The 115,343-nt window shown below is 40.3% G+C and carries 114 protein-coding genes and 1 tRNA gene (1 of these 115 running past the window's edge); 80 read left to right on the top strand and 35 right to left on the bottom strand.

Annotation, left to right across the window (positions count from 1 at the left end; all coding sequences use genetic code 11):
• Positions 1-350: the 5' portion of a nucleoside hydrolase gene (locus AC6UDG_RS05390; protein WP_500706734.1), read on the bottom strand. Its footprint begins 610 nt before the window's first position; 350 of the gene's 960 nt are visible here — the first part of the coding sequence; it begins with the start codon at positions 348-350; its stop codon lies beyond the left edge, outside the window.
• A 150-nt stretch (positions 351-500) separates the two neighbouring features.
• Between AC6UDG_RS05390 and AC6UDG_RS05385 the strand changes: the two genes are divergently transcribed.
• Together AC6UDG_RS05385 and AC6UDG_RS05380 are read left to right on the top strand one after the other, a co-directional pair.
• Positions 501-1,490 (top strand): NAD(P)/FAD-dependent oxidoreductase, encoded by a 990-nt coding sequence (locus AC6UDG_RS05385; protein WP_500694075.1) that lies wholly within the window; start codon positions 501-503, stop codon positions 1,488-1,490.
• Positions 1,491-1,576: 86 nt separating this feature from the next.
• The gene (locus AC6UDG_RS05380) at positions 1,577-2,545 is read left to right on the top strand and encodes a type I phosphomannose isomerase catalytic subunit (RefSeq protein WP_500701265.1); all 969 of its coding nucleotides are present in this window, start codon (positions 1,577-1,579) and stop codon (positions 2,543-2,545) included.
• Positions 2,546-2,585: 40 nt separating this feature from the next.
• Here the strand turns inward: AC6UDG_RS05380 and AC6UDG_RS05375 are convergent, their stop codons facing one another.
• On the bottom strand, positions 2,586-3,398 hold the full coding sequence (locus AC6UDG_RS05375; RefSeq protein ID WP_500706733.1) for a hypothetical protein: 813 nt from the start codon (positions 3,396-3,398) through the stop codon (positions 2,586-2,588).
• A 104-nt stretch (positions 3,399-3,502) separates the two neighbouring features.
• Positions 3,503-5,632, bottom strand: coding sequence for an LTA synthase family protein (locus tag AC6UDG_RS05370; RefSeq protein WP_500706774.1), 2,130 nt, complete (start codon positions 5,630-5,632; stop codon positions 3,503-3,505).
• Between the two features lie 143 nt (positions 5,633-5,775).
• Here AC6UDG_RS05370 and AC6UDG_RS05365 point away from each other — a divergent pair, with 143 nt between their 5' ends.
• The 3 genes from AC6UDG_RS05365 (at position 5,776) to AC6UDG_RS05355 (ending at position 8,575) form a co-directional block, all read left to right on the top strand.
• Positions 5,776-6,432, top strand: a complete 657-nt coding sequence (locus AC6UDG_RS05365; RefSeq protein ID WP_500706732.1) for a histidine phosphatase family protein — start codon at positions 5,776-5,778, stop codon at positions 6,430-6,432.
• A 17-nt stretch (positions 6,433-6,449) separates the two neighbouring features.
• Positions 6,450-6,887 carry a MerR family transcriptional regulator gene (locus tag AC6UDG_RS05360; protein WP_500706731.1) on the top strand — a complete coding sequence of 146 codons (438 nt, stop codon included), beginning with the start codon at positions 6,450-6,452 and terminating at the stop codon, positions 6,885-6,887.
• A 536-nt stretch (positions 6,888-7,423) separates the two neighbouring features.
• On the top strand, positions 7,424-8,575 hold the full coding sequence (locus AC6UDG_RS05355) for an MFS transporter (protein ID WP_500706730.1): 1,152 nt from the start codon (positions 7,424-7,426) through the stop codon (positions 8,573-8,575).
• A gap of 40 nt (positions 8,576-8,615) precedes the next feature.
• On the opposite strand, the gene AC6UDG_RS05350 is transcribed toward AC6UDG_RS05355, so the two are convergent.
• Both AC6UDG_RS05350 and AC6UDG_RS05345 read right to left on the bottom strand, forming a co-directional pair.
• Positions 8,616-11,351: an MMPL family transporter gene (locus AC6UDG_RS05350; protein WP_500706729.1), complete on the bottom strand. Its 2,736-nt coding sequence runs from the start codon at positions 11,349-11,351 to the stop codon at positions 8,616-8,618.
• A gap of 57 nt (positions 11,352-11,408) precedes the next feature.
• The gene (locus AC6UDG_RS05345; RefSeq protein ID WP_500694066.1) at positions 11,409-12,332 is read right to left on the bottom strand and encodes a magnesium transporter CorA family protein; all 924 of its coding nucleotides are present in this window, start codon (positions 12,330-12,332) and stop codon (positions 11,409-11,411) included.
• 196 nt (positions 12,333-12,528) lie between these two features.
• Between AC6UDG_RS05345 and AC6UDG_RS05340 the strand changes: the two genes are divergently transcribed.
• The 4 genes from AC6UDG_RS05340 to apf all read left to right on the top strand — a co-directional run bounded on the left by AC6UDG_RS05340 (position 12,529) and on the right by apf (position 15,208).
• Positions 12,529-13,167: a glycoside hydrolase family 73 protein gene (locus tag AC6UDG_RS05340; protein WP_500706728.1), complete on the top strand. Its 639-nt coding sequence runs from the start codon at positions 12,529-12,531 to the stop codon at positions 13,165-13,167.
• Between the two features lie 29 nt (positions 13,168-13,196).
• Positions 13,197-13,979, top strand: coding sequence for a TerC family protein (locus AC6UDG_RS05335; RefSeq protein WP_500706727.1), 783 nt, complete (start codon positions 13,197-13,199; stop codon positions 13,977-13,979).
• Entirely contained in the window at positions 13,954-14,274 is a 321-nt protein-coding gene (gene trxA / locus AC6UDG_RS05330) for a thioredoxin (RefSeq protein WP_500706726.1), read from the top strand. The genes AC6UDG_RS05335 and trxA overlap by 26 nt, the downstream gene beginning before the upstream one ends.
• A gap of 307 nt (positions 14,275-14,581) precedes the next feature.
• A complete protein-coding gene (apf, locus tag AC6UDG_RS05325) occupies positions 14,582-15,208 on the top strand; it encodes an aggregation-promoting factor (protein WP_500694062.1) in 627 nt (208 codons plus the stop codon).
• Positions 15,209-15,333: 125 nt separating this feature from the next.
• On the opposite strand, the gene tyrS is transcribed toward apf, so the two are convergent.
• Both tyrS and AC6UDG_RS05315 read right to left on the bottom strand, forming a co-directional pair.
• Positions 15,334-16,587, bottom strand: a complete 1,254-nt coding sequence (gene tyrS, locus AC6UDG_RS05320) for a tyrosine--tRNA ligase (protein WP_500706725.1) — start codon at positions 16,585-16,587, stop codon at positions 15,334-15,336.
• Positions 16,588-16,837: 250 nt separating this feature from the next.
• Positions 16,838-17,641 (bottom strand): tyrosine-protein phosphatase, encoded by an 804-nt coding sequence (locus tag AC6UDG_RS05315; protein WP_500701256.1) that lies wholly within the window; start codon positions 17,639-17,641, stop codon positions 16,838-16,840.
• A 140-nt stretch (positions 17,642-17,781) separates the two neighbouring features.
• Between AC6UDG_RS05315 and AC6UDG_RS05310 the strand changes: the two genes are divergently transcribed.
• The 3 genes from AC6UDG_RS05310 to rbsU all read left to right on the top strand — a co-directional run bounded on the left by AC6UDG_RS05310 (position 17,782) and on the right by rbsU (position 20,708).
• Complete coding sequence (locus AC6UDG_RS05310) at positions 17,782-18,033, top strand: hypothetical protein (protein WP_010022943.1); 252 nt, start codon at positions 17,782-17,784, stop codon at positions 18,031-18,033.
• 114 nt (positions 18,034-18,147) lie between these two features.
• A complete protein-coding gene (glpK, locus tag AC6UDG_RS05305; RefSeq protein ID WP_500696961.1) occupies positions 18,148-19,665 on the top strand; it encodes a glycerol kinase GlpK in 1,518 nt (505 codons plus the stop codon).
• Positions 19,666-19,787: 122 nt separating this feature from the next.
• On the top strand, positions 19,788-20,708 hold the full coding sequence (gene rbsU, locus AC6UDG_RS05300; protein WP_500694058.1) for a ribose/proton symporter RbsU: 921 nt from the start codon (positions 19,788-19,790) through the stop codon (positions 20,706-20,708).
• A gap of 61 nt (positions 20,709-20,769) precedes the next feature.
• Here rbsU and AC6UDG_RS05295 read toward each other — a convergent pair whose 3' ends face one another.
• Both AC6UDG_RS05295 and rlmD read right to left on the bottom strand, forming a co-directional pair.
• Positions 20,770-21,183: a hypothetical protein gene (locus tag AC6UDG_RS05295; RefSeq protein ID WP_500706724.1), complete on the bottom strand. Its 414-nt coding sequence runs from the start codon at positions 21,181-21,183 to the stop codon at positions 20,770-20,772.
• A 10-nt stretch (positions 21,184-21,193) separates the two neighbouring features.
• Positions 21,194-22,606 (bottom strand): 23S rRNA (uracil(1939)-C(5))-methyltransferase RlmD, encoded by a 1,413-nt coding sequence (gene rlmD, locus AC6UDG_RS05290; protein WP_500695813.1) that lies wholly within the window; start codon positions 22,604-22,606, stop codon positions 21,194-21,196.
• Between the two features lie 117 nt (positions 22,607-22,723).
• Between rlmD and AC6UDG_RS05285 the strand changes: the two genes are divergently transcribed.
• The 3 genes from AC6UDG_RS05285 (at position 22,724) to spxB (ending at position 26,003) form a co-directional block, all read left to right on the top strand.
• Entirely contained in the window at positions 22,724-23,380 is a 657-nt protein-coding gene (locus tag AC6UDG_RS05285; protein WP_500694055.1) for an ABC transporter ATP-binding protein, read from the top strand.
• Positions 23,373-24,140, top strand: a complete 768-nt coding sequence (locus AC6UDG_RS05280) for an ABC transporter permease (RefSeq protein WP_500694054.1) — start codon at positions 23,373-23,375, stop codon at positions 24,138-24,140. The genes AC6UDG_RS05285 and AC6UDG_RS05280 overlap by 8 nt, the downstream gene beginning before the upstream one ends.
• 117 nt (positions 24,141-24,257) lie before the next feature.
• Positions 24,258-26,003, top strand: coding sequence for a pyruvate oxidase (gene spxB / locus AC6UDG_RS05275; RefSeq protein ID WP_500706723.1), 1,746 nt, complete (start codon positions 24,258-24,260; stop codon positions 26,001-26,003).
• A gap of 51 nt (positions 26,004-26,054) precedes the next feature.
• On the opposite strand, the gene AC6UDG_RS05270 is transcribed toward spxB, so the two are convergent.
• Positions 26,055-26,867: a DUF6198 family protein gene (locus AC6UDG_RS05270; RefSeq protein WP_500695811.1), complete on the bottom strand. Its 813-nt coding sequence runs from the start codon at positions 26,865-26,867 to the stop codon at positions 26,055-26,057.
• Positions 26,868-26,898: 31 nt separating this feature from the next.
• Entirely contained in the window at positions 26,899-27,912 is a 1,014-nt protein-coding gene (locus tag AC6UDG_RS05265) for a zinc-dependent alcohol dehydrogenase family protein (protein ID WP_500706773.1), read from the bottom strand.
• 404 nt (positions 27,913-28,316) lie between these two features.
• On the opposite strand from AC6UDG_RS05265, the gene AC6UDG_RS05260 reads away from it, so the two are divergent.
• Together AC6UDG_RS05260 and AC6UDG_RS05255 are read left to right on the top strand one after the other, a co-directional pair.
• The gene (locus tag AC6UDG_RS05260) at positions 28,317-30,263 is read left to right on the top strand and encodes an ABC transporter ATP-binding protein/permease (protein ID WP_500706722.1); all 1,947 of its coding nucleotides are present in this window, start codon (positions 28,317-28,319) and stop codon (positions 30,261-30,263) included.
• Between the two features lie 140 nt (positions 30,264-30,403).
• Positions 30,404-31,120 carry a gamma-glutamyl-gamma-aminobutyrate hydrolase family protein gene (locus tag AC6UDG_RS05255; protein ID WP_500706721.1) on the top strand — a complete coding sequence of 239 codons (717 nt, stop codon included), beginning with the start codon at positions 30,404-30,406 and terminating at the stop codon, positions 31,118-31,120.
• Positions 31,121-31,164: 44 nt separating this feature from the next.
• Here AC6UDG_RS05255 and phoU read toward each other — a convergent pair whose 3' ends face one another.
• The 7 genes from phoU to AC6UDG_RS05220 form a co-directional block, all read right to left on the bottom strand.
• Positions 31,165-31,860, bottom strand: coding sequence for a phosphate signaling complex protein PhoU (gene phoU, locus AC6UDG_RS05250; protein ID WP_500694048.1), 696 nt, complete (start codon positions 31,858-31,860; stop codon positions 31,165-31,167).
• Positions 31,861-31,871: 11 nt separating this feature from the next.
• Positions 31,872-32,645 (bottom strand): phosphate ABC transporter ATP-binding protein PstB, encoded by a 774-nt coding sequence (gene pstB / locus AC6UDG_RS05245; protein WP_500694047.1) that lies wholly within the window; start codon positions 32,643-32,645, stop codon positions 31,872-31,874.
• 10 nt (positions 32,646-32,655) lie between these two features.
• Positions 32,656-33,456, bottom strand: coding sequence for a phosphate ABC transporter ATP-binding protein PstB (pstB, locus tag AC6UDG_RS05240; RefSeq protein ID WP_500694046.1), 801 nt, complete (start codon positions 33,454-33,456; stop codon positions 32,656-32,658).
• 3 nt (positions 33,457-33,459) lie between these two features.
• Entirely contained in the window at positions 33,460-34,362 is a 903-nt protein-coding gene (pstA, locus tag AC6UDG_RS05235; protein WP_500694137.1) for a phosphate ABC transporter permease PstA, read from the bottom strand.
• A gap of 2 nt (positions 34,363-34,364) precedes the next feature.
• On the bottom strand, positions 34,365-35,288 hold the full coding sequence (gene pstC, locus AC6UDG_RS05230) for a phosphate ABC transporter permease subunit PstC (RefSeq protein WP_500694045.1): 924 nt from the start codon (positions 35,286-35,288) through the stop codon (positions 34,365-34,367).
• A gap of 19 nt (positions 35,289-35,307) precedes the next feature.
• A complete protein-coding gene (locus AC6UDG_RS05225) occupies positions 35,308-36,195 on the bottom strand; it encodes a phosphate ABC transporter substrate-binding protein PstS family protein (RefSeq protein ID WP_500706720.1) in 888 nt (295 codons plus the stop codon).
• Positions 36,196-36,374: 179 nt separating this feature from the next.
• Positions 36,375-37,004: a TetR/AcrR family transcriptional regulator gene (locus AC6UDG_RS05220; RefSeq protein ID WP_500699614.1), complete on the bottom strand. Its 630-nt coding sequence runs from the start codon at positions 37,002-37,004 to the stop codon at positions 36,375-36,377.
• A 118-nt stretch (positions 37,005-37,122) separates the two neighbouring features.
• Here AC6UDG_RS05220 and AC6UDG_RS05215 point away from each other — a divergent pair, with 118 nt between their 5' ends.
• A complete protein-coding gene (locus tag AC6UDG_RS05215; protein ID WP_500706719.1) occupies positions 37,123-38,043 on the top strand; it encodes a metal ABC transporter solute-binding protein, Zn/Mn family in 921 nt (306 codons plus the stop codon).
• Positions 38,044-38,082: 39 nt separating this feature from the next.
• Here the strand turns inward: AC6UDG_RS05215 and AC6UDG_RS05210 are convergent, their stop codons facing one another.
• Positions 38,083-38,808 (bottom strand): response regulator transcription factor, encoded by a 726-nt coding sequence (locus tag AC6UDG_RS05210; RefSeq protein WP_500706718.1) that lies wholly within the window; start codon positions 38,806-38,808, stop codon positions 38,083-38,085.
• A gap of 96 nt (positions 38,809-38,904) precedes the next feature.
• Positions 38,905-39,045 (bottom strand): hypothetical protein, encoded by a 141-nt coding sequence (locus AC6UDG_RS05205; protein ID WP_500695801.1) that lies wholly within the window; start codon positions 39,043-39,045, stop codon positions 38,905-38,907.
• A gap of 130 nt (positions 39,046-39,175) precedes the next feature.
• Between AC6UDG_RS05205 and AC6UDG_RS05200 the strand changes: the two genes are divergently transcribed.
• Positions 39,176-39,706, top strand: coding sequence for a GtrA family protein (locus AC6UDG_RS05200; RefSeq protein WP_500701244.1), 531 nt, complete (start codon positions 39,176-39,178; stop codon positions 39,704-39,706).
• A 34-nt stretch (positions 39,707-39,740) separates the two neighbouring features.
• On the opposite strand, the gene AC6UDG_RS05195 is transcribed toward AC6UDG_RS05200, so the two are convergent.
• Complete coding sequence (locus tag AC6UDG_RS05195) at positions 39,741-40,406, bottom strand: type 1 glutamine amidotransferase (RefSeq protein WP_500706717.1); 666 nt, start codon at positions 40,404-40,406, stop codon at positions 39,741-39,743.
• A 68-nt stretch (positions 40,407-40,474) separates the two neighbouring features.
• The gene (locus tag AC6UDG_RS05190; RefSeq protein ID WP_500694037.1) at positions 40,475-40,720 is read right to left on the bottom strand and encodes a hypothetical protein; all 246 of its coding nucleotides are present in this window, start codon (positions 40,718-40,720) and stop codon (positions 40,475-40,477) included.
• A 204-nt stretch (positions 40,721-40,924) separates the two neighbouring features.
• Between AC6UDG_RS05190 and AC6UDG_RS05185 the strand changes: the two genes are divergently transcribed.
• A complete protein-coding gene (locus tag AC6UDG_RS05185) occupies positions 40,925-41,554 on the top strand; it encodes a YdhK family protein (RefSeq protein WP_500706716.1) in 630 nt (209 codons plus the stop codon).
• Between the two features lie 49 nt (positions 41,555-41,603).
• Here the strand turns inward: AC6UDG_RS05185 and AC6UDG_RS05180 are convergent, their stop codons facing one another.
• Positions 41,604-41,831 (bottom strand): hypothetical protein, encoded by a 228-nt coding sequence (locus AC6UDG_RS05180; RefSeq protein WP_500701241.1) that lies wholly within the window; start codon positions 41,829-41,831, stop codon positions 41,604-41,606.
• A gap of 125 nt (positions 41,832-41,956) precedes the next feature.
• Positions 41,957-42,214: a hypothetical protein gene (locus AC6UDG_RS05175; protein WP_500694034.1), complete on the bottom strand. Its 258-nt coding sequence runs from the start codon at positions 42,212-42,214 to the stop codon at positions 41,957-41,959.
• 253 nt (positions 42,215-42,467) lie between these two features.
• Here AC6UDG_RS05175 and AC6UDG_RS05170 point away from each other — a divergent pair, with 253 nt between their 5' ends.
• From AC6UDG_RS05170 to AC6UDG_RS05160, 3 genes are all read left to right on the top strand, one after another.
• On the top strand, positions 42,468-43,304 hold the full coding sequence (locus AC6UDG_RS05170) for a DUF6574 domain-containing protein (protein ID WP_500706714.1): 837 nt from the start codon (positions 42,468-42,470) through the stop codon (positions 43,302-43,304).
• An 11-nt stretch (positions 43,305-43,315) separates the two neighbouring features.
• Entirely contained in the window at positions 43,316-44,755 is a 1,440-nt protein-coding gene (locus tag AC6UDG_RS05165) for a zinc ribbon domain-containing protein (RefSeq protein WP_500706712.1), read from the top strand.
• Between the two features lie 97 nt (positions 44,756-44,852).
• Entirely contained in the window at positions 44,853-46,052 is a 1,200-nt protein-coding gene (locus AC6UDG_RS05160; protein ID WP_500706710.1) for a zinc ribbon domain-containing protein, read from the top strand.
• Positions 46,053-46,077: 25 nt separating this feature from the next.
• Here AC6UDG_RS05160 and AC6UDG_RS05155 read toward each other — a convergent pair whose 3' ends face one another.
• Positions 46,078-46,701 carry an SGNH/GDSL hydrolase family protein gene (locus tag AC6UDG_RS05155; protein ID WP_500695793.1) on the bottom strand — a complete coding sequence of 208 codons (624 nt, stop codon included), beginning with the start codon at positions 46,699-46,701 and terminating at the stop codon, positions 46,078-46,080.
• 124 nt (positions 46,702-46,825) lie between these two features.
• Between AC6UDG_RS05155 and AC6UDG_RS05150 the strand changes: the two genes are divergently transcribed.
• The 13 genes from AC6UDG_RS05150 (at position 46,826) to AC6UDG_RS05090 (ending at position 57,839) form a co-directional block, all read left to right on the top strand.
• A complete protein-coding gene (locus AC6UDG_RS05150; protein ID WP_500695792.1) occupies positions 46,826-47,659 on the top strand; it encodes an alkaline phosphatase family protein in 834 nt (277 codons plus the stop codon).
• Between the two features lie 99 nt (positions 47,660-47,758).
• Entirely contained in the window at positions 47,759-48,676 is a 918-nt protein-coding gene (gene rihC / locus AC6UDG_RS05145) for a ribonucleoside hydrolase RihC (protein ID WP_500706708.1), read from the top strand.
• A gap of 161 nt (positions 48,677-48,837) precedes the next feature.
• Positions 48,838-49,560: a 16S rRNA (guanine(527)-N(7))-methyltransferase RsmG gene (gene rsmG, locus AC6UDG_RS05140; RefSeq protein ID WP_500694027.1), complete on the top strand. Its 723-nt coding sequence runs from the start codon at positions 48,838-48,840 to the stop codon at positions 49,558-49,560.
• Positions 49,561-49,575: 15 nt separating this feature from the next.
• Positions 49,576-50,349 (top strand): ParA family protein, encoded by a 774-nt coding sequence (locus AC6UDG_RS05135; RefSeq protein WP_500694026.1) that lies wholly within the window; start codon positions 49,576-49,578, stop codon positions 50,347-50,349.
• Positions 50,333-51,217 (top strand): ParB/RepB/Spo0J family partition protein, encoded by an 885-nt coding sequence (locus AC6UDG_RS05130; protein ID WP_500699623.1) that lies wholly within the window; start codon positions 50,333-50,335, stop codon positions 51,215-51,217. Before AC6UDG_RS05135 ends, AC6UDG_RS05130 begins: the two co-directional genes overlap by 17 nt.
• 13 nt (positions 51,218-51,230) lie before the next feature.
• Positions 51,231-51,422, top strand: a complete 192-nt coding sequence (locus AC6UDG_RS05125) for a DUF951 domain-containing protein (protein WP_500694024.1) — start codon at positions 51,231-51,233, stop codon at positions 51,420-51,422.
• 14 nt (positions 51,423-51,436) lie between these two features.
• Positions 51,437-52,534, top strand: coding sequence for a redox-regulated ATPase YchF (gene ychF, locus AC6UDG_RS05120; protein ID WP_500695788.1), 1,098 nt, complete (start codon positions 51,437-51,439; stop codon positions 52,532-52,534).
• Positions 52,535-52,543: 9 nt separating this feature from the next.
• Positions 52,544-53,284 (top strand): DUF1129 family protein, encoded by a 741-nt coding sequence (locus AC6UDG_RS05115; RefSeq protein WP_500695787.1) that lies wholly within the window; start codon positions 52,544-52,546, stop codon positions 53,282-53,284.
• Between the two features lie 138 nt (positions 53,285-53,422).
• Positions 53,423-54,109 (top strand): response regulator transcription factor CroR, encoded by a 687-nt coding sequence (gene croR, locus AC6UDG_RS05110; RefSeq protein WP_500694021.1) that lies wholly within the window; start codon positions 53,423-53,425, stop codon positions 54,107-54,109.
• A 21-nt stretch (positions 54,110-54,130) separates the two neighbouring features.
• The gene (locus tag AC6UDG_RS05105; protein ID WP_500695786.1) at positions 54,131-55,318 is read left to right on the top strand and encodes a sensor histidine kinase; all 1,188 of its coding nucleotides are present in this window, start codon (positions 54,131-54,133) and stop codon (positions 55,316-55,318) included.
• Positions 55,299-56,588 (top strand): D-alanyl-D-alanine carboxypeptidase family protein, encoded by a 1,290-nt coding sequence (locus AC6UDG_RS05100; protein ID WP_500706706.1) that lies wholly within the window; start codon positions 55,299-55,301, stop codon positions 56,586-56,588. Before AC6UDG_RS05105 ends, AC6UDG_RS05100 begins: the two co-directional genes overlap by 20 nt.
• Before the next feature lie 126 nt (positions 56,589-56,714).
• Positions 56,715-57,491: an AzlC family ABC transporter permease gene (locus tag AC6UDG_RS05095; RefSeq protein ID WP_500694019.1), complete on the top strand. Its 777-nt coding sequence runs from the start codon at positions 56,715-56,717 to the stop codon at positions 57,489-57,491.
• Positions 57,492-57,506: 15 nt separating this feature from the next.
• The gene (locus AC6UDG_RS05090; RefSeq protein WP_500694018.1) at positions 57,507-57,839 is read left to right on the top strand and encodes an AzlD domain-containing protein; all 333 of its coding nucleotides are present in this window, start codon (positions 57,507-57,509) and stop codon (positions 57,837-57,839) included.
• 71 nt (positions 57,840-57,910) lie between these two features.
• On the opposite strand, the gene AC6UDG_RS05085 is transcribed toward AC6UDG_RS05090, so the two are convergent.
• On the bottom strand, positions 57,911-59,089 hold the full coding sequence (locus AC6UDG_RS05085) for a class I SAM-dependent methyltransferase (RefSeq protein ID WP_500694017.1): 1,179 nt from the start codon (positions 59,087-59,089) through the stop codon (positions 57,911-57,913).
• A gap of 197 nt (positions 59,090-59,286) precedes the next feature.
• On the opposite strand from AC6UDG_RS05085, the gene AC6UDG_RS05080 reads away from it, so the two are divergent.
• Both AC6UDG_RS05080 and AC6UDG_RS05075 read left to right on the top strand, forming a co-directional pair.
• Positions 59,287-60,378 (top strand): AI-2E family transporter, encoded by a 1,092-nt coding sequence (locus AC6UDG_RS05080; protein WP_500706704.1) that lies wholly within the window; start codon positions 59,287-59,289, stop codon positions 60,376-60,378.
• 42 nt (positions 60,379-60,420) lie between these two features.
• Entirely contained in the window at positions 60,421-61,119 is a 699-nt protein-coding gene (locus tag AC6UDG_RS05075) for a 2,3-diphosphoglycerate-dependent phosphoglycerate mutase (RefSeq protein WP_500694015.1), read from the top strand.
• A 29-nt stretch (positions 61,120-61,148) separates the two neighbouring features.
• Here the strand turns inward: AC6UDG_RS05075 and AC6UDG_RS05070 are convergent, their stop codons facing one another.
• Positions 61,149-61,625: a MerR family transcriptional regulator gene (locus AC6UDG_RS05070; protein ID WP_500699628.1), complete on the bottom strand. Its 477-nt coding sequence runs from the start codon at positions 61,623-61,625 to the stop codon at positions 61,149-61,151.
• Between the two features lie 184 nt (positions 61,626-61,809).
• Here AC6UDG_RS05070 and AC6UDG_RS05065 point away from each other — a divergent pair, with 184 nt between their 5' ends.
• Positions 61,810-63,291 carry an MDR family MFS transporter gene (locus tag AC6UDG_RS05065; RefSeq protein ID WP_500694013.1) on the top strand — a complete coding sequence of 494 codons (1,482 nt, stop codon included), beginning with the start codon at positions 61,810-61,812 and terminating at the stop codon, positions 63,289-63,291.
• Positions 63,291-64,061, top strand: a complete 771-nt coding sequence (locus tag AC6UDG_RS05060) for a DUF4811 domain-containing protein (RefSeq protein WP_500706702.1) — start codon at positions 63,291-63,293, stop codon at positions 64,059-64,061. The genes AC6UDG_RS05065 and AC6UDG_RS05060 overlap by 1 nt, the downstream gene beginning before the upstream one ends.
• A 35-nt stretch (positions 64,062-64,096) precedes the next feature.
• Here the strand turns inward: AC6UDG_RS05060 and AC6UDG_RS05055 are convergent, their stop codons facing one another.
• Positions 64,097-64,990 carry a metal ABC transporter solute-binding protein, Zn/Mn family gene (locus AC6UDG_RS05055; protein WP_500706700.1) on the bottom strand — a complete coding sequence of 298 codons (894 nt, stop codon included), beginning with the start codon at positions 64,988-64,990 and terminating at the stop codon, positions 64,097-64,099.
• Positions 64,991-65,060: 70 nt separating this feature from the next.
• Between AC6UDG_RS05055 and AC6UDG_RS05050 the strand changes: the two genes are divergently transcribed.
• A tRNA-Thr gene (locus AC6UDG_RS05050) sits at positions 65,061-65,133 on the top strand.
• A 55-nt stretch (positions 65,134-65,188) separates the two neighbouring features.
• On the opposite strand, the gene helD is transcribed toward AC6UDG_RS05050, so the two are convergent.
• A complete protein-coding gene (gene helD, locus AC6UDG_RS05045) occupies positions 65,189-67,501 on the bottom strand; it encodes an RNA polymerase recycling motor HelD (RefSeq protein WP_500706698.1) in 2,313 nt (770 codons plus the stop codon).
• A 308-nt stretch (positions 67,502-67,809) separates the two neighbouring features.
• On the opposite strand from helD, the gene trpS reads away from it, so the two are divergent.
• The 16 genes from trpS (at position 67,810) to AC6UDG_RS04965 (ending at position 83,437) form a co-directional block, all read left to right on the top strand.
• Positions 67,810-68,829, top strand: a complete 1,020-nt coding sequence (gene trpS, locus AC6UDG_RS05040; RefSeq protein WP_500694009.1) for a tryptophan--tRNA ligase — start codon at positions 67,810-67,812, stop codon at positions 68,827-68,829.
• Positions 68,830-68,880: 51 nt separating this feature from the next.
• A complete protein-coding gene (locus AC6UDG_RS05035) occupies positions 68,881-69,816 on the top strand; it encodes a Ppx/GppA phosphatase family protein (protein ID WP_500694008.1) in 936 nt (311 codons plus the stop codon).
• Between the two features lie 8 nt (positions 69,817-69,824).
• On the top strand, positions 69,825-71,090 hold the full coding sequence (locus AC6UDG_RS05030; protein WP_500706696.1) for a hydroxymethylglutaryl-CoA reductase, degradative: 1,266 nt from the start codon (positions 69,825-69,827) through the stop codon (positions 71,088-71,090).
• Entirely contained in the window at positions 71,077-72,048 is a 972-nt protein-coding gene (locus tag AC6UDG_RS05025; RefSeq protein WP_500696930.1) for an IpaB/EvcA family protein, read from the top strand. Before AC6UDG_RS05030 ends, AC6UDG_RS05025 begins: the two co-directional genes overlap by 14 nt.
• A 9-nt stretch (positions 72,049-72,057) precedes the next feature.
• The gene (locus tag AC6UDG_RS05020; RefSeq protein WP_500699634.1) at positions 72,058-72,768 is read left to right on the top strand and encodes an NAD-dependent protein deacylase; all 711 of its coding nucleotides are present in this window, start codon (positions 72,058-72,060) and stop codon (positions 72,766-72,768) included.
• 8 nt (positions 72,769-72,776) lie between these two features.
• Positions 72,777-73,625, top strand: coding sequence for a DUF72 domain-containing protein (locus tag AC6UDG_RS05015; protein WP_500699635.1), 849 nt, complete (start codon positions 72,777-72,779; stop codon positions 73,623-73,625).
• 66 nt (positions 73,626-73,691) lie between these two features.
• Entirely contained in the window at positions 73,692-75,734 is a 2,043-nt protein-coding gene (metG, locus tag AC6UDG_RS05010) for a methionine--tRNA ligase (RefSeq protein WP_500706694.1), read from the top strand.
• Positions 75,735-75,794: 60 nt separating this feature from the next.
• On the top strand, positions 75,795-76,568 hold the full coding sequence (locus AC6UDG_RS05005) for a TatD family hydrolase (protein ID WP_500706692.1): 774 nt from the start codon (positions 75,795-75,797) through the stop codon (positions 76,566-76,568).
• 1 nt (position 76,569) lies between these two features.
• Positions 76,570-77,139 (top strand): ribonuclease M5, encoded by a 570-nt coding sequence (gene rnmV, locus AC6UDG_RS05000; protein ID WP_500695774.1) that lies wholly within the window; start codon positions 76,570-76,572, stop codon positions 77,137-77,139.
• On the top strand, positions 77,132-78,022 hold the full coding sequence (rsmA, locus tag AC6UDG_RS04995) for a 16S rRNA (adenine(1518)-N(6)/adenine(1519)-N(6))-dimethyltransferase RsmA (protein ID WP_500706690.1): 891 nt from the start codon (positions 77,132-77,134) through the stop codon (positions 78,020-78,022). Before rnmV ends, rsmA begins: the two co-directional genes overlap by 8 nt.
• A gap of 72 nt (positions 78,023-78,094) precedes the next feature.
• Positions 78,095-78,325 (top strand): Veg family protein, encoded by a 231-nt coding sequence (locus tag AC6UDG_RS04990; protein WP_500693999.1) that lies wholly within the window; start codon positions 78,095-78,097, stop codon positions 78,323-78,325.
• Positions 78,326-78,534: 209 nt separating this feature from the next.
• On the top strand, positions 78,535-79,233 hold the full coding sequence (locus tag AC6UDG_RS04985; RefSeq protein ID WP_500695771.1) for a metal ABC transporter ATP-binding protein: 699 nt from the start codon (positions 78,535-78,537) through the stop codon (positions 79,231-79,233).
• Positions 79,226-80,026, top strand: coding sequence for a metal ABC transporter permease (locus tag AC6UDG_RS04980; RefSeq protein WP_500693997.1), 801 nt, complete (start codon positions 79,226-79,228; stop codon positions 80,024-80,026). Before AC6UDG_RS04985 ends, AC6UDG_RS04980 begins: the two co-directional genes overlap by 8 nt.
• Before the next feature lie 107 nt (positions 80,027-80,133).
• Complete coding sequence (purR, locus tag AC6UDG_RS04975; protein ID WP_500706688.1) at positions 80,134-80,961, top strand: pur operon repressor; 828 nt, start codon at positions 80,134-80,136, stop codon at positions 80,959-80,961.
• Positions 80,962-80,985: 24 nt separating this feature from the next.
• Positions 80,986-82,365 (top strand): bifunctional UDP-N-acetylglucosamine diphosphorylase/glucosamine-1-phosphate N-acetyltransferase GlmU, encoded by a 1,380-nt coding sequence (gene glmU / locus AC6UDG_RS04970; protein WP_500706686.1) that lies wholly within the window; start codon positions 80,986-80,988, stop codon positions 82,363-82,365.
• Between the two features lie 79 nt (positions 82,366-82,444).
• Positions 82,445-83,437 carry a ribose-phosphate diphosphokinase gene (locus tag AC6UDG_RS04965; RefSeq protein ID WP_500693994.1) on the top strand — a complete coding sequence of 331 codons (993 nt, stop codon included), beginning with the start codon at positions 82,445-82,447 and terminating at the stop codon, positions 83,435-83,437.
• A 56-nt stretch (positions 83,438-83,493) separates the two neighbouring features.
• Here AC6UDG_RS04965 and yidA read toward each other — a convergent pair whose 3' ends face one another.
• Positions 83,494-84,303 carry a sugar-phosphatase gene (gene yidA, locus AC6UDG_RS04960; RefSeq protein ID WP_500699642.1) on the bottom strand — a complete coding sequence of 270 codons (810 nt, stop codon included), beginning with the start codon at positions 84,301-84,303 and terminating at the stop codon, positions 83,494-83,496.
• Between the two features lies 1 nt (position 84,304).
• Positions 84,305-85,657 carry an HD domain-containing protein gene (locus AC6UDG_RS04955; RefSeq protein ID WP_500706684.1) on the bottom strand — a complete coding sequence of 451 codons (1,353 nt, stop codon included), beginning with the start codon at positions 85,655-85,657 and terminating at the stop codon, positions 84,305-84,307.
• A 127-nt stretch (positions 85,658-85,784) separates the two neighbouring features.
• Here AC6UDG_RS04955 and AC6UDG_RS04950 point away from each other — a divergent pair, with 127 nt between their 5' ends.
• The 5 genes from AC6UDG_RS04950 (at position 85,785) to AC6UDG_RS04930 (ending at position 90,351) form a co-directional block, all read left to right on the top strand.
• Positions 85,785-86,219, top strand: a complete 435-nt coding sequence (locus AC6UDG_RS04950) for a YwiB family protein (RefSeq protein ID WP_500706682.1) — start codon at positions 85,785-85,787, stop codon at positions 86,217-86,219.
• A 45-nt stretch (positions 86,220-86,264) separates the two neighbouring features.
• Positions 86,265-86,837 (top strand): DNA-directed RNA polymerase subunit delta, encoded by a 573-nt coding sequence (gene rpoE / locus AC6UDG_RS04945; RefSeq protein WP_500706680.1) that lies wholly within the window; start codon positions 86,265-86,267, stop codon positions 86,835-86,837.
• Between the two features lie 145 nt (positions 86,838-86,982).
• On the top strand, positions 86,983-88,602 hold the full coding sequence (gene pyrG, locus AC6UDG_RS04940) for a CTP synthase (protein WP_500706678.1): 1,620 nt from the start codon (positions 86,983-86,985) through the stop codon (positions 88,600-88,602).
• Between the two features lie 112 nt (positions 88,603-88,714).
• On the top strand, positions 88,715-89,989 hold the full coding sequence (gene murA / locus AC6UDG_RS04935) for a UDP-N-acetylglucosamine 1-carboxyvinyltransferase (protein ID WP_500693988.1): 1,275 nt from the start codon (positions 88,715-88,717) through the stop codon (positions 89,987-89,989).
• A gap of 110 nt (positions 89,990-90,099) precedes the next feature.
• Complete coding sequence (locus AC6UDG_RS04930) at positions 90,100-90,351, top strand: type B 50S ribosomal protein L31 (protein ID WP_500693987.1); 252 nt, start codon at positions 90,100-90,102, stop codon at positions 90,349-90,351.
• A gap of 49 nt (positions 90,352-90,400) precedes the next feature.
• Here AC6UDG_RS04930 and AC6UDG_RS04925 read toward each other — a convergent pair whose 3' ends face one another.
• Together AC6UDG_RS04925 and AC6UDG_RS04920 are read right to left on the bottom strand one after the other, a co-directional pair.
• The gene (locus tag AC6UDG_RS04925) at positions 90,401-91,636 is read right to left on the bottom strand and encodes a multidrug efflux MFS transporter (RefSeq protein ID WP_500699646.1); all 1,236 of its coding nucleotides are present in this window, start codon (positions 91,634-91,636) and stop codon (positions 90,401-90,403) included.
• The gene (locus tag AC6UDG_RS04920; protein WP_500696918.1) at positions 91,623-92,132 is read right to left on the bottom strand and encodes a low molecular weight protein-tyrosine-phosphatase; all 510 of its coding nucleotides are present in this window, start codon (positions 92,130-92,132) and stop codon (positions 91,623-91,625) included. The genes AC6UDG_RS04925 and AC6UDG_RS04920 overlap by 14 nt, the downstream gene beginning before the upstream one ends.
• A gap of 172 nt (positions 92,133-92,304) precedes the next feature.
• Here AC6UDG_RS04920 and AC6UDG_RS04915 point away from each other — a divergent pair, with 172 nt between their 5' ends.
• The 6 genes from AC6UDG_RS04915 to AC6UDG_RS04890 all read left to right on the top strand — a co-directional run bounded on the left by AC6UDG_RS04915 (position 92,305) and on the right by AC6UDG_RS04890 (position 98,150).
• A complete protein-coding gene (locus AC6UDG_RS04915) occupies positions 92,305-93,093 on the top strand; it encodes a hypothetical protein (protein ID WP_500706675.1) in 789 nt (262 codons plus the stop codon).
• 80 nt (positions 93,094-93,173) lie between these two features.
• The gene (locus AC6UDG_RS04910; RefSeq protein WP_500706673.1) at positions 93,174-94,550 is read left to right on the top strand and encodes a UDP-N-acetylmuramoyl-tripeptide--D-alanyl-D-alanine ligase; all 1,377 of its coding nucleotides are present in this window, start codon (positions 93,174-93,176) and stop codon (positions 94,548-94,550) included.
• A gap of 169 nt (positions 94,551-94,719) precedes the next feature.
• Complete coding sequence (gene cshA, locus AC6UDG_RS04905; RefSeq protein WP_500706671.1) at positions 94,720-96,210, top strand: degradosome RNA helicase CshA; 1,491 nt, start codon at positions 94,720-94,722, stop codon at positions 96,208-96,210.
• Between the two features lie 112 nt (positions 96,211-96,322).
• On the top strand, positions 96,323-97,465 hold the full coding sequence (gene alr, locus AC6UDG_RS04900; protein ID WP_500699649.1) for an alanine racemase: 1,143 nt from the start codon (positions 96,323-96,325) through the stop codon (positions 97,463-97,465).
• A gap of 23 nt (positions 97,466-97,488) precedes the next feature.
• Entirely contained in the window at positions 97,489-97,752 is a 264-nt protein-coding gene (locus AC6UDG_RS04895) for a hypothetical protein (RefSeq protein ID WP_500693980.1), read from the top strand.
• 26 nt (positions 97,753-97,778) lie between these two features.
• Entirely contained in the window at positions 97,779-98,150 is a 372-nt protein-coding gene (locus AC6UDG_RS04890; RefSeq protein WP_010022835.1) for a type II toxin-antitoxin system PemK/MazF family toxin, read from the top strand.
• A gap of 54 nt (positions 98,151-98,204) precedes the next feature.
• Here the strand turns inward: AC6UDG_RS04890 and cbpA are convergent, their stop codons facing one another.
• Both cbpA and AC6UDG_RS04880 read right to left on the bottom strand, forming a co-directional pair.
• The gene (cbpA, locus tag AC6UDG_RS04885; RefSeq protein WP_500693979.1) at positions 98,205-98,876 is read right to left on the bottom strand and encodes a cyclic di-AMP binding protein CbpA; all 672 of its coding nucleotides are present in this window, start codon (positions 98,874-98,876) and stop codon (positions 98,205-98,207) included.
• 102 nt (positions 98,877-98,978) lie between these two features.
• Complete coding sequence (locus tag AC6UDG_RS04880) at positions 98,979-99,932, bottom strand: L-lactate dehydrogenase (protein ID WP_500693978.1); 954 nt, start codon at positions 99,930-99,932, stop codon at positions 98,979-98,981.
• Positions 99,933-100,136: 204 nt separating this feature from the next.
• Here AC6UDG_RS04880 and pth point away from each other — a divergent pair, with 204 nt between their 5' ends.
• From pth to lysS, 12 genes are all read left to right on the top strand, one after another.
• Positions 100,137-100,694, top strand: coding sequence for an aminoacyl-tRNA hydrolase (pth, locus tag AC6UDG_RS04875; protein ID WP_500696915.1), 558 nt, complete (start codon positions 100,137-100,139; stop codon positions 100,692-100,694).
• 32 nt (positions 100,695-100,726) lie between these two features.
• Positions 100,727-104,266: a transcription-repair coupling factor gene (gene mfd / locus AC6UDG_RS04870; protein ID WP_500706669.1), complete on the top strand. Its 3,540-nt coding sequence runs from the start codon at positions 100,727-100,729 to the stop codon at positions 104,264-104,266.
• Positions 104,247-105,818 (top strand): putative polysaccharide biosynthesis protein, encoded by a 1,572-nt coding sequence (locus AC6UDG_RS04865; RefSeq protein WP_500706667.1) that lies wholly within the window; start codon positions 104,247-104,249, stop codon positions 105,816-105,818. Before mfd ends, AC6UDG_RS04865 begins: the two co-directional genes overlap by 20 nt.
• A complete protein-coding gene (locus tag AC6UDG_RS04860; protein WP_500693974.1) occupies positions 105,815-106,102 on the top strand; it encodes an RNA-binding S4 domain-containing protein in 288 nt (95 codons plus the stop codon). The genes AC6UDG_RS04865 and AC6UDG_RS04860 overlap by 4 nt, the downstream gene beginning before the upstream one ends.
• Before the next feature lie 75 nt (positions 106,103-106,177).
• Positions 106,178-106,561 (top strand): FtsB family cell division protein, encoded by a 384-nt coding sequence (locus AC6UDG_RS04855; RefSeq protein WP_500699654.1) that lies wholly within the window; start codon positions 106,178-106,180, stop codon positions 106,559-106,561.
• Positions 106,562-106,650: 89 nt separating this feature from the next.
• Positions 106,651-107,133: a S1 domain-containing RNA-binding protein gene (locus AC6UDG_RS04850; RefSeq protein WP_500693972.1), complete on the top strand. Its 483-nt coding sequence runs from the start codon at positions 106,651-106,653 to the stop codon at positions 107,131-107,133.
• A gap of 50 nt (positions 107,134-107,183) precedes the next feature.
• The gene (gene tilS, locus AC6UDG_RS04845; RefSeq protein WP_500701197.1) at positions 107,184-108,566 is read left to right on the top strand and encodes a tRNA lysidine(34) synthetase TilS; all 1,383 of its coding nucleotides are present in this window, start codon (positions 107,184-107,186) and stop codon (positions 108,564-108,566) included.
• On the top strand, positions 108,559-109,098 hold the full coding sequence (gene hpt, locus AC6UDG_RS04840) for a hypoxanthine phosphoribosyltransferase (protein WP_500706665.1): 540 nt from the start codon (positions 108,559-108,561) through the stop codon (positions 109,096-109,098). The genes tilS and hpt overlap by 8 nt, the downstream gene beginning before the upstream one ends.
• A 75-nt stretch (positions 109,099-109,173) precedes the next feature.
• A complete protein-coding gene (gene ftsH, locus AC6UDG_RS04835; protein WP_500706663.1) occupies positions 109,174-111,282 on the top strand; it encodes an ATP-dependent zinc metalloprotease FtsH in 2,109 nt (702 codons plus the stop codon).
• Between the two features lie 58 nt (positions 111,283-111,340).
• Positions 111,341-112,234 (top strand): Hsp33 family molecular chaperone HslO, encoded by an 894-nt coding sequence (gene hslO / locus AC6UDG_RS04830; RefSeq protein ID WP_500693968.1) that lies wholly within the window; start codon positions 111,341-111,343, stop codon positions 112,232-112,234.
• A 93-nt stretch (positions 112,235-112,327) separates the two neighbouring features.
• Positions 112,328-113,326 carry a tRNA dihydrouridine synthase DusB gene (gene dusB, locus AC6UDG_RS04825; protein WP_500695757.1) on the top strand — a complete coding sequence of 333 codons (999 nt, stop codon included), beginning with the start codon at positions 112,328-112,330 and terminating at the stop codon, positions 113,324-113,326.
• A gap of 56 nt (positions 113,327-113,382) precedes the next feature.
• Entirely contained in the window at positions 113,383-114,912 is a 1,530-nt protein-coding gene (gene lysS / locus AC6UDG_RS04820) for a lysine--tRNA ligase (RefSeq protein ID WP_500706661.1), read from the top strand.
• Positions 114,913-115,343 lie beyond the last annotated feature (431 nt).

Raw genomic sequence — 115,343 nt, 5'->3', positions numbered from 1 at the left:
TTAGCGGATTCAATCATGAAATCGACCCCGTTTTTACTTTGGATGGCACCGCTTGGTTCTGGAAGGTCAACGTCGCCAATCCCATTTTCACCGTGAATGTCAGCGCTGACTTGCATTCTGACATAATCTTCACTTAATGGATGAGTTTCACCAATAAAGACCGGAACGTCTGAAGCACCAAGTAAATCTAAAATTTTAAGGGTATTAACGGCTGCCCGTTCGGCTTCGATGTTGCCAAACGAAGCAATGACCCCGATTAAATCAATCTCAGAATTGCCAACCGCGTAGGTTAGTGCCATTGAGTCATCGATTCCAGTATCAAGGTCCAAAATCATTTTTTGGGTACTCATATAAAGTCCTCCTATATAACTTCAGTTACAGTACAACTTTATAATACTTTAATATGTAGGAAATTGCGATAGATATGAAATTGGTTTTTTTATTTTGTCTTTGCATGGTAAACTTTGGTTAAAGATAAAATTAGATAAAGAGTGATAAAAATGGAAAATATGTACGATATAACAATTATTGGCGGCGGTCCCGTTGGGATGTTTGCGGGGTTTTACGCTGGCCTGCGGGATGCTAAAACGCAGATCATTGAGAGCCTTCCTGAACTTGGGGGCCAAGTCAAAGCGCTTTATCCTGAAAAGACCATTTTGGACGTTGCTGGTTTTGCGGGCGTCACGGGTGACGAGCTGATTGCACGACTGCAAAAACAACTTGACACCGTTGATGTTGACCAAAAGGTCGAGAGTAAGGTAGTTGATGTGATTAAAAAAGATGGCTATTTTGAGATTGAAACCAGTAAGAAAACTACTAAGAGTAAAGCCGTCATCATTGCGACCGGAAACGGTGCCTTTAAGCCACGTGAACTACGGGCTGAAAATGCCGAAGAGCTCACTGGGAAGCGCCTTTTTTACAGTATCAATGATTTAAATAAGTTCAGGGGGCGAGACGTTATGGTTGCTGGTGGTGGCGATTCCGCCGTTGACATGGCTTTAATGCTTGAACGGGTTGCAAGTAAGGTATTTTTATTGCACCGGCGGGACGAATTTCGTGGTCTTGAGTACATGGTTGACCGATTGAAAGAGTCATCCGTTGAAGTGGTTACTCCATACTTAATCAAACGACTGGATGAGATTGATAATCGTTTAAGGGTTACCAGTAAAAAGGTTAAGACTGAAGATGACGAGATGGAAATGATGGTGGATGATCTCGTGGTGAACTACGGGTTTATTTCGAATAATCGCCAGTTAAAGGAATGGCAGATTCAACCAGCCCTTGATCATCGCTTGCTTGAGGTTGATCAATCTTTTGAGACCAGTGTGCCAGGGGTCTTTGCGATTGGGGATCAGATTACTTATCCCGGCAAACAAGACTTGATTGCGACTGGATTTGGTGAGGCTCCCACCGCCATTAACGTTTTAATGAAAGAAATTTATCCCGACCGAAGGGGACCCGTTCACAGTACTTCGCTTCACCGCAAGTAGGTTCAAAAAAGGATAAATGTTGTGAAACCATTAACATGATGCTATCATGAAACTAGTTGAAATTTCTTAACTGGAGGATGATGTTCATGACAAATGAAGTATTTCCCTTATTTTTAAAGCCCGTTTTACAGAATAAGATGTGGGGTGGAACCGAACTAAAGCGGTATCACTATCAGTTAAATAGTAATCACGTTGGAGAGGCGTGGATTGCTTCGACTTATGGTGATGACTTGTCAGTGGTTTATAACGGACCCTACGATGAAAAGACTTTAAAAGAAGTTTGGAAGAAACATCCAGCACTATTTGGTGGGCATCCGGCTAACGCCTCCTTTCCACTATTGGTTAAAATTTTGGATGCCAAGGAAAACTTGTCAATCCAGGTTCATCCAAGTGATGAGAACGCGCAAAAGTACTTTAATGAAAAGAATGGAAAAACTGAGTGCTGGTACATTTTAGACACCAAACCAGATTCAAAGGTATATTACGGTCATTCCGCCAAAAGTAAGGATGAAATTCGGCAGGCCATTAAAGACCACCAGTTAGACCAGATTTTAGAAACGAAAACGGTTCAACCAGGTGAGATGGTTTATGTACCAGCTGGGACGCTTCATTCTTTGGGAGCAGGCATTGTCGCTCTTGAGGTGGAACAAAATTCTGACAACACGCTCCGGTTTTATGATTTCGACCGGGTGGATCAAAAGACGGGGAAGAAACGACCACTCCAGGTAGAAGATGCCATTAAAGTAACTAATACTCCGAACGTTCTACCAGACCCTGAGCAAACCCAACTGGTTGTCGATTCAAATAATCCAGCCCGGACACGTCTATTGAAATCAAAGTACTTTAACGTTTATCAAATTGTGGTTCACGGTCAAGCCGAGATTAAAGACATGCAGACTTATTCAGTGAACGTTGTTATTGATGGAACAGGGACACTAATTGTCGATGGCAAATCGTATTCGCTTGAAAAGGGAAGTACGTATGTCTTGCCAGTTCAAGCCAAAACGTATCAGTTAAAGGGAGACCTCCGAATTATTCAGACAACCGCAAACTAAAATATGACAAAAATACCACTACCTCAATGATAGTGGTATTTTAGTATCCAATGACATCTTCTGCCACCGTTTCTAGCGTCTTGGTTTTGATGTCGACTATGTTAATCCAATACAGACAATTTTGGCGTGGATAAAACAAGCCTAACTGTTTAACCATTTCAAAATAAGACTTATTTGCTGAATGGAGCCCCATGATGTAGTACATCAGGATCTGGAGGGTGAATTTATTGGTTGGTTTAGCCTTTGATACCTTGAAATCCCACAGCCCATCCTTGGTCAAGTAGTCACCATCGCCGTTTACGACGGTGTCGGTGTATGCACCGGGAAAATCAAAATCGGTTATAATGGGCTCACCTTCTGATGCTTCTTTTAGGAACTGAACGCCCCGGTTAACCATTTGTTTAATGTGCTCAATGGTAACCTCATTCGATTGGTACTTGGGACGAGGAACGTAGTAACTAGGTCCCATCCGGTAGGCAATGTCATAATTAACGAGTTGAATGGCGCACTGAATGCTGTCATCATCAAGTCCGGAATTGATTTCACTGGTTAATTGTTTAAAACGGTCCATATTACCATCGTAATGGTGACCAGTCTTTTCGGCCGCTAGTAGGTCAACGTTATGGGCACCAATTTCAGGAATGCTGAATGCTGCCACGACGTCTCCGGTGACTTCAAACCGTGTTAGATAGTCGACGACCAGTCCCATAAAGCTGGGCGTGATGTTTTCACTAGCAATCGGCAGAAATTCGTCTGGCGTAAACTGCTTGATGTGAAGGGATGAGACGGGAATGAAACCACCACGGGGCTGTTTATACTGCTTGGCTCTTTTTGTAACTGTATATTTAGTCATAATTTATAACCTTCCATCCCTAGATTTACCCGTATTATAGCACAGGTAAAAACTAGTACAGTCATACAAAAGAACCCACATCAACTGATGTGGGTTCTTTATAGTTATTCTTTGTTTGAATCAGGGTTGGTAATTTGAATTCGATTAGAGTTAGTTGAACTATGGTAAAGCTCAGGAGCATCGGTATGGTATAAACTGTTCGTACTCTTATCATGTCGTTCTGAGTAGAGACTGGTTGAGGCTTTTCCAAGCTTCTTTTCAATGTTTTCTTCATGGTCCAATCCGTTAGCATAATTGTACTTCTGCGGGTTAACTGGTTTAAATCCCTTAGGATGATAGAAACGAAGTAGGTTTTGTTCATTCAGCGTATCGGATAACGAGAGTTCTAGATTGACTTTATCCTGCGTCTTTTCTAACTTCTGTTTCAACTTTTTATCTGGATGGATTACTTTTTGGGTCTTATTATCGTAGACCGTTCCATTGACCGATGTGTACTCAGGGGAGACCCAGTCCCGATTTCTGAAGGCCACCACTTGATCATGATGCTTTGAGAAGAGATCGGTTCCAAATTGAATGTATTTCTTAGAACTAATTCCCAGGAGATGCATTAAAGTAGGAAGTACATCAATTTCACCACCATAGGTATGATCCACGTGACCATTCTTAATGCCCTGCATGTTAATCATGAACGGAACTCGTTGCAACTGGGCGTTATCAAAGTCATTCCAGTCGTTGGGATCTTTTCCAAGTAGCGGTGCTAAGCTGGTGTTTTCAGAGTTCGATAAGCCATAGTGATCCCCGTATAGGACAATCACGGAGTTCTTTAGTAAGCCGGCTTTGTCAAGGTACTCATAGAGTTCCTGAACTGATTGGTCGAGATAGTGGGCCGTTACAAAGTAGTTGTTAACGGCCTCATCATTAGTATCAGGGGCCTTGAAATCAGAATCCTTCTGATCCTCAGCGTCTAGTTGATACGGGAAGTGATTGGTAACGGTGATGTATTTAGCATAGAACGGTTGCTGGAGGTGCTGAAGATAGTTGGTTGAATCTTTAAATAAGAGCTTATCCTTCAGTCCGTATCCGGTTGACTTATCACCCGAGGTATCGTAGTAACTGGCGTCAAAGAAGTAGTCATATCCTAGGTTTTTGTAAGTGTTGTTTCGGTTCCAGAAGCTAGCAACGTTTCCGTGAAAGACGGCGGACGTGTATCCCTTTTGACCAAGGATGGCAGGAGCACCCTGGAAGGTGTTGTCACTGCCAAGTTGAGCAAATAAGGATCCCTGTGGGAGACCATAAGTACTAGTCTCGAGCATGTTTTCTGCATCGGACGTCTTACCTTGGCCGACCTGATGGAAGAAGTTATCAAAGGAATAAGTTGATTTACTGTGATACAACTTATTTAAAAATGGAGTGACTTCCTGGCCATTGATCTTTTTATCAATCACGAACTGTTGGAAGCTTTCCAGATGAATGATAATGACATTTTTACCCTTAGCAATGCCATACATTTTCCTATTAGGAGCGGCGTAGTGTTCTTTTTTGAATTTAAGAACCCCCGTTAAGTCAGACTTATTGGCATTGGCTCGCATGTTGTTGGTTTGTTGGGACTTAATTCCGTCATAGACGGTAAAAGAATCCAACCCCAGGTATTTAACGATGTAAGTGCGATCAAAGGTTCTGGTCAATAATTGGGGCCGATCCATGTCGGCCAAAGTAATGTTACCAACTAACATGAGGGCTCCAAGTGAGAAAACCGCAAAACCAACTCGGGCCTGTAGTGGCCGTTTGTCAATCTTAATCACTTTAAACAAAAGTAAGAGGATGACGATCACGATGTCGATCCAGTAAAAAACGTCGTGGGGCGAAGTTAGTGCTAATGAGCTGCCACTCAGTCCCTGGTTGACCTTGGAATAACCGGTCATGGTCGACACCGTCATAAAGTCGGTGAATTCACGAAAGTAAATTACGTTTAAGTATAAAAGAACCGTGTTTAGAAAGTCCAGAAATAAAATTGCTGGATAAAAAAGTTTAGCTGGCTTTAAATAAAGTGCCAGCCCTAACATAATAACGGTGGTTGCGATTGGATTAATTAGGAGCAAAAACAGTTGAAAGATACTGTCGACACCCAAATTAAAGTCAGTGAAATATGCGTAAATTGTTTTAGCCCAAAAAAGCACTACTAGTAAGACGAAAAACCCGATTCTAGTATTGCATTTAGACATAATTTTCTTGATCGTTTTCAAGGTATAAAGTCCCCTTTTTAAGTCCAACCCCTATCTTATCAGATTTATTAAATTTGGGTAGGATTGAGGGAGAATCTTAGAGAAAAGTTAAAGCCCACAAGTGATATACTTAGAGTGTGAATGGAGGAGATACAATGGCAAAATTTACCCTATACGTTGTCCGACACGGACAAACTTATTTCAATATTTTTAACAAATTACAAGGCTGGAGTAATTCACCACTAACCGACAAGGGAATTACTGGTGCCAAAAAGACCGCTAAACGTTTATCTAACATCAAATTTGTTCAAGCTTACTGCAGTGATACTACTCGTGCTGAAGATACCGCCAAGATTATTCTAAACGATAATTTAGTTTCAGATATTAATGAGCCTGTCGTATCTCCCAATTTTCGTGAACAATTTTATGGTTATTTTGAAGGATTAAATATGGATGAAGCGTGGTACGAGGCCGGAGCACCTCATGGAGTACCAACTTTTAAAGACATTGTAAATAAATATGATATCAATACGGCTAAGGACTATATGAAAGAGGCTGATCCTTTCCATATGGCTGAAAATGCAGCTGATTACTGGAAACGACTTGATAAGGGGTTAGATATGATTACTCACGATGCTAAGGTTCATGACGGCGACAACGTCCTCTTGATTAGTCACGGAAATACCCTGCTTAGTTTAGTAGAACGTTTTTCTGACGGACAGTATGATATGACAAAACGTCCCGAAAATGGCAGTATTACTAAGATGAGTGTTGATGGTAATCAAATCAAGGTCACTGAATACAATAAGTAGTGGAGGCGAGGCGACAAATGCATGAAGCTAATGACAAGATCATCAATTCCTTTAACATGCAGGACTTTATTTTTCGAATTGGTGAAGTTAGTAAGATGACGGGGGTATCACCAAGACAACTCCGATACTGGGAGAAAAAGGGATACGTGAGAAGTACCCGGGTTGAAAAATTAGCGTCACGAGTTTTTGATTTTTCAAATTTTGTACTGATTAAGTTAATGAAAGAATATCTAGATGACGGTTACACCCTGACGTCTGCTTATCAAAAGGCGACGCAGTTTAAATCACGAATTGCTTTTTTGTATTCCTTTTTTAAGCGAGTGGATCATGGTTGTGACGAAGTGAATGGCAAACGAATGGCAGACATGGGATACTTTGATGACGCTCACACGAAGCGTCTGTATGGCTACCTTGATGAAGACGGGGCCGTTAAGTACCTCTTAAAAGATAACTAAAATTACTCGAAAAGACACCGAAGCTGATAATTAGTTTTGGTGTTTTTTGACGGAATGACTCATGTACGGTAGCATATTTATTGGCAGTAGAAAAAGTAGAGTGCTAGGAAGGGTCATTTGATAATGGCATTGCTTGAAAAAGTCATTTTGACAGTGCTGGGGTTGGTATCAATTTTGATACTAGTTGCTGTTTTGTTAGTATTTTAGAATTTAACCCAGTGGGGAATCGGCAGAGGTGCCGATTCCCTTTTTGTTAGGAGCCTTGTTTTTAGGGACCAAAAGTATATACTTTTGAATAATCATTAATTATGTCGAAGGTGTGAACGAACGATGGAAAGCGAATTTAAAGAAATTGGCAGTAAGTTTTCAGCACGTCATGTAACGGTATTTATTCAAAGACAAACTGTTTCCCAAATAGTTGTGAAATGAAGTTGAGTCATAATTTCATTCGATTATTTGGGTGAAACATTCATCCTGAATCAATCATTGAATTTCCTCAACTTCATTAGTAATCGTTAACTGAAATGAGGGAAATTATGAAAAATATCAGGAAAATGTATACGTACGCATTCTTTTCTAACTTAACCTTTGAATTAGTAATTTGGATGCTTTATTTGAAACATATGGGATGGTCAGTTGGCCAAATTGCATTATTACAACTTGTGATTAACGCAACGCAGGTTATTTGTGAACTACCATCCGGAATCATTGCTGACAAAATTGGCTACAAGACCACCTTGATTTTGGGTCAGGTAATGTGTGTATTATACGTGGCAACTTTTTTTGTCGCACGTAACCACTTGTTAGTATTTGGTGGATTTATTTTGTTTGGAATTGGACTTTCGCTAATTTCGGGAACCGATGTGGCCATCATTTATGAGGCGGATGAAAAACAACACTACCAGAAATTTTGGGGACGATACAACGCCATCATGATTTGTACGGTTGCTTTCAGTAATATGGTTGGTGGGTATTTGGCAGACGTTTCGTGGCCACTGGTCTTTACCGCCTCAATTATGGCCCACGTTCTTTCAATCATGACGGTATTAGTGATCAAACCCCGACCGGTGGTTAATGAGCCCAATGCTCCAAGTGTCTTAAAGCAATTACGGACTTTCTTGGTTAGTAATAAAAACTACCAGAAGTTAATCCTAGTAGTGGCTATTTCACAGGCTACGGCTTCGATTATGTATCAATACGGGTCGTTGTATCTATCCCACATTACAAGATTTAGCACCGGTAACATTGCGATGATCCTAGCGATTATTGATATCATTGGAGCTGTTTTTTCGGCAAACGTCTTTAAAGTAGTTGCTAAATATGGCCGAATGAGGGTGATTTCTTTAAGCATGGCAATTGGCTTATTGATGTCACTGCTCTTAGGGATTTCGAATTTCATCGTTGCTTTAATTGCATTTGTAATTTTTAGTTCACTTTTTGAAGTGTGGGATACGACACTAAACGCTGAACTGCAGGATACAGTGGTGAAACGACTCCGAGTTACGTTGATGTCTTTTTGCAATCTAATTACGGCTCTTTTGATGGCGCTTGAGTCATTGTTTATCAGTGCCTTTTCAAAGGTTATTAACATCCAGGTGATTTTTGTATTATTTGGTGTTACGGCAATGTTTGGTTCTTTGGTCATCTTGTTTCTTTACTTTAAATCAATTCGTAAAATGAATTTTTAGGGCATAATAAAAGCCATCAGTTTAACTGATGGCTTTTTGATTATTTATTTTTGGCTCGTTTGTTTTTATAAAGGGGCCAATGATGCAAATCGGAACGAGGTAACGTGATTGCTAGTTTGCCAAGTCCAGTCGTGACAAGTGGCAGGATGACATTAAAGATAATAACCGTGATGATGACGGTCAGCCCGATGAAGTCAAGCGAGTGAAGCAGACTAACAAAGAGACCAAAAGTAATGATAATTACGGCAAACATCACGTAACTAACTGTTTTTGTAAATGCACTTGTCCCACCGGTCAACCATCCTAGTAAGTCCGGATTTTGTTTTCGGTAGGAAATGGCCAAAAAGGTTAATTCAAATATCCCAATTATAGAAAGGGGAACAAGCATGGAAACGAATGCCTGCCAGTTTAATTGACCGTCACTTGCGGCATAGTACATGATAAGTTGGGTGGCCTTCAGTGCGGAAAAGACACTCATCACGTATGTGACCAACCACCAAAATGGTTGGAGAATGGAACGACTAACGATGATGATGGAGGCGAAAACGATTAAGATGATCATCATCATTCCAATAATAAAGTCGTGGTCAAAGTTAGTTTGAACGTTGGCGTTTTCAATTGGCTGGCCGGTATAAGCGACCTCAGCGTTCTCCAGGCTGGTGTTTTGTAACTGGTTTCTAACCGTATTTTGCATGTTGTGAACGTTATTTAAGTTCGTGTTTCCGGTGGGCTCATTGTTAAATTCTACTTCAAGCTTGGTTACTTTTTGGTTCTCGCTTGCAAAATTATACTTAGTTTGATAAAAATCGGTGTCATTAATCTGTTGCGGTGAGATGTAGAAGGTATTCCCAGCACTTGACTTCTTGACACCATTTAAGTAACCAGTGACGGGCGTTAACTTATCCTTACTTTCCTTTAAAGTTCGATTAACGGACGCAATTTCACCACGAACTTTAGACGCTTGTTCGTTGTATTGCTGGACCGCTTCTTGCGCTTCCAGTCCAGAATTTTGGGCGTCAGAGATTTGGTTGCTTAACTGAGTCAAACTTTGACTGGTGGTACTCAACTGATCAGATACTTGCGAGAGATTTTGGCGAAGCTTTTTAGATTTCTGGGCTTGATTAGATGATTGAGCCGTTTCAAGCGGGGTGAACGTGCTGAAATTGTTGGTGTCAGCTTGTTCACTCGTATCGCTAATCCGATCAAGTTGTCTAATCAGTGAATCGACTGCTTTAGTCTGATTCTTAATGTTTTTCTGTTGAAGTGTCTTGTTTGTACCCTTAAGGGTTCTTTGTGAGCCCTTAAGAGAATTACTAATGCCATTAAGGGTTGAAGTGGTCTTATTCAATTGATTTCGTAAATAGTATTTATCAATTTCATCCCCACCTGGTTGAGTCACAGAGTACACCTGCGCAACGTTTTTTTGGGACTGAAGCTTCGTTGTAACCTGGTCAATGGCACTAATGGTGTTGTCATTATTAAAGGGTCGGTTATTTTTGATATAAATAGTGACTGGAGTTGGTTTTCCCTTATTAAAGTGATTTTGAAGGATGTGTCTACCGACTTCAGCTTGATCATTAGCAATTAAATTGTTGTTAGTAAGGTAGGTTACATTAGAACGATAGAATAAAACCAGTGGGACCGTAATCACTAATGCAATTAGTAGGCCTAGGAGAGGTTTTAAAAGCGAGACATGGGCAAGTTTACCCCAGAAGCCCTCGTTTGCTAATTTTAAAGTTTTCTTCTTTGGCCAGAAGAAAGTTGGTCCAAGGAGTTGCATGAACATTGGGGTCACGGTCATCACGGCGAATAGAGTTATTAGTACGACAATGGCGACGCTACCAATGGCCCGAACCGAACTAAACTTGAGCAGGTAAAGTGATCCAAATGCTAATGACGTAATTATTGCGGTTGCCCCAAGTGGATATGTAAGACTTTTAGTGGCTGTTTTACTGGGGTCAACGCTTTCGTTTTTAAGTGCCAATTCAAAACGTCGATACAAAAAGAAACTAGCAAGGGTACCAAATAAAGTTACTACCAAGCCAGTTACTAAAGGAATGTATGGCGAATACGGGAGACTAAGTTGAGTTGACATTAAAGCTGTTGCACTTAATGAAACCAGGTAAGCGATGATCAGGGTGATAAAGGTAAAAACCGGTGCTAATAGTGATCTAAATGCAATGGCAATAAAGACTAAAGAAAGAATGAAAATTGCAATGGTCACAATGTTAGTGACGCTTAAAATCTTCTCATTGTTGTCTTGATTAATTAATTGCGGACCAGTGACGTACGTCTTCAGTCCATTATTAACGTTGAATTGCTTTTGAATCGTGTTAGCAAAACTTGCACTTGTGGCATTGCTTTTTGGAACATGAATATTCACAATCTCGGTTGATTGATCGTTGGAGATAAACTTTGAGGCACCATTCGGGCTCGTGTGAGCGGTGGTGATCCGACTAATGCCGTTGTCCCCGTTACTTTTCTGAATCTTACCAACCCGATTGTAAATGTCCTTTTGCTCAGAACTGGTAATTTTACCCTTGTTGGCGTGGTAAACGATGTTCATACTTGTGGTTCCATCTAAGCCTTCGCCCCATTGGTCCTGTAAGTTCTGTGCTTTATACATCTGGGACTTTGAGTTCATTTCCGGGTTGCCAGCCTGCATCACAACCTGACTCAGGTTGGGGAGACTGACAATTGCCATAAAAATGACAACTAGCCAAATAATTAAAGAGAAAATCCTATTTTCGTGTAACGTCCTTATAAAATGTTTCATCGAAGAAAATTCCTTTCATTTTATTTCACTACCCCCTCATGCTCATTTTATATTAAATTAGTTCTTAAAGAAATGGTTTGCGCGTAAAAACAGCAACACAATGATGATAAAAATGATCGTGATGATAATGGTTATAATCCACGCTGATGGTTTATCCATAAATGGAAGTTTTACGTTTTCACCATAGAACCCAAATACGATGTTTGGAACACTTAGAATTAACGAAAAAACGGTTAAAAACTTAATCGTGTTGTTCAAGTCACTATCAAGGAGGTTAGAATAAGCGCTTGCTACTTGCTGGGTCGCGGCGTTCGCCATCTCTGCCATTGAAAGTCCCTGTTGAAGTTCGATACTGATATCTTCAACGGCAGCTTTTTGATCCTCAGTGAGGTCCCTTGTAAAACGCCGCTTGAAGTCGTTAATCATATCGTTGTTTGATCCGAGTGACGTTAGGAAATATACTAAGTCGGTCTGTAGATTAAGCAGGTGGTTAATGGCACTTTTATTGGCCTTGCCACGTAAGTTACGTTGAATGTTAGTTCTGACACTGTTGATTTGGTTAATATAATCAAAGTATTGGACGGATAGTTGGTACAACGTTTTATTAATTACGTCAATTGGTTGCAATTCTGCGAGTTGTTTTGAACCGGCTTTCTTTATAATGGAAGAAATGAGTTCGTTAACGAAGTTAGTTTTATCGGCCGTGAACGTGAATAACATGTTGTCATGGGTTATGATTCCAATTGGTTCAGCAGAAACATCCCCGTTAAAACGAGTCGGTTCGGCCACATCAAAAATGAAAAGGAGGACTCCTTCTTCATCGTAATATTCAACCCGAGGTCGTTCGTGACGGTCAAGTGCATAATAGAGCATTTCGTTGTTTAAATGGTATTCTGTTTTTAAAATTTCCTTATCAGCTGGACGGCAATCGATGGTTTTAATCCAGTTAATATTTTGGTTGATTTTTTCAATTTTAATCAATGCAAAACTACTCCCGTTACTATATTGTCAGATATCTTCATACTACACTAAATGGCTAAGTTAGTCGATTTTAGTGAGTGTTTCTTCTATTATAATGCGTAATTGGAAATGAGTAAGAAACTTTTTTAAGTAATCATAAATACTCAACAAAAAATAGTTGGCTAAGGTATAATAACCACATAGGGAGATGTTGTCCGTGAAACACAGTAAAAAGAAAAACGTGTGGATTGCAATTGTGATTGGAGTAGTCGTCGTCTTACTACTTGTATTCGCTGCATTTAAGATTAGACACATGTTGATTACCCATTCATATCAAGTTCGTCAGGAACAAATGAATAACGCCACCAAGAAACGTGATAAAGAGATCGAAACTCAGCACAAAGAGTTTATTCAAAAGATTGGTGACCCAGCCGTTAAGATTTACGAGAAAAAGCAACAGGTTTTGCCAAGTATCGTGATCGGACAGGCCATTCTCGAATCAAATTGGGGTCAATCTGAACTCTATAAGAAAGCTAATAATCCGTTTGGAATCAAGGGAACGTACAATGGTCAGTCAATCTCGTACGATACGACCGAGTACGTTAATAAAAAGAAAACGACCGAAGTGGGTCAGTTTAGAAAATACCCCTCGGTTGCTGATGCCATCGAGGATCATAACGAGACTTTAAATACCAAGTTTTTAAAGAAAACGGGCATCACGAGTTTTAGACAAGAAGCCAACTTGTTGCAAAAAAATGGCTACGCTACCGATCCCGACTACGCTAATAAGCTAATTGGTGTCATCGTGAACCATCAATTAATGAAATACGACGTTAAAGCAATTAACAATTACTAATTACAACTAACTAATGGAGGAGTCTTTGATTGTTCGACCTACTCGCTAAATTATATGGTCCTTTTTTTGATCTACATAACTGGGAAACCGTCATAACGTCTGGAAATGACTGGTTGATTATTTTCTCATTGGTAGTGATTGAATGTCTTTTATCCGTTGATAATGCAGTTGTCCTTGCGGCCCAGACTCAAGTTCTTCCTACTAAAAAGTGGCAGGAAGAATCTTTGTTTTACGGAATGTGGGGAGCATACATCTTTCGCTTTTTGATCATCGGAGTCGGAGTGTACCTAATTAGGTTCTGGATCATTAAGGTATTAGGTGCAGCTTATTTGTTTTATCTTGCGTTTAGTTTCTTCTATAATATGCACAAGAATAAGCACAAAAAGAGCCGAACTCATCAGGTCAAACCAAATAAGAAAAACCACACTCGCAAGTACTTTTGGTGGGTGGTAGTTCAGATTGAATTCATGGACATTATCTTTTCAATTGATTCGGTGCTAGCGTCGTTAGCCATTTCACCTAATCCAGTGATCGTCTTAATTGGTGGGATGATTGGGATTTTAGCGATGCGTGGGGTAGCTGAAGTCATAATGATGTTGATGAAAAAGATTCCTGAACTACAGCCGATGGCGTACTTTTTGATCATTATCATTTCATTGAAACTTTTCTTATCGATTCCAATGATTGACATTGAGATTCCAGCGGGATGGTTTGGAATCTTGGTAATTGTCACACTAGTGGCTACTTTAGTTATCCATGTGATTAACGTGAAGAGGGGGAAAGACTATGGCAGTGGATCTAAACCAGAATAATTTTTACTCAGAAATTACGGGACCAATGACCGTGGTTGACTTCTGGGCACCATGGTGTGGTCCATGTAAAATGATGGATCCGTTGATTTTAGAACTGGAACGTGAGTACAAAGGTCGAATCAAGTTTTTAAGGCTTAATGTCGATGATAATCAGGAGATTGCCAGAAAATACCGGGTCATGAGTATTCCAACACTAGTATTATTTCGTAACGGAAAGGGCGTTGAGAAGGTCACTGGAGTGTATCCTAAGAGTAAATTAGAGCACTATTTTAATCGAAAATTAGCTGAAAAATGATGAAATTAAGTAAAGTCTTATGCTTTTAATAACTTTTTTTATGGCAGAAGGCTTTTTCTTTTGCTAAAAATCGGTGTTGTGAATTGTTGATCAATCCTTGAAAACGGGCATTCTTACGAGTTTTGTTACATTGATGTTACAACGTGACAAAATAATCGGTTTTTTTAACATTGCTGTTTTTGCCATGTAAATAACAGTATTTAGAATGTGAAATTGTTGTTTGAGTATATTTCAGTTTTAAGAAAACGGAAGTAACAAAAATTTATAGGAGTGATTTATCATTTTATTAAAATCTAGAAACGTAAAGGTGCTTTTAGCATCTATTTTCACAGTAGCCGGTGTGTTAATGACTGCAGGCTTCAACGCCAATGCCGCCACTAACACTAATCAAGTTACCGTTAAGAGCGGTGACACAGTCTCAAAAATCGCAAAGCAACACAATACTAGCATCAGCAGCATTGTTAAGGCTAACCACCTTAAGAATGTCAACCTGATTCATGTCGGAGAAAAGTTAACATTACCTACTAACGCAAGCAACATGACTTACCAAAGTAACAATACTCAAACACAACCATCTGCTCAGGTAAGTAGCAATGCACAATACACTGCTGCACCACAGCAAAACGCACAACCTGCTCAAACACAACAACAAGCAACAACTACAACCACTACTCAACCTGCTGCAAGCAGTAACAATAATGCAAGCAATGCCGGTGATAACTCTGGTTTAGCATCAATTGCACAAGTTGAATCTGGTAACTCATACAGTGCTCGAAATGGTCAGTACATTGGTAAATACCAATTGTCTTCATCATATCTAAATGGTGATTACTCTCCAGCTAACCAAGAACGTGTGGCTCGTCAATACGCAGTTTCACGTTACGGTTCAATCGCTGCCGCTGCTCAATTTCGAGCATCACATAACTACTGGTAAGATTTAATTTCAAGTTAACGATTACTCAAACGAAAAACAAGATGCAAAAGGGACGAAGAATAATTCTTCGCCCCTTTTTTGAATCCAAAAAATCCCAGTACCATATTTATGATACTGGGATTTATTTACTTAACCTTAGCTAAGAAGTAACGTTTCTTGCCGCGTCGTATGATGATAAACTTCCCGTCAAATTGAGCTTGGGGGTTAATTTCAGTGTTGACGTCGGTAACCTTTGCTCCATTGATGGTAATAGCGCCATTATTAACGTCTTCTCTAGCCTGCCGTTTGGATTTATCAACTCCAACCGCAATGATTAAATCGACTACGTTTACGGGATTAGAACTAATCGAAGACGTTGGGACACTGTTAAATGCCTGACTAACTTCCTTTACTGATAGGTCTTGAACGTTGCCTTTAAAAAGAATTTTTGAGATATTTTCGGCCTGCTTAACGGCGCCTTCACCGTGCACAAATTTCGTGACCTCACGTGCTAACGTTTTCTGTGCTTCTCTTTTCCAAGGCTCATCTTTAACTTTTTGGGCCAGTTCATCAATTTGATCCTTAGGCAAAAAGGTGAAGTATTTGAGGTATTTGATAACGTCAGCGTCGTTTTGGTTTAGCCAGAACTGGTAAAATTCATACGGTGAGGTCTTTTCTGGATCAAGCCAAACAGCACCACCAGCGGTCTTTCCAAACTTAGTTCCGTCTGATTTAAGCATTAATGGGATGGTTAATCCGTATACCTCGGCGTCTTGACCTTCAACGCGATGAATGAGGTCAATTCCGGCCGTGATGTTTCCCCATTGGTCTCCACCACCAATCTGAAGTTGAACGTCATGGTCACGATAAAGAGTGAGAAAGTCCAATGCTTGTAGGATTTGGTAGGTGAATTCTGTGAATGAAATGCCCTTTTCCAGGCGGCTTGCCACCACTTCTTTTGATAACATGGTGTTCACGTTGAAGAGCTTTCCGTAGTCACGAAGAAAATCAAGCAGTGACACGTTAGACGTCCAGTCGTAGTTATTCACGATGTGAATGTTACTGTCACTGCCAAAGAGGTGCTTCATTTGCTTTGTTAAGGCGTTAACGTTGTGTTTGACCATCTGTTTGGTCTGAAGGGGACGTTCGGTGTTTCTCCCACTTGGATCACCGATGGAACCGGTGGCCCCGCCGATTAGGATGTAAGGGTGAAAACCAGCCCGTGAAAAACGTTCCATGATCATAAACGGAATTAGGTGACCAATGTGCATACTATCACCAGTTGGATCGACCCCACAGTATAGGGCAATCTTTTTCTCGTTGGTTAATTTTTCTAGTCCGTCTTCGTCAGTTGTTTGGTTAATGGCACCTCGCCATTTTAAATCTTCAATGATATTCATTGTTGTTTTCCTCCTGTTGTTGATAAATAAAAAGCGTCCTAGTAGTAATTGACTACTGGGACGCTTGTGCGCGGTACCACCCACGTTCAGATACAAAAGTACCTGCACTTATCTTAATGTGTAATTTTAGGTAGTTCATCTAATATCCTGTGTGGCTTGCACCAACCGCCACTTCTCTTATCACTTAAATATTAGACTACTTTTGATAAACTCATCGTATCATTACCTAGCCGAATTAACAATATGCAAATTATTCAAGGTAAATTTGACGTAACTGATGAATGTCGGCATTGGTCAATCCAATACCTTCATGGAGAAATTGGTTCATTCCGCCGTATAATTGATTGATTTCATCCATTGCGGCATTGAAAAAGTCTAATGAGACACTATAAAGGGATCTTAGACTCTTTAGGGCTGCATCATTATATCCTTCTTCTTTGGCTTGCTCTAATCGAGCATCAATCACTGGTTTTGCCACCTGATTGGTTAACAGGTAATCTTCTTCGATGGTTTTACGATCGACTCCTAGTGCAGAGAGGATCATGGTCGCAGACATCCCGGTTCGGTCTTTTCCAGCTGTACAGTGAAATAGGACGGACTCGTCATCTTGCCTGTTATCGAGTAGAACTTCAAATAATTTTTTAAAAGCCAAACGACAGTGTTTCGTTTTAATCATGCTTTTATAGACGTGTTCCATATGATCATGACCATAATTAGGGTGATTGCACAGGACTTTCTTCATTTCAGCTGGACTTTTCGAATTGTCGGTTGCGTCTTCTTTAAAGATCGGATCAAAAATGTAGTCGACGGCAGAAGTTTCCACTTGATCGGCCAGCATGTCGACTTCAGGTTGACTTCTGAGATCAACGTCAAAGCGAACCCCGTAATGCTCAAGGGTTTTTAGATCATTTTCACTGAGCTCACCTAAGTGTCCCGCACGTAGTAACTTGTGCCACTTAGTGGTTTTACCATCAACAGTTTGGTATCCACCTAACTCACGAAAATTTTCACCAGTTGGAATGGCTAGAACTCTTTTATTTTCCATGTTTTCCATGTAACCCACCTTTCAATGTCAGTGTAATATAATTATATCATGAAGCACGTGTTCCACATGATTTTTTGAGATATGATTTTACAAATATTAGAAAATAGAATAAGCTTAGCGTATGAAGATTATTAAGGAGAGTATGAATTATGGCAATGACTGAAAGACAAATGATTCAAGAAATCTTAAACACGGTTGATGTTGGTTATGATTTTGAAAACGTTGATGAAGATAACAAGCAGTACACGTTGTTGATTAAACGTCAGGATAATGATGTTCGTGATTTAAACGAGATTAATGCTGAAATCAAGGAATACTTTAAAGATGCTGATTTTTCTTATGACGAACAGGTTGAGCCAAAAGATATTGATGCTGACATTCGGGTTGAAGTTAAGCGTTAATTAATGATGCCATAAAAGAGAAAGTAGATTTTATTCTACTTTCTCTTTTATTTTCAAGTAGTGAGATGAATTGAATCGTGCTAATATGAGTATCAAAAATACGATGAAACGGAGATGAACCAGTTGTCTGACAATAAAGATTACGTCCTAGCGATTGATCAAGGATCGACTAGTACGAGAGCGATTATTTATGATCATAGTGGTAGAAAAGTCATTGAGAGTTACAAGGAAGTTCCTCAGATTATCAATAGTGACGGATGGGTTGAACAGGATCCAAACGAGATTTGGAACTCCGTGCTTTCTGCCATTGCGAGTGCCTTGATTGACGCCTCCATTCACCCCGAAAACATTGCCTCAGTGGGGATTACCAATCAGCGTGAGACCACGGTAGTGTGGGACAAAGTGACCGGCAAACCCATTTACAATGCCATTGGTTGGCTTTCAAAACAAACTAATTCAATTGCTGAAGACCTAAAAAACAGGGGGTACGAGGACCTAATTCATAAAAAAACGGGCCTAGTTATTGACTCGTATTTCTCCGCTACCAAGGTCAGGTGGATTTTAGACCACGTTAATGGTTCACAGAAGCGCGCTTCTGATGGTGAATTGTTATTTGGGACCATTGATACGTGGCTCGTCTGGAAATTGTCTGGTGGGAAATATCACATTACTGATTATACGAACGCCAGTCGAACGATGATGTTTAACATTAATGACTTAAAGTGGGACGACGAAATCTTGAAGATTTTAAACATTCCAAAGATCATGCTTCCGACCGTTCATGCTTCTGATGGAGTTTATGGAACGACCGAAAACTACCAATTTTATGGTGTTAGTGTCCCAATTGCTGGAATTGCTGGCGATCAGCAGGCGGCGTTGATCGGACAAATGGGCTTTTCAAAGGGAATGGTTGAAAACACCTATGGTGATGGTGCTTTCATCATGATGAATACTGGACACCAGCCGCAGTACTCAGACGAGAATTTATTGACGACCATTGCGTATGGAATTAACGGAAAAATTACGTATGCACTTGAGGGTTCAATCTTCGTGGCTGGAAGTGCGTTGACGTGGCTTCGAGACCAAATGAAGATTATCACCAGTGTTCCTGAGTCCAGACAGGCGGCTAAACGATCGACCGACCACAATGAAATCTACGTTGTTCCTGCTTTTAATGGATTAGGGGCCCCATACTGGGACCAAAATGTCAGAGGAGCCGTTTTTGGGATTACCCGAGGAACTAACAGTGATGATTTTGTAAAGGCCACGCTTCAGTCAATTGCGTATGGAACTAAGGATATCGTTAACACAATGGAGTCCGATACCGATCTCGATATTCCACAGATTCGAGCTGATGGGGGAGCTAGTCGCAATAGTTATTTAATGCAGTTTCAGTCTGACATTTTGAATATTCCGGTTCAACGAGCCAGCGATGAAGAAACGACCGGATTTGGGGCTGCCATCTTGAGTGGACTAGCAACCGGGTTCTGGAAAGATTTAGATGAAGTTCAGTCCATTTACGAAGAGGGAAAGATTTTCACCCCTTCAATGAAAGCAGCTGAACGAGATAAATTGTATCAGGGATGGAAGCGAGCGGTTAAGGCCACGCAAGCTTTTAAACCCATTAATTAAGACTTGCTTTGGCAAGTTTTTAAATTTTTCTTAATGAAAACGTTTTCTTTTTATTTTTGACGTGTTATAATTAATTTCGTAAATAAGGGTTACAAAAGTATTTTGAAAAGAAGGTATGGGATATGAGTTTTGAAGCAATATTAATTGGATTAATTCCAGTGATTGGTTGGGGACTATTTCCAACTATTTCATCAAAAATTGGTGGTAAACCAACGAACCAAATCTTTGGTGCCACAGTTGGTACATTGATTTTTGCGATTGTTGTCTTATTATTCACACAAGCTGGCTTCCCAATGGGCTGGAACTTAGTCTACGGAATCTTGTCTGGTATGGGTTGGGGCTTCGGTCAAATCATGGCCTTTAAAGGTTATTCTTTGATTGGTTCTTCAAGAGTTATGCCAATCACGACCGCATTTCAGTTGATTGTAACTGCTTTGTGGGGTGCATTTGCGTTAAGTAGTTGGCCTGGTATTGGTCACAAGATCATTGGAATCCTTGCTTTGATCGTTATCATTATCGGTGCCACTCTTACCACTTGGAGCCAAAACAAAGAAAACGTTAATAAAGGTGCGCTTGAAAAAGCCGTTATCTTACAGTTAATTGGTGTTATTGGTTACTGGTTATACTCAGCCGCTCCACAGGTTAATAACTTGACTTGGGCTAAGGGAATTTTGCCACAGTCCACTTCAGTAATGACCCCAATGGAAGCATTCTTGCCACAGGCAATGGGAATGGTCTTGATGGCTATTATCTACGGTTTGATGAACATGAAGAGTGAAAATGTGTTTGCTGAGGGTGTTTCATACAAACAGATTATTGCTGGTTTCTTCTTTGCAATTGCCGCATTCTCATACTTGATTGCTGCACAACCAAACATGTTAGGTCTTTCAACTGGATTCGTTCTATCACAGGTATCAGTAGTTGTTGCTACCTTGACCGGTGTTTACTTCTTACACCAGAAGAAGACTCCAAAGGAAATGGTTGCTACTTTGATCGGTTTAGCTTTGATCATCGTTGCTGCTGCCGTTACCGTTATGCTATAAAATCATTAATCTCAAACAAAAAAACACTTCACATTATGTGAAGTGTTTTTTGTGTTCCTAATTATTTATAATAATGACTTCGTTTTAAAAGTTCAGCTGAACGTTTATTGATGGGAACAAATCCCTTATTTTGCAAATGCCGGAAAAACATCATATTGTATACAAAACTCCATGCTAATGGCATGATTGCAAAAATCTCATAGGCAGAGGATGCGATGTTTAATCCAGTTAAGACGGTAAGTGTCATTGCTAGGATAAAATCCACCCCTAGCATACAAAGGGTATTATAGAAATCACCACGAAAAATAGAAGGCCAGATTCCAAAAACTAGCGTAGTGAATGAGAAGCCCACCTTTTGGACTTTGACTTCTTGGGTTTCTTTATTTTGCACGACGGCGTAGTTAGGTGGCAAGAACATGTTGTTCATGCCATTATTCCCACTATTATTGCCGTTATCGAATGGATTCATTGACAATTGGACCTTTCTAAGACTTTAAAGTAAATTTGACGACGACTTCGACGTGCGGAGTCTGTGGCATCATATCAACTGGTTGCAGGTAGTCCACGTTATAAGACTTCGTTAGTTGAACTAGGTTCTGAGCTAGCGTTGATGGATTACATGAAACATATACAAATTTTTGTGGTTTAGCGGTTAAAATAGCATCAATTAGGTGTTGGTCAAGGCCAACGCGTGGTGGGTCAACCACCAGTGCCGTGGGTTTAAAACCTTCGGTTATCCACTGCGGCATCAAATCCTCGGCACTGCCAAAGTAGTAGGTGGCGTTATCAATATGATTGATTGCTGCATTATGATTGGCGTCGGTGATGGCTTCCTTAATGGTATCCATTCCTCTAACTTCAGAAACTTGGTTTGCTAATGAAAGACCGATGGTTCCCACCCCAGAATATGCATCAATCAAACGATCATCAGAATCAAGATTGAGGGCTGTTCCAGCTAAATCGTAAAGTTTAGGAGTCATAATACTATTTAGTTGGAGAAAAGCTCTTGGTGACAACTCAAATGATAAACCATTAATTTTTTCGGTAATACTGTCATTTCCAGCTAAATGAACCGTTTTTTCTCCCCAGATCAAAGGTGAGTCACCAGGATTAATGTTTTGCATGACGGAGGTGACTTCTGGAAGGCGATCGGAAATCATTTCTAAGAGTTGATTTTTCTTAATCAACTTGGGCGTGTTAGTGATGAAAACCACCTGGACGTCGTTAGTGTTGAGGGCTGCTCGAACTACCAAGGTTTTTAAAATGCCAGAGTGATTGGATTCAACGAACGTTGGGATGTTTAGTTCCTGAACCATTTCGACTAAAGCGTGCATGACCTTCATGGTAAGCGGATACTGAACGGAGCAGGTCTCCATGTCGACCACTTCGTGAGTTCCTTCTTTATATAATCCGGCGATGACTCTTCCGTTTGCTTCAGTTCGAACTTGAAACTGGGCCTTATTACGGTACTCATAGGGATTATCCATCCCGATCGTTTCCCTGACATCATAATGATCATAAGCCCTCGGATGATATCTTCTAAGCGATTGTTTAACTAAATCACGTTTGAATTCCAGTTGCTTAGGGTATGCGAGGTCTTCGAGTTCAAAACCACCAACTTCTCCAGCATATGGATCACGCGGTTTAACCCGAAAGGGACTTTCCTTATCAATCTGAACTAATTTTCCGCGTAGGTATTTAGGTTTAATCTCGGTTACATCAGCTTGAACTAATTCACCAACTAGCGCACCAGGAATAAAAATTAATTTGCGGTGAAAATAACCAATTCCCTCACCATTAATTCCGAGACGTTTGATAGTGACCGTAACTCGTTGGTGGAGTTCTACCGAAACATTTGACGATCTTTTTGAACCGTTTCTAACTCTTTTATAACTCATTAGAACTCCTTTTTTCTTCATAACAACGTCTACGTCATTATAGCAGACTCATATATGATACAAAAGTGTTGTATAATCATACTGTTAATTTGTTAAAAAGAAAAGAGAGGTATCAAAATGGCAGTACTAGAAACTAAAAACCTATGCTACGACGCTGATGGACGTGAGATTATCAAGGATATCAGCTGGAGCGTTGATGCCGGAGAGATCGTTACGATCACTGGTCCATCAGGGAGTGGGAAGACAACTTTTGTGAGACTTTTGGCGGATCTTTTGACTCCCAGTTCTGGTGAAGTAATTTTTGAAGGCCAAAACGTCGCTGATTTAAATCCAATTGAGTATCGGAGAAAAGTATCATACGCTGTTCAGCAACCCACCTTGTTTGGCAATACGGTCAAGGATAATCTTGAGTTCCCATATCAGATTCGAAATAAACCGTTTGATAAAGAACATGCGTTAAAAGCACTTCAAACCGTCGATCTAGGTGATGGTGATTTGGATCGGACGGTCGATAATCTTTCTGGTGGGGAACGCCAACGGGTCGCATTAATTCGCAACATCATGTTTGTGCCTGATGTGCTTATTTTAGATGAGGTTACCACTGGCCTTGATGAAAACACCAAGGAAAGTGTGCACAAGATGATTAATTACATTAATCAAAAAGATCACACCACGGTCATCATGATTACTCATGATCAAGGTGAGATTGACCATGCTACCGAGTTAGTCACAATTGTTAACGGACGACTAGTTAAAGGAGATAAAGATGCCTAATTTAATTGTTTCAAATCAAGCGCTCGCATTAACTGGACTGCTGGTCTTAATCGCGTTATTTGTCGGATGGAAAGAAAAGTTGGGCATTGATAAGTCAATTATCATTGCCACCATCCGTTGTGTGGTTCAGTTATTTATAGTTGGGTACGTTTTACGATTCGTTTTTCGGATCAATAACGTTTTTTTAACCCTGATTTTAATCTTAATTATTTTGTTTAACGCCGCTTATAACGCCAAGGGACGTAGTGACGGTATGGAACACGCACTCCCCATTTCCATCATTGCGTTAGGAAGTAGCACGATTGTGGTACTTGCGGTATTAGTCTTTGCGGGAGCAATTAAGTTTATCCCGTCTCAAGTGGTACCAATTACCGGAATGGTTGCCAGTAACTCAATGGTTGCCTTGGGACTTTGTTATCGAAGTATGAATTCCATGTTTAAAGACCGGAGACAGCAGATTATTGAAAAATTAGCTCTGGGAGCCGACGTGAAGACATCCTGTTCTGACATTGTGCGTGACAGCATTAAGACCGGGATGCAGCCCACGATTGATACTGCGATGACCGTTGGACTGGTTAGTTTACCCGGGATGATGGCTGGTTTAATCTTTGCTGGTGTTGATCCGGTTAAGGCCATTAAGTACCAGATCATGGTAACTTTCATGTTGCTTGGGATTACGGCCGTTAGTTCAATCATCGCATGTTACATGGGTTATCATAGTTTTTACACTAAAAATGACCAGCTTAGAAATATGAATTAATAAGTAAAGGCTCTGATTAGGAGTCTTTTTTATTGCTTCTGATAGGATAAATTGATGGAGTGGTTTATAATTCAATTGGGTCAACAGTTAAATTGGAAAAACGAAAAGAGGGATTCTATGAGTAAAATGACAGCAAGTAGAGCACTGGTGAAAGTGCTTGAGAGTTGGGATGTCGACCATTTGTATGGCATCACAGCTGGCTCTTTGAATAACTTATTGAATGCGCTAGATGAGGAAAAAAAGAACATTAAATATATTCAGGTTAGACATGAAGAGGTCGGTTCTTTGGCCGCTTCCGCTGACCATAAGTATACCGGTAAGATTGGGGTCGCCTTTGGTTCGGCTGGTCCTGGTGCGACTCACATGTTTAATGGTTTATACGACGCGAAGGAAGACAATACGCCAATGCTAGCCCTCGTTGGACAAGTTCCCCAACCAATGATGAACACGCGGTTCTTTCAGGAAATGGATGAACTGCCAATGTTTGCTGACGTTTCGGTTTACAACCGCCAGGCGTCAACTGCCGATCAGATACCAAAGATTATTGATGAAGCCATCAGGACGGCCTATCAAAAGAAGGGGCCAGCAGTCGTCATCTTACCGAATGATTTACTTGGAACTGAGATTGACTATGAACCAACTAAGACAGCCAACGTTTCAAGTAGCATTAAAACGGTTCACCCTAAACAAGCTGACGTTGATGAAGCCATTAAGATGATTAAGAAAGCCAAACATCCGGTTCTTTGGTACGGAAGAGGTGCTAAGGGTGCCCGAGATGAGATCGTGAAAGTTTCCGATCAGTTTAGCATGCCAGTCTTGTCCACGGCTCCTGCAACTGGGATTATGCCAAACGACAATCTGAGTTACATGGGTGCTCGTGGTAGACTGGGAACGAAACCCGGATTTGAAGTTTCTCAGGCTGCCGATCTGATTATTATGCTTGGAAACGACTTTCCGTTTGCTCGCTTCATGCCTAAAGATAAGAAAATCATTCAGGTTAATAACAATCTGGCTGATTTGGGTCGTCAGTATCAGGCCAATCTCACGATTCACGGTGATGCCAAGGAATTCTTGGAAATGTTAATTGATTCAGATGTAAAGATTCCTAAGAGTGATTTCTTAAAAGCCGCTCGAATTGATCGCGAGAATTGGTTGAAGTGGCTTGATAGCATTGCGACTGACTACGACGAGGGTCTTAGAGCTGAGACTGTTTTGAAGGCAATTGCTGACCATTCTAAGTCGAATGCGGTTTATGGACTTGACGTTGGAAACAACACCATGCATTCCATTCGTCAACTTCCCTTTAATCAGCAGCAGCAGTTTGCCATGTCACCATGGTTTGGAACAATGGGCTTTGGTCTACCAGCTTCCATTGCTGCTAAACTCTCATATCCTGATCGTCAAGTTTGGTCGATTTCAGGTGATGGGGGATTCGCAATGGTCATGCAGGATGTGATCACGCAGGCCAAGTACAACTTGCCGATTATCAATGTCGTTTTGTCAAACGAACGCTTTGGTTACATTGAACACGAAGACGTTCAATCTGGCATTAGTGATTATGGTGTTGACCTCTATCAAGCGGATTTTGCCCAAGTTGCTGAAGGCATGGGTGCTCATGGCTTTAAAGTTTCGGGTCAAGATGAACTTGATAGTGTCATGGTTGAGATTGACCGAATGCAGGCTGAAGGTAACACGAAGCCGATTGTGATTGACGCTAAGATTAAAGCGTTTGACCCAATTGATACTAGTTTTGTCCCACTTGATCCAGAGAACTTTGACCAAAAAACGATTGATGCGTACAAGAAACGTTATAACGTTTATGGTCAACCAGCATTGAGCGAGATTTTAAAAAGTTTGAAATAGTGGTTTAAATAAAAATAACCGATCTCGGTTGAGATCGGTTATTTCTTTTGCTTATTTTTTCTTTGTCTTTTCGTCTTCGTCAATATCAACGGCAACCGTTGATTCATCACCAACATCTAACGCTTGATGCTTTAGGTGAGGGAAGATGTATTTATCAGCAAGTCCAGTGATTCCACCTTGGAATAGGAACGCAAAGATCGTTCCTACTCCTAAGTTAGTAAATTGACGAGTAATTGCAAAGGCAACCACTGCCATGACAGTCGGTGGAATGTAGGAAGCCCACATGGCTTTCCCAGCAGCACCATTGAAGTACTTAAATCGCAGGATCTGCATCAAATCATCAGCGGGATGCAAGACTAAGTTGACTCGTTGGTAGATTGAGATGGCGGTTGCAATCAATGCTACCCCGAAGAAATTTAAGAGGACATAGAAAGCGACCATCATCCAACCCTTGGCTTCAGGGAATCCAGCAAAAAATGATACTTTTCCAATTACTGGCAGTGAACCATCCATGAAGAAGTCATCAAAGACCTGGATGAGTGCTGAGAACGGAACCATGAAGATGACGTTTCCAATGGCACGTCCCCAATCCCAGTGACCGACTAAAAAGGCGTTCAAAATGGTAATGGCAACTCCCAAGATTAGAAATGCCCAGAATAAGTTCCAGTGAAATGCATTTCCAAGGTTGGTTTCGGCTGCGGTCCAGTAAGCTGAACCTAGAAAAGATGGATGAATCTTAGCAGTTGTTACTAGAGTCAAAACATTTCCAGCAGAGTTAATTATTAATGAAAGGATAAAGAACATAATTGAAGCTGTCATGGAAATGGTACGTTTGGCTTTTCTATTAGCGGTTTTCTTCGCCATAGTTTCCCTCCACGATCAGATTTTGGTTCAATTATTTAAGATTACCATTAACTTTAACAATTGACTTGCCTTGAACCTTGTCAGTACCAGCTAATACACCAGGTACTTGTTCTAAAGTAAGGATGTTGTGTTGGAAAGGTGTAACCTTAACGGAACCATCTGAAAGTAAAGCAATTGAATCTTCGAAACTGTGGGGGTTAATCATTGAACCCTTGATGGTTAATTGCTTCTTGAAGATTTCGTAAGTGTTCATGTTAAATGTTTGACCTGGTGCACCAACACCAAACATCATAACTTGAGCGCCAGGATTAGTTGCTTCAACAGCTTGTTCTTGGGTTTCAGGCTTTCCAACACATTCGATTACCATGTCGTACTTGTCAGTGATTTTTTCCTTAGTCGTGTTGATAACCTTGTTTAAGTTAAGTTCTTTCTTTTCCCAAGCAAGGTTTTCATCATGTCTACCAGTCATGTCAATGTTCTGGATTCCGTAGATTCTAAGTAGTTGAGCAAACAACTTAGCCATGTATCCATCACCAATGATTAAAGCGTGTTGGTAAGGGGTAATGTTTTCGGTGATCTTCATCGTGTGAACGGCACATGAAAGTGGTTCCATTGAGCATGCAGTTTGAAGTGATAGTTCATCAGGAATGTGGTAAACAACCTTTTCTGGGGCAGTGAAGTAGTCTTCAAGACCACCATTTCTAGTTACACCAACGGCCGATAGGTTTTCACACAATTCGTAGCGGCCAGTGTGACAGTAGAAACATTTGTCACAGTAAATGTTAGGGTCAACAACAACACGATCACCCTTCTTGAAGTCCTTAACGTTCTTTCCAACTGCGGAAACAACTCCAGAGTTTTCGTGACCTAATACGATTGGAGGAGTAGCATCAGCTGAACCTGGGAGACCATTGTATAAGGCGTGGTCGGTACCACAGATACCAGCGTAGGCAGTTTCAACTAAGACTTCGTCGTCCTTAGGGGTTGGGACATCTCTGTCTTCAATCTCCATGTGTTGCTTAGCTGTCATAACTAAAGCTTTCATTTTTGACATAAGATAACTTCCTTTCGAAAAGTTGATGAATTAATATCGTTACAATCTGAACATAACTGATCGAAAAAAATGGAAAGATTTCTTTCAGGAATATCAGATTTGTTTCCAAGTAATAATGTAAACCGTTTGAAAACTGTTTGCAAGGGCATTCCAGCTTCTGAAATAGATCCAATAAAAATTGAACAAAGAAGAAATTTGATAAGTGAAATAGATAACGGCATTAGAGTGGGAATTAAGCAATTAATTTTAATTATTGTTATGAAAAAATTACGAAAATATTTCACAAAATTATTTTTTTAATTTTCCGTTAAGGCCGTTCTTACTTTCAGGTTAAAATTTACTTTTGGTTAAATTAGTTTAAAATGGACACTACTAAAAAAGAAGGAGAGAACCAAATGACTTATTTAGAACTAAGAAACATCAAAAAGTCCTATTATGTGGATAATCAGGATTTTCATGTTTTAAACGGGATCAGTCTCAACTTCGATCGTGGGGAATTTGTTTCCATCCTGGGAGAATCTGGTGGTGGAAAGACGACCCTTATGAATATTATCGCTGGACTAGACAGTGATTATTCCGGTGACGTTTTAATTGACGGGAAATCGTTAAAAAAAGATACCAGTAAACAACTTGATGAGTATCGGCGCAACACAATTGGTTTTATCTTTCAAAACTTTAACCTTGTGAATCATCTGACCATTAAAGAGAACGTGATGGTCTCTTTAGAAATGACAACTTTAACGCATAAAAAACAAGAAGCACGGGCCACTGAACTTTTAAAAAAGGTTGGTTTGTATGACCACCGTAACAAGTACCCCAATCAACTTTCAGGTGGACAAATGCAGCGGGTTTCAATTGCTCGAGCACTTGCTTCTGACCCAGATATCATCATTGCTGATGAGCCAACTGGTGCCTTGGACGCTCAAAATACTGATGACATCTTGGAACTAATGAACGAAATTGCAGAAGACGGAAAACTGGTAATTGCCGTCACCCACTCTCAGGTGGTTGCCAATTATGGAACGAGGATCGTTCATTTAGCCAACGGGAAGATTGATGAAGATAGGATTTTAAAACCCGCTTACCCGGTTAATAAAACGCAGGCGGACTTTCAGGCGCGTCCGGCCAAACTTGCTTCCATCTTTACGATGGCCTTCGAACACTTTCGTTATAACCTGAAGCGCAACCTGTTAATTATTTTTGGGGCGGCCATCGGCATCTTTTCGGTCATTTTCATGTTAGGTCTCGGCAATGGGGTCAAGGGATACATTAACCATGAAATTTATTCGGAGGTTAATCCCACTACCATTCAGGTTAGTCGAAAACAGAAACAAGGAGAGGAACAAAATCCTAAAAATGAACTTCTGACCAACCAGGATAACCAACAGTTGCAGGACCTAAAGAATGTCAAAAGTTCAACGTTAGGTAAGTTTTTAGCTGGCGGTCAGTTTAAGGCGGCCGATAAAACCGCTTCCGTTCAGTACATTCAAACATACTATCAAGGAGCGGTCTTAAAGAAGAACATTAAATCCGGAGCAGTCCCCACTAAAGATAATCAGGTGTTGATTAATAAGAAGACGGCCCAAAGCTTTAATAAGAAGAAACCGTACGACATGACGGGCCAAAAAATTAAGTTGTTTGCGAATGCTCCCGATGATAACGGGCAGCCCCACGTCCTATCAAAAGAAGTTACTGTGAGTGGGGTGACTAGTGACGTGAACCCAATGGCACTTGTTAGTTCCAACACGATGAAGTCAATGTTTAGTGAGGCTAAAATGAAGTACGAACCGAACTTTGCTGCGGTGAACATCGCTGGTGGAGTTCCCAACGTTCAACCCGTTCAAGATAAGATTAAGTCGTTGAAGGGACCCAATCAACAAGCCAAGTACCAAATTACTGGTGCGGGTGCGATTGTATCAACACTGAACACTTACATTAACGTCGCTGTTTGGGTTCTAGCAGGAATTGCGGCAATTTCGCTCCTTGTGTCAGCAATTATGATCATCGTGGTGCTCTACATTAGTGTTGCCGAACGAACCAAGGAGATTGGGATTCTAAGGGCACTTGGTTTTACCAAGGGCAACATTCGAAACCTATTCTTCTCCGAAGCCTTTATTCTGGGAGTCTTCTCGTCCATTTTTGCGGTTATCATCGCTTACCTGGCCGAATGGGGAGCGGATACAATTTCAAGTGGAGCGATTAAGTACGCAATTGTTCAAATTTCACCGGCCAATGCCATTATTGGGGCGCTAGTCTTTGTTATTATTTGTTTACTAGCAGCACTTGCTCCAGCAGCCAAGGCCGCTAAATTAGATCCAATTGTGAGTCTGAGTTCCGAATAAAGATTAAAAAATTAATTAAGCTATTGCAATTATAGGAAAGTTGGACCAAACTAACTTCTAAACCAAATAAGAGCTATCCCGTTAATTCGGGATGGCTCTTATTCATTAGGAATTACTAAATTGTAATGGAGGGGTTCATTTTGAGAATTGGAATTGCGGCAAACGTTAACCGGATTAAGACGCCTAACTATAACCTTGATTACGCCAATTATACTGCTCAAGTTTTTATTGATTTACTGCAAAAACACGGCATTTTGCCTGTTATTATTCCCATGGCTGAGCTTGATATGATTTCCGAATACGTTGACTTAGTTGACGGCTTAATTATTCCTGGTGGTCAAGATGTTCAACCGGAATTATTCCACGAAAAATCAGTCGAACCAGACGATGCGCACTATCGACCCCATGATGAGTGGGAAATGGGACTGATTAAAGAAATGGTGCGCCGGAGAAAACCACTTTTAGGGATCTGTCGAGGGCTTCAAGTTTTAAACGTAGCTTTTGGTGGTAGTCTTTATCAAGACATTGCCACTGATTTACCCAAGTCTAACGTTCAACACGTGAAACACGACGATCCAAAGCATAATTTTCATGAGGTGCAAGTGAAAACCAAAAGCCATTTGGTCCATTCCGTTGGCGATCTTCCCGTTGTGAACTCAATTCATCATCAGGCCCTAAAAAAGGTCGGAAATAGTTTGACCGTCACGGCCAAATCTCCTGACGGTGTCATCGAAGCGGTTGAAAATGATGATGCTAGTATCATGGGAATCCAGTGGCACCCAGAATTATTGTGGCAAAACGATCCAAAAGAGGAACAGTTGTTTTTGGACTTCTTTGAGCGAACCAGTAATCAATAAATAGCGAAAACCACCTTGATAGAAATATCAGGGTGGTTTCTTTGTTACTTGTTGTTTTCAAAGTATTCTTCATCGTGATTGGTGCTGTGACTGAGTTCGACCATCTTGCCGGTTTGATTGTAAACGAGCCACTCGGCGAGGTTTACGACGTGGTCACCGATCCGTTCGAGCAATCGGATGACCATTAAGTAGCTTAGGGCCGCTTGCGCCGTCTTACTGTTCTTTTTCAGGGATTCAGTTACTAACTTTCTGGTGGAATGATAATACTTGTCAATTGATTCATCTTGGTCAGCAATTTTCTTAGCTTCCGAGGCATTCCCCTCAAAGAAGGCCTCTAGTACCTGTTCTAACATTGAACGGACTTGTTCAGTCATTTCACTGATGACTTTTTCGACCGCCGGGATTCGTTCATGGCCCTTGGCGTTAATGGTTTCTCTCGCAATCGTATTGGCGTGATCGCCGATTCGTTCAATGTCGGTACTGGCCTTTAAAATACTGATAATTTGACGAAAATCACTGGCAACGGGTTGCTGGAGTGCGATCAGTTGTAAGGACTGTTTCTCTAAATCCATTTCTTCGTTGTTAATCTTGGGATCCTCTGCAATGATTTTGCGTGCGAGGTCCTTATCATGATCAATGAAAGATTTGGTGGCTTGGTAGATTTGTTCACTACTGTCAAATCCCATTTCCATGAAGTGTCCTTTAAGTTTCTTTAATTCATCATCAAATAATGCTCCCATAGTCATTCTCCTTATCCAAATTTTCCGTTGAGATAGTCACTTGTTTCTTGCTTATCAGGATTCATAAACATTTTTTTGGTTTTGCCTACTTCCACTAGTCGACCGTTCAGCATGAACGCCGTTTTGTCTGAGATTCGAGAAGCTTGTGACATGTTATGAGTCACGATGATGATCGTATACTTGTCCTTGATGTTTAGGAGGGTGTCCTCAATCATCTGACTCGAAATAGGGTCGAGCGCGCTCGTTGGTTCATCCAGTAAAATCACGTCTGGTTGAATGGCCAAGAGTCTAGCAATGCAGATTCGTTGTTGTTGTCCTCCAGAAAATGAAAGCGCACTTTTATGAAGTTTGTCCTTAACTTCATCCCAGATAGCCGCCTGCTTTAGAGATTCTTCAACGCGTTCGTCCAATAGTTGCTTATTCTTAACGCCAGCTAATTTTAAGCCAAAGGTGACATTATCGTACACGGAAAAGGGGAAAGGATTGGGTTGCTGGAAAACCATTCCAACTTCTTTTCGGAGTTCCACGATGTCTTCTTTTGGACCATAAATATTGTGACCATTGAGCGTGAAGCTTCCCGTGATGGTAATGTTTGGAATAAGATCATTCATTCGGTTTAAACAACGGAGGTATGTTGACTTTCCGCATCCAGATGGTCCAATTAGGGCGGTAATCTCATTTTGTTTGAAGTTTAAATTAATGTCGTGCAACGCTTTTCGCTTTCCATAGTACAAATTGACGTTTTCAGTTTTGATAATCTCTTTTGGTTCCGTTTTAGTTGTCATTTACTTCTCCTTAACCGAAGTTGCCGGAAATGTAATCCTCAGTGGCTTTGACCTGTGGTCTGGTGAAAATGTCAGCTGTTTTAGCGTACTCCATGACGTGTCCAAGATGGAAGAAGGCGGTATAGTCACTGACTCTGGCGGCTTGTTGCATGTTATGGGTCACGATGATAATCGTATATTTTTTCTTTAACTCTAGAAGCGTTTCTTCAATCTTAGAGGTTGAAATGGGATCAAGAGCACTCGCTGGTTCGTCTAACAACAAGATGTCAGGTTGCATGGCGATTGAACGAGCGATACAGAGCCTTTGAGCCTGTCCACCAGATAATTCAAGGGCGCTTGTATCCAGCTTATCTTTGACTTCGTCCCATAGTGCAGCGGCTTTTAGACTTTGTTCTACTCGTTGATCAAGTTCCTGTGGATCTTTTACGCCATGTTTTCTAAGCGCAAATTTAATGTTCTCACGAATGGTTTTGGCAAAGGGGTTGGGGTGTTGGAAGACCATGCCAATGTTTTTTCGAAGGACGTAGACGTTTAATTTTTTTTGGTTAATGTCTACGTCTCTGTACATGATTCTACCGGTAACGTTTGCCACACCATCATTCATTCGATTGAGACAGCGAAGGAAGGTTGATTTGCCAGATCCCGAGGCTCCAATGAGGGCGGTGATCTTGAACCTTGAGAATGCCAGCGAAGCATCAAAGGTAGCTTGCTTTTTACCGTAGAAGACGTTCACGTCCTCGGTCTCAAGGGCCATTTCTCCTGGCGGTGTAATAATTTGATGGTGGTCTAAATCGTAATTTTGTTGAGCCATGTTTTAACCTCGCTTTTTTCTAGAAGTCCCAGTCATCTTGCGGTAAGCCCAGTTACCTAAGAACCGAGACGACAGGTTAAAGACTAAGATAACAATGATAAGAACCGCTGAAGCGCCACTTGAAACAACGTGTGCGTCTGGAACAATTCCCTCGGTATTTAGTTTCCAGATATGAACTGCAAGGGTCTCAGCTGGACGCATGGGATTTAGGAAACTGCTGGGACTGAAAGGATTCCAGTTGGTGTAACTTACGATTGGCGCACTTTGACCAGCAGTGTAAATCAAGGCGGCGGCTTCCCCGAAGATTCGACCAGAACTAAGGATGACACCGGTGATGATGCCCGGGATTGCGAGTGGTAGTACAACTCCAGTTATGGTTTTAAACTTGGAGAGTCCAAGCGATAACCCGGCTTCTCTTTGTAACTTTGGCACCTCTTCGATGGAATCTTCGACACTTCTGGTAAGGAGTGGCAGGTTGAAGATGGTTAAAGCAATCGCTCCTGACAGAATGGAGTAGTCAAGTTGAAACTTGATTACTAGCACCAAGTATCCAAACAGACCAACGACAATGGAAGGCAATGAACTTAGAACCTCAATGGCCGTTTTAACGAGCGTTGTGAGCCAGTTGTCCTTGGCGTACTCTGCCAGGTAAATTCCGGCCCCAAGACTGATTGGCAGCGAGATGATGATCGTCAGTATTAGCAGGTAGACGGAATTAAAGAGCTGATCTCTAATTCCACCGCCGGCACTGATTGAACTGGACGTGGTGGTTAAAAACTTCCACGAGATATCGGGTAGACCGGTAATGAGGATGTAACCGAGTAGGAAGATTAAGATCAGAACTACGACTAAGACTAAGGCCCAGATGGTCCCAATGGCGAACTTATTAATTTTTTTGGCATTTATTTTCATTTTTTAAATGCACTCCTCTTTCCAATTAGTTTTACGATGACGTTGAATACTAGTGACATTACTAGTAAAACTAAGGCCAATGTCCATAAGGCGTTGTTAGGCAACGTTCCCATGATGGTATTACCCATTTGGGTCGTCAGTTGACTGGTTAAAGTTGCAGTTGGACTTGTCAAGCTGGTTGGCATGAGGACTGCATTTCCGATGACCATCTGAACGGCTAGTGCTTCACCAAAGGCGCGCGCCATTCCGAAGATCATCGCGGTAAGGATTCCCGGAGTGGCAGCCCGTAAGACCACTTTGTACATCATTTGCCATTTAGTGGCTCCGAGTGAAAGAGCAGCACTCCGGTAGTCTCGTGGGACGGCCTTTAAAGCATCGACTGACATTGAGGTGATGGTCGGAAGAACCATGACGAACAAAACGATGGTAGCTGGTAAAATCCCAGAACCGGTCCCTCCAAACACCGTTCTAACAATGGGAATCAAGACCATTAGGCCGATAAACCCATAGACAACGGATGGAATTCCAACGAGTAATTCGATTACTGGTTGCAGAATCTTTTGCCCTCGTTTGGGAGCAATTTCGGTCATGAAAAGGGCCATGGCAATCGCAAATGGGGTGGCAAGAATGGCGGATAGTAGGGTGACCGCAAATGAGGTGACGATCATTGGAAGTGCCCCAACTTCTGGTTTCCCATTTGGTCCCGTTTGACTGGGATTCCAGTCCCCCTTAGTGAAGAAATCGATGATACTGACGTGATCGGAAGTAAAGGTCGCCAGTCCCTTGGTGGTGATGAAGAAGAGGATGGTAATGACGAGGATGCCGATCAGGCCGATACATATGAGACTGATAAAATGACCAACCTTATCTTGATGAGTTTCTTTTGATGGTTTCAGTAATTTTTCTTTAATGTCATTCATATAAAAACCACTTTCATAATTATTTAATCGCTTGAACTTGACCTTCAGCATTCTTTTCAAATTTCATGTTTTTAACTTGAATGTATCCGATCTGCTTGACTAATTTCTGTTGAACATGATCTGAAAGCATGTAATCAATAAATTTTTTGGTGGTTCCAGTGGGCTTGCCCTTGGTATACATGTGTTCGTACGACCAAATTTTCCAATTGTTATGTTCTACGTTGGGGTCGGTTGGTTGCACCTTATCGATGGAAATACTTTGCGTTTTATTGTTTAAATATGGAAACGAGAGGTAACTAACCGCACCGGGAGTCGATGAGACAATCTGTTGCACCGTTCCGTTTGAGTCTTGTTGCTGAGCGTTGATGGCTTTTTTGCCCTTTAAAACGGATTGTTCAAAGGTCATCCGGGTTCCACTTCCTTCGACCCGGTTAATCACCACAATCTTGACGTTATTTCCGCCGACCTGCTTCCAATTGGTGACTTTACCAGTGAAGATTTGTTCAAGTTGTTTCATTGAGAGATTTTTCACTCCCACTTTTTTATTGGCGACCGGGGCAATTCCAACAACGGCAACCTTATGATCAACTAAATCTTTAGCAGTAACACCTGGTTGTTGGGAAGCAAAGACATCTGAATTACCAACATTAACGGCTCCCTGTTGGATTTGGCTTAGGCCAGTTCCAGATCCACCACCCTGGACGTTAATGTTAACTTTCGGGTTACTAACCTGATACTCTCGACTCGCTTGCTCGACCAGTGGTTGAAGTGCCGTGGAGCCAACGGCGGTAATCTTATTACCGTTTTTGGCCTTGGTGGAAGAAGATGATCCGCACGCGGCTAGTCCCAGCGCCAGCAGTCCACACGTTAATATCAATGCAACCTTTTTCTTTTTGCCTAATGACATGGACGAAATCTCCTTTGGTTTAAATGGACATTATTTTGTTTACGAACCAAGTATATAAGGTGAATGTAAATGTTAAGTAAATTTTACGGTCTTTTTATGTAAATGTTTGGTAAAGCCAAAAAGAACCCCTTCAAGTGCTATTGAAAGGGTTCTTAAATAACGGTGTTATTAAAAACAAACTAAATGGACAGCCATGCCATCCATCCCGGGTAGAAGAAGTCGTAGAGGTTGTTACACAGCATGATGGCCTCTTGCTCGTTATACCGATGTTTCAAAATGTCACAAAAAGTAGCATAAAACGAGAACACGTGAAAATGCAGTTCCTGGTAGTTAAACTTAAAGCTAACAAGGATGATGTTACGTTCTTGCATGATCCCAATGGCGTTAGCAATTTTTTGGGTAAAGTACTTCGTTAGCATTTCGGCTAGATTGTCGTACTTCGACCCCTCTGATTTAAAAAGAATTAATTCCTTATACTTCGGATTAGCGTAAAGGGTGTGGATGATTGGATTCATATTCAAAATGTTTTGTTTCCACACCGTTTGAACGCTGGCTGGACTGATTTTAGCCATTCCCTGATTAAACTGATTCTCATATTCGTCTTTTAATTGCTTAATAAAGGGATCAAGAATTTCATCTAGAATCGCATCCTTTGATTCAAAGTGTTTGTAAAAGGAACCGGTTGTCCGGTTAGCGTTTCGGCAAATTTCACGAATCTTTGTCTTATCAAACCCGTTTTTTAGAAAGGCCTTAAACCCGGCCTCTAGTAATAGGGAATGGGTTTTATCCTGGTTACGAACGTTTGCCATGAAAATTCCTCCAGTGGATTGATTGCTCAATTTAAGATAACAGTGTTATATTAAGTGAGTATTATTTGTTTAATGATGGTCAACTTAACTTCGGATGATGTTTCAAAGGAGAAAAACAATGATAAAAAAGTTTAAGTTAAGTATAACAGCAATTTTAATCTTATTTTGTGTCATCGTGCTAGTTGGTTGTGGCAAAAAATCAGGAGATGAACGGGCCAACCATAAGCTGAGAGTGGTTACCTCAACTAATTTTTATGGTCAAATTGCGAAAAATGTTTTGGGAAATCAGGGGAGCGTTCAGCCGATTATTAAGGGAAGCGGTGACCCACACGATTTTGATCCTTCAACGAGTGATGCGAATCAAGTTGCAAGAGCAGACGTGGTTGTTGAAAATGGCATTGGATACGACGATTGGATGAAAAAGCTAGTAAAGAATGGAAGTGATCAGACGTCGGTTGTCAACGTTTCAAAGGTGATGAACCGAAAAAATGGGGATAACGAGCACATTTGGTATGATCCTGACACCGTTAATAAGCTCGTCTACCGACTGGCAGACGTCTATAGTGAAAAACAATCGAATCACAAACGTTATTTTCATGATAATGCCAAGCGGTATTTAAAAGAATATGAACCAGTTAAGCAGCAGGCGGAAAAGGCACGAGATAATCTGAACGATTACCAGTTAAATCGCAAGGTCGACGTCAGTGAACCGGTTTTCGATGATGCCCTTCAGTACATGGGATACAAGGTAAATGACCCTGATTTTGCCAATGCGACCGAGAAGGAGATTGACCCGTCACCTAAGAGTATTCAAAACATCAGGGATGATATCACTCACCATCGGATTGCTTTCTTTGTTGATAACACGCAGGCTGACAGTAAAATGGTCAAGAACCTCGTCAAATTAGCTAAGGATCATGATGTGCCGGTTGTAAAATTGACCGAAACGATTCCTGAAGATAAAAACTACTTGGAGTGGATGGATAATGCCTATCAGCAGGTGGTCAAAATTCAAAATAATGAAATGAAAAACAAATAAAATGACATCCAAGCCCGTTAATGGTTTGGATGTCATTTATTATGGTTTATTTAATTTCGCTTCAAATTCATAACCAAAGCCACGGATCGTTTTGATTAAGACGGGGTCTTTGGGATTAGGTTCAATCTTGTCCCTTAAATGGCTGATGTGCATTTCAAGCATCCGCGAGGACTGGTCAATGTAAAGATCGTTCCAAACGCCGTTTAGGATTTGTTCACGACTCAGGATCCGTTTAGGGTGAGTCAGAAAGTACTCTAAAAGCTTGAATTCCTTAGGCGTTAGTCGGAGCGAAGTACCATTTTTGGTAGCAACCTTCTGATCTAAATCAACGTCGATGTCAGAAAAGTGAAATCGTGGTTTGACCTTCTTATTTTTTTCCTGCTTTAGACTATTATTTTCGTCTTGGTAGAAACGGGCGCGATGTTTCATCCGGAGCATGACTTCGTCAGCGTTGTATGGTTGGATGATGTAGTCATCGATGCCAACTTTAAATAATTGATCAACGATGCCCTCGTCCTTTTTTTCTCCCAGAGCGAGAATTGGAAGTGAGGCCGTTTGGCGGATTTTAGGGATAAGTTCGATCAACTTTTGAGTTGCAACGGTACTTAGGTCCCAAATAATGGCCTGTTCTTTGTACTTTTGAATGGATGATAGGAGGCTTGAAACATCGTATAAATCGTCGACAAAGTATCCATTGTCATTAAAAGTTTGGTTGAAACTAAGTGCTAATGATAATTTTTCAGTCACTAAAACAATGTGATTCATGGCACCATCCCGATTAAAAATCACGCTTCTTTTTCTTCACTCATTATACAGTTTTATGGCTGATAATCGTAACTTTAACGTTTTCACGTAACTAAGCTACTTGGAATCAGAATGTCGGTTCTCTTTTTCCTGTCGTTTTTTGGCGCGATGAAGACTCACTAAGACGGTAATGATGGTTACTACTACGAAAACGACCACCATCATTATGACGAGCCAGATAAACGTGCTTAAATCCATGACGTCCATTCCCTTCGTTAATGATTGGTTTTATTTTAACACGACCGAAAAGATTAAGTTTTAAGGAAATCACAAATTTATAACTTAATTGATTGTGATAAAATAACTAAGAAGGGGTTTGATGCATATCATGAATGATACAAACGACGCTAATACTACTAACTACTTAGATATCGTAAAAAGATTAGTTTTTGATGAAAAAATTGAATACTTGTTTTGGGGAGCCATGACCACCCTGGTTTACTTTGTCAGTCGATTCGTTTCGATGAAGATTTTTACCAGTGATTTTACTCCCGTCTTAATTGCCCAAGTTCTGTCGATTGCGTTTGCTTTTGTGGTGAACAAATACTTTGTTTTTAACAGTGGAACGCAGTCCAAGACACTTCAGGCTCAGATCGTTAACTTTGTTTCGGGACGATTGTTTGTTTTAGTCCTCGACTTTTTGATGACTTACGTAATGATCGATAAGTTTCCGCAATTTTTCATTAAGATTTTATTTTTAGATCACTTAAACTATTCGGCTTGGCTATTCCAACTTCCCGTTGTTCACGGGTTGATTGGGAGTCCCACGTTGTTTAACAGTTTTATCTGTGTGGTTGGAACACAAATCATGGCCATTGTGATTAATTACTTTGTTTCTAAGTACTTTGCTTTTAAATAAAATCAAAAAAGCATCCACTTTTTCTAGGTGGGTGCTATTTGTTTGCGATGTAATCCAAAATCTTGAATAAATCGAGATGGTTCTGTTTTGAAATTGGGTGGTTAATGATGGTGTTTTTAGACTGACTTAAAACGGACCCAGTAAGGTAAGGGTAGTCGTTAATTGCCATTTCGGTGACGTTGTCGTGGTTGGGTTCAAGGTGAAACTGGAGGCCAACGAGGTTATCCTTTACAAATCCCTGATTAACGAGTTGATCACTTGAGTACAATAACGAGGCATCATCTGGAATCTGAAACGTTTCCTCATGCCAGTGGAGCACTTCTAGTTGGTTGGATAATCCGGAGATGAGTTTTGTTTTTAAGTAGACGGGAGCAAACCCAACTTCCTTAGTGTGCGAGTCAAAGACGGAAGCTCCTAGAACTTTGGCCATTTGTTGGGCACCAAAGCAGGCGCCAAAGACTGGTTTTCTTTGGCTAATCATCCGTTTGATTAGTTCACGTTCGGATTTGATCCAGTTTGTGTCGTCGTTGACGCTCATTGGGCCGCCTAAGATTACTAACATGTCGGTTGTACCAGCGTCTGGTAGCACCTTAAACTGAGAAGGATAATAAACGAACATCTGGTAATGGTTGTGATGAATCCAGTCGGAGATTGCTCCGGGTCCCTCATCAGAAGTGTGTTGCAAAATACTTACTCTCATTATTGTTGTTCCTCTTGAATTGACCGTGATAATAAAAAAATAATGCCAAGTGGCATTATTTTAGTAAATTACATCATTCCGCCTTGCATACCGATCATGGCCGCAATGGCTGCGACGATCATCTTGAACAATCCCATTACGATGAATGCAACGATGATTCCAAAGGCAATTGTGAATGCCATTTGCATTGATGATTTCCAGGCTGCCTTGTCTCTACCACCGAGGAACTTGTAGAACAACCATGCTAGAGCGATTAGAATGATCAAAATCACAACTAATGCAACAATTGAAATGATTAAACTTTCTGTACCCATTAATTTTCACCTCACAAACATAAGATTATATATATTTAGCATGAACTTTTAGGGATAAATGTGCAAACATATTACTTAATTTTGAAGGAATCTATAAGAATCTTAAAATATGCTTACGGTAAGTCATTTTAGTAACTTTTTGGTGTCGACGGTGCTATCTTAGCAGTTGAAACATCATAAAAATATCAAGGGAGCTCTTCAAAGATGAAAATGAAGAAAACATTATTTACGTTAGCTGCCGTAGCTAGTGTGGGATTGGTACTTACTGGTTGTGGAGAAAGCAAGAGTAGTTCTAAGTCCAGTTCGTCATCAAATATGTCGAGTAGCAGTAGCGAAAAAACAATGAGTAAAAAAGACATGAAGGAAACCAAGGGCGATAAGTCAATGGACATGAATATGCCAATGAAGCATAAGATGAATCTTCCCACTGACTTAGCTGCCGCTAAAAATCCTAAGTTTAAGGTTGGTTCTGAAGTTAAACTATCAGCTAACCACATGAAAGGGATGAAAGGTGCTAAGGCTAAAGTTACCGGAGCATATGATTCACCACTTTATGTCATCGATTACAAGCCAACCGATGGTAAGGCTGAAGTTAAAAATCATGAGTTCGTTACAAAAGACCAACTTAAGGCTGATAAACAGGGTGCTACCTTGAAAAAGGGCGAAAAAGTCACCGTTGAAGCTGACCACATGCCCGGCATGAAAGGTGCTCAGGGGAAGATTGTTAAAGTTTGTGACGGTCCTGCCTATGCTGTAACCTTCAAACCAACTAATGGTGGCAAAGAATACGTTAACCATCAGTGGGTCAGCCAAACTGAAATGAAAAAATGCTAATTTAAATTAGTTCAAAAATACTAGGACATTGTCCTAGTATTTTTTTATTTTAGATGAAGTTGTAACCGATGGCACCAATTAAACCAATAATCGCGGCAATTAAATACCACGTAGTCTTCTTGTTTTTGCCGAACATGCCCCATAAGAGTTCATCAATAAAAACGATTAAGACCGTGATTAGTAAAATATTGAAGTGGGCGAACATGATGGCAAATACCAGGGCAATGCCACAGATGAGATCGTTAATGTTTCGTAGAACGTTGCGTTTGTTTTTCATTTTTTCTCCATTAATAGTAGTTTGAAGTTTAATCAGTGATACTAATCATATTACTTCAAATGAGTTTTAGATAACATCACCTGAAACCAAAAAAATTCCTTAGCCCATCCAAGCTAAGGAATTTCTTATAGGTACTGTGATTTTTTGAGTGCTTCTTGAAGAGCTTTAGGACAAACGTTAATGGTTTCGGTGACCTTTAAGTGGTTGTTACTAGCGGCCTCCACGATTTTGGCAATGTCATTAACAGCCATTTTACCCTCTAGGGCATAAGCAATGTGGACAGCAAATTCGTAAAAGTTATGAGAATCCTGCATCTCCATTTGCACGGTATTGTATAGTTTTTGATCATTTATAAAAACATCGTTTCCAGTACAATGAATCATAAGCACGCCTCCTTTATTATCTTATAATAATTATAATTAAATAAGTTGAATAATCAAATAATAGGATTATAGTTCATCAAAATTCACGAACACTGAGGAAATTGGTGAACGGAAATTGTTGAGTGACCGATATCCCGTGCCGCAATTAATTGATTTTTTTATTTATGTGCCTTAGCCCTTTGATTGAGCTAATCAGTATGTGATAATGTAAACGTAAGAAAATCTTAATATTTATTTAATTGGAGGAACTAGTATGAATGAATGTCCTAATTGTCATTTTAATAACAAGCCGGGCGCAAAGTTTTGTGTCAAGTGTGGAACTAAGTTGACTGGCAACAGTCAAACAAGCAGTAACAAGGTACATAATGAAGCAAAAAAGCAGCAACATCCCCGTAATTCACAGGCTGACGTTTCTAACGGATTAACCAGCATGTTTAATTATTTCATTGAATCAATTAAACATCCAGTCAAATATGAGGCTGCTAGTGAGAAGTATCTGGGATATATCTCGCTTGGAATCTTCGCCGTTTTGACCTGGCTAGTTTCGTTTATTTTAGCAATGAGAATGAAGAGTGGACTGGCCTCTGAATCAGTTCCATACTCACTTATTCATAAGATGGATGGTGTCATTAACACGAGTGTTATGGGACTAGGACTGATTATTGCCGTAATCGGTCTGTTAGCTTGGATTTTAGGCTATGTCGGAGTTCACTTCATTATGAACAACAATATGAGCCTTAGTGATTATACGAATGAGTACGGTAAATTTTTAAACGTTGGAATTATTTTACTGTTAGTGGGTTTGCTTCTATCAGCCGTCATGCCCGCTGGAATTTTATTTTTAATTGGTCTCTACGTGGTCGACTTGGCCATCACCATTTCGGGTTGGGCGTTAATTTATGAAATGCTCTTTTCTAAGAATTTTGGGTCGATTGATAGTTTCTATGTTTTATTGATTGTAACGGTTATCGTGGCAATCATTTCCGCTGTCCTAGTAGCTATTTTGGGTAATAGCCTGGGCTCTCAACTTCAAACGCTGACTCAAGAGATCATTAACAACTTTGCTGCTAACTTTGGGCAGGGATACTAGGAGGAGTCAAAATGAGTGAAGAAGCGTCTTTTTGTCCAAATTGTGGACACCGAATTAATGCAAATGATGAGTTCTGCCCCAATTGTGGGTATAAATTAACTCCTAATGGATCACCAAAAAGTCAAGCAGGACCAAGTCGCAAGACATCAGGGAGTCGGCCCCTGCGTCAGACAAGTAACGTTAATCGTCCGCAAAAACAAAAGAAGATGAAACCACTTACTAAAGTGATTTGGGTGATTGTGGTGGTCTTGGTAGTGGTACTTATCGGTGGTTACTTCTTTGGAAAGAATTACTATTCAAAAGCTAATCAAGTCGACCGAGTCATCTCAGCAATTAAGAATGATCAGGAAAAGAATTTAGCCAATGTGTCGGAAACAAACGACCCGAACTTTAAGATTAGTGGGAAAGCGATGAAGCCAACCATTAATTATTATGCTAGTAATAAGGACCAGTTATCAAAGCTTAGGAGTCAGTTCATGCGCGATAACGATAATCCGGTGACCGACAACCTGCAATTTAAGCAGGAGGGTAACACCTGGTTAGTTTTCCCTAAGTATAAACTGATGGTCAAACCCGTTTATTCTAGTATTTCCACTAACCTGAATGGCGTCTCGTTGAGTGTGAACGGCAAGCAAATTACCAGCAACATGGGAAGTCAAAAGGCTAAGAAGATTGGGCCACTTGCACCGGGTCTTTATAACATCACCACTGCTGGAAAAGTCAATGGCCGTGAATTGCACAATAATGGTCAATTCGACTGGATTGATGGTGCCAGTTCAGCGTCCTTACCACTTCGAATTATCACCTTTACAGTGAAGGGGCAACCAGGATCAGACGTGTTGATTCAAAACAAGAAGGTTGGAACGATTGGTGACAATGGGAGCTTTAAGCTTTCTGACTACCCATTTAGTACGAACATGAACGTTCAAGTTCAGATGAAGGGCAAGTCCGGTAAATTAATTCAGAGTAAACCCTATAATTTAAAAGACAGTGATAATAACAACACGATTGAACCGAAGTTTGATGGGATTGCCACGAAAGACCAGGCTGATCAGGTCTTGAATCCGCTCTGGACTCAGGTGAGTGGTGCCGGTAACGACGTTGATATTTCCCATTTCTTTGACGGTGGAAATGGTAGTCCCGCTTGTCAGGATATGCTTAAAATGGTCAAAAGTTATAATGACAACGATAAAATTGAGTCATTTGAAACTAGTGAAAGGACCGAATCGGTAGCACCTTATGATAGTGGGGAGACGCAAGTCACTTATCAGGTTGATTATACTTTCGATAACAATGACGACGATGACAATAGTTCGGTTCGTCATCAGACGTTTGAATACAATGCCATCTTGGTCAAAAATCCTGGCAGTGATGATTCTGATGATCTTCCGTTTATCATCAAGAGTAACCAGTCAGTTAAGAAAGTATCGGATAGTACCGATAACGATTAATAGTAATTTAGAAAAGAAACGAGCATTCTGTGCTACGTTTCTTTTTGTTTGGTGTATGTTATGATTTCCTCAATATTATAAAAGGATGGAAATTAGTTTGGCAGAAAAACGTAAATCACATAAATTCTTGGCCTTTTTACTCGTGTTGGAAATTATCATCGTGATTGTGGTCGGAGTTTCCGGGACAAAGTATTATTCAAAAAAAGCTAGTGGTGACCGCTTGGTGAATGCCCTGCGTAATCACGAACAAAAGCAGGTGATTGCTGGAATCAAAATTGACGGGCAAACGGGTACTCCAAGTGAAGAGGCCCTTCAACCCCTTGTTAACGATTTCGATCAAAATTCCGAAGCAGTTAATCGGCTCAAGATGCAGATTAACGGTGAGAAAGTGGCTGAAAACAACTTGGTTTATAAACAAACGGGGAAGAATTTCCTGGTATTTCCACGTTATCAACTGGTAGTTAAACCAATTGATCCTAAAATTAAGACCAATCTTTCAGAAGCCAACGTGACAATTGATGGAAACAAGGCAGGTAAAACGGATGGTAATGGGGAGCTGAACGTGAAATCACTCATCCCGGGAGTTCATCAGATTGAGGCGACTGCCACGGCTGGTGGTAAACAGCTTAAGACTTCCGGTCAGTTTAGTCTGATGAAGTCATCTGATACGGCGCACCTGACGTTTAACGTGGTTTCGTTTGGGCTTGAAAGTGTCCCAAACGCTATCGTCTACGTTGACAATCATCCGGTTGCTCAAATTGGTGAAAACGGCAAGGCGAAGGTCAATAATTTACCCATTGGTGATGATTCATCAATCTGGGCCACTCTGAGTGTTGACGGCAAACCAATGAAAAGTGATGTTCAGTATCTCGGGATGAAGAATAATCACTCTGAGATCAAACTCCCGTTTAAAAAGCTCGTTGATAAAAAGGCAGCAACTGGTCTGCTTAAAGCCGTGTGGGAGCCACTGAACCATGACGTTTTTGACGAAAAGTCAGCTGATCAAGTTCAGTACGACCAAAACTTTGTTGGAGGAAAAAGTAACCCAGCCTATAATCAGATGATTACGATTGCGAAAAAGGATCATGAACCAGATGTTAAAGATCTTCAAATTAAGGTAAACGTTAAAAAGGTTACAAGTACTGGGGAGGGGAAAGCCACCGTTGACTTTGCGGTTCAAACTGATTCAACTAACGATCAGGGCCAAAAAGCGTCAAAAACGACCAATTATCGGGCTGATGTTAAGCAAGATGTTAATAATCAACTCAAACTTAAGGGTCTGGATGAGGTTAAATAAAAAAGGAAACCAATTATGGCTCCTTTTAGTTGACGTTTGCTTTAATAAATTTGGCAATGATTTCGGCCATCATTTTGTAAGTAGTCGAATTAGGGTGAAGACGATGGTCATGCAGTCTTGTTCTATAATTATCGTCGTCGACAATGGTCGGTGCCACCTTACGCCAGTTTAGGTATGGAATGTTATTTTGGCGGTAGACGGTGGTTAAGCCGCAAAGGAGCTGCCCAAACGTGTAGTGGGCGAGTCCCTCAATGTTGTAGTTATCGGTGCCACCATCGAAGCGGTTCAATGGAAGGATTCCCAGAATTTGAATGGACGGATTTTCGATCTTGATTTGCTGGATGTTTTCATTTAACATCCTTTTAACGACTTCTAAAGTATCGTAGCGGTGGGCAAAATCGTTGGTACCGTAAAAGATCGTGGCGATGTCGTAGTCACCAAAATTGTTGTGGTTAACCTGGTAGGTTAAGTCCAGCTCACAATTTCCGGTAATGGTACCGGCATTCTGGCCCGCGTTTTTGATGAAGTTAAATGGTAAAATTTGACCTAAATAATAGGGCCAATTGTGCACTAAATCTTTTTCTCCGTCAAAACCACGAGTTAACGAGTCACCTAATAATATGATGTTGTCTTCATTAATTGATTTCATTTTTTAAACCTCGGTTGTGAATTGTGATACTATCATTTTACTGCTAAGTCAATTGACATGGGCATTTTATTATTGCATTATAGAATATAATTAAATTTTATTAAGTCGCATGGGAGATGAAAACGTGAGTTATAAAAGGGTAATTGTTGTGGATTTAGCATCACTCGGATTACGCTCGGACAATGAAGCAGAACAACTTAATGCTTCAAGCGATAACATCCTTTCACACGTTTTGAATCAATCCTCAAAGTCAGATTTACCATCGCTTCGGCGGTTGGGCCTTTTTAACATCTTTTTTGATGGGGAGCGTTCTTCATCAGATGAAGTCAATCCCGAGGGCGCTTACGGATTAGTTCGAACTAATTCCGTTGTTAATCGACCCGCGTCCGGACTGCGAGAAATGTTTGATTGTGCCGTTAATTCACGTGTGTCAAGCGTCTTTGAAGAGGTTTATAAAGCGGAAAAGAGTTCCGTGATCATTTCCCGGTTTGTGGAATATCTTCAGGTTCAGGACTTTTCCAGACGGATTCAGGTACCCGATAATACCTCTGCTTTTGTTGAATTAAATCATCAGCTGGAAAAGGTTCGGAGCGGTTTTATTTACGTTCAAGTTCCAGATCTTCAGACCTCCGCTATGGAAGGTGATTTGGATCAATTCTCTTCAGAACTAAGGAAAGTTGATGTCATGTTATCAGAATTGATGGATTCTTTAGAGGATGATGACTTGTTGATTGTTACCTCAAGTCGGGTTGGTGATTCACAAACCCAGGATGGATTATCGACTTACAAGATTTTACCAGTAATGTTGTATGATAACCAATCAACTGATCGCCACATTGAAGATGTTAATAAAGTAAGTGTGATTGGCGGAACGGTTCTAGATGGATTAGGAATCCTTGATCGAGTAAAACGACCATCAATAAGTTTACTTCCATACTTAAAAAAAGAGACAGCTTAGGCCGTCTCTTTTTTGATTGCTTTTAAGCTGAAGCAGCTAATTCAATTATGCGTGTGGTAAACTTGACTAATAACGACGGATTTAAAACGGAGGGATATTATGCAAAAAATTATTATGGACATGGACCCAGGAATTGACGATGCAGCAGCTTTGTCAGTGGCACTCAATGAGCCAAAACTGGATGTGGACTTGGTGACCACCGTCGCTGGAAACGTAACGGTTGATAAAACGACGATTAATGCCCTTAAAATTATTAATTTTTTTCATGATGGTGAGCGGGTCAAAGTCGCTAGTGGGGCCGCAAATCCCTTAATAAAGCCGTTTGAAGATGCAGCTCGGATTCATGGTGAATCTGGGATGCGCGGTTATGATTTTACGGGTGAACTGCCAGAGCCATTGAAAATGACCGCGGTGAAAGCCCTTCATGACCACATTATGGACAGTGACGAACCAGTCACGTTGGTCGCAACGGGATCTTATACTAACGTTGCCATCCTACTGTCTGAATATCCAGAAGTAAAAGCCAAGTTAGAACGGATCGTTGCCATGGGCGGAGCACTTGGACGTGGTAACATGACCAGTGCCGCTGAATTTAACGTCTTTACTGACCCAGATGCGGCCAAAATAATGTATCAAAGTGGTGTTAAAATCGTGATGATTGGACTTGATGTGACCAAAAAAGCTCTCCTTACTAACGAAACTTTAGCTGAAATTAAGAAAATGAATCGAGCGGGAGAGATGCTCTCTGCCATTATCACTAGTGATGGGGATCAAAGTGATGCAGGCGTGGCCATGCACGATGTTAATACGATTTTCTACCTGTTACACCCAGAATTACTTACTACTGAAGAGATGTGGATTGATATTCAAACTAGTGGACCCGCCAATGGCGCCACCGTTGGTGATATTCGCGGTGCTTATCATCATGGTCAAACCAATGCTAAGGTTGCCGTTGACATTGACGCCCAAGCGTTTAATGACTGGTTTAAGTCTGAAGTTCAAAAGATGCCAGATTAAACAGAACGGGGTAAATTTCTCGGTGACTTTTTTCCTTTTTTTGGTAACGAAATCTTTAAATTTTCGTTATAATGAATAAAGGGTCTAATTTAAATTGGTTTAACTTTAATTAGTTTAACTTTAATTAGTTTCCAATTGTTTGTTTTACATAGGAGAAGTAAATGAATCCAGAACAATTTAAAGCGGCATTGTTAAAACACAATGTCTCACTATCGGACTTTCAAGTAGAACAGTTTAAAAAGTACTACGAACTTCTAGTGTCCTATAATCAAAAGGTGAATTTGACGACCATCGTTGAACGTGACGACGTGTATTTAAAGCACTTTTACGATTCACTTACTCCCGTTTTTTACATACCAGAGCTTAAAAAGCCAAGGTCAATTGTAGACGTTGGTGCGGGGGCAGGGTTTCCGTCAATCCCACTTAAGATTATTAATCCCGATTTAGAGGTCACCATCGTGGACTCACTTAATAAGCGGATTGTTTTTTTGAAACAACTAGTTAGTGAACTGGGATTGACTGACGTGCGCCTTGTTCATGCTCGTGCCGAGGAATTTGGTGGAAAGCGGTCAAATGATCGCGAACAATTTGATTTTGCAACCGCACGGGCACTGGCGCGGTTGAGTGTGATGTCTGAGTTGTGCCTCCCACTGGTTAAGATCGGCGGCAAGTTAATTGCGTTAAAGGCCGCTAGGGCTCCTGAAGAACTGAAGGGAGCTCAGAAGGCAATTACAACTTTAGGTGGTAAAGTCGAAAGTGACTTTGAGTTTAAATTACCGGAAAACGATGAAGTAAGAAATATAATTGTCATTGATAAAGTCACCAAGACACCAAAGAAGTATCCAAGAAAAGCTGGAACTCCAAATAAGGATCCGATCAAGTAAGAAGGAGGGAACAACATGGGAACCGTTATATCGCTTGCAAATCAAAAGGGTGGCGTTGGTAAGACCACGACTGCTGTTAATCTGGGGGCTGACCTAGCCACAAAGGGCAAGAAAGTCCTGCTGGTTGATGCCGATGCCCAGGGAAATGCCACTAGTGGCGTTGGTCTTAGTAAGCAAAAAATTAATAAAGATATTTATGATGTTTTAGTTAATGAAGAGCCGATCGAAGACGTTATTCTACATTCAGCTCATCAAAATCTCGATATTGTTCCTGCTACCATTCAATTATCTGGAGCAGAGATTGAGTTGACCCCCATGATGGCGCGTGAGACTCGATTGAAAACGGCACTTGAGAGTGTCTCTGACAAGTACGATTACATTTTAATTGATTGCCCACCTTCTTTAGGATTAATCACGATTAACGCTTTTACTGCCAGTGATTCGATTTTGATCCCGGTTCAGTCTGAGTATTACGCCTTAGAGGGACTGAGCCAATTACTTAATACCATTGGTTTGGTACAGAAACACTTTAATCCCAACCTCAAGATTGAGGGAGTGTTATTGACTATGTTTGATTCCCGTACTAATCTTGGAGCACAAGTCAATGGTGAGGTTAGAAAGTTTTTTAAGGATAAGGTGTACACCACCGTCATCCCCAGAAACGTTCGTTTATCGGAAGCTCCCAGTCATGGACTGCCGATCATTGACTATGATGCCAAATCAAAAGGCGCCAAAGTATACATGGAATTGACAAAGGAAGTGTTAGCTGCCCATGACCAACAAAAATAGTAAGGGATTAGGACGTGGAATTGAAGCATTGTTTAAGGACAATGACGTTAATAGTAATGACGAAGCAGTTGTTGATCTTGACCTAACCGAAATTTCGCCTAATCCTTATCAACCAAGAAAGAAATTTGATCAGAAGGCTCTTGACGATTTAACCCAGTCCATTAAAGAATCAGGAGTTTTTCAGCCAATTATTGTGCGCCACGATGTCGATAATCATAATTACCAGATTATTGCTGGTGAACGTCGATTTCGGGCATCTAAAGCTGCTGGGAAGGCCAAAATTCCAGCAATCATTCGTGATGCTACCGAAGAGCAAATGATGGAAATCGCTGTAATGGAAAACTTACAGCGTGAGGACCTTAATCCACTAGAAGAAGCTCAAGCGTACGATACTTTAATGACGAAACTGAATTTAACGCAAGCACAAGTTTCAGAACGCTTAGGCAAGAGCCGCCCTTACATTGCCAATTATCTTCGTTTGCTGGGGTTGCCACAATCCGTTAAGGATATGCTGCAAAAAAAGCAACTTTCAATGGGGCAGGCCAGGGCCCTTTTATCAGTCAAAGAAAAATCACAACTTTTGAATTTAGCTGCTAAGGCTAAGGATGAAACCCTCACGGTTAGACAGTTAGAAAAGTTAATTGCCAAGGCTAATAAGGCTCACTCAACCAAGAGTAAACGACCAGTGAAAAAGTCCAAGTCTCCCTACATTAAGGAGAGCGAGGACCAGCTTCAAGATAAATTTGGAACTAAAGTTTTGATTAATGAGACCAATTCTAAGCTTGGTAAGGGACAAATCCAGATTGATTACATGTCAAATGAAGATTTGAACCGAATTTTAGACCTATTGGATATTCATCTCGACTAGGGAGGATATTTTTATGTATGGAATGCATGATATCGTTGAAATGAAGAAACAGCATCCCTGTGGTACCAATCGATGGGAAATCATTCGAATGGGAGCTGACATTAAGGTTCAGTGCATGGGATGTGGTCACATTGTGATGATCAGTCGACGACAATTTGAGAAACGTTTGAAGAAAATACTAGAAAAACACGAAGAAATTAATTAAAAGAGGTAAGCAGGATGTCTTTAACAGCGGGAATCGTTGGGTTGCCGAACGTTGGTAAGTCAACACTTTTTAATGCCATTACTAAAGCTGGTGCTGAAATGGCTAACTATCCTTTCGCAACGATTGATCCAAATGTAGGAATGGTAGAAGTGCCAGATAAACGGCTGGACCGGATTCAGGAGTTAATCCCGGCTAAAAAGGTGGTACCAACTACTTTTGAATTTACCGATATTGCGGGGATTGTAAAGGGTGCTAGTAAAGGTGAAGGGCTTGGAAACAAGTTTCTTGAAAACATTCGTCAAGTGGACGCCATTGTCCACGTCGTTCGGGCCTTTGATGATGACAATATCACCTCAGTTACGGGAACCGTTGACCCCATTGGCGATATTGAAACGATCAACGTCGAACTTGGAATTGCTGATTTAGATGCCGTTGATAAACGAATTGGAAAAGTTCAAAGAGCAGCAAAGGGATCAGATGAAGCCAAGGAAGAGCTGGATGTTTTAAACAAGATTAAACCAGTACTTGAAGATGGCGGAGCTGTCCGCGATATTGATTTTGATGAAGACGAGCAGAAGATCGTTAAGGGATTGTTTCTTTTGACTTCTAAACCCGTCTTGTATGTCGCTAACATCAGCGAAGAATCGATGGCGGATCCAGAAAGTGACAAGTACTTTAAAATGGTTAAAGACTATGCTCAAAAACACGGTGCGCAGGCAATTGGAATTGCGGCAGAAACCGAGCAGGAAATCGCTGAACTAGGTGATGATGATAAAGCTGACTTTCTTGAGGCTGAGGGGGTTAGTGAGCCTGGTCTAAATAAGTTGATTCGTGCTTCATACAAATTACTTGGGCTCGAAACCTTCTTTACTGCAGGTGGCAAAGAGACCAAAGCCTGGACCTTCAAGAAGGGCACTAAAGCACCTCAAGCCGCTGGAATTATCCATTCTGATTTTGAACGGGGCTTTATTCGAGCTGAGATTATGTCCTTTGAAGACCTAGATAAATACGGAAGTGAAAATGCCGTTAAAGAGGCCGGGAAATTGCGGGTTGAAGGTAAGGATTACGTCATGCATGATGGAGACATTGCAGAATTTAGGTTCAACGTCTAGGAGGAAATTATGAGCGAGGAAGATAATCGAAAACGAAATGCTAAAGCAAAACAGCATCAACATCACTCAAACACTAAGATTGCTGAACGAGAACAATTTGATCACGTTGGTTTGACCAAGAGAAATGCTGAATACATGTATAAATTTAAGCAGGAACTTTCGGAAACCAAATTGGAACCAGAAAAGCAAGCTGCTCAAATCAGTACGATGGTGAACGAACTAAAAAAGGCCCAAAAGAGTGGGGTGACCGCAAAGAATCTGTATGGAACGGTTGCTCAAAAGGTGCAAGTCACGGTTCATCCACCAAAGAAACCCCAAAAGATGACGCCCATCACTTACGTGATTGATGCCACGTACAACTTTTTGTGGTTTTTGGTTCTGTTCTGTTTCTTGTACGCAGCCATGTTCTTCATTAATTCCTCGCAAGCATCAAAAGGTGGTGTAATGGGAATTACTGGCATATTCGTTTCCTCCATTGTTGCTGGTGCAGGGATGCCACTTATGACTAACTTGTTTGCTCCGGGAGTAAAACATAAATATAATGGCATCATTCGAGCTTTGATGATGGTTCTATTGTTCGCAATTTGGATGCTAGTCTTCTTTGGTGGAACGTATATTCCGAGAGTGATTAACCCGATTACCAGTCCGATTGTTGATGCAGTGATTGGTGTAATTGGAATTGCGGGAATTTTGTACATGCGTCATCGTTTCCCAATTACCAATGGACTATTTACCGGGAACCGAAATTAATTAATGAATCGTGGATCAACTGGTCTACGATTTTTTTGATGTGAAAGTTTAAATGTTTATAATATTAAAACAATTTTGGTTAATCTCTGTTTTCAATCTGATAAACTGAAAGAAAATAGTGAATTCGAGGTAATTAAAATGAAAATTTTAGTTGTTGATGACGATAAAGAAATCGCACAGTTATTAGAAATCTACATTAAAAACGAAGGATACGAACCAATCTCAGCCTATAACGGTAGTGATGCCCTCTCACTTTTGCGCACTGAGCCAGACATTGGCTTGGTAATTTTAGACATCATGATGCCGGAAATGAGTGGGATTGATGTTATTAAAGAAATCCGTAAAGACTCCCAGATTCCGATCATTGTGTTGTCCGCCAAAACGGCTGATATGGATAAAATTCAGGGATTGGTTTCTGGAGCTGATGATTACGTCACCAAGCCATTTAACCCATTGGAAATCATGGCACGGGTTCGTTCCCTGCTTAGAAGAAGTCAAAACGATGTCACTAAGGACAAGCCTGACATTTTAAACGTGGGTCCACTGACTATCAATAAGGATTCACACGAAGTTAAGACGGAAGACGGCAAAGAAATCCAGTTAACCGCTCTGGAATTTGGTATTTTGTACCTTCTTGCCAGCCATCCTAACCGGGTTTTTTCAGCTGATGAGATTTTTGAGCGCGTTTGGAAACAAGAAAGTATCATTTCAGCTAAAACCGTCATGGTCCACGTCAGTCATTTACGTGACAAGATTGAAGAAGCTACTGGCGGTGAAAAAGTGATTCAAACCGTTTGGGGCGTCGGCTACAAAGTGGAAGCATAAATAATAAGAGGAATCTTGAGTTTGAAATTAACGACGAAAGAAAAAACTGAATTATTTGTTGAAGGAGTAGTTACTTTAATATTATTACTCCTTTTAAACTTGGCGATTACCGTGATTATCACTGAATCAATCGAGAGTAACCCGGGTCTAAGGGACGGAATCTTCATCATTAAGCAATCGGTAACCTTTGGCCCGATGCATTTTCGACTACTTAGCTGGGAGAATCTCTTCATCATTGCTATGGGCGTAATCGATGTCATTATTATTTACTGGCGGTTGATTCGGCGCTATCATCAAATGCAACTCCGTCACATTATTTCGGAATTGCATTACATTGCGAACGGGCATTTTGACCATCGAATTCCCTTTGAATTAAAGGGAGATACCGAGCGAGTCATTCAAAGTATCAACGCGCTTGTTGATAGTGTCATTGAATCCATGAATGATGAGCGAGAGGTGGAAGCTTCAAAGGACAAATTGGTCACTAGCGTTAGCCATGATTTAAGAACGCCACTAACTTCAATTCTGGGATACCTTGGTCTCATTGAAGACGGTCAGTATCAAAATGAAGACGACATTTTAAAGTATTCACATATTGCTTATTTAAAGGCGCAACAAATGAAACAATTAGTGGATCGGCTTTTTGAGTATGCTAAGGCGGGCGACAAGTCTAAGCCTTCGCAAAAAATTGATAACATTGATGTGAATGCGCTATTAGAGCAGCTTCAGACCTCATTTAAACTTGATGCATCTAAGCACAAGATGACGATTGAAATGAAGCCACTCAAGCACGATATTTCGATCAAAGCCAATGCGGAGTCGTTAGGTCGGGTATTTAATAATCTGATCTCGAATGCTTTTAAGTATGGAAAGGGTGGACGTCACATCTATCTTTCTGCTAAGCCATTTAGTAGTGAAGGAGTTGAAATTATCGTTTCAAACGATGGCGAACAGATCCCTAAGGGGTCACTAGATCACATCTTTGATCGTTTTTACCGGGTTGAGGAGTCACGAAACACCAAAACTGGCGGAACTGGCCTAGGACTTGCCATTGTTCGTGAGATTGTCACCAATCAGGGAGGTTATATTAACGTTTCTTCAACGAAAAAATTAACCGCGTTTAAGATTTACCTTCCGTTAGATGTTAAGCATCCATTACGGAAAAATAAACATGTGATAGGAGAGAAAAATGCAAACCAAGAAAAGTAATCATAGTGGTCATCAATTTCTCGTTTCATTTTTAATCATGACGTTAGCGCTCGTTTTAATGATTCCAGAGACCTTGGCAAAGGCTAACTCGAACGAAATCGATAGTAAAGCTGCCATTGCAGTGGACGCTAAATCAGGACAGATTATTTATCAAAAAAACGCTGCTAGAAACCTACCGGCAGCCTCGATGAGTAAGTTACTCACCGCATACATAGTTCAAAAACGAGTTCATGATCATCAATTGAAATGGGACACTAAGGTGGATATTTCACCTGCAGTTGCCAAATTAAGTACCAAAAAAGGGTTTACCAACGTTAAATTAGAGGCCCATAAGAAATACACGGTAAGGGCGCTCTATTCGACGGCCCTGATTGGTTCAGCTAACGCGAGTGCGATGGCGCTTGGTGATAAAATCTCTGGTAACAGTGAGAATTTTGCCAAAACCATGCGAATAACTGCCAAAGAATTGGGAATTAAAGACGCCAAATTCTATAATGCCTGTGGTCTGACTAACAAACAGGTTGCACCGATGAATTTGCCAAGGGTGACTGGTGATTCTGAAAATGAGATGTCAGCAAAAGACACGGCAATCATCTCTTCCAAAATTATTTCGCAGTATCCTGATGTTCTAAAAACCACTAAGAAAACGCAGTATACCTTTGGTGATACCAACCAAAAACTGAAAGAAGTTGTCAAGACCTCTAACGAAATGTTGAAGGGACAACGATATTACGATCCAGCCTTAAACGTTGATGGTCTAAAAACGGGAACTTCTAAGAAAGCGGGTGAAAACTTCGCGGGGACTTTAGATAATCACCATGATCACCGCATTATCACAGTAGTTATGGGTGCTAAGCCTAATCAACGGTTTATCGTTACTAAGAACTTAATGGAACACGTAATCAAGAATTATCGCCCCATGGAGTATGATAACGATCAATTTACCGAGAATCATCTAAGGGTGATTAACGGGAAAAAACGGACGGTTAAAGTCAAGATGAGCAAACCAGTTACCCTGTGGGGCAAGGTTTCTCAACCAAATGAATTTAGCGACCAAATTATACTTGATTCAAAGCATGCTAAAGATAACGCGGTATCAGCTCCTGTGCTTAAAAATCAGAAAGTTGGAACGAATCAGGTTGGATTTAAAAATCAGAAGGTGGAATTTTTAAATCATGATGGTGGAAAAGCGCCAATCGTTACCTGTCAAAGCGTTGATAAGGTTGGGTTCTTTTCGAGATTGTTCCGTGAAATTGTGGAATTTTTCTGATAATTACCATTAGAACAAAATTATGGTTTGTTATTTTGCCATTTTTTCTTATAATGAACAATGTACGCAAAAAGTTAATTAATTTTTTTAGGTTATCTATTCAAGAAATCAAGTGGAGGATTTCAATTGACAAAATTAGTACCGAATCCTAATGAACCTACTTGGAAAGCCAATTTCAAGGTCTCGTTTCCCTTAGACTTGAGTTACATTCCAATTGGTTTGGCGTGTGGGATTTTGCTACACGCCGCGGGATTTAACACGTTTAACACGATTTTGGTATCACTACTGGTTTTTTCCGGTGGTGCCCAATTTTTGATCGCATCCATGTTAACCATTAATTCACCACTTCTAACGATTGTGTTGATGCTGTTTTTCCTAGAGCTGAGATACGCATTATTAGGATCGAGTCTTTCTAAGTATCTTCACGGGCAGAACACGCTCTTTACGTTCTTTTTTGCCTGTTCTTTAAATGACGAAAATTACGCTGTGAACTATTTAAAATTTTCAACTGACAAGAAATGGACCCCGAAGGATGCGTTACAGGTGGAACACTTTACGTTATTTTTCTGGACCATTAGTAACTTAGTGGGGAGTTTAATTGGGTCAGCTCTTACAATTGATCTAACCGTGGTGCATTTCGCACTCACAGCGCTCTTCTTGTATATGATTGTGATGCAGTTAAAGGATTTGCTAAAAGTGTTTATTGCACTTTTTGCGGCTGGCCTTGCGATCTTCTTCTTAGTGTTAACTAAATCAACACTCGGATTAGTTGCGGCGACGTTAGTTGCATCGTTCGTCGGTTTTTTGCTTGATAAATACTTTCGGAGTCGAAAACGTAAGACCAACAAGAAAAGTATTTTTCTTAAGACGTTTAAAAACCCTGCGGGGACACCGAAGGAATAAGTTGGGAGAATTGTTATGAAATGGGATGCGATGCAACACTTTCTGTTAATATTGCTGTGTTTTTTGGTTGCTTTAGCTCCAAGATTTATACCATTAGCATTTTTTAGAAAGCGCAAAATTCCAAAGTGGTTTACCGAATGGATGGAATTTGTACCAATTTGTCTGTTTACTTCACTGGTAGTAAAGGATATTTTTATTAATCAGTCATATGCCTTTTCGATTAGTGGTCAGGGACCAGAGTTAATCGCTGCCGTGTTGGTAATTGGGATTGCTTACTGGACCCGATCTATGCTAGTTTCAGTGATGGCAGGACTAGCGGCGGTGTTTCTGTTAACGTTTGTCCTTTAATGAATATTTGATAACAAAAAGACGTAACTTTAATTGATGAAGTTACGTCTTTTACTATCTATTATATTAAGTTATTTGTACATGTAGTCACGGGTCATTGGAAGTGATGCACCAGCCGGTCCCTTTGAAATGAGGTACTGCATGACATCGATATTTCCAACCTTAAATGAAGCGGCACAGGCTTGAAGGTACAAGTCCCACATGCGGCAGAAACGTTCGTCAAACATATTTTCAATTTCTTTTCGGTGCGCATTGAAGTTTTTGTCCCATGTTTCCGTAGTCTTCTGGTAGTGTCTTCTTAGTGATTCAAGATCGTAGATTTGCATGCCATTATCAATAATATGGTCTAAGTTTTCGGTCAAACCAGGGATGTAACCCCCAGGGAAGATCCACTTATTTAACCAACCATTGATCGCACCACCCTGTTGTCTGGTAATTCCATGGATGAGGGCGTTTCCGTTTTTCGCTAAGTGGTCTGAAACGACCTTGAAGTATTCATCAAGATTTTCTTTCCCAACGTGTTCAAACATTCCAACAGACGTGATGTAATCCCACTTTTCTGACTTTGGTAGTTCACGGTAATCTTGAAGGCGGACTTCAGCGACGTCTTCAAGACCGTACTTTTTGATCTGTTCGTTAACGTAGTCGCATTGTTCCTGACTAAGAGTCACACCAGTAACCTTTAGGTCGTATTCTTTAGCGGCAACTAACATTAAAGTACCCCAACCACAACCGATATCTAAAAGAGTACCACCAGGCTGTGGGTTTAGTTTCTTGATGATGTGATGAACTTTATTCATCTGAGCATCGTACAGGCTATCTTCTGGACTTTCCCAGTAACCACATGAATAGGTCATGGTCTTATCAAGCCAAATTTTGTAGAATTCATTTCCGATGTCATAATGCTTTTGCACATCTTTTTTACTTGCCGCTTCTGAATGAGAAGACTTTGGTAGCCACTTAATGAATTTCTTGTTGTGTAAGAAACTGCTACTATCCAGGTAGGCTGCTGCAACTAAATCTTCTAAAGAAATCCCTTCAACAGTGATTACACCATCCATGTATGCTTCACCTAAAGCGATTGAAGCATTACTGGTAATATCTTTAATTGGAATTGCCTTGTGGATGGTAATGTGAGCTTTAGGCTCACCCTTACCATAAGTCTTGGTAGAACCATCCCAGTATGTTACCTTTAATGGAATATTAAAACTGTGTTTGATAAATTCACTGTAAAACGTCTTTTCAAGCATATAAAAACCTCTCTTTAATTCAATAGTTATATGGCCATTATAACCTTTTTTTGTGAAACTCGTAAAATAGACTGACATGAATTTTAACAAATTACATTAGATGCTATAATAAAAATATTACGTATTACTATTAAAATTGATTTGAGTAAAGTGTTAAATACGAATTATGAATGGAGAGGGGATGGATTAAAACCAAAATGGAGAATTTAACCAATTGGTGGCAAAAATTTTTAAATAACACAAAATTAAGACGGGCAGTGGTCTTGTTGCTAATTGTCGTTGTTCTGTATCTCTGTCGCTCAATGATGACCACCATTCTTTTGACCTTTATCTTTACGTTGTTAATAACCAAGCTAGTACTTTGGATTCGGGCCCGGATTAAGATTCCGATTCCAATCTTGGTCATTGTGATTTACTTATTAATTGTGGGAGCCATTGTACTGGTAAGTGTCCTGTACCTCCCCCAGATTGCTGAGCAGGGAGTTGAAATAACCAAGACGCTAATTACCTTTTATGAAAGTCCCCATTCGATTAAAAACCCAGAATTACGTTCGTGGGTTTTATGGTTACTAAAGAACTTTAATGTACCAAACCAGATTAAGGGAAGTATGAACCTGATTTGGAGTTACATTACAAGCATTGGTTCAACTGGGATTGCTATGGTCTTGTCACTACTTTTGAGTTTCTTTTTTACCTTGGAACTTAAGCAGGTGAAGCGCTTTTCTAAGAAGTTTTTAACCAGTACCTTTGGGTGGTTCTTCTCGGATATCCTGTTTTTCGCGAAGACTTTCGTCAAAACCTTTGGGGTTGTGATTGAAGCCCAATTCTTTATCGCAATCTGTAACACGACCATTACCACGATTTGTTTATGGATCATGCAAATTCCACAGCTTTTGATCTTAGCTGTCATGATTTTCTTCTTGAGCCTCATTCCGGTGGCTGGGGTTATCATTTCGTTAATCCCTCTAACCTTGATTGGTTATACTGTAGGTGGATTTAGATACGTGGTATACATCTTCATTATCATTATGTTGGTTCATCTACTTGAAGCATACGTGTTAAACCCCAAGTTCATGTCGGCTAAGACCGAGCTGCCCATCTTCTTTACGTTCGTAGTCCTTCTGGTTGGTGAACACATCTTTGGGACGTGGGGATTAATCGTTTCGGTTCCTGTTTTCACCTTTTTACTGGACGTCTTGGGAGTCCAAAACGTTGATGAAGTGGCGAGAAATCGGAAACCAGGTTGGTTTAGTAAGATCAGTAAGTTAGTGAAAAAAAGTTTTAAATGATGTAAAATAAACTAGTATAAAAACAAAAGAGGGGTAATTACAATGGCTAAATTAGTATTTGTTAGACACGGCCAAAGTGAATGGAACTTATCGAACCAATTCACTGGTTGGGTCGACGTTGACTTAAGTGAAGAAGGAGTTAAGCAGGCTAAAAATGCGGGTAAATTAATTGCTGAAGCAGGCATTCAATTTGACCAAGCTTACACTTCAGTTTTAAAGCGTGCCATCAAGACTTTAAATTATGTGTTGGATGAAAGTGACCAATTATGGATTCCAGTTTTGAAGTCTTGGCGTTTAAACGAACGTCACTATGGTGCACTTCAAGGCCAAAATAAGGCGGAAGCTGCTGAAAAATTCGGTAAGGAACAAGTTCACATCTGGCGTCGTTCATACGATGTTTTGCCTCCACTTTTGGACGCAAATGATGAGGGCTCAGCTGCTAAAGATCGTCGTTATGCTGACTTAGATCCAAAGGCGATCCCTGGTGGTGAGAACTTAAAGGTTACTTTGGAACGAGTTATTCCATTCTGGCAAGATCACATTGCTCCTAAATTGTTAGACAACAAGAATGTGATCGTTGCTGCCCATGGTAACTCTCTTCGTGCTTTAACTAAGTACATTGAAGGAATCTCTGATGAAGACATCATGAACGTTGAGATTGCTACTGGTCAACCAATTGTTTATGATATTGACTCTGACTTAAACATTTTAGACAAGGTTAAATTAGGCGAAAATAAGTAATTTAATCTAAACCAAAAGACACCTCCTAATTAATTAGGAAGTGTCTTTTTTGTATCCATTAGTGTGATTTTACTACCACGATCGCTTACTTTGATAATGACCGATTTACTGGGGTCGTCTGAAAGAGGTCCCATATTAATGCAGTAGTCGTCATTTTTAGTTTTAACGTATTGAACCCGATCAAGGATTAATTTTTTAAAAACTTTACTGATTTCTTCGTGACGTTTTGCCTTATCTACTGCCGTGGCTAGAGTAAAGCCGGACTCTAGATAGGATTTGATTAATAAAACGGTTACTAAGGTATAAATGCTATATCGCTTGTTTTGATTTTTATGAACTGGTAAAGAAGTAATGTATCCTCGCTGCTCCCAGTAGCGAATCTTACTTTGGGAAAGACCGGAGCACTTGGAAATATCACCAATGCCAACCGAAATGTTATTTTTTTTGATGATTTTTCCGAGTCGTCCGTTGAGGTCAGCTACGTCTTGATCATTCTCATTTTCCAAGGGTTTACCTACTTTCTATGCTTAATCAAACTCGATGAATTCATTAAATAATACAATACTAATTATATGTAAAATAATGCACGTGTCAATTAAATTGACATAAACATCGGATGGTTGTATAGTAGTTTGTGTTGTAATTTTGAGCAAATATTAATTAATTAAGCTTTTGAAAGGGGCATATATAATGCATAATATTCCTGCTGTTGATGCTAATGGCAAAAAGTATAATCGGACCATGTTTGTCATTATTCTTTTGGTTGGAACCTTCTGTACGGTTTTAAACCAAACCATTTTGTCAACGGCTTTTCCTACATTAATGCGTGCCTTTAATGTTAATACCTCGACCGTTCAGTGGTTAACCACCGGATTTATGATGGTTAACGGAATTTTGATTCCGGTTAGTGCCTGGTTGAGTGGACGTTTTAACACTAAATGGCTGTACTTATCAGCAATGATCATCTTTGAGATTGGAACGGTGGGGTCATGGATAGCTCCAAGCTTCTGGTTTTTATTTGGATCACGTTTGATTCAAGGTGTTGGAGTTGGTATTGCCATGCCATTACTTCAGACTATCATGTTGTCAATTTTTCCAGCAGAAAAACGGGGCACTGCCATGGGACTTGCTGGAATCGTCGTTGGTTTAGCGCCTGCCATTGGACCAACTTTGTCTGGATGGGTGATTGATACTTCATCTTGGCGAAATTTGTTTGGGATTATTGCTCCCATTGTTGCCATAGTCATTGTTTTAGGACTGTTTTTTGTTAAACCAGTTCTTCCAACTAAGAAAAGTAAGCTAGATTATCTCTCATTAGTTTTGTCTACCATTGGTTTTGGTAGTTTACTTTATGGATTCTCGTCAGTTGGAAATGACGGTTGGGGCAGTCCAACTGTCATTTGGGGATTAATTATTGGAATCATTTTTATTATTCTCTTTGGATGGCGTCAACTGGTCATGAAGAACCCGTTCTTGAATTTAAATGTTTTCAAATCACGTGAATTTCGACTTGGAACCATTGTCAGTGCGGTGGTCTTCATGGGAATGGTCGGAGTTGAAATGGTCTTACCTCTTTACTTACAAATTGTTAGAGGGATGAGTGCTTTTCATTCCGGATTGACTCTATTACCCGGAGCACTTTTAACCGGATTTATGAGCCCAATTACTGGAAGACTATTCGATAAGTTTGGGGCCCGTCGTTTAGCAATGGGTGGATTGTTCTTATTGACGGTTGGAACTTTTCCATTTTTGTTTTTAACAAAGGATACTCCAACCATTTACGTTGTTATTTTGTATGCGATTAGAATGTTTGGGGTGGCAATGTCCATGATGCCAGTAACGACATCTGGAATGAATGCTCTTCCAGTTTCTGAAATGGGACATGGAACTGCTGCTAACAATACCTTTAGACAGGTTTGTGGATCAATTTCAACGGCCGTTATGATTTCAATTTTAGCCAATGTTACTACCAATAATATGCCAGCAAAACACTTACTTAAAATTAATCCGTTGGCATATCGAGCTGGAGCAATTAACGCTAATTTGAAAGGATACATGGCAGCCTTTGGAGTCGCATTCTTAATCTCATTAATTGCCTTTCTATTGACGTTTGCGTTGAAAAAGGGTCATGTTACTGAAGATCCTGTTTTTGAAAAGGGAGGTAAAAAATAATGATATTTATCTTACTAATTATTTTTGTAATTGCCTTTTTCTTAACGTGGAATTTGATTGCTAATAAAAAAGTGGCGACCTCTTTAGGCCTTATATTTGCTGCTTTGATTATCATTACGATTGGTCTAATGATTGCCAATTACCACAATCACTTTGGGATGGAAAAGAAAACCACGGTTAAGACCACTTCGTTTACATCAGTGAACAATCAAGCCAACATGATATTGTATAAGAAGATTGGTCAGACTAATGATAAAGTTGTGATCTACAAAAAGAATGCAAATCAAAAGAAGCCAACCGTAACACCTGCGATTGACACTACGAATGAAATCAAACCAGGTGGCGATTCAAACAAACTGGTTACGAAGCAACAAGATTGGGTCTACAAAAATAAATTTTACAAAGTCTTCTTCATGTTTGCTCAAAAAGAAGCCTTTATTAAACGTACGAATACCTTCCACGTAAAATCAGGTTACATGGTATTCACACCTGAACAAGCTAAAGCATTTGGGAAGGCCATGAAACAAGAGGCTGCTCAAATGAAGCAGTCACAACAAGGTCCTGAAGCTCAGCAACAGATGGCCGCTTCTGGGAAACAGTTTGTAGCAGCTAAGATACAACAAGCTATGGCCGAAAATCCAAAGATGTCACCAAAGGACCAAGCTAAGCTGCAAAAACAAGCTGAGAATGAATTTAAGGCGCAAATGCAGAACAAAGCTAAAAATCAGATGGAACAAAAGGCAATGGAACAAGCTTTAAAAGTTAACTAGATAAAAAATGATGCTCAAATTTTGAGCATCATTTTTTATTGTTGTTTTTGAATTTTTTCAAGTTCTTGGTACTGATTGTTCATCCACTGCATGTAATTTTGCCCCTTTGGAGCGGTCTCTGACACGTTTAGGATGGGAACATGATGTATTTTAGCGTACTTAACCATTTGTGTAACCACCGGACTATCAGACTGAGTGTTATTAACGAAGAAGGCAATCTTATGGTTGCGCATGTCACTTTGCAGGTTGGAAATGTCACTGACTGAAGGATCGACGCCCTTTTCGATCGCATTTGAGAACCTGTAGTCCTTAAGTTTGTAACCAAGGGCTGAAAGTGAGTAGTCAAAGACGGGCTCGCTGGTTGCAACTGATTGACCGTGCGAATTCTTTGATAACTGCTTGATTAACCGTTGCGTTTTGCCCCATTCATGTTTGTAGGTTTGGGCGTTTTTTTCAAAATACTCATGGTGATCTGGATCAATCTTACTGTAGACAGTAACTAGATGGTCAACTAAGTGGTCCATGGTAGTTGGTTTATACCAAATGTGTTCGTTGTCGCCATCTTTTTTATGCATCAATTTGCCAACGTTTACGTCCTGTTGATGGTCGTTTCCAGCGTTGTGAATTAATTCGTTCATCCAATCGTCATAACCAATTCCATTTGAGATGACCACGTTTGCCTTGGCAACTTCTTTCGCGTTGTTAGTTGTTGGTTCAAAGTCGTGGGGATCAACGTCTGAATTAATGATGGACGTGTTGTGACCATACTTTCCGACGACTTGTTGGGCAGCATCACCATAGAAGTTCACCGAACTCACAATCTGAATTTTCTTTGGGTCATGGGCTGCCGATTTGTGACAGGCTGTGAGTGGAATCATCAGTAGTACGAGACAAGTGACTAGGAGGGAAAGTTTAAAATGTCGTTTCATATTATCGTCCTTTTCTAATCTTTATGAATTCTATCCTAGTGTACCATTTTTGGTGTGGTAAAATGGGAATGCCATTCTAGCTCAGTAGGTAGAGCATTTCCATGGTAAGGAAAAGGTGCCGGGTTCGACTCCCGGGAATGGCTTATCATTTATTTTCATAGTTTAAAACTCTCACTACGTAATCATAGTGAGAGTTTTTTATTCGGCCGTTGAATTTTTGCTGACTTTAATTAAATTATCACTGATGGCTTGTTGGGGAATCAACGGCGAAACCTCGCCGTTACACAACAGGGTTAGCGAATGCATGGCGCGGGTCAGAATTGTGTAAAGGACTCCGAGTGAGTGCTGATCAGGGTAATTCTTTTTTGAGACGTCCCAGGCAATGACCGAATCGAATTCGAGTCCCTTGGCCAAGTAGACGGGAAGTACGACAACTGGTGAGGTCATATCTCGGTCACTATCCTTTAATAATGTAGAGTCAAAGTGAGCGTTGACCTTTTGATAAACTTGTTTGGACGATGTGGCATCTCTAGTAATGACCGCGACGTTTTCGTGTTTTTGAAGTTGGTCGTTGATAACGTCAAATAAAGAACTTGTTAGTTCATTAAAATTGTCCTTCACGATTAACTCAGGTTTTTCCCCATTTCGGTTGAAGGCCTCAATGTCATTTCCATCTGGTAGTAATGACTTGGCAAAGGACGTGATGGGATAGGTTGAGCGGTATGAACGATTCAGTTGAATTAGCCGGGAATGTTTACTAGGGATGGCATCATTAAGCTTGTCCAATAACGTTTGGGCTGATTCGACATCCTTGAAAATGGCCTGTTCACTATCACCAATCAGGTTGAACTTAGCTCTCGGAAAAATGAGCTTGAGATACATAATCTGGGCAATTGAGTAGTCCTGAATCTCGTCGACGAAGAGGTATTTAATGTTAACGTTTTTATTTTCCCCACTGAAACGATCCCTCAAGTACAGTAGGGGGGCAGTGTCGTCCAAACCAATTTGGTGAAATTCAATGTGATTTAGGAAATCATTTTTGCTTTGTTTAAAAGCATCTGGTTCAACATTTTCAGGCAACTTAACGTGGTCAAGAAAATCAGCGTATTGAACGTATGGATCGAAAAACTCATCGTTGTAGATGGCATCGTACACGGTACTAAGTCGATCTTTAACTAGTCGCGTAGCGATGTAGTTTCGTTCATCGTCTAGTTCCTCAAAGTCATTTAAGTGTTTTTCACCCAGAAGATTGTGGTACTGTTCTTCGCTCATGGTGTCGATGATGTCAGCGACCCATTTTTTCTTAGTTTCATCGTGAATACGATTCTTCAGTCTCTTAATTAAACGATTCTTCGTTTGAAGGAGTTTTTCACTGCTGGTCATCCCACTTGGTAGACTAGCGTAAATCTCACGAATTTCCTTTTTAGAAAAGTAAACTTCACCATTAAAGTGAATATCATCGAACTTAATTTGATCAGAGGTGATATTTTTGACGTAGTTTTCAATCTGATCGATGAAGTTCTGACTATTCTTGAATTCGCGAAGTTGAGAATCAGAATCATGATCGGAAGCTTCGTAACGTTGAAAAAGGGTCTGAACCCTCATGCCTTCAAGGCGGTGGGCAAAAAATTCAGCTAACGTAACCTGACGCATACTACGTTCTCCTAAACTTGGTAATACGTCCTTGATGTAGTTACTAAAGAGGAGGTTCGGAGAAAAGAGTAAAATTTGGTCAGCATTTAGAGAGTCACGACTGTGATATAACAGAAAAGCAATCCGTTGTAAGAGCGCTGAGGTCTTTCCTGATCCGGCCACTCCTTGAACCACCAGCAAGTTACTGGTGGTATCCCTAATAATGTCATTTTGTTCGTGCTGAATGGTGGCCACGATGTTTTGCATCTTTTCGTTGTTTTCATCACTTAAAGCACTCTGTAAGAGTTCGTCACCAACCGTTTCGTTAGTGTCGAACATGTTGATGATCTTACCGTTTTTAATCTGGAACTGGCGCTTCTTTAAAAGGTCGGTGTTTTGTTTTCCATTGGGAGTGTCATAAGCAACTTTTCCAAGCGTACCATTATAGTAGACACTTGAAATGGGAGCTCGCCAATCATAGATTAAGAATTCACCGTTTTTATCGATGAAAGATGCCTTCCCAATGTATAGGTGATCAACGTCAGAAAAGCCCTCGTCTGAGATGTCAATTCGACCAAAATAAGGGGATTTTTTAAGATCCTGGTAAGTGGCTAGTTGGCTTTCAACAATGGCTTGATCCTCAACCACTTTGTTAGTTAAGCTTCGCTGTTGTTGCAGGTCGGCACTAGTTTCAATCCGGTCATCAGCTTCCAAATAATTTGCGGACGTGTTAGTCCCGTAATCTTTTTGAACTCGTTGAGTTTCTGCCTTGGCTTTTTGATATTCGGTTTGGGTGTCTTGGATTTTTTCGTCCAACTGGGAACCGACCCAGGTGACCCGCTCTTGCTCTTTGTTTTTTTCATCCTTATTCAAGTGCATCCTCCTCCCTTTAATTCGTGAATAATTCTAATTTGAAAAGCCGGTACTGTCAATTTTTTCGTGCTTTGACAACCCGTCATAAATCGCATAAAATGATGTTAATATGTATTTAGTTTGGTAAGTAGTGGAGTCAAATAACAGAGAGGCTATGTTTACTGAGATTAGTCAGACGACACGAACTGGATAATGGGTAACAACCTTATAGTTTAAGTGGCAGAGAAACCTCTGCAATTTAGGTGGTACCACGTTCAAAGGCGTCCTATTGATTATTCAATAGGACGTTTTTTATTAAAGAAAGGAAAATTACGATGGCAAAAAAAGAAATTGTATTAACTGGTGATCGTCCGACCGGAAAACTTCACATTGGACACTACGTTGGTTCGTTAATGAGCCGTTTAGAGTTGCAGAATTCGGGTAACTACGATCCATTCATCATGATTGCTGACATGCAGGCTTTGACCGATAACGCTCGTGATCCAAAGAAGATTCAAAACAGTCTGTTGCAGGTAGCCTTGGACTATCTAGCGGTCGGACTTGATCCAAATCAATCAACGATCTTTGTCCAATCCCAGATCCCAGCCTTAAATGAACTAACCATGATTTATCTTAATTTAGTAACGGTTTCCCGGTTGAAACGAAATCCGACCGTTAAAACTGAGATTAAACAGAAAAACTTTGGTGAAAGTGTACCAGCTGGTTTCTTCATTTATCCGGTCAGTCAAGCTGCTGATATCACTGCCTTTAAGGCAACCGTGGTTCCGGTCGGAGAAGATCAAGAGCCAATGATCGAACAGACTAGGGAGATTGTTAGAAGCTTTAATAGTGCCTATCACAAGAACGTATTGGTTGAACCACAAGGTTTCTTTCCACCGAAAGGCATGGGGCGCATTCCCGGCCTCGACGGAAATGCCAAAATGAGTAAGTCGCTTAATAATGCCATTTACCTTGCTGACGATGCCGATACCATTAAGAAAAAAGTGATGTCCATGTACACGGATCCAAAGCACGTCCACGTTGATGACCCAGGTCAAGTTGAAGGAAACACGGTCTTTACGTATCTGGATATTTTCGCTCACGACAAGCAAAAAGTTAGTGAACTTAAAAAGCAATATCAACACGGTGGTCTTGGAGATGTTAAAATTAAGTTGTATTTAAACGAAGTTTTGCAAGATGAACTCAAGCCAATTCGACAACGTCGAGAAAAGTTAGCTAAGGATCCTGAGTATGTATACAGGGTCTTAAAAGACGGAAGCGACGCGGCTAACATTGTTGCAGAAAACACCCTTGAAGAAGTTCGCGATGCCATGGGGATTAATTATTTTAAGTAGATAAATTGTCATAGCACCAAATATGAATAAATACTTGAGGAGGAGAATCGAATGGAGAACTTTGTTATCATTGATATCGGTTCAAACTCAGTCAGAATGGCAATTTATTGCATCGATTCCGATGGAAGTTATCATGAGATTAAACGCGTTAAGAACGATACGAGATTGTCTGAGGGAATCGGACAAAATAACATTTTACAGATAACTGCAATGAATCGTACGATCTCGGCGCTTCGATCCTTTAAGTCAGAGTATTCAAAGTATAAAAACGTTGTGGTTCGTGCCATTGCTACGGCAGCGGTGCGCCAAGCTCAAAATCAAAAGGATTTTTTACACAATGTTTATAAGCAGCTTCACATTAAGATTCGCGTGTTAACCGGTAAGGAAGAAGCTTACTATGATTATCTAGGAATCTCTGATCGATTGGCGGTTAAAGATTATCTCTTGATGGATGTTGGTGGTGCTAGTGTTGAAATTATTCAGGTTAGAAACCAAAAAGATATCCATTGTATCAGCGTTCCCATTGGGGCAGTAAAAATTTCGGAACAATTTCATTTGATTAACCAGGTGACTCCAGCTGATTTATTTGCGGCTGAGTCTTACGTTATCGAAGTGTATAGTCGGATTCCTTGGATTAAGAAGCCCCTTCATTATCCGATTGTTTTGATTGGTGGCGCTGCCCGCGCAATTGCAAGAATTAATCGGCAGTACCAACATTTAAGCCATGTTGATCACATCCAAAATTTTCAGTTAACCAGAAAACAGGTCAACAGTACGATGGAAATGTTTCTGAGTAAGACTTTGGCTGAACGTCAAAAGATTAATGGGCTTGAAAACGACCGTGCCGACGTCATCATTGGTGGTTCCCTTTGTTTAACTGTCATGATGCATTTTATTGATTCCAAGCGGGTCATTTTCTCAAACGGTGGCGTGCGTGAGGGACTGATTAATGAATACATTGAGAATAGTCCTCATTTTAGAAAATAGGTGTCATTTTGAACGATTTTAATGGATTTTATAAAAAATCATATCAAAAACGGTTACAGCAGGTTGCCGAATTTGCCGATCTTGATCGAACACAACTTGATGTGATTGAAAGTCACTTCGTAGATGCTAGTAGCCACATGATTGAAAACTACCTTACCGACTACGGATTGCCAGAGGGGGTTGCAACTAACTTTGTAATTAACGGAGTCGAACATTTAATTCCGATGGTGATTGAAGAACCCTCGGTCATTGCGGCCGCTAGTAACGGCGCCAACATGCTTCGTGTTGGTGGCGGCATTCAGGCTAAGTCTCAGAGTCGCATCTTGACTGGTGAAGTCATTTTAGGAGTCTCGGATCCGGTTCAATTTACCGAATGGGTTGAAAATCATCGAGTTAAATTAATGCAGGTTGCACACGATGCTCATCCCACAATTGATAAATACGGTGGTGTCCACGATTTGACCGTCTCACCTCTTTACGATCATTATCTGGTGATTGAACTGTTCGTTGACGTCGGTGATGCGATGGGGGCTAACATCATGAATTCGATGCTTGAGGCTCTTTCGACATACATTGAAATCAACACTAGTCAATCATCTTTAATGAGTATTTTATCGAATTATGGGGATAAAAATTTGGTTACAGCATCAGGAACCGTTCCGTTTCGGGCCCTAAAACGAGGTCAATTGGACGGAAAAAACGTTGCTGAAAAAATCGCAGAAGCCTCATTAATTGCAAATAAGTACCCAAAACGGGCGGCAACTCACAATAAGGGGATCATGAATGGGATTGATGCGGTTCTCGTTGCCACTGGTAATGACTGGCGCGCCGTTGAAAGTGCGGTTCATTCCTATGCCGCAAGGGATGGTCAGTATCGTGGGGTTGGTCAATGGCGAGTTACTCCTGACGGATTAAAGGGAGAAATTACCATTCCGGTACCCTCAGGAATCATTGGTGGTGCAACTCGGCTCTTTTCAATGAGTAGGATTAACTATCAAATTTTAAACGTTAGCTCTGCCATGCAATTCATGGAGGTGATTGCTTCTGTGGGATTAGCACAAAATCTGGCAGCCCTAAAGGCGCTTGTAACCGATGGGATTCAACGGGGTCACATGAACCTTCAGATGAAATCACTCGCCATGTCTGCTGGAGCTTCCAGTAAGAACTTGGACATGGTGATTAACGCATTAAAGAAATTACCAACAAATCAAAGAAACTTAGAAAACGCAAAACAAATTATAGAAGGGAAGTTTGGATCAGATGGCCGAAAATAATGATAATGTGCAATTAAGTAAGACGACGCAAGGCTTAATTAACGAAGTCAGTCACTTTTTTCCAGGGGATGTTGAGGTTCAATTTATTGGCAACTTAAAGTCCGGTTATGTGCGACATGACCAAGCACAAGTCGTGCAAGATGGTGATCGACTTTACGTGCAGATTAGAGATCTGACTGAGCCAGATTTTACCGCTACTCATGAGTTGTTACACTTGTTAATGACACTCCGTGGTTTTCCACAGATTTACTTTCCCCTTACTAGTGGGGATAAGCAACTTGATGAACAGTTAATGTACATGGGAACTGAGTTGTACGATGATGTATGTCACTTTGTCGTGTATGCTGAACAGCGAAAGCACGGTTTAGTTGATGAAGCGGTTGAAAAGGAATATGTTAAGGGTGTTAGACAGACGATTACCCCTGAATCTGGGAAGGTCGACGATGAAATGCCGTTACGATTGGTGACCATTCTGGATGCCATGATTTTTCTTGGCGACCACTTTGATCAGTACGAAGACGTATTTCAAACGAGTTTCCCCATTTCTTTAAAGGCCGCTAAGGAACTCTACGCAATGCTCACAGAGAAGCCGGTGGACTCACCATTTACCCTCAGACGCGATGTGGTCAAGCTATACCGTGATTTTGATAAACAGATGAAGAACTGGGGACTTCCAGCCTTACAATTAAATGATTTTGTGATGCTAACGGCGGTCTTCTCAAAGCGCCAACTCGGTTTGCAAGTGAAACAGGTTTTTAACCTTTATCACTCAGAATTAAAGGAGACCAAGACTAACAAAAGAGCGTACGTGGGCTTTACCAAATCGGATGACCAAAATTCGTTTGTGACAAGTGGTCCAGCTGGTAAAAAGGCAAGTGAAGACTATTTCAAAGAACTATATTCAAAGACGGTTAAAGAGTTGTATCAAGACTTACGGATCCCATATTTATTGAGATAAGGTGACAATATGAATCAAGATAATATTCAAGAAAAGTTTGATAATGCTAAAAACATCGTATTTTTAACGGGAGCCGGAATCTCTACCCCTTCTGGAATTCCCGATTATCGTTCTAAGGGCGGATTGTATACGAATGACAAGAGCAGTAAACCAGCGGAATATTACTTGAGTCACGACTGCTTAGTAAATGAACCTGAGGTATTCTACGAGTACGTCAAAAAGAACATGTACTATCCAGATGCTCAACCCAACGTTATTCACAAAAAGCAGGCGGAATTAACCCGTCAAAATCGGGCTAGTATTATCACTCAGAACGTTGATAATCTGTACGAAAAAGCTGACGCAAAGAACCTGAATGAGTTTCACGGTAACTTGTATGATATTTACTGTCAAAAATGTGGCAAACACGTTGATTATCATGAATATATGAAGAGTATGTATCATCAAAACTGTGGTGGAATTTTGCGCCCTAACATTGTTTTATATGGTGAGGGAATTAATCCTCAAACAATTGAAAATAGTGTTCGATTGATGAGTCAAAGTGATCTAATTGTGATCGTTGGGACTTCAATGCGAGTCTATCCGTTTGCCGGATTACTTGATTACCGTAATCCTAGTGCCGATGTGATTGCGATTAACCAAGAGGCACTTAATTTTCCGTTTCCGTTCACCATGGTGCAAGAAGATGCCGTTGATTTCTTTGATAAACTGAAAGTATAGGTGGTAACGTGATTTTAATTGGACTGACAACCTGGTCTGATCATCCATCACTGATTAATGGGGAAGATCGCAAAGTTACTTTATCAGAATATGCGGAACATTTTCCCGTTGTTGAGGTTGATAATCCGTTTTACGGCATCCCTAAGATTAAGACGGTGGAGAATTGGCAAAAGCAGGTTCCAAACAATTTTCAATTCATCTTAAAGGCCAATTATTTGATGACCAAACATCATTTGCCACAGTTTGGTGAAGATAATGAGCAGGTTAGAAGGGAGCAATTTATGCGGTATGGTGAGATGGTTGCGCCACTAGTAGATGGTAATCAGTTGGCATCCGTTTTATTTCAGTTTCCACCGTACTTCCGTTTAAACAATGATAACATTAGGTACCTTCGACTAGTTCGTGAGTGGATGGGAAGTTTACCCATCTCAGTTGAGTTTCGTAATCCTAGCTGGTATGGTGATGAAATCTCAAATGATGTCCACGATTATCTAAAGAGCCTCAAAATGAGTGAAGTGATCGCTGACGAGCCTCATAACCTGTCAGATGGCGTGCCCTTTGAACCCGTTGTTACGGATAAAAATTTCGTCATGCTTCGACTGCACGGTCAAAACCAAAAGGGCTGGTTTGAAAAGAGCTCCCAGTGGCGTAAGAAACGGACTCTGTACCGTTATAACGAAGAGGAATTAAAGCATTTTGCCGAAGTTGTTGATGATCTACGCCAAAAAGCTAAGGTAGTTTGCGTCATTTTTAACAACAACTCTGGTCATGATGCGGCTGACAATGCCCTTCAGTTAAAAAAGATTTTAGGATTGAACTTTGGTGGGTTAGCTCCCATGCAACTCGATCTGTTTTAAGGGACAAAAGTAGTATAATATTGGTACGATTTAGTTTGTACGATAGGAATAAAGGAGCGAATTGGGATGGCTGAAAAACCAACATATTACATTACAACACCAATTTATTATCCATCAGGAAGGTTACACATCGGGAACGCTTATACGACGGTTGCCTGTGACGCACTGGCTCGTTTTAAGCGGGAATCTGGCTACGACGTGTTTTATTTAACCGGAACCGATGAACACGGACTAAAAATTGAACAAAAAGCAGAAAAGTTGGGTGTTGATCCTAAAAGTTACGTTGATAAGATGGCCACTCAAATATCTGACTTGTGGGCTAATTTAGATATTTCTAACGACGATTTCATCAGAACCACTGATGATAAGCACGTAAAAGCCGTGCAAAAAATATTTCAAACGTTACAAGACCAAGGCGACATCTATCTTGGACAGTATTCGGGGTGGTACTCGGTTTCAGACGAAGAATACTTTACCGAATCACAATTAGCAGAGGTTTATCGTGATGCTGAGGGCAACGTGATTGGCGGAAAAGCCCCATCTGGACACGAAGTTCAACTTGTTAACGAAGAGTGTTACTTCTTTAAGATGAGTAAATATTCTGATTGGTTAATGAATTACTACAAAGAGCATCCTGACTTCATTGAGCCGCATTCTAGAATGAACGAAATGGTTAACAACTTCTTAAAACCAGGTTTGGATGACTTAGCGGTTTCGAGAACCACCTTTAAGTGGGGAGTTCCCGTTAAGTCAAATCCTAAGCACGTGGTTTACGTATGGATTGATGCATTGTCAAACTATATCACTGCCCTTGGTTATGACAGTGATAATGACGAGTTGTTTAAGAAATTTTGGCCAGCTGATCTACAGATGGTTGGGAAAGAAATCGTTCGTTTCCATACCATTTATTGGCCAATTATTCTTCACGCCCTTGGTCTCCCACTGCCAAAGAAAATTTATGGCCACGGCTGGCTGACCATGAAAGACGGAAAGATGTCCAAGTCAAAGGGCAACGTAATTTATCCTGAGACGTTAATCGATCGTTATGGATTAGACGCTACCAGATACTATCTGATTAGAGCAATTCCGTTTGCAAGTGACGGGATTTTTACTCCTGAAGACTTTGTTGATCGGGTTAACTATGACCTAGCTAACGACCTTGGTAACTTGTTGAACCGAACGATTGCAATGGTCAATAAATACGAAGATGGCGTAACACCTTCATATCACGATTCCAATGATCAACCGAGTGTTGATTTACAAAAAATTGCTAAAACAACCGTTTCAGAATTTAAACGGTTAATGAATGACACTCATTTATCTGATGCCTTGGCTGAGATTTGGAAATTAGTTTCTCAAACCAACAAGTACATCGATCAGACTGAGCCATGGACCTTGGCTAAGAACAAGGATGACGCAGATGACCAAGCTAAATTAGCAAACGTCATGAGTCATTTGGTTGCCAGTCTGCGCTTGATTGCGATCTTAGTAAGTCCAATTATGCCAAATGCGGCGAATGAGATGTATCGTCAGTTAGGTCTTGATCAGATGGATGGGTTTGACATAAAAAATGCCGCTCTTTCTGGACTTCCTGAAAAACAAAGGGTAATTGAGAATGGTGAACCAATTTTCCCTCGTTTAGATCGCGACGTTGAAGTTAAATTCATTAAGGATCAGATGACTCAATCTGACAAAACCAAGGGTCGTTCAGCAATGAAACGTGCTGACCAAAAAAATACCTTTGACCCAGAAAAGACAATTTTAAAATCAGAGAAAAAGAATTTGGATTTTAGTGATTTTGAAAAAGTTGAATTAAAGGTCGCAGAAATTAAAAATGTATCTAAAGTTGAAAATGCTGATAAATTACTTAAGTTTCAACTTGATGCTGGCGATGACGGTGACCGTCAGATTGTTTCTGGAATTGCCAAGTGGTATCCAGATTTTAAACAATTAATTGGTAAAAAAGTGATCATTGTCGCTAACTTAAAGCCAAAGAAACTTCGTGGTGAGTTAAGTCAGGGAATGATTTTGTCCGTTGAACAAAAAGACGGTTCAATTAAAGTAGCAACTGTTGACCAAACTTTAGATAATGGCAGTACTTTAGAGTAGTAAAAAAGTTTCACTAGTCAATGATTAGTGAAACTTTTTCGATTATGAAAGGAATAGTCAATGAAAATATTTGATTCCCACACTCATTTAAACGATCAACCATTCCAAAATGATATTGAGGGCTACGTTCGACACGCCAAAAGACTTGGTGTTGTTAGAATGGCTAACGTCGGGTCCAATACTGAGCTAAATGAGCGTTCCTTGGAGCTTTCAGCTCAGTACGACAATCTGTATTCAATTATTGGATGGCATCCAGAAGACGCTATGAATTACGGTCGTGAGCAGGAAGAACTGCTCGAAAAGCAACTAGAAAATCCCAAGGTGGTTGCCGTTGGTGAGATTGGAATGGATTATTTTCAAGATGTCACACCGAAAGACGTGCAAGAACGAGTCTTTCGGCGACAAATTGAAATTGCCAAAAACATGCATTTACCAATCTCAGTCCATAACCGGGATGCATTTGAGGACGTGTACCGGATTTTAAAGGACGAAAACATTGGTGAAATCGGTGGCATTATCCATAGTTTTAACGGAGATAGTGAATGGATGAAGAAATTCATTGATTTAGGGATGGTGGTTTCATACAGTGGGGTAGTGAGCTTCAAGAAAACCAAAGAGGTTCATGAAGCTGCTCGCGTAACTCCTATGGATAAAATCCTAGTGGAAACGGATGCCCCATATTTAACGCCAGAACCGTTTCGTGGGCGGCAAAATGAGCCGGCTTATTCTTTGTATACCCTAGAAGCAGTTGCCAGATTTAAAGACATTGATCCTGATGTGGTCGCAAAGGCGACGTACGAAAATACGAATCGAATATTTGGATTGGATAATTAAAATGAAAAGAATTAAAGAAGTAATTGTGGTTGAAGGAAAAGATGATACCAAACAAATTCAACGAGCCGTTGATGCTGATACGATTGAAACCCGGGGCTCTGCGATTTCGGATGAGACCCTCGATCTAATTGATCGGTTGGCACAAACCCGTGGAATCATCGTTTTTACTGATCCAGATTTTTCTGGGGAAAAAATCAGAAAAATAATTTCAGATGAGATTCCAGAAGCAAAGCATGCCTTTTTGAAAAAGTCGGAAGCAGTTCCTGATACACAGAAGGGATCCCTTGGGGTTGAGCATGCTAGTCCAGAAGCAATTCGGAATGCCTTGTCTGAAGTGTACACCGAAAGCGATGAGAATCCAGAAGTCATTAGTAAGCAGGATTTGATTCAAGCTGGTTTAGTAGGAACGAAAGAAGCCAAGGAACGCCGACTGGAACTTGGTGAATTGCTTCATTTGGGGTATGTTAACGCTAAACAAATGCAAAAAAGATTGCAAATGTTTGGCATCACGAAAAAACAGTTTAACGATGCACTAAAACAAGTTGATGATAAGGAGGGATTAGATGAGTAAAGTTCCCGCAATCGGCAGTCCAGCTCGGACCCAGGCCATCTTGAACCGATACCGTTTAAATGCGAAGAAAAGCTTGGGGCAAAATTTCTTGAACGATCTTGGAGTTTTAAAAGAAATCGTTGCAGTTGCCCAAATATCAGAAGCCGATGATGTAATTGAAATTGGACCTGGCATTGGGGCATTAACTGAACAAATTGCTCAATCAGCTCACGCCGTAATGGCCTTTGAAATTGACGAGAATCTTCTCCCAATCTTAGATGAGACTCTCAGTCCCTATGACAACATTAAAATTATTAATGAAGACTTCTTGAAGGCTAATCTGCCAAAATTAATTAAAGAAAACTTTGATGGAAAACACCACCTAAAAGTTGTGGCTAATTTGCCTTACTATGTCACCAAACCAATCTTGATGGATATTTTAAAGGGCAACGTTAAATTTGATTCAACGGTGTTGATGATGCAAAAAGAAGTGGCAGAACGAATTAGCGCAAAGCCGGGCAATCGCGACTATGGGGCTTTGACGGTTATCACTCAGTATCTAGAAAACGTTGAGATTGCAATTAACGTATCGGCCAAGTCCTTTATTCCCTCACCAAAAGTTGATTCTGCGGTGGTCAAGTTAACCCCGAAAACAGATAAAAAGGTGATTGCTTACGATGAAAAAGCTTTCTTTGGCTTTGCGCATGGATGTTTCATGCACCGAAGAAAGACACTCTGGAATAATTTGCAGGGTATTTTTGGAAAGAAACCTGAGGTAAAAGAACAAATTGAACAGGATTTAAAACGGTTAGGCATTAATAAGTCAGACCGTCCCGAACAGTTATCGGTTGATCAATTTGTGAAAATGGCAAATCAGTTTCACATAAGTGGATTGCTGGCATAACAGGCTATTCATCCATTACCTTTACATTATATTGATTTTAATGTATAATAGTAATACGCGAGGTGATTGATAATGCCAACTAGTCTATCTAAGATTAAATTATTTCTAGATAATCACATTGGACAGGAAATCCATGTAACTGCACAAGCCGGAAGAAAACGAACTAACGAATATGATGGAGTTCTGGCTGAGACATTTCCCGCTGTATTTTTAATTACACTTGATCCAGACGAGAAGCTAGGACAAGTATCATACAGTTATACTGATATTTTGACCAAGAACATCGAGATTAACTTTGTTTAATGAATTGACCGAAAGGTCTTTTTTTTTGCTTTATATTATTAGTAGTCTTTAAGATAATAAGGGCATTTAAATTAGTCAAGATAATCCATGATTTCCCCGAGTTGTTAGTTGCATGTTTTAAGATAACAGTGTTATATTAGTTGAGAACTATTGATTAGTTAGTAAGCTTCGTTAGTACTATTGAAGCTCGAAATGGTAGGAGTTTAAAGATGGATGACTTAGTTTTAAAGATAGAAAATTTAACCGTTAATTTTGCGGATAAACACGTTTTAAGTGATTTGAGCTTTAACGTGAAACGTGGTAGTTTTTTAAGTATTGTAGGCCAGAATGGAGTAGGGAAGACCACCTTGATCAAAGTGATTCTTGGTCAATTGAAGCCCACCAGTGGAAAAGTTCAGTTTATCCCGGATCGTTCTCAGGTCAAGATTGGGTATGTGCCCCAGTTTAGAAATATTGATACCGAATATCCGTTGTCGGTAAAAGATTTTGTTGCTCTAGCTTTTAGTGGGTTTAAACTACCATGGCTTTCAAGAAAAGATCGTGAAACGTTAAATCAGGTCCTAACTGAGACTAACCTAACTGATATTGCCAAAGAACCATTAGGAAGAACTTCCGGTGGGGAAAAACAGCGAGCTTATCTAGCACAGGCGCTGGTAGTGAAACCCGATCTTTTGATTTTGGATGAATCGACGGCAAGTCTTGACCCAGAGGCCAAGGAGAACCTGCTTAATGTGGTTTCCGATCTAAACGTCAAAAGTGGGTTAACCGTAATTTTTGTTACGCATGACATTCCGCTAGCAAAGAAGTTCGCTAACGAATACTTGTTTTTGCGTCCTGATAATTATGAATTTGGACCAATTAAGAACTTAAATGTTGAAGAATTTTGGAAGGGGCAAGCCGATGTTTAGTTTTGAATTTATGCGTAATGCCTTTTTAGCCAGTACCATCATTGCGGTGGTCTGTGGGGTAATCGGGGTGTTTGTCGTTTCAAGAAACATGCCGTTTCTGACCCACACTTTATCTGAGATTGGGTTTGCTGGAGCTTCCTTTGGAATGTTTGTTGGGATTAGTCCGTTAAACGGGATGCTACTCTTTACCACCATTAGTTCGGTTCTAGTTGGGAGAATGAGTGCTGGTTCCGTTGCCGAAAGACGAGAAGATACCATCAGTGCTGTTTCGGCCCTCTTTATTGGACTAGGAGTCTTATTTCTAGCCCTTTCAAACAGTAGTGCTAGTTACGCCACTAATATCCTATTCGGAAGTATTGTTGGAATCAGTGCTTCTGAAGTCCATCAGATGATTTGGTTATCGGTGATTGTGTTAATCGTGACCCTATGTATTTATCGGGACTTAAAGTTTGATTCGTTTGATGCAGTGGGAGCCAGAGCCCAGAAAATTCCAAGTGGAATTCTCTCATTGATTTTCCTAGTGATGCTGGCCTTAAGCGTCTCCGTGGCTGCTCAAATTGTCGGGGCACTTTTGATTTTTATCCTTTTGACTTTGCCAGCTGCGAGTGCTAAATACTTTGCCCATTCAGTCGGAAAAATGATTGGACTGGCCATTGTTTTTGGTTTGATCGGAGTTTGGGCTGGATTAACGCTTGGATACTACACGAACTGGCCGGTCAGTTTCTTTATTGCTGTTATTGAGGTTGCCATTTACTTTGGATCACTGATTTATAATCACTTTAGGGAGGGCTAATTTGATTTAGTTCCTCTTTTTTTTACTCTTTTTTCAATAAAGTGAAGTAAAACACGAACATTTATGCTAAAATTTCCTTGTGTGCCAATTTATGACGAGGTGAAAGCATGAAATTTAAAAGAAGTGAACGATTAGTAGATATGACAAACTATCTATTAAACCGTCCTCATACATTAGTACCATTAACTTTTTTCGCTAAGCGCTACAATTCTGCTAAATCTTCCATTAGTGAGGACTTAGCCATTGTGAAGCAAGCATTTCAACAACGTGGGATTGGTCTGGTTGAGACCGTTCCCGGAGCTTCTGGGGGCGCCAAATTTACGCCATACATTTTAAAAGAGGCGGCTGATCAGTTTATTAAAGAGGTCTCTGACATCTTAAACGATAACGATCGTTATCTTCCTGGTGGTTATGTTTATATGTCCGATATTTTAGGCCAACCGGAGAAGTTGAAAACCATTGGGCGGATCATTGCCACCCAATACCTGTTTCAGAAAGTTGACGCAGTACTAACGGTGGCAACGAGAGGAATTCCAGTTGCCGAAGCTTCTGCCACGTATTTAAATGTGCCACTGGTAATTGCTAGGCACGACTCTCAAATTACTGAGGGGTCGACCGTGAGTGTTAACTACGTTTCGGCATCTAGTCAAGAAGTTAAACGAATGACAATCTCAAAAAGAAGCCTGAAGCCAGGTTCTAACGTTTTGATTGTTGATGATTTTTTGCGTGGTGGTGGAACGATTTCTGGTCTGACGTCCCTGATTGATGAGTTTGATTGTCATCTGGTGGGCAGTACGGTTTTTGTTGAAACTGATGATCCAGGTCACAGAAGGGTTACTGATTTTACTTCATTACTTAAAATGGATATTAAAGATGATCAGATTGAGATTAAACCTGGCAATTATGCCCAAAAAATTTTTGGGAGTACAAATTAAAAATTAATTACAAGGGGAACAAAAATGAGTTCAAAGAATACGATTATTTTAGCGGCTGGTAAGGGCACCCGGATGAAGTCCAAGTTATATAAAGTTCTCCACCGAATTTGTGGGAAATCAATGGTTGACCATGTTTTGACGCAGGTATCCAAGTTAGATATGGATAACATCATCACGATTGTTGGTTACGGTGCTGAAGATGTGGAAAACGAACTTGGCAATCGTTGTGAGTACGTCGTCCAAGATAAACAACTTGGGACTGGCGATGCCGTTGCACGAGCTGAAGGACTTTTAAAGAACTCAGATGGTGAGACGTTAGTTATTAGTGGTGATACTCCATTGTTTACCTCCTCTACTCTTAAGCAACTCTTTGAGTATCACGAACAAAAAAAGGCCACCGCGACCATTTTGACGTCTAAAGCTCCTGATCCGACTGGTTATGGCCGGATTGTTAGAAATGACATTGGGATTGTAGAAAAGATTGTGGAGCAAAAGGATGCTACGCCGGAAGAGCAAGCCATTCATGAGATTAACACTGGGGTTTACGTGTTTGATAATCATTCGTTATTTGAGGCTTTGCACAAGATTAATAACGATAACGCTCAGGGTGAATATTATTTAACTGATGCCATTGAAGTCTTAAAAAATGAGGGTCACACAATTGCTGCCTACAAGATGGCAAACTTTAATGAATCGATGGGTGTAAACGATCGGGTCGCTCAGGCCCGCGCCACCCAAATTATGCAAGCCCGGATTAATCGTCAACACATGCAAAATGGCGTTACGATTGTGAACCCTGCTGATACTTACATTGATAGTGACATTAAGATTGGTCAAGATACCATTATTGAACCAGGAGTTCAACTGCAAAACGGAACGGAAATTGGGAGTAACTGTATCATTGGTGCCCACTCTAAAATTTCTGGTAGTAAAATTCATGATAACGTTAAGGTCTTCTCTTCGGTAATTGAAGATTCTGAGATGATGCCAGGTTCTGATATCGGACCAGATAGTCATTTAAGACCGGGTGCTAAGATTGAGAAGGACGTCCACATTGGCAACTTCTGTGAGGTCAAAAGTGCCACCATTGGCGAGGGAACCAAGATGGGTCATCTGACTTACGTTGGCAATGCTAAACTCGGTAAACACATTAATATTGGTTGCGGAGTGATTTTTGCGAATTACGATGGAGCCCATAAGCACACCACAACGGTTGGTGATGATTCTTTTATTGGAAGTAATTCCAACTTGATCGCCCCAGTCCACATCGCTGATCATACTTTTATTGCGGCTGGTTCGACCATTACCGACGACATGGATCAGTATGACATGGGAATTGCTAGAGAGCGCCAGACTAACAAGCCGGGTTATTATAAAAAACTTCCCTTTAAAGGCGCTAATTAATTTGAGCTAAATAGTGAAATTGTTTTCTGAAAATAATATAATGGAATTGATTAGGTAGGAAAAAAATGTGGGGGTTATAATGGCTGAAAAGTATGCTGATCCAAAATTAAAGATTTTTTCTTTAAATTCAAATCGTCCGCTTGCAGAAAAGATTGCTAAACGAGTGGGAGTTCCCTTGGGAAAAGCTTCCGTCAGTCGCTTTAGCGATGGTGAGATTCAAATTAATATTGAAGAAAGCATTCGTGGCGATAACGTTTATATTATCCAATCAACTTCTGATCCCGTTAATGATAATTTAATGGAATTATTAATCATGATCGATGCTTTAAGAAGAGCAAGTGCCAAAACCATTAACGTGGTTATTCCATACTATGGTTACGCTAGACAAGATCGAAAAGCACGAAGTCGTGAACCAATTACCGCTAAGTTAGTGGCAGACATGCTGGAAAAAGATGGAATCACACGTTTGGTAGCCCTTGATTTACATGCTGCTCAAATTCAAGGATTCTTTGATGTTCCCGTTGATCATTTGATGGGGGCACCGCTCCTTGCTGACTACTTCATCAAGAACGGACTCGCAAAAGACGCGGTAGTTGTTTCGCCTGATCATGGTGGGGTGAGTCGAGCTCGTGCCATGGCTGAGTTTTTAAAGGCTCCAATTGCTATTATTGATAAGCGTCGCCCAAAAGCCAACGTTGCTCAAGTTATGAACATCATTGGGGATGTAAAGGGGAAGCGTTGTATTATGATTGACGATATGATTGATACAGCTGGAACCATTACGAAAGGTGCGCAAGCCTTAATGGATGCTGGTGCTTCAGAAGTTTATGCATGTTGTACCCATCCCGTCTTATCAGGGCCAGCAACCGAAAGAATCGAAGCTTCGCCAATTAAGAAACTGGTTGTGACTGATTCCATTCAGTTACCCGATTATAAAAAAATTGACAAGATCAAACAAATTTCAGTTGCACCATTAATTGGAGACGCAATTACTAGAATTAACGAAAATCGTCCCGTTAGTCCGCTGTTTAGTCATCGGTTTGACTATGGTAAGGATGATGAAAAAAAGTAATGGATAAAAAATAATCTTAGCATTTTAAGCTAAGATTATTTTTTTGCGCTCGTTTGTTATTGATTAACGTACTTATTGATGGCGTATGCTACCCCATCTTCTGAATTAGGTTTAGTAACAAATTGGGCGTTCTTTTTAACTTCATCGATTCCGTTACCCATGGACACTCCCAGTCCCGCAAACTTGATCATCGAAATATCATTCCCTTGATCGCCAATGGCCATGACGTTATCTGGCTTTAAACCAAGCTTTTCGGAAAGATCCCGTAAGGCATTGCCTTTACTTGAATTTGAGTTCATAAACTCAAGAAAGACCGGTGAACTCTGAACGACACTCATTCGGTCGTAGATTGATTTTGGTAGATTGCCCTTTGCTTTGGTAATCTTGTCCGGATAATCGACGTACATCAGTTTGTAAATGTTGACGTCACGGGTGATTTCGCCAGGAGTTCGATATTTGATGGGCATCGAAACAAGATGGCTTTCTTCAACGGAAAAGGGACTAATATCACGATTGGTAGTGGTAATGGAATCAACCGTTTCGATTTGGAAGTGGACGCCCATTTCTCGTGACATCATTTCAATTTCTAAAAAGTCATCATACTTAACCGTTTCTTTGATTAACACTTTGCCACTAACCGTTTCGACTAGGGCACCATTATAAGTGATGGCGTATTCGTCGTCTCCGTCAATTCCCAGCTTATCAAGGTATGGCTTTACGCCAGTAATGGGGCGTCCGGTACAAAGGACCACTTTTATGCCTTGATTGCAGGCTTTAGTAATAGCTTCGATGGTTGCTTTTGCTAATTGATTTTTTTCGTTTAATAGGGTGCCGTCGATATCGATGGCAATTAATTTGATATCCATGTTAGTTCTCCTTTGGAATTATAAGGTTGTCATTATCAATGTATTTTTGAAATTCATCGTATAAAGGTTGAAAAAGTTCGACGTTTTTTGTTGGCTTAAGCATTTCACGTGGAAAGAAAAAACGCTTGTCACCAATTAGTTTTCCGGTAATGGCACGAACTAGGTCACTAGCCTGAGAAAGTTCTACCAAATTACCATCATTTTCCATCAGTTCAATCTGGGCGTTTTGATGTTTACTTTTGGGATCGTAGACATCATAGGGCTGATCAAAACTGTTGTCAGTGGCAGTGTAGTACTTTGGATTAAATCCGGCTTTTTCAATGATCTTTTGTAGCTTAGGGATTAAAAATTCCGTCTGATCATTGTATTTAGCGGATTTAAAGGGACGCCGATTTAAGAAACGTTTGGCGAGGTCAGAGAGAATCGGATCTTCTGATTTGCGCCACATGACGAAGTAGGTGTTAAGCACCCCATCGTCAATTTGTAAATAATCATCTAGGGAGTAGTTATTAGAAAAGATTGGCATTAAAAGACTAGGCTTAAAGGTGCTCTTAGGTTGTAACGCTAATTCTTTCGCCCGCATCAGTAGGTGACTTAAAATAACCTCCATCGAACGTGAGACGGGATGGAAGTATACTTGTTGATACATTTGAAAACGACAAACAATGTAGTACTCAATCGCGTGTAAACCACTTGCCCGAAAACAAATCCCGCCAGAGTACGGACGCATCACCTGAAGAATCCGATCCAAATCAAAATTACCGTATTGTGCTCCAGTGTAATATGAATCGCTTAGAAGGTAGTCCATCCGATCGGCATCAACTTGACTTGAAATCATTTGGACGACTTGCGGATTGTCATAGGTCTTGTTAATGACACTGGCGACGCGTTCGGGAAAATCGGGACCGACCTCACTTAAGACGTGGTTAATTTCCGTTTCGTTTGAAGTGATGATTTGTTGGGTAATCTGTTCGTGATTGGTGTGAAAAATGTGTTCAAACGTATGTGAATAAGCTCCATGACCAACGTCGTGAAGTAGAGCGGCACACAGGGCCACAATTCGTTCTGAATCATCCCATAAGCCATCACCCGCTTTTTTAGACGGATAATTTCGCTTAAAATTATCACAAATTCGTCTAGTAATTTCATACACTCCTAAAGAGTGGCTAAATCGGGTGTGTTCTGCTCCGTGAAAGGTTAATGAAGTAGTTCCTAACTGCTTGATTCGTCTTAGACGTTGAAATTCAGGCGTATTAATGAGATCGAGAATTACTTGGTGTTCAACGTAAACGTGACCCAGAACTGGGTCACGAAAAACTTTGTCATATTTCAATGGTTGATTGTAATACTTCAATAAAAGACCTCCACTTATACTAATCTCTCTTCATTATAACTGAAATAAAAATAAACGTCATGACAAACTCAAAGTTAGTGCATTTCCATTGCTAACGGCGTAAAATCAAATTTGTGAGGTGATATTTTTGACAGAAAACGAAAAGATCGAAAAAGTTCAAGTTGAGATTGTAATCGAAATAAAACAGGACGAAAACGTCGAACACCATCATTTTAAAGAAAATGGGCAACTAGTTATGCTCAACGGCTATCGTTATTTACGTTACGTTGAACACGTTGACGGACAGCCGGACGTTCCTGTCACCTACCGGATTGGAAAAGATGCGATTCGGTTAACTCGTGCTGGCAAAAATCATCTTGAACTTCATTTTAAACCGAACGAAACAATCGAAGACTTGTACCGAACGCCATTTGGTAATCTAAAAATTGGGGCACATACCACTAGCATTAAGCAATCTAGAGATGATAAAAACGGATGGCAAATGATTGAGATTAACTATGAGTTGTACACCGACGGACAGAAAGTCGGCGACTATCGAGTCAAATTGCAATTTAAATGTTAAACTAGTATTATTAGTCTGTTAGGAATCTAGAAAGGCGTGGTCGAATTGGAACTTAAAGAATTAGACAAGCAAGATAAAAGCGAATTATCAATGGTTGAAGTGGCTCATGCAATTTTAGCTGATGCTGGTAAAACCATGTCATTCGTTGATTTAACCAACGAAGTACAAAAATACTTGGGGGACAGCAACCAAGTAATTCGTGATCGTTTACCTCAATTCTACACAGACCTTAATGTTGATGGGAGTTTTATTTCCCTTGGCAATAACGTTTGGGGTCTTCGTACTTGGTACCCATATGAATCCATTAACGAAGCCACCATCAATGAAGGTGAAGAAGACAACGGTAATACTCCCAAAAAGCATCGTAAGGTGAATGCTTTTATGGCTGATGCAGCTGACGATGATGACGTGATCGACTATGATAACGATGATCCAGAAGATCAGGATGATTTTGATGATACCCCTGACGATAAGGATAAGTATCATAAGGATCTTGATGAAGAAAATCCTGATACTGATGATGACGCCATTGACGATGATGATGGTGTTGAAGGCGACCTCTCAGAGGTCAATTCAGATGACGATGATGATAAAAAAGATGATGACGACAATGATTAAACTTGACTAATTATGTAGAATCCCTTAACATACTATTTGGGCACTTTACAAACATGTGAAGTATTTCGAATAAGTAACCGCTCCCTATTCAATGAATGGGGAGCTTTTTTTATGTTGTAACCTAAATTTGATGGAGGAGTTAAGCATGACTAAGTATATTTTTGTAACCGGTGGAGTAGTTTCTTCCTTAGGAAAGGGAATTGTTTCCGCTTCAATCGGAAGATTATTGAAGAATCGTGGTTTTAACGTTACGATCCAAAAATTTGATCCATATATCAACATTGATCCGGGAACAATGAATCCTTATCAACACGGAGAAGTCTTTGTTACCGATGATGGTGCTGAAACTGATCTTGATTTAGGTCATTACGAACGTTTTATTGATAACAATTTAAACAAGTACTCTAACTTTACGACCGGTAAAATCTATGAAGAAGTTTTAAGAAAAGAACGTCACGGAGATTATCTTGGGAGAACCGTTCAGGTCATCCCTCACATTACTGGAATGATTAAACAAAAGATTATGAGTGCCGCTCAAAGCACGGACGCTGATATCGTTATTTCAGAAATTGGTGGAACGGTTGGAGATATCGAGTCCCTACCGTTTTTGGAAGCCATCCGTCAGATGAAACATGAAGTCGGTGATGAGAATACTTTTTATATTCACGTTACGCTTGTTCCGTACCTGCACGCCGCAAAGGAAATGAAAACCAAACCAACCCAGCACAGTGTTAAAGAATTAAGGGGAATTGGCATTCAACCCGATATGTTGGTTCTTCGTGCTGAGAAACCAGTTAGTGATGAGATGAAGAAAAAAATTGCCATGTTCTGTGATGTTCCGGTTAAGGATATCATCGAGTCCATCGATGCTCCTAACTTGTACCAAATCCCGCTTAGTTTTCAAAAACAGGACATGGACGATGAGATTTTAAAGCACTTTAACGTTAAAGCTCCAGAGGCTGACATGAAAGACTGGAAGAAGATGGAGAAGCACATCAGAAATCTCAAGGGTGAGGTTAACATTGCCATTGTTGGTAAGTATGTTGATCTAAACGATGCTTATTTGTCCGTCAATGAAGCTTTAAAACATGCCGGTTATGCTGCTGACGATAAAGTTAACATTCACATGGTTGATGCGGGTACGATTAACAGAGACAACGTTTCTAAGAAGTTAAAGGGAATGGACGGAATCTTGGTTCCTGGTGGATTTGGTAATCGAGGGGTCGAAGGAATGATTCAAGCCGCTCGATATGCTAGAGAAAATGATGTTCCTTATTTAGGTGTTTGCCTTGGAATGCAGATTGCTACCATCGAATATGCTAGAGACGTTGTGGGTTATAAGGATGCCAACTCAACTGAATTTGATCCGCAGACTAAGCACAATGTGATTGATCTCATGGCCGATCAAAATGATGTTACTGATGCTGGTGGAACCCAACGCTTGGGTGCTTATAAAACTAAGTTAAAAGCAGGGAGTAAAGCCGCCGCCGCATACGACAACAAAAGGGAGATCTCAGAGCGTCATCGTCATCGTTATGAATTCAATAATAAATTTAGAAAAGACCTGGAAGATGCTGGCTTAGTTATTTCTGGGACCTCACCAGATGATCACTTGGTTGAAGTGGTCGAAGTTCCTGATAATCACTTCTACGTTGCAGCACAATACCATCCCGAATTTTTATCACGTCCAAATCGTCCCGAGGGATTATTCAAGGCGTTTGTCGCCGCTGCCGACAAAGAACACATGCATAATCACAAGAAGTAACCAGGCTTCTTTATAATCTTAATAAAATAATTTCTGATTTTGTATTGTGTTTTGGTGAAAACTTTCCTATGATTATTATTAAAAGATATGATATAAGTGAGGATTACCAATTATGACGATACTAAAAATATCAGGAGGACATCCTCTATATGGCGACGTCACCGTTGGCGGAGCTAAGAATAGTACGGTCGCTTTGATACCGGCCGCTATTTTGGCGGATAGTCCAGTGGAACTTGACATGGTTCCCGATATCTTGGATGTGCATAATCTCATGCTAATCCTCCAGTCGATGAACGTAACATCTGATTTTTCAGATGGTGTCTTAAACATTGATCCAACTAATATACTTGAGGGTGAGTTGCCCGGTAAAGCAATTAAAAGTCTACGTGCTTCCTATTATTTTATGGGAGCGCTTCTCGGCAAGTTTCATCGTGCCACGATTAGTTTCCCTGGTGGAGACAATATTGGACCACGGCCAATTGACCAGCACATTCGCGCCTTTAAGGCCTTGGGTGCAGAAGTCAATGAAAGTGATGATTCGGTCGATATTAATGCAACGGAAAATGGACTTCATGGGGCTTCAATTTTCTTTGACATGGTCTCGGTTGGAGCGACGATCAACACGATTCTAGCAGCGGTAAAGGCTGATGGGGTTACTACCATTAGTAATGCCGCTAAAGAACCGGAAATCATTGATATTGCATCGTTTTTGAATAGTATGGGAGCTAAGATCAGAGGAGCTGGGACCGACGTCATCAGGATTCAAGGCGTTGATCATCTCCAGGCCAAGGCGACGCATACGATTATCCCTGATCGAATTGAAGCGGGGACATACTTGACGTTAGCCGCCGCTGTTGGGAAGGGAATTAACGTTAAGAACGTAATTCCTGAGCATTTACAAGCCTACACGGCTAAGTTGATTGAAGCCGGCGTTCAATTAGAAGTTGGCGAAGACAGTATTTATGTTCCAAAGACTGGGAAATTAAATGGTATCGAGATTAAAACGGCACCGTTTCCAGGATTTGCGACGGATTTACAACAACCAATTACCCCCATGCTGTTTAAAGCAGACGAGGATAGTGTGATTCACGATACGATTTATCCGGAACGTCAGAATCACATTGCCCAGCTCCAGAAGATGGGGGCTAATATCAAGGTCAATCCAACTGATAATTCAATTATTATCAGTAAGAGTGAGAACCTCCATGGGACAACCGTTCAAGCCGGAGAGATTCGCGCTGGAGCATCCTTGGTCATTGCTGGGCTGATGGCTAGTGGTAAGACCGTCATTGAAAATGCGGACAATATTTTACGCGGATATGATAATATTACTAATAAATTAACCAATCTACACGCTAACGTCCAGATGATTGACCAGGACGACTAACGCCTGGGTCCTATTGCGTACGTCAAAAAATAATGTTAAGCTATTATGGTTGATGTTATATTCGATAATCAATCTCTGAACTGTGTTTAGGGCAAAAGGAGCGAAATATTATGAAAAAAGGAATTCATCCAGATTTTCATCAAGTTGTTTTTCAAGATTCAAGTACTGGATTTAAGTTCATTACTGGTTCAACTGCAACCTCTGATGAAACCGTCAAAATGGACGACGGCAACACTTACCCATTAATCCGAGTTGAAATTTCATCTGATTCACATCCATTCTACACTGGTAAGCAAAAGTTCAACCAAGCAGATGGTGCGGTCGATCGTTTCAACAAGAAATATGGTCTTGCCGACAAATAATAATAAATAAAAAGAGCCAACTTCTAGTTGGCTCTTTTTTTGTCTAAATTTAGTTTACGGTCTTCTGTTCGTTTCTGGTTTCGTTTAATACTAACAAAAAGTTAATGAAGACAAGGATTGCGGTTGAAATGAACACACTTGAGTAATCAAACAAAGAAGAAACAATGGATCCGATGATGGGTCCGATACAGTTTCCAGCTGCTTGCATGGACTGGTTCCAGCTAAAAATCCGACCAGTAACGTTAGATGGGGTGTTTTTAGCTAAAATGGTTTGAACGGCAGGTAGCATACAGGCGTTGGAGATTCCAATCAGAAATCTGAGTCCCATTAATTCCCAGACGTTGGTTACAAACGCCATGGGGATGTAGACCAAGATGGCAAAGATGAAACCGCCTAGCATAATCTTGGAGGTCCCGATTCGATCGCCTAATGCTCCCAGTTTGGGGGCGGCAAAAAGCGTGGCAATTCCCGGAACTGCGGCAACAATTCCACTGTAAAAGGTGACTTGAGGACTATTGTGCATGATTTCTTTTACGTACAGTGACAGAATGGGTGAAATGGAGAAATTAGAGGCTTGAATAATCAGGGTGGTCAAGAACATTCCAAAAATCAGTTTGACGTTTGAAAGTTCGAAAATAACCTGTTTGGTAGATAGGTTATCTTCTTTTGCAACCGGTTTAAAGTGTTCTTTAACAAAAAATAGCGTGACAAAAAAGACGGAAATGAGTAAACCACCAGTAATGAAGAAGGTAAGACGATAACTAAAGACAGAAGCTAAAATTCCGCCAATGAAGGGGCCAAAAAGGGTTCCTGAGACGTTGCCGGTGGTTAAAATTCCAAGGGCTTTCCCACTTTCTCGCTTTGGTACCTGAGTCGCAAGTAAGGCGTTGGCATTGCTCATGTATCCAGAGAAGATTCCTTGAATAAATCGAAGGGCAATTAACTGCCAAACAGCAGTAACAAAGCCCATCAATATTAGACAGATTGCCATTCCAAGTGATGCTCGTAAAAGCATCACTTTTCGGCCGTATCTGTCAGCCAAAGATCCCCAAATGGGAGAGACGACGGCGGTAACAATGAAAGAGGCTGAGAAAGCAAGCCCACTATAGATACTTAGTTGACTAGAATTATAGTGGCCTAGGGTAGCGATGAACAAGGAGAGAAAAGGCATGACTTCACTAAAACCTAATCCATTCATGAACATCCCAAACCATAGTGCTACTAGGTTTTTGTGCCATATTTCTGAAGGAACCGGATCAGAGATTGGGGCTTTATTCTGATTCAAATGATTCGCTTCCTTCCTGTTTGCTGTTATGATGTTCTTGCATGTACTTTAGCCACAGGGGCAAAGATTGATCAAGCATTTGATAGGTATCCTCAAATCGATGGGTATACCAAGGATCAACGATGTTGACTCCCTTTTTACCGGGAACAATGTCCATGCATAAATGAAGCTTATTCCATTGACTTTTGGGGATCATCTTTTTAAGATCACTGATATTGTAGTCATCCATGGTAATAATGTAATCAGCATGATCGATGTCGTAAGCGGTGATTGGATGGGATTGTTTCCCACTATAATCCAAGTGATGAGCGTCCATGGTTTTTTGAGCACCAGGATGAGGACGACTACCTGCCTCATCGTTTTCGGTGGCAGCTGAACTTACTGAATAATGATTTGAAAGTCCTTTATTTATAAGCATTTTTTTAAACATTGCTTCTGCCATGGGAGATCGACATATGTTCCCCAAGCAGACAAATAAAACGTTAGTTTTTTTCATAATCCACACTCCCGAAATTTAAATCGTTATTACTATATTAACAGTAATTGAACTCCATATATATAAAAATGAATGCTAATTATAACGTAAGAAAATGACGTGAGTTGGAAAAATGGTTATTAAAATCTTATTTTATGGTGAAAGGGGTAATAAAGATTGGAGCAAGACAAATATGTTAATTAACACAGTGTATTTTCAGGTTAATCCAGTTAAGAATTTTGCCTACAGTTGGGGAATTCTTCCGTCGGATTTTTTAAACGGAATTAAGAATGATCCCCAAAATATTATTTTATTAAATGATGATTATCGTTACGCAAATGATTTCAATATGTTCACTAAATTTGATTTAATTACCGGTCAAAATGAAATTAGAGAGTACATGATTAACAATAAAATTAGTACCAAGAAATGGGTTGATTTTAGAAACCGGGAGGATTTGGACTCTTTAAATGAGGATGAAATCGCAGATTTATTGTACTTGAGTCACATGGGTATCCCACTCAATCAAACGAGTCCATTTTCGGTTAAATTGAAGAATCAATTTGTGTTTTTGGGTGAATCCACTGGCTTTACAAAGGTATACATGCGTCATTTTAGTGTCATTAATCAAATTTTAGCTGTCTGCATTAAACGGCATCTAAAAAAGCAGTGGGACAGTAGACGAATGTTCGTAAAGTCAGTGCCGTTTAGGGATATCGACGAACGTACCATGACCAAGTTGTTAAAACTGGGAATTACGGGAGTTATTATTCCGTATGATATGATAGTTATGAAGAGACCGAAGCTTGAGATTCCCTTAATGAGACACAAAAAACGATCTCCAAAGGTAATTTGGAACTCTTATGACCAGTTGAAAAGTGGAGCCTTTAAAGTTGGTCAAATTACTTATGATATTTCCACTAAAACGTGGGAACTTCAAAGAGACGTTGATGATGAGGGAGAATTAAACGATTTGGTTTAAACCAGCTGAGTCGCTTTTTTATTGATTTTTTTCTGATATACTTTAAATGCATTTACATCGAATTAAGAGGAGTTTTTGTTATGAAAATGAACCTTTTAGAGGTTGCAAAATCCGTTAATGGTGACTTGAATTCAAAAAAATACGAAAACGTTGAAATAACGGGAGTTTCGTTTGATAGTCGGAAATTAAAACCGCATGATCTTTTTGTTCCACTCACTGGGAATCACGATGGGCACGATTTCATTGCTAGTGCCATCAAAAACGGGGCTAACGCAACGTTTTGGAGTCAAAGTCGAATTAGTGATGTTCCGAAGGATTTTCCGGTTATTTTAGTCGATGACACACTAAAAGCCCTACAGGATCTCAGTCGACACTATTTAAATAAGATTAACCCTAAAGTGGTGGCAATTACCGGAAGTAATGGCAAGACCACTACTAAAGACATGATTGCTTCAATTCTTGCCACTCAGTTTAATGTTACTAAGACGCACGCTAACTTTAATAATGAGATTGGAGTCCCAATTACGATCCTTTCCATGGAATCTAACACAGAATATTTGGTGGTAGAGATGGGGATGGATCGACCCGGCCAACTTGACTTTTTAAGTAAGCTAGTTAAACCTGATATCGCTGTCATTACCATGATTGGTGAAGCTCACATTGAGTTTTTCGGAACCCGTGCTAAGATTGCGGATGCCAAAATGGAGATTACCCATGGACTTAGGCCAGATGGGGTGTTTGTCTATGACGGTGATGAACCCTTATTAAACGAACGGGCTAAATCACTTGACGTTGAAAAGTTGACCTTTGGAAGAAAAGACACTAACGATATTTACCCAAAGGATGTCTATGACGGTGACCACGAAACGACGTTTAAGACCAATCGGTTTGGAAACATGAAATTCACCATTCCGCTAATTGGTGACTATAACGTCAACAATGCCCTTGCTTCCATTGAAGTTGGTGAACTAGCGGAAATCCTGCCGGCCAACATGAAATCAGCACTAGACCATGCCAGTTTTACTAATAATCGAACTGAATGGGTTAAGGGTCAAAATGGTGAAATGATTTTAAGTGACGTATATAATTCGAACCCATCGGCTCTAAAAGCCGTTTTAAAGGCGTTTCAATCCACTCATTTACAAGGGAAGCGAGTTGCAGTTCTAGGTGACATGCTGGAACTTGGTGATAAGGGAGTGGAGATGCATGAGGATATTTCTGATGCAATTGATCCGCAATTGATTAACCAGGTTTACCTAGTTGGACCACTTATGAAGTCTTTATATCAAATGTTGCAAAAAAAATATCCCAATCAAAATGCCCTTCATTATTATCCAATTGATCAGCTTGATCGATTAGCTAAAAGCCTAGACTCCCAGTTGTCTACTGGGGATGAAGTCTTGTTAAAAGGGAGTCACGGAATTCACTTAGAACGAGTTTTAAAAGCGTTAGAATAGGTTCTTTGGTTTGTGAAATTAGGCCAGATGGTGTAATATGTTTTAGACACGTAATCGCTGAAGAATATAGAAATAAATGTGAATCAGACGATTTGCGCATTATGGAAAACGGATTTTTTCCAAGCAAATCATTGAATTCACAATTGTAGTTTCAATAGGAGGAACACATTTGAAGTTTAAAGATTTAGGACTATCTGATAGTCTATTAAAAGCCGTGGAAAAATCAGGCTTTGACGAACCCACTCCAATTCAGGCTCAGACAATTCCATTATTGTTAAAGGGTCAGGATGTTATTGGACAGGCTCAAACTGGAACTGGGAAAACGGCTGCGTTTGCCCTTCCAATCCTGCAAGAAATCGATCTGAATAATCCAGATGTGCAGGCACTTGTAATTTCACCAACTAGAGAACTTGCCATTCAAACGCAAAAAGAGATGCAACGTCTTGGTGGCGTTGAAGGAGCTCGAGTGCAAGTAGTTTATGGTGGTTCAGATATTCGCCAGCAAATTAGAGATTTGAAGAAGAAGCCACAGATTGTGGTGGGAACTCCAGGACGAATTCTTGATCACATTAATCGTCGCACCTTAAAACTAGGACACGTTAAGTACTTGGTGTTAGATGAAGCCGACGAAATGCTTAACATGGGATTCTTAGATGATATTGAAAGCATCATTAAGAACATTCCAGAAGATCGGCAAACTTTGCTTTTCTCAGCAACCATGCCAGCACCCATCAAACGAGTTGGGGTTCAGTTCATGAGAGATCCAAAGCAGATCACGGTTAAGTCGAAGGAATTAACCACTGACCTAGTTGATCAGTACTACGTTAAGGTTAAAGATAACGAAAAGTTTGACACCATGACCCGTTTGTTTGACGTTCAAACACCTAAGGTTACCATCGTATTTTGTCGAACTAAACGACGAGTCGACGAAGTTTCTAAGGGATTGATTGCGCGTGGTTATCGGGCAGCTGGTCTTCACGGTGATTTAACCCAAAAACGGCGAACTCAGATTATGAACGAATTTAAGAATGACAAGATTAATTATTTAGTGGCTACTGATGTGGCTGCTAGAGGAATTGATGTTTCGGGTGTCACTTACGTTTATAACTTTGATATTCCACAAGATCCAGAAAGTTATGTCCATCGAATTGGGAGAACTGGTCGTGCCGGTCATCATGGTACTTCAGTAACGTTTGTCACTCCAAATGAGATGAGTTATTTAAGGGGAATTGAACGACTTACCAAAGTTAGGATGCTTCCTTTAAAGCCACCTTCAGAAGACGAAGCCCTTGCTGGTCAGTTAAAATTTGCTGAAGATGATATTGAAAGGTTAGTAAAGAAGACGGATACTGCCAAGTTTGAGCGGGTCGCAAAAAAGCTCCTTGAAAAGTATGACAGTGTCGATTTGGTTTCTGCTCTTTTGAATGACATGACAAGAGATCAGGTTAAGGTTCACATTACGGCCGAAAAACCACTTAAGAATCATGGTGGCTTTGGTGGTCATCGTGGTGGCGGTTATCGCGGTAAGAGAAATGACCGAAACAGTCACAAACGCTTTGGCAATCATCGTGGTGGTCACGACTCAAGACGTCGTGATTCACGAGGTCATAATGGTGGTAACCACGGTAAATCAAAGAATTTTGTCATTAAGAATAAGTAGCAAAGAGAGAGCCTTCTTGGTTCTCTCTTTTATTTAGAAAATTAATTTATTAAGTGTTATAATAATTATCAAAGAATAATTAGATAGTACTTTATTCGAGGAAGTATACGTTATGGCAGTGGGAAGAAATCGAAATGCACAACTAGTTATTGATGAAGATGCCATTTTTCATAACATTAGTGAGGAACGAAAACGATTGGATGCCAAGTCGGATCTATTCATGGTCGTCAAAGCTAATGCTTATGGACACGGTGCGGTTCAAGTGGCGAGGATTGCTAAACAAGCAGGAGCTACTGGTTTTTGTGTTGCCATTTTAGACGAAGCAATTCAGCTTCGAGAAGCTGGATTTGTGTCTGAACCCATTCTTGTTTTGGGTCTTTGTGACCTTTCAAATGTTCCATTAATTGCGAAGTACAATGTTTCGGTTACGGTGAGTTCGATTGATTGGATTAAGCAGGCAGCTAAGTTAGCTGAGCAACTGAAATTAAAGAACAAGATTAGGGTTCATTTGGCTTTGGATACCGGAATGGGAAGGATCGGACTCCAAACTGTTTCAGAAGTTAGAGATGCAATAGTTGAGTTGAACCGAACTAGCGAGTATATTGACTTTGAGGGAGTATTTACTCATTTTTCTACCGCAGATAGCGCTAATGATGATTATTTTAAGTATCAATTGGATAATTTTAACGAATTGATGACTGCGATTCCCGATAAACCTCGTTATGTTCACGTGGCAAATTCAGCTACTAGTATGTGGCATAAAGCAGCGGGTGGAAACATGGTCCGCTTTGGAGTGGCTGGCTATGGTTTGAATCCATCGGGGGTTGAGATTGCTTCACCATTTAAGTTGAAACCAGCACTGAGCTTTACCAGTGAGTTAGTTTACGTTAAAGAAGTTAATGCTGGTCGTTCAATTGGATACGGTGCAACTTATACATCCAACTCAAAGGAGTGGATTGGAACGGTTCCTGTTGGATATGCAGACGGAGTTCGTCGCTCGATGCAGGGATTTTCACTTCTAGTAGATGGACAGTATTGTCCAATTGTCGGAAGAGTATGTATGGATCAACTGATGGTGAAGTTACCACATCAGTTGCCAATTGGAACAAAGGTGACCTTGGTGGGAACTGATCACGGTCATACTATTACTCTCCAAGACGTTGCCGACTACTGTCATACTATTCACTATGAGATTGCATGTGGGTATTCGGATCGATTACCACGGGTGTATAAATCAAGTAATCATTTGAAGTAACTATTTGTAAGGAGGAGTTCTCCATGACATACAAATACACGATTGATGCTATTTGGTCTCAGAAAAATGAAGAATATTTCACCAAACTAGGACTTTCTTTTGACAACCACAAAGTTGCCATGGACTGTGACTCGTTTGATAAAGACCCTCTAATTAATTCTTTAATTTATGGCTACTCAATCATGGCCAATCTAAATTCAATAATTGTTGATGAATATTCTCCATGTGAGGATGAGATTGCAAGACGGCTCTTTGACAATTATGAAGACGAGAAGTCACGGTTGTAAGTTTATTTATGCGGAAGGAATAGTCTATGGAAAACGTTGAAATTAAACGTGGCGATATTTTCTATGCAGACTTATCTCCAGTCGTTGGTTCTGAACAGGGTGGAATGCGACCAGTTTTGGTAGTCCAAAATAACGTTGGAAATCATTATAGTCCCACTGTGATTGTAGCCGCAATTACGGCTCGGATTACTAAGCCAAAGATGCCTACTCACGTGGGTATTACACCTCAGAATGCCGGAATTGAGAAGAGTTCGGTGATTCTGTTAGAACAAATTAGGACGATTGATAAGCAGCGTCTTAAAGATCATGTCACTCATTTAAGTAAAGATATCATGAGAAAAGTTGATGCTGGTCTTAGTTTAAGTCTAGGGCTCAGTCAGAGCACGCACGAAGTCTGATGATACATAAGATACAAAAAAGAACGTGGAATTATTCCACGTTCTTTTTTGTATCTAATTTTCTTCGATTGGAGTTTCTTTTGATTCTTGTTTTAGATCTTCAACTTCTGGAACTTTGAATCCCTTTCGTTCTAGAGCTGCAATGATGCGGTCCAGACGATCCTTAGTCACCTTAGACGGGAGGGTAAACATGGTTCGATAGACCGTTTTACCAGAACGATCAACTGAATCCAAGCTGATCACACTTGAAATGGCGGTATATCTAGTAATAATGTGAGCCATCTCTTCTAAGTCCCCACGTTCACCAGGTGAGACAACTGAAATCACGTAGCTACCAAATTTCACGTTCCATGATTGTGACAAGCTTTCCATCAATTTCGTGTGAGTTAAAATGCCATAAAAATTATTGAACTCGTCAAGAACGGCAATGTATGGAAGATCCTTAATCGTAAAGAAGACCTTGAAAAAAGCTGAATTCAGGTTAACAAATTTAGTTTCGTTTCTAATCAGGGTCATAACCGAGTCGGACATCTTGCCGCCATCGGCTTCGTGTTTGTAGATGTGCATGCGATAAATGTTACCCTTGAAGGCTTTATGAGTGGCATCTAAAACGGGAATGCAACGAAAATGATTCTTTTCCATTAATTTTAATGCGGTGTCGAGATCAGTGTTTTCATCAACAGTAATCAGGTCACTTTTAGGTTTAACTAAAGATTGCAAAATCATGGCTAAGGCTCCTCACATAAGTAATTTCTAATTAATATTAACACAAAATAACTGGGAGCATAAAAAAACAGACATAAATGTCTGTTCTTTTTAAACTTATTTTTAAAGGTTGATGGTCTTCATACCCTTAGCAATGGTTTCTTTTAAAGTTTTAGCTGAAGCACTCATCTTGTCTTTTTCGTCATCACTTAATGGAACTTCAAGGACTTTGGCAACTCCTGAAGCATTAACAATGGCAGGAGTTCCAATGTAAATATCGGACAAACCGTATTCACCATTCATTGGGGCACCAATTGGTAAAACGGTGTTTTCGTCCCTTAAAATGGCCTTTGAAATTCTCATCAAAGCAGTTCCAACTCCGTAGAAAGTAGCACCCTTCTTGTTAATGATGTCGTAAGCCTTGTTTCTAGTTTCGTCTTCCATTTTCAATAAGTCATCCTTGCTAACACCATTTTGTTTAGCAAATTCAACCAACGGAACGTTTCCGATTGAAGCTTCATCAATATCAGCAAATTCTGAATCACCGTGTTCACCCATAACGTAAGCATTAACGCTTTGTGGGTTAACGTTTAACTTCTTACCAACGGCAACTTGGAAACGTGAGGTATCAAGTGATGTACCTGAACCAAAGACACGGTTTTTAGGAAAGCCAGAAATCTTTTGGGTTGCGTAGGTTAAGATGTCAACGGGGTTAGCAGCAATTAAGAAGATTCCATCAAAACCAGAATCAACAACTGGCTTAACGATGGTAGTCAAAATCTTCAAGTTTTTGTTAACCAGGTCAAGTCTAGTTTCACCGGGCTTTTGTGGAGCTCCAGCAGTGATCACAACTAAATCAGCGTCTTTACAGTCACTGTAGTCACCAGAGTAGATCTTTTTTGGAGAAGTGAAAGGTTGGGCATCTTCAAGGTCCAATGCGTCTCCTTCAGTTCTGTTTTTGTCGATATCAACAACGACAAATTCTTCGGCGATCCCTTGTTGCATCATTGCGAATGCGTATGATGAACCAACGGCACCATCACCAACTAAAACAACTTTTTCGTGTTTTTCAGCCATAATATTTCTCCCTTTTGAAATTAGTTTGTTCACAAACTGATTATATCATGAACGAATTTATTTATACAGAACCATATTCTTAATGGTACGGGATCAGCTCAAATCGTTAATCTATTATGATACAATAAACATGATTAAGCCGAGTGAGTAATTATTCATTTCGGCCATTTTAGGTTAATTAGAAGTAAATGGGAGACAATAGCAATGAAAATGATTGTGGGATTAGGCAACGTTGGTGCTGAATTTGATGGTACCAGGCATAACACGGGGTTTATGGTGGTTGATAAGTTTGCTGATCAAAACCAGATCGCGATTAATAAACAAAAGATGGATGCCATGTATGGTACGGGAATAGTCAATGGTGAAAAGGTAATGGTAGTCAAACCAACGACGATGATGAATGATTCAGGGCGCGCAGTTCATCCCTTGATGCAATTTTTCAAATTAGATCTTGATGATTTAGTGATTGTTTACGATGACATGGATTTACCAGTGGGACGAATTCGGCTAAGAAACCACGGTTCGGCTGGTGGTCATAATGGAATTAAAAGTATCATCGCCCACCTTGGGACCGATCAGTTTAATCGGATTAAGATTGGAACCAGTCATCCCAAACGTGAAAGTGTTGTGAACTATGTCTTGAGTAAATTTAGTCTGGAACAACGGGCACCGTTTTTAGAAGCGGAGGATCATGCGGTTAAAGCATTAGACGAGTGGGTTTCTGGTACTCCCTTCAGTAAGTTAGAAAATCAGTTTAATTAATTCGTATAATTAATAAAAGAGGAGATGAGTTTTTGAAGCTAGATGAAACGTTAAAAGAAATGCCACAGTATGAAAAAATCAGTTCAAACCTTGCTCCTGATACCAAGCAACTGATCACCGGGACTAGTGGATCCGCTCGTACTCTATTATTAAAACAATTAATTAATGATAAGCAAAAACCTATGATATACGTAACCGATACGATGAACCATGCGGATCAAATTACCGAGTCTTTTAATGAAGTAATGGATTCAGATCAGGTCTTTGAGTTCCCGGCTGAAGAACTCGTCGCGGCAGAGATTGCAACCAGCTCTCCGCAGTATCGAGCTCAAAGAGTGCGGGCCCTAAACGCGCTTGAGTCAGGGAAACCAGTGGTGGTGATTGTTTCAACGGCTGGTCTTAAACGATATCTACCAGAGCCAGCTAGTTTTAATCAAGCCAAATTACACGTCAAGGTTGGAGACGACTTGGACCTTATAAAACTTCAACAACAGTTGGTTCAAATGGGTTACGAGAAGAAGAACATGGTTTCCGCTCCCGGTGAATTTGCTAATCGTGGGTCAATTTTGGATATCTACCCACTTAATTCGGACTATCCAATTCGGATTGATTTTTTTGATACGGAAGTGGATTCCATGCGTTATTTTGATGCTGCTACCCAACGAAGTGTGGCAAATATTGATGAGATTAGTGTGCTACCGGCTTCTGATTTTTTACCCAGCGAAAGCGATCGCAAGCATGGAATCAAGGAACTTTCCAAACGATTGAATCAAACCATCAAAGACGACGGAAATGACGTTTTAGTTGATAACATTCAACAGGTGATTGACGGGCTCAAAGGCCAATCGATTGACCAAAAATGGAGTGAGTATAGTCAGTTTATTTTTGAAAAGGAAACCTCAATTTTAGATTATTTACCTGAAAATGGGATGGTAGTCTATGATGATTACAGTCGCATAAGGGATGCTAATAAGCAACTTGAAAGTGACGAACAGAACTGGCGTGATTCAGTTGAAGATAATCATGAACTGTTTTCTGACCAGAAACTGTCGCTTAATTTTAGAACGGTTACTAGCAGTGACCATCATGCGACCCTTTTATTTTCTCTGTTTCAAAAGGGACTAGGGCGAATGAAGCTTTCTGACATCATCGACATCAAGGTTCACCCAATGCAGCGTTTTTTTGGACAAATGCCGATGTTTAAAGCAGAAATGCAACGTTATCAAGCTGAGAAACGAACCGTGGTCATTGCCGTTAGTGATAAAAAACGAGTGGAAAAGGTTGCGTCAACGTTGAGTGATTTTGGTGTTGATGCCATTCAATCAACCACTGATAACATTATTAAGGGAAAGACTCAGATTGTTTCAGCTAACCTAAAAAATGGCTTTGATTTGCCGGCCGCTAACCTAGCGATTGTTTCTGAATCAGATATGTTTAAACGGGTGAATGAACAAGGGAAAAAGAAACGAGTTAGAAGACAGACCTTTTCTAATGCAGAGCGAATCAAAAGCTATACCGATTTAAAACCCGGTGACTACGTTGTTCACGTTAATCACGGAATTGGACGATACGATGGGATGAAGACTATGGAAGTCGATGGTAGGCATCAGGACTATATGACTTTGACCTATCAAAAGGGTGCCAAGATCTACGTTCCCGTTGACCAACTGAATTTGGTACAAAAATACGTTTCATCTGAAGATAAACATCCAAAAATTAATAAACTTGGTGGAACGGAATGGGCCAAGACCAAACGGTCAGTCGCTTCTAAGGTGGAAGACATTGCTGATGATCTGGTTGACTTATACGCCAAACGGGAGGCCGAGTCGGGTTATGCCTTTCCGGTTGATGATCAATATCAGGCTGAGTTTGAGCAGGCGTTTCCATACACGGAGACACCCGATCAGCTTCGAAGTACTGATGAAATTAAAAAAGACATGGAGAGTCCCCATCCGATGGACCGTTTACTGGTTGGAGACGTGGGCTACGGGAAAACTGAGGTAGCCTTGAGAGCGGCCTTTAAGGCCGTTGAAGCCGGGAAACAGGTGGCTTTTCTAGTGCCGACAACGGTACTAGCTCAACAACATTATGAGACCATGGTTGAACGATTTAATGGTTTTCCGGTTAAAATCGGAGTTCTCTCGCGTTTTGACACGCCCAAACAGACCCGCCAAACCATTCAAGACCTAAAGGACGGAAAAATTGATATCGTGGTTGGCACCCACCGTTTGCTGTCTAAAGACGTGAAGTTCAATGACTTAGGTCTTTTAATCGTCGATGAGGAACAACGATTTGGGGTTAAACACAAAGAAAAAATCAAGGAATTGAGGTCGGATGTCGATGTGTTGACGCTAACTGCCACACCAATTCCACGGACTTTAAACATGTCAATGATGGGCGTTCGTGACCTATCAGTCATTGAAACGCCTCCGGCTAATCGCTATCCGATTCAAACCTACGTGATGGAACAAAATGAGGGTTCGATTGTGGACGGAATCAGACGGGAGATGCAACGCGGGGGACAGGTCTTTTATTTGCACAATCGGGTAAAAGATATTGATCAGACGGTCGACAAGTTGCAAACCCTTTTGCCTGATGCGCGGATTGCTTCCATCAACGGCCAGATGTCCGAAAATCAAATGGAAGGGATCCTGTACGACTTTGTTAACGGAGATTATGATGTGTTGGTTACGACGACCATCATCGAAACGGGAGTTGACATTCCTAATGCGAATACCCTGTTCGTTGAGGATGCGGATCGGATGGGACTCTCCCAGCTTTATCAGATTCGGGGAAGAATTGGTCGAAGTAATCGAGTAGGACAAGCTTACTTTATGTACCAGCCAAATAAAGTGTTGACCGAAGTTTCTGAGAATCGACTAGAAGCCATCAAGGATTTCACTGAATTGGGTTCAGGATTTAAGGTGGCCATGCGTGATCTTTCGATTCGTGGGGCTGGAAACGTGCTCGGAAAGCAGCAGCACGGTTTTATTAATTCAGTTGGTTATGATATGTATACTAAGATGTTGTCTGATGCTGTCTCCAAGAAGAAGGGCCAGCATCGCGTGGTTGAAAAGTCTGATTCAAAGGTTGAACTCGGGATTGAAGCTTATCTTCCGGCGACTTACATTGAGGATCAGCAACAAAAGATTGAATTATACAAGCGAATCCGACAGATGGATAGTGAGGAACAATTTACCGAACTACAAAGTGATTTAATTGATCGGTTTGGTGAATATCCTGATGAAGTAGCTAATCTGCTTGAAATTGACCGCATTAAGATGCTTGCCGATTATGATCTGATTGATAAAATTCGCAAAGATCAAAATAATTTAACCGTTACCATGAGTAAGGTAGGAACCCAAAGATTCACTAGTAAGGAAATTTTGAAAGCCATTGCTGATACGGATTTTCGTTCCTCAGTGAAAATGGTTAACGGGTGTTTTCAAATTAAGTTAGTTGTTCAACCAACGATGAAAGATGCCGATTGGTTGAAACAGCTTTATCAATTTGTCAAAAGCTTGAGTAAAATAAGATTGGATCAAGAAGAACATGAATCAAAAGACAAGTAAAAAGATTGTTAGTGGAACCTTGATCCTTTCGGTAGCTGCCATTATTTCAAAGGTACTAAGTGCTGTTTATCGGATTCCACTGGAAAATTTTGTTGGAAACGTTGGATTTTACATCTATCAGCAGGTTTATCCTATTTATGGGATTGGGGTTGCGTTTGCCTTGACCGGTCTTCCAGCGTTTGTTTCCAAGATGATTGTGGAACGGGAGACTGAAGGGGAGAAGCAAACGTTGTTTTTCCAAATCATGGTGATCTTAATGATCATTTCGGTGATTATTTTTGGTGGATTACAGTTATTTTCATCAGAAATTGCTGCTTTAATGGGAGACTTTGAATTAAAACCCGTAATTCAAGCGGTAAGCTGGATGTTTTTGTTGATGCCCCTCTTAGCGGATGTGAGGGGGTACTTTCAATCTAGCATGCAGATGATTCCAACGGCGACTTCTCAAGTGGTAGAGCAGTTTGTGCGGGTTTCAATGATCATTGTGGTAGCCTATTTAGCAGCCGTCCAGCATTGGAACTTATACAAGATGGGGACGTTAGCAATGTTATCGGCTCCATTAGCAGCGATTTTTTCAGCACTTATCTTGGGATATTATGCACGTGACATACTTGCTCATTTTCACTTTCAAGATTTGAAATTTAACTACCTGAAATTAGCGAAGCAAATCATCTTACAGGGTGGTGTGCTTAGTGTTTTAGCTGCTCTAATGGTGTTAATGCAGTTGGTCGATTCATTTACGGTAAAAAATGGGCTGGTAGTAAGTGGTGTAAGTAATCTAATGGCTCAGACCCAAAAGGGGATTTATGATCGCGCTCAGCCCATTGTTCAACTAGGATTAGTGATTGGAACGGCCATTTCTTCAACCGTCTTGCCGCAGATGGCGTATTATCATCATGCTGGAAAAGAAAGGTCATTTAAGACCCTTGTAAACCACAGTATGCGCATTACACTGGTAGTGACGATGGCAGTTACCTTCGGACTGATTAGTATTATGCCTCAATTAAATCATCTCTTGTTTGGGAGTTATGATTTAGACATCACGCTTTCGGTATACTGTTTGAGCATCCTCTTCGCTACGATGATGACAGCCCTTAACTCGGTTTTACAGAGTATTGATGACTTTAAAAGTACGGTGACCGCTATTTTGTTAGGTCTAATTTGTAAAATAATGATCACTAAGTGGTGCGTAATTCATTTCGGAATCATTGGTGCTTCATTATCAACTATCATTGCTCTGTTAATCGTGTTATTAGTTAACTGGTATACTAGTCCAAAGCGGGTTCATGAGCACATTTTTAGTTGGAAGTTCCTATTAGAGGTATCATTAATCAGTATGGTAATGGTGATTGTCGTTGTTTTAACTGAATTCGGCTTGAACCACGTCCTTGGAGATACCAGTCGACTGTTGGATGTTATTAAATTAATGATTGTTATTCCGATGGGGGCATTCGTGTTTTTAGGAATGTGTCTGAAAGGAAAAGTTTTGACTGCTTCGGAGTTAGCGATGGTTCCAATTATGAAACGGTTTGTAGGAGATAAGCAAAAATGAGAATTGATAAATTTTTAAAAATTTCACGGATTATAAAACGTCGTCCAGTTGCCAAAAAGATTGCCGATCAAGGGCGAGTCTTTGTAAACGGCGAGCCAGCCAAATCATCAAGTAAGGTTTCGGTTGGCGATCAAATTCTGATTAAGTTTGGAAATAAAAATTTAACCGTAGAGGTGCTACAACTGTTAGATACCACCAAAAAGTCTGATTCAGACACCATGTATAAGACCATCAGTGAAACCTATGATCGTGACTATCGGGCTGAAAATGATGAATTAGAATAATTATTGTTGAATTAATATTATATTCTGGCTTTACATGTGGTACTATGTTCATATAAATTCGTGGAGGCATTCCTGATGAACAGAAATAACAACGTTGAATACTTGAATTCTGCTTCAAGGAAAAGTAAAGCAAACCAACATCAAAGAGATAATAAGAAGTTAAGTAAAAGAACCAAGCGACTGGTTGCTCTCGTGGCAATATTTGCCGTGGCTTTTTTGGCGCTCGGGTGGCAAATTGTTAGTGGAATGAATCAAATTCACGGTGTGAATGCCCAAATTACCAGAAAAAAACAGGATTACCAGGTTGAAAAACAAAAAGAAAAGAATCTTAATGAACAAATTAAGCTTTTAAATAACAAGAATTATCTTCAAGAATTGATGCGAGCTAAATATTATTATACAAAACCAGGCGAAACTGTTTACAGTTTCCCACAGAATAGTAAGATTGGTAATGAATAGAGGATTACTAGGATGTAATCTTCTTTTATTTTACTTTAAAGGATTATGTTATAATTAACACAACATTTATTAGGAGGAATGGCTTTTTTATGACAATTAAGGTTGGAGAGAAGGTCACTGGGAAAGTTTCAGGAATTACTAATTTTGGAGCTTTCATTGATCTAGGCGATCATAAGACTGGGCTAGTTCATATCAGTGAGGTTTCTGATGGTTACGTAAAAGATATTCATGATATTCTGTCGGTTGGCGATGAAGTGACCGTTAAGGTTTTGAGCATTGGGGATGATGGTAAGATTGGCCTATCAATTCGCAAAGCTTCCGATCATCCAGAAAAAGAATCACATCAACATCATGGTGAACATAATCATGATGAGCATTCACACTACGGGCACTCAAATAACGGGAATCATGGACATCGCAGTGGCCGCGACAATCGTAATGGCCATAAGGGTAAGAATGAAAGCTTTGATGATTTGCTTTCAGACTTCATGAAAGAAAGCGAAAGTCGGATGTCCGTCATTAAGAAAAACACAGAAGGAAAACGCGGCGGTCGTGGTGGTCGTCGTAGTTAATGAACGAATAACTGGGCAAATTGCTCGGCTTTTTTGTTTTGGAGGTTAATTTGAATTTACGTAATCAAATTAATTCGTTGGTTAAGAAGAAACAGTGGTGGAAAAAAGACGAAAATGTTGTGATTGGGGTCTCAACTGGAGTTGATTCCATGGCTTTGTTAGATTTACTCCAACACTTAAAAGATTTTAAACCTCATATTATTGTTGCTCATGTTAACCACCATTTACGAAAACAAAGTGAGGTTGAAGAACGGTTTCTGATTGATTACTGTAAGAAACACCACCTTGATTTGCGGGTTGGCAATTGGAATCACGACCAGATTAGTAGTGGGGTGGAGAATCAAGCTCGTAAGTTTCGCTATCATTTTTTTGCGGAAGTCATGAATGATTTTAATGCTTCAGTCTTGTTAACGGCTCATCAAGAAAATGATCAAGCCGAGACCATCCTTATGAAACTCATTCGCAGTGGGAATTTGTTTGAGGTTCAAGGAATTAAAGAGAGTCATCCCTTTAATGGAGGAACGATGGTTCGACCATTACTACAGTTTTCGAAAGAATCCATCCGTTTGTATGCTAAAGAACATTCGTTAACATGGTATGATGATAAAACTAACTTTGAAAATACGGTCCTCCGTAATCGGATTCGCAACCAGGTTTTACCAGAATTAATTAAAGAAAATCCTAATGTTATCTCTCATTTTGCTAAGTTTGCTAGTAATTTGCAATCGGAACTCGACGGATCAAGTGGTTTCGCTCAAGCTGATCTTTTGAGACATGACTTAAAGATTAAAAGAGATTGCGTAAGTGCCGAGTACGATACAACGTCAATTAATCAACTTTCCATTTTACTTCGCGCATTGTTAAAACAGTTGACGTCAACGGTTACTCTTTCTGATAATCAAATTACTGAAATTTTGACTTTAGTTAAAGATTTTGGAAAACCACAGGGGAAATTGCGAATTTCAAATGCTTATTTTTTTGAAAAAAGTTATAATAAAATCATGTTTTTTAAACAATCTCCTAACAATTACGATGATCACCGTGATGAAAGTTCGTTTGTGGTAGAATTAAACCAGTGGAACCGCAACGTTAACGGATTTAATTTTGGTATTTTTGATGAAAATCATGTTCCAAAGGGCAACTTTTGGCGTCGAAGTCATTTTGATTTGGCGGACTCTCAGTTTCCATTGTCCAAAAGAGCCTTTAAACCGGATGATACCGTTGAACTCAAGAATGGCGGTCATCAGAGTTTAAGAAGATTGTTAATTAATCAGAAAGTTCCAAGTGCCAAGCGACGTCACGTGCAAGTACTAGTGGACAGTAAGGAGAGTGTGTTGGCCGTCATTGGTTATAAGGAAAGCAAGTGGTTGCCTAAGGGTGCAACTCACGGGTATGAACTTTTAATTACGCGAAAGGATATAACAAATGAATGACGATATTGAGCGGGTCTTATATAGTCAAAAAGACATTGCTTCTGCAGTAAAAAGGCTAGGGAAGCAGTTAAGTAATGATTATCGAGACAAAAAGCCACTAGTAGTTTGTGTGCTGACTGGGGCAGTGCTATTTATGAGCGATATTATTCGCCAGATGGACATATACCTAGATCTTGATTTTGTCGATGTTTCAAGCTATAAGGGTGGGACTGCTTCAACCGGAAAAGTTGAGCTCATCCGTGATCTTGATGGTGATGTTAGTGGCCGTGATATCATTTTTGTTGAAGATATTATTGATACAGGACGCACCCTTCAATTTCTTGAGGATTTGGTTTCAGATCGAGGAGCTAATTCAATTAAAGTTTGTACCATTTTTGATAAACCTGAGGGAAGAGTTGTCCCTGCCAAGGCAGATTATGTGGGTTTTAACGTTCCAAATGAATTTATTGTCGGTTATGGACTTGATTACAAGGGTTTTTATCGTAACTTACCGTACATTGGAATTTTAAAACCTTCAATTTATTCGGTCTAAACGGTCGTCCATTTAAAGTAAAAGTGATAACATTCTATTTGTTATCTTTTCGAGAAATTAGATTGGGAGGCACAAATGAAAAATAATAAAAATGGGCTTTTTAAGAGTAGCCTATTTTATATCATCATCTTTGTGGTTGTCATGGGTGTGATTATGCTTGTCACTGGTGGTGGCAGCGGATCACAAAACACTCAAACTCAGGGAATTCGTTCAAGTCAATTTACAAATGATTTGCAGACGAACAAGGTTAAAAACTTCTCTGTTCAACCTTCTGGCGGTGTATATAAAATAACTGGTCAGTACAAGAAGCCCCAAAATGTTAAGCAGAAAAATAACGGAATTCCGCTTAATTTTAGTAATGGAAAACTTACCAAGTCGAGCAACAATACTTACACTAAGGTAAATGGATTCACTACTAGCATTTTAAAGAATGACTCATCGGTTAGTCAGATTACCAAGTTAGCTAATAAGAATAAGGTGCCGATGAGTACTAAAGAAACACAATCGAATAGCTTTTGGTTAAACTTAGCAATCTCAGTTCTACCATTATTAATCTTCATTTACTTGTTCTACATTATGATGAAGCAAGCTGGTGGAGCAGGTGGTGGCGCTGGTGGTGTCATGAAAGTCGGAAAGAGCCAGGCTAAACCAGTTAAGAGTAATGTTAAGTTTAGTGACGTTGCTGGTGAAGATGAAGAAAAACAAGAACTGGTCGAAGTTGTTGAATTTTTAAAGGATCCAAAGAAGTTTACTAAACTGGGTGCCGTTATACCAAAAGGTGTCTTGCTTGAAGGACCTCCAGGTACTGGTAAGACGCTGTTAGCCAAGGCGGTTGCCGGTGAAGCAAACGTTCCATTCTACTCATTATCAGGGTCTGATTTCGTTGAGATGTTCGTTGGGGTTGGTGCGAGTCGTGTTAGAGACTTGTTTGCTCAAGCTAAGAAGAATTCACCGGCCATCATCTTTATTGATGAAATTGATGCCGTTGGACGAAAACGTGGATCCGGAATGGGTGGCGGTCACGATGAACGTGAACAAACCCTTAACCAGTTGTTGGTTGAAATGGATGGTTTTACTGGTAATGAAGGTGTTATTGTCATTGCCGCCACGAACCGTTCTGATGTTTTAGACCCAGCCTTAACTCGTCCAGGTCGTTTTGATCGGAAAATCTTAGTTGGTCAGCCTGATGTTCGTGGACGAGAAGCAATTTTGAAAGTTCATGCCAAAGACAAACCACTTGCTTCTGATGTTGACCTTCATGAAATTGCTAAACAGACTCCCGGATTTGTTGGTGCTGATTTAGCGAACTTGCTAAATGAAGCTGCCTTACTGGCCGCGAGAAATGGTGATAATGAGATTAATGCGGCTGATATGGATGAAGCTGAGGATCGTGTTATTGCTGGACCGGCTAAACGTAATAAGGTTATTAACGAACACGAACGTCAAATTGTGGCTAACCATGAAGCTGGTCATACCATCGTTGGTTTAGTATTAAATGACGCTCGAGTTGTTCATAAGGTTACCATTGTTCCAAGAGGTCGTGCTGGTGGATATGCCATCATGCTGCCTAAGGAAGACCAACAATTGATCTCAAAGAAGAACGCTCAAGAACAATTAGCTGGGTTAATGGGTGGTAGAACTGCTGAAGAAGTCGTTTTCCATTCTGAATCATCTGGTGCTTCAAATGACTTTGAGCAAGCCACTAATCTTGCTCGTGCCATGGTTACTCAATATGGAATGAGTGACAAGATTGGAACCGTGGAACTCGAAAGTCCTAACCAAGATCCATACGCTGCTCCTAAGTACTCACAGGAAACCGCAGCTAAGATTGATGATGAAGTGAAGTACTTTATTGATGAAGCTCATGGTGAAGCTAAAGAGATTATTGAGGGTCACCGTGATCAGCACAAGGCAATTGCGGATGCGTTGCTTAAATACGAGACGTTGGATGAAAAGGAAATTTTGAGTCTCTACAAGACCGGTAAAATGCCTGAACATTCAACTAATAGTGATGAGTACCCTAGTGAAAATGAAACCTTTGAACAAGCTAAGAAAGCCATTGACGCTAAGGAGCACGAGCACGAAAAGAAACTTGAACAAGAAATTGATCATTCTGAAGAAAAACACGATGAAAATCATGATAGTAATTCAGATCACCAAGATTCTGATAATCAAGATCAATAAACGAAAAGAACGTTGGGATCAAAGCCCACGTTCTTTTTTAATCTAAGGAGGGAATAAAATGAATGATAAAAATGATGTATTAGTTAAGGCACTTACTAAAGATGGGATGTTTCGGGTTTACGGCTTAAACGCGACTGGAATTGTCAGTTATGTTCAAAAAATTCATGATACCTGGAGTACATCAACGGCAGCACTTGGAAGAACGATTGCTGCAACCTTGATGCTGTCGGCCTCAGTGTTAAAGGGAAAAGAAAGCATGACCGTTCGCTTAAATGGACGTGGTCCAGTCGGCGGAATGGTTATTGATGCTGATGCTAAGGGACACATTAAGGGATACATTCAGAATCCTCACGTTAACTTGCCACTCACAAAGGATGGGAAAGTTGATGTTTCTAAGGGTGTAGGAACGAATGGTTTTTTAGAAGTCGTTAAAAATCAGGGAACAAGTGAGCCTTACACTAGTGATGTTCCACTCGCAAGCGGTAAAATTGGTGATGATTTTACCTTTTATTTAGCAAAGTCAGAACAGATTCCATCAGCCGTTGGAGTTTCAGTTGACATTGACGGAGAAAACAACGTCCAAAGTGCCGGGGGATATTTGATTCAAGTCATGCCTGGTGCTTCTGACGAGGCAATTGATAAGTTGGAGCAGACTTTAAAGAATGCGCCCAGTATTTCGTCCATGTTAGAAAAGGATCCTAATCCTGATCACATTTTGGATGAGTTATTTGGTACGGATAATCTGGACGTTATTGATCATATGCCAGTCGAATTTGTCTGCAATTGTTCCAAAGAAAAATTTGCCAAAGACATTGCGGGAATTGGTAAGAAGGATCTGCAGCAATTGATTGATGAAGATCATGGGGCACAGGTTGTATGTAATTTTTGTGGTAAAAAGTATAACTTTTCGGAAGATGAATTGGTTGATTTACTGAATGAGAAGGATAAGTAGTATTAAAGAGCGTGCTGTCATACGGTTCGCTCTTTTTTGTACGGGTATGGTATTATATAAAATGTTTGGAAACAATTTAGATGAGGTGAAAAAATGGAGTGGAAAATTGGAAACGTAACGATTCCAAATCAATTAGTAGTAGCTCCAATGGCTGGAGTTACGAACTCAGCCTTTAGAATCATTTGTAAAAAGTTTGGTGCGGGATTAGTTGTCTGTGAAATGATTTCCGATCGTGGAATTATGTATAACAACAAAAAAACGTTAAGCATGGTTAACGTTGATCCTAATGAACACCCAATGAGTATTCAGATTTTTGGTGGAACCAAAGAAACTTTAGTGGAGGCTGCTAAGTTTATTGATCAGAAGACGGCTGCTGATATTATTGATATCAACATGGGTTGTCCCGTAAATAAGGTCGTTAAGACCGATGCCGGGGCTAAGTGGCTTCTTGATCCTGATAAGGTTTATGAAATGGTGTCATATGTAACTGCTGCCGTTAAAAAGCCAGTAACGGTTAAGATGCGAACTGGTTGGGATGAGGATCATGTTTATGCGGTGCAAAATGCGCTTGCTGCTGAAGCGGCTGGGGCTTCTGCTGTTGCGATGCACGGTCGAACTAGAAAACAAATGTATACCGGTCATGCTAACTGGGAGATTTTAAAAGAAGTTGCCGATGCATTGACGATTCCGTTCATTGGAAATGGTGACGTGACTACTCCACAACAGGCTAAACAAATGATTGATGAAGTAGGTTGTGATGCAGTAATGATGGGCCGTGCCGTTGAAGGAAATCCCTGGGTTTTGAGGCAAACTGAGCACTATCTAGCAACTGGCGAATTAATCCCGGAACCAAGTGTTGAGGAAAAAATCAACACTGCTAAGGAACATTTGCATGGGCTGGTTCGAATTAAGGGTGAATACGTTGGGCCAAGACAATTCAGAGGTCAGGCAGCTTATTACTTGAAAGGAATTTCTCATTCGGCTCGAACCAAAGTAAAGTTAAACAATGCTGAATCTGAAGCAGAGATGGACCAGATCTTCGATGATTTTCTAGAAAAAGATGCGATGAGAAACGCACGGAAAAATGCATAATTACGATGCTTAACTATGTTATTATGAATGTAAGTTACTAGTTTGGGGGATTTGAATTGGCACAAGAGAAGAAAATGAATGACCAATTAAAAGTTCGTAGAGAAAAGATGCAAGAGCTACGAGATGAGGGAATTGATCCTTTTGGTCATGCCTTTAAGCCAACTTATTTGGCAAAAGATTTAGACAAAGAGTTTGATAAGTACGATAAGGAAGAATTAGAACAAAAAGATGTCAAGGCTACAATTGCTGGGCGAATGGTAGCTAAACGGGGCAAAGGTAAAGTTGGATTTGCCGATATCCTTGATCGTTCGGGTAAAATCCAGGTTTACGTTCGAAAAGACGTTGTTGGAGAAGAACAGTATCATATCTTTAAACGTGCTGACATCGGGGACTTTCTTGGCTTTACTGGTGAAGTAATTAAGACAGACATGGGGCAACTAACCGTTCGTGCGACATCCATTACTTTCCTATCAAAGGCACTTCGTCCACTTCCTGATAAGTATCACGGATTACAAAATAAAGAACAAAAGTATCGTCAGCGATACCTTGATTTAATCTCAAATCGTGATAGTTTTGAGCGTTTCCAGAAGCGGAGTAAAATTATTAAGGCAGTTCGAAACTTCTTGGATAATAAGATGGACTTTACTGAGGTTGAGACGCCAGTATTACACACTACTGCCGGTGGAGCATCCGCTCGTCCATTTATAACTCATCATAATGCTTTAAATATTGATTTATATTTGCGAATTGCACTGGAACTTCATTTGAAGCGTTTGATTGTAGGTGGCATGGGACGTGTCTACGAGATTGGCCGTGTGTTCAGAAATGAAGGGATGGATAAGGAACACAATCCTGAATTTACTGAACTTGAGACTTATGCTGCATACTTTGATTTTCATGATGTAATGGATGAAACCGAAGGAATTTTTAGGGCCGCTGCCAAAGCCGTTAGTGATGATGGTAAGGTTACGTATCAGGGTGAAGAAGTTGATTTGAACCAAGAATTCGATCGGATTCATATGGTTGATGCCGTGAAAAAATATACGGGAGTTGATTTTTGGCCTAAGATGTCGGATGATGACGCTAAGAAGTTGGCTGATAAACACGGTGTGCACTATGAATCATACTGGAAAGTTGGTCATATCATTAATGCTTTCTTTGAACAGTTCGTTCAACCAAAGCTAAAGAAGCCAACGTTTGTCTATGGTCATCCAATTGAAATTTCTCCTTTGGCAAAGAAAAATGCTGATGACCCAAGATTTACGGACCGTTTTGAATTATATATTCTTGGTAATGAATATGCTAATGCTTTTTCTGAATTAAATGATCCAATTGATCAACGTCAACGTTTTGAAGCTCAAGCTAAGGAACGTGAAGAGGGGAATGATGAAGCTCAGGGTATCGATGAAGACTTTATCGAAGCACTTGAGTATGGCATGCCTCCTACAGGTGGATTAGGAATTGGAATTGATCGTTTGGTAATGCTTTTGACTGACGCACCATCCATTCGTGATGTTCTCTTGTTCCCAACTATGAGACCAGAAGATAATTCTGATAATCCACAGGATGAAGATAATAAAAAATAGATTTGTTTGATAGAAAAAGAGATGATTTTGATCATCTCTTTTTATTTGTACAAAAATGATTTGAAACATTGTTAGAGTAGCTTTTGTAAAGATTGATCACTTGTCCGATTATGTTCATTTATTAGATGGAAAATAAAAATTGAAAAAAGTTTGACCTTTTTTGACCAAAAGTGTTGACAAAGTATTTGAGCGCATGTATAGTAGTAAATGCTCAGTGAGAGAGAAAAATGATTTGATAATAATTAATAAGTCACTGATTATGAACTAAGTTAATTATCATAAATATTGCTCTTGCACTAAAGTGCAAAATACTGTATTATATTTGATGTTGCAATAATGGTTTTGCCGATTGCTAACAAATAAATTTAAAATAATTGAGTTTATCTGTTGACATTGAAAACACAACGTAGTATAGTTATATATGTTGCGTT

Source organism: Fructilactobacillus sp. X2R1C1 (assembly GCF_059901435.1).
The sequence above is the reverse complement of the archived record's forward strand: the minus strand, read 5'-3'. Positions and strand labels throughout refer to the sequence as shown.

Coding starts and splice junctions, on each gene's coding strand:
- AC6UDG_RS05385 (WP_500694075.1), top strand. CDS start 501: ATGGAAAATATGTACGATATAACAATTATTGGCGGCGGTCCCGTTGGG.
- AC6UDG_RS05380 (WP_500701265.1), top strand. CDS start 1,577: ATGACAAATGAAGTATTTCCCTTATTTTTAAAGCCCGTTTTACAGAAT.
- AC6UDG_RS05375 (WP_500706733.1), bottom strand. CDS start 3,398: ATGACTAAATATACAGTTACAAAAAGAGCCAAGCAGTATAAACAGCCC.
- AC6UDG_RS05365 (WP_500706732.1), top strand. CDS start 5,776: ATGGCAAAATTTACCCTATACGTTGTCCGACACGGACAAACTTATTTC.
- AC6UDG_RS05360 (WP_500706731.1), top strand. CDS start 6,450: ATGCATGAAGCTAATGACAAGATCATCAATTCCTTTAACATGCAGGAC.
- AC6UDG_RS05355 (WP_500706730.1), top strand. CDS start 7,424: ATGAAAAATATCAGGAAAATGTATACGTACGCATTCTTTTCTAACTTA.
- AC6UDG_RS05350 (WP_500706729.1), bottom strand. CDS start 11,351: ATGAAACATTTTATAAGGACGTTACACGAAAATAGGATTTTCTCTTTA.
- trxA (WP_500706726.1), top strand. CDS start 13,954: ATGGCAGTGGATCTAAACCAGAATAATTTTTACTCAGAAATTACGGGA.
- tyrS (WP_500706725.1), bottom strand. CDS start 16,587: ATGAATATCATTGAAGATTTAAAATGGCGAGGTGCCATTAACCAAACA.
- AC6UDG_RS05315 (WP_500701256.1), bottom strand. CDS start 17,641: ATGGAAAACATGGAAAATAAAAGAGTTCTAGCCATTCCAACTGGTGAA.
- AC6UDG_RS05310 (WP_010022943.1), top strand. CDS start 17,782: ATGGCAATGACTGAAAGACAAATGATTCAAGAAATCTTAAACACGGTT.
- glpK (WP_500696961.1), top strand. CDS start 18,148: ATGAACCAGTTGTCTGACAATAAAGATTACGTCCTAGCGATTGATCAA.
- rbsU (WP_500694058.1), top strand. CDS start 19,788: ATGAGTTTTGAAGCAATATTAATTGGATTAATTCCAGTGATTGGTTGG.
- rlmD (WP_500695813.1), bottom strand. CDS start 22,606: ATGAGTTATAAAAGAGTTAGAAACGGTTCAAAAAGATCGTCAAATGTT.
- AC6UDG_RS05285 (WP_500694055.1), top strand. CDS start 22,724: ATGGCAGTACTAGAAACTAAAAACCTATGCTACGACGCTGATGGACGT.
- AC6UDG_RS05280 (WP_500694054.1), top strand. CDS start 23,373: ATGCCTAATTTAATTGTTTCAAATCAAGCGCTCGCATTAACTGGACTG.
- spxB (WP_500706723.1), top strand. CDS start 24,258: ATGAGTAAAATGACAGCAAGTAGAGCACTGGTGAAAGTGCTTGAGAGT.
- AC6UDG_RS05270 (WP_500695811.1), bottom strand. CDS start 26,867: ATGGCGAAGAAAACCGCTAATAGAAAAGCCAAACGTACCATTTCCATG.
- AC6UDG_RS05265 (WP_500706773.1), bottom strand. CDS start 27,912: ATGAAAGCTTTAGTTATGACAGCTAAGCAACACATGGAGATTGAAGAC.
- AC6UDG_RS05260 (WP_500706722.1), top strand. CDS start 28,317: ATGACTTATTTAGAACTAAGAAACATCAAAAAGTCCTATTATGTGGAT.
- phoU (WP_500694048.1), bottom strand. CDS start 31,860: ATGGGAGCATTATTTGATGATGAATTAAAGAAACTTAAAGGACACTTC.
- pstB (WP_500694047.1), bottom strand. CDS start 32,645: ATGACAACTAAAACGGAACCAAAAGAGATTATCAAAACTGAAAACGTC.
- pstB (WP_500694046.1), bottom strand. CDS start 33,456: ATGGCTCAACAAAATTACGATTTAGACCACCATCAAATTATTACACCG.
- pstC (WP_500694045.1), bottom strand. CDS start 35,288: ATGAATGACATTAAAGAAAAATTACTGAAACCATCAAAAGAAACTCAT.
- AC6UDG_RS05225 (WP_500706720.1), bottom strand. CDS start 36,195: ATGTCATTAGGCAAAAAGAAAAAGGTTGCATTGATATTAACGTGTGGA.
- AC6UDG_RS05220 (WP_500699614.1), bottom strand. CDS start 37,004: ATGGCAAACGTTCGTAACCAGGATAAAACCCATTCCCTATTACTAGAG.
- AC6UDG_RS05215 (WP_500706719.1), top strand. CDS start 37,123: ATGATAAAAAAGTTTAAGTTAAGTATAACAGCAATTTTAATCTTATTT.
- AC6UDG_RS05210 (WP_500706718.1), bottom strand. CDS start 38,808: ATGAATCACATTGTTTTAGTGACTGAAAAATTATCATTAGCACTTAGT.
- AC6UDG_RS05205 (WP_500695801.1), bottom strand. CDS start 39,045: ATGGATTTAAGCACGTTTATCTGGCTCGTCATAATGATGGTGGTCGTT.
- AC6UDG_RS05200 (WP_500701244.1), top strand. CDS start 39,176: ATGAATGATACAAACGACGCTAATACTACTAACTACTTAGATATCGTA.
- AC6UDG_RS05195 (WP_500706717.1), bottom strand. CDS start 40,406: ATGAGAGTAAGTATTTTGCAACACACTTCTGATGAGGGACCCGGAGCA.
- AC6UDG_RS05190 (WP_500694037.1), bottom strand. CDS start 40,720: ATGGGTACAGAAAGTTTAATCATTTCAATTGTTGCATTAGTTGTGATT.
- AC6UDG_RS05185 (WP_500706716.1), top strand. CDS start 40,925: ATGAAAATGAAGAAAACATTATTTACGTTAGCTGCCGTAGCTAGTGTG.
- AC6UDG_RS05180 (WP_500701241.1), bottom strand. CDS start 41,831: ATGAAAAACAAACGCAACGTTCTACGAAACATTAACGATCTCATCTGT.
- AC6UDG_RS05175 (WP_500694034.1), bottom strand. CDS start 42,214: ATGATTCATTGTACTGGAAACGATGTTTTTATAAATGATCAAAAACTA.
- AC6UDG_RS05170 (WP_500706714.1), top strand. CDS start 42,468: ATGAATGAATGTCCTAATTGTCATTTTAATAACAAGCCGGGCGCAAAG.
- AC6UDG_RS05165 (WP_500706712.1), top strand. CDS start 43,316: ATGAGTGAAGAAGCGTCTTTTTGTCCAAATTGTGGACACCGAATTAAT.
- AC6UDG_RS05155 (WP_500695793.1), bottom strand. CDS start 46,701: ATGAAATCAATTAATGAAGACAACATCATATTATTAGGTGACTCGTTA.
- rihC (WP_500706708.1), top strand. CDS start 47,759: ATGCAAAAAATTATTATGGACATGGACCCAGGAATTGACGATGCAGCA.
- rsmG (WP_500694027.1), top strand. CDS start 48,838: ATGAATCCAGAACAATTTAAAGCGGCATTGTTAAAACACAATGTCTCA.
- AC6UDG_RS05135 (WP_500694026.1), top strand. CDS start 49,576: ATGGGAACCGTTATATCGCTTGCAAATCAAAAGGGTGGCGTTGGTAAG.
- AC6UDG_RS05130 (WP_500699623.1), top strand. CDS start 50,333: ATGACCAACAAAAATAGTAAGGGATTAGGACGTGGAATTGAAGCATTG.
- AC6UDG_RS05125 (WP_500694024.1), top strand. CDS start 51,231: ATGTATGGAATGCATGATATCGTTGAAATGAAGAAACAGCATCCCTGT.
- ychF (WP_500695788.1), top strand. CDS start 51,437: ATGTCTTTAACAGCGGGAATCGTTGGGTTGCCGAACGTTGGTAAGTCA.
- AC6UDG_RS05115 (WP_500695787.1), top strand. CDS start 52,544: ATGAGCGAGGAAGATAATCGAAAACGAAATGCTAAAGCAAAACAGCAT.
- croR (WP_500694021.1), top strand. CDS start 53,423: ATGAAAATTTTAGTTGTTGATGACGATAAAGAAATCGCACAGTTATTA.
- AC6UDG_RS05100 (WP_500706706.1), top strand. CDS start 55,299: ATGCAAACCAAGAAAAGTAATCATAGTGGTCATCAATTTCTCGTTTCA.
- AC6UDG_RS05090 (WP_500694018.1), top strand. CDS start 57,507: ATGAAATGGGATGCGATGCAACACTTTCTGTTAATATTGCTGTGTTTT.
- AC6UDG_RS05085 (WP_500694017.1), bottom strand. CDS start 59,089: ATGCTTGAAAAGACGTTTTACAGTGAATTTATCAAACACAGTTTTAAT.
- AC6UDG_RS05080 (WP_500706704.1), top strand. CDS start 59,287: ATGGAGAATTTAACCAATTGGTGGCAAAAATTTTTAAATAACACAAAA.
- AC6UDG_RS05075 (WP_500694015.1), top strand. CDS start 60,421: ATGGCTAAATTAGTATTTGTTAGACACGGCCAAAGTGAATGGAACTTA.
- AC6UDG_RS05065 (WP_500694013.1), top strand. CDS start 61,810: ATGCATAATATTCCTGCTGTTGATGCTAATGGCAAAAAGTATAATCGG.
- AC6UDG_RS05060 (WP_500706702.1), top strand. CDS start 63,291: ATGATATTTATCTTACTAATTATTTTTGTAATTGCCTTTTTCTTAACG.
- AC6UDG_RS05055 (WP_500706700.1), bottom strand. CDS start 64,990: ATGAAACGACATTTTAAACTTTCCCTCCTAGTCACTTGTCTCGTACTA.
- helD (WP_500706698.1), bottom strand. CDS start 67,501: ATGCACTTGAATAAGGATGAAAAAAACAAAGAGCAAGAGCGGGTCACC.
- trpS (WP_500694009.1), top strand. CDS start 67,810: ATGGCAAAAAAAGAAATTGTATTAACTGGTGATCGTCCGACCGGAAAA.
- AC6UDG_RS05035 (WP_500694008.1), top strand. CDS start 68,881: ATGGAGAACTTTGTTATCATTGATATCGGTTCAAACTCAGTCAGAATG.
- AC6UDG_RS05025 (WP_500696930.1), top strand. CDS start 71,077: ATGGCCGAAAATAATGATAATGTGCAATTAAGTAAGACGACGCAAGGC.
- AC6UDG_RS05020 (WP_500699634.1), top strand. CDS start 72,058: ATGAATCAAGATAATATTCAAGAAAAGTTTGATAATGCTAAAAACATC.
- metG (WP_500706694.1), top strand. CDS start 73,692: ATGGCTGAAAAACCAACATATTACATTACAACACCAATTTATTATCCA.
- AC6UDG_RS05005 (WP_500706692.1), top strand. CDS start 75,795: ATGAAAATATTTGATTCCCACACTCATTTAAACGATCAACCATTCCAA.
- rnmV (WP_500695774.1), top strand. CDS start 76,570: ATGAAAAGAATTAAAGAAGTAATTGTGGTTGAAGGAAAAGATGATACC.
- rsmA (WP_500706690.1), top strand. CDS start 77,132: ATGAGTAAAGTTCCCGCAATCGGCAGTCCAGCTCGGACCCAGGCCATC.
- AC6UDG_RS04990 (WP_500693999.1), top strand. CDS start 78,095: ATGCCAACTAGTCTATCTAAGATTAAATTATTTCTAGATAATCACATT.
- AC6UDG_RS04985 (WP_500695771.1), top strand. CDS start 78,535: ATGGATGACTTAGTTTTAAAGATAGAAAATTTAACCGTTAATTTTGCG.
- AC6UDG_RS04980 (WP_500693997.1), top strand. CDS start 79,226: ATGTTTAGTTTTGAATTTATGCGTAATGCCTTTTTAGCCAGTACCATC.
- purR (WP_500706688.1), top strand. CDS start 80,134: ATGAAATTTAAAAGAAGTGAACGATTAGTAGATATGACAAACTATCTA.
- glmU (WP_500706686.1), top strand. CDS start 80,986: ATGAGTTCAAAGAATACGATTATTTTAGCGGCTGGTAAGGGCACCCGG.
- AC6UDG_RS04965 (WP_500693994.1), top strand. CDS start 82,445: ATGGCTGAAAAGTATGCTGATCCAAAATTAAAGATTTTTTCTTTAAAT.
- yidA (WP_500699642.1), bottom strand. CDS start 84,303: ATGGATATCAAATTAATTGCCATCGATATCGACGGCACCCTATTAAAC.
- pyrG (WP_500706678.1), top strand. CDS start 86,983: ATGACTAAGTATATTTTTGTAACCGGTGGAGTAGTTTCTTCCTTAGGA.
- murA (WP_500693988.1), top strand. CDS start 88,715: ATGACGATACTAAAAATATCAGGAGGACATCCTCTATATGGCGACGTC.
- AC6UDG_RS04930 (WP_500693987.1), top strand. CDS start 90,100: ATGAAAAAAGGAATTCATCCAGATTTTCATCAAGTTGTTTTTCAAGAT.
- AC6UDG_RS04920 (WP_500696918.1), bottom strand. CDS start 92,132: ATGAAAAAAACTAACGTTTTATTTGTCTGCTTGGGGAACATATGTCGA.
- AC6UDG_RS04915 (WP_500706675.1), top strand. CDS start 92,305: ATGTTAATTAACACAGTGTATTTTCAGGTTAATCCAGTTAAGAATTTT.
- AC6UDG_RS04910 (WP_500706673.1), top strand. CDS start 93,174: ATGAAAATGAACCTTTTAGAGGTTGCAAAATCCGTTAATGGTGACTTG.
- alr (WP_500699649.1), top strand. CDS start 96,323: ATGGCAGTGGGAAGAAATCGAAATGCACAACTAGTTATTGATGAAGAT.
- AC6UDG_RS04895 (WP_500693980.1), top strand. CDS start 97,489: ATGACATACAAATACACGATTGATGCTATTTGGTCTCAGAAAAATGAA.
- AC6UDG_RS04890 (WP_010022835.1), top strand. CDS start 97,779: ATGGAAAACGTTGAAATTAAACGTGGCGATATTTTCTATGCAGACTTA.
- cbpA (WP_500693979.1), bottom strand. CDS start 98,876: ATGATTTTGCAATCTTTAGTTAAACCTAAAAGTGACCTGATTACTGTT.
- AC6UDG_RS04880 (WP_500693978.1), bottom strand. CDS start 99,932: ATGGCTGAAAAACACGAAAAAGTTGTTTTAGTTGGTGATGGTGCCGTT.
- pth (WP_500696915.1), top strand. CDS start 100,137: ATGAAAATGATTGTGGGATTAGGCAACGTTGGTGCTGAATTTGATGGT.
- AC6UDG_RS04865 (WP_500706667.1), top strand. CDS start 104,247: ATGAATCAAAAGACAAGTAAAAAGATTGTTAGTGGAACCTTGATCCTT.
- AC6UDG_RS04860 (WP_500693974.1), top strand. CDS start 105,815: ATGAGAATTGATAAATTTTTAAAAATTTCACGGATTATAAAACGTCGT.
- AC6UDG_RS04855 (WP_500699654.1), top strand. CDS start 106,178: ATGAACAGAAATAACAACGTTGAATACTTGAATTCTGCTTCAAGGAAA.
- AC6UDG_RS04850 (WP_500693972.1), top strand. CDS start 106,651: ATGACAATTAAGGTTGGAGAGAAGGTCACTGGGAAAGTTTCAGGAATT.
- hpt (WP_500706665.1), top strand. CDS start 108,559: ATGAATGACGATATTGAGCGGGTCTTATATAGTCAAAAAGACATTGCT.
- ftsH (WP_500706663.1), top strand. CDS start 109,174: ATGAAAAATAATAAAAATGGGCTTTTTAAGAGTAGCCTATTTTATATC.
- hslO (WP_500693968.1), top strand. CDS start 111,341: ATGAATGATAAAAATGATGTATTAGTTAAGGCACTTACTAAAGATGGG.
- dusB (WP_500695757.1), top strand. CDS start 112,328: ATGGAGTGGAAAATTGGAAACGTAACGATTCCAAATCAATTAGTAGTA.